Raw genomic sequence first — 115343 nt, 5'->3', positions numbered from 1 at the left:
GACGTGATGCGCACCGGCAACCTCACGCAGCGCCTGAACCTCGGCCGCAGCGACGAGTTCGGCACGCTGGAGACGGGTTTCAACCGGATGGCGGACGATCTGACCGCGCTGGTCGCGCAGGCGCAGCAGTCGTCGCTGCAGGTGACGACCTCGGTGGCCGAGATCGCCGCGACCTCGCGCGAGCAGCAGGCGACCGCGAACGAGACCGCCGCGACCACCACCGAGATCGGCGCGACCTCGCGCGAGATCTTCGCGACCTCGCGCGACCTGCTGCGCACCATGAACGAAGTGTCGGGCGTCGCCGAGCAGTCCGCGACGCTCGCCGGCGTGAGCCAGACCGGCCTGACCCGGATGGGCGAGACGATGCGCAGCGTGATGGACGCGGCCGGCTCGGTCAACGCGAAGCTCGCGATCCTCAACGAGAAGGCGATCAACATCAACCAGGTGGTCGCGACCATCACCAAGGTCGCGGACCAGACCAACCTGCTCTCGCTGAACGCGGCGATCGAGGCCGAGAAGGCCGGCGAGTACGGGCGCGGCTTCGCGGTGGTGGCGACCGAGATCCGCCGGCTCGCGGACCAGACCGCCGTCGCGACCTACGACATCGAGCAGACCGTGAAGGAGATCCAGTCGGCGGTGTCGGCGGGCGTGATGGGGATGGACAAATTCTCCGAGGAAGTGCGCCGCGGCATGCGCGACGTGCAGCAGGTCGGCGGCCAGCTGTCGCAGATCATCGCCGAGGTGCAGACGCTCGCGCCGCGCTTCCAGATGGTCAACGAAGGGATGCAGACCCAGGCAAGCGGCGCGGAGCAGATCACGCAGGCGCTGTCGCAGTTGTCCGAGGCCGCGCAGCAGACGGCCGAATCGCTGCGGCAGTCGTCGCAGGCGATCGACGACCTCACGCTGGTCGCGAACCAGCTGCGCACGAGCGTGTCGCGCTTCAAGGTCGAGGCATGAGGACGGCGTAAGCGCCGCGAAACCGCCATGCTTTTCTTGTTGTTCGAACTCAACGGCGACCGCTACGCGCTCGATGCGGGCGAGATCGCCGAGGTGCTGCCGCTCGCGGCCACCAAGGCCATCCCGGGCGCGCCCGACTGGGTGTCCGGCATCCTCATGCATCGCGGCGTGCCGGTGCCCGTGATCGACGTGGCGCGGCTCGCGCTCGGCCGTCCGGCGCAGGCGCTGCGCTCGACGCGGCTGGTGCTGGTGCGCCATCGCGGGTCCGGCGAGCCGGGCGACGCGCGTCTGCTCGGGTTGATCGTCGAGCGCGCGACCCAGACCGCCCGGATCGAGCGCGACGCGTTCCACGACCCGGGCATCGCGACGCCGCACGCGCGCTGGCTTGGGCCGGTCGCGAGCGACGCCGACGGCGTGGTCCAGTGGGTCGCCGTGCGGCATCTGCTCGACGGCCCGGCGCGCGCGCTGCTGTTCGACGAGCCCGCCGCGCCGGAGGGGGGCCGATGAACGTCTTCGACCCGCGCTTCCAGAGCTGGCTGTCGCGCGAGACGGGCATCGATCCGGCCTCGCTCGGCAACGACTACGTGGCCCGCGCGCTGCTCGAACGGATCGGCGCGACCCAGTACGACGGCGCGCGCGCGGTGCCGGCCGCGATCCGCGCGCAGCAGGTGTCCGACGAGATCGTCGACGCGTACTGGCGGCTCCTGAGCAGCTCGCCCGACGAGCGGCGCGCGCTGATCGAGCTGTTCGTGGTGCCCGAAACCTGGTTCTTCCGCGAGCGCGAGGCTTTCGTCGCGCTGGCCCGGCTCGCGTGCGAGCGCCTGTTCGCGCACCCGGAGCGGGTGCTGCGGGTGCTGAGCGCGCCGTGCTCGACCGGCGAGGAGCCGTATTCGGCGGCGATGGCGCTGCTCGACGCCGGCCTCGATCCGGCGCGCTTCGAGATCGATGCGATCGACATCAGCGGGCGCGCGATCGCCCACGCGATGCGCGGCCGCTATGGCCGGAACTCGTTTCGCGGCCACGCGCTCGAGTTCCGCGACCGCTATTTCACGGCGGCGGACGACGGCTGGCTGCTCGACGAGCGGGTGCTCCGCTGCGTGCGGTTTCGTCAGGTGAATCTGCTGGAAATGCTCGCGAGCGACCAGACGCAGTACGATTTCATTTTTTGTCGCAATGTGCTCATCTATTTCGATCAGGATGCGCAGGATCGGGCCATGCGCGGCATCGACGCGCGGCTCGCGCCGGACGGGCGCGTGTTCGTCGGGCCGGCCGAGACGGGGGTGGTGATGCGGCACGGGATGATGTCCGCGAAGATTCCGCTCGCGTTCGCCTTCCGGCGCGCGACCGCCGCCGACGCGCCGCCCGTGTGGGCGGTCCGCCCCGAGGGCGGGGGCGGGGCCGACGCGTGGCCGCCGCCGCTGTTCGTGCCGCCCGTCGATGTGCTGTCGACGATGGTGGCGCCGCCGAGCGTACCCGCGCACGAATGGTTCTCCGACGCCGCCTGGCCGGCGCCGAGCACGCCCAGGCCGGCCGCGCCGGCCCGGCCGGTCGCGCCGGCATGGCCGGAATGGCCGGGGCACGGGCTGAAGCCGGTGGCGTCGCTCGACGCGGCGCACGATCTGGCCGACGCCGGCGCGTTCGACGCGGCGCAGCAGGCGGTCGAGGTGTTCATCGAGTCGGCGGGGCCGAGCGCCGACGCCTACTACCTGCTCGGCCTGATCGCCGACGCGCAGGGCCGGACCGCGGATGCCGGGGATTTCTACCGCAAAGCGTTGTATCTTGAACCGAATCATCACGAGGCGCTGACGCATCTGGCCACGCTGCTCGACATCGCGGGCGACCACACGGGCGCGGAGTGGCTGATGCAGCGGGCGCGTCGCGCGGTGCAGCAGAACGTGCCGCCGGACGCCGGCACACCAAGAGGAAACCATGGACCGCGACGCCGTTGAGCCCGCCGCGACCTTAGTCGACATCGACGATTGCTGGAACCGCATCGGCACGCGCGGCGGCGATCACTCGTGCCCGCGGCTCGCGGCGTACTCGCGCTGCCTGAACTGCCCGGTGTTCGCGAAGCACGCGGCGCTGCTGCTCGACCGGCCGCTGACGGACGACGACCTGAGCGCTGCCGCGCGCGGCGCGGCGGGCGCGAAGCCGATTGCCGCGCCGGGCGCGGGCCTGCGCGGCGATGCGGCCGAGCTGGCGCATTCGGTGCTCGCGTTCCGCGTCGCGGACGAGTGGCTCGCGCTGCCGACCGGCGTGCTGCGCGAGATCACCGAGTCGCGCGCGATCCATTCGCTGCCGCACCGCCGCCATCGCGCGGTGCTCGGCATCGTCAACGTGCGCGGCACGCTGCGCATCGCCGTGTCGCTGGCCGAGCTGCTGCATCTCGATGCGAGCGCCGGCCGCCAGGACACGCGCGGCGGCTTTACGCGGATGCTGGTGGTCGCCTACCAGGGCGACCCGGTGGTATTCCCGGTCGACGAGGTCGAGGGCGTGCTGCGCTTCACCGCGTCCGAATGGGTGTCGGTGCCCGCCACCGTGTCGCGGGCGGGCGTCGCCCACGCGCGCGGCGTGTTCGTCTGGCGCGGCAAGGCGATCGGCCTGCTCGACGAAGACCGTCTGTTCGATTCGCTGATCCGGAGCTTGCGATGAGCCAGGATGACGACCTGAGCCGGCTGTCGCTGCTCGAACTGTATCGCGAGGAAACGCGGACCCAGACCCAGGCGCTGTCCGAGCAGCTGCTCGCGCTCGAACACGGCGCGCAGGACGCGGCCGCGTTCGAGGCCTGCATGCGGGCCGCCCATTCCCTGAAGGGGGCGGCGCGCATCGTCGGCGTGCCGCTCGGCGTCGACATCGCGGGCCGCATGGAAGACTGCTTCGTGGCCGCGCAGCATGGCGAACGGGTGCTCGGCGCCGCGCATATCGACGCATTGCTGGCGGGCGTCGACCTGCTGGTGCGGGTCGGCGATCCGCACGACGCGATCGCCGTGAGCCGGGGCGAGATCGAGCGCTTCGCGGCCGCGCTGGATGCGGCGGGGCAGGAGGCCGCCGCGCCGCCCGGGGCGGCCGCCGCGGCGTTGCCCGAGCCCGTGTCCGAGCCCGTGTCCGAGCCCGTGTCCGAGCCCGTGTCCGAGCCCGTGTCCGAGCCCGTGTCCGAGCCCGCGTCCGAGCCCGTGTCCGAGCCCGCGCCCGCGCCCGCGCCCGCGCCGGCCGGCGCGCCCGGCTCCGCGGCGTTCGACGCCGAGCCGCCCGGCGCGTCGCCCGTCGACCCGGGGCGCGAGGCCGAGCGCGCGGGCAAGATGCGGCGGGTGCGCGCGGACAGCCTGAACCGGCTGCTGAGCCTGTCCGGCGAGGCGCTGGTCGAATCGCGCTGGCTCAAGCCGTTCGCGGAATCGATGCTGCGCCTGAAGCGCGCGCAGCGCGACGCGGCGCGCGCGCTCGACACCATCCACGAGGCGCTGCCCGAGGAACTCGATCCGCGCGTGCACGGCGCGCTCAACGACGTGCGGCAGATGTTCACCGACCTGCAGCGCGCATTCGGCGCGCGGCTCGACGAGCTCGACCGCTTCGAGCGGCGCGGCACGCACATCGCGGAGCAGATGTACGACGAGGCGCTGCAATGCCGGATGCGCCCGTTCGGCGACGCGACGCGCGCCTATCCGCGCATCGTCCGCGACCTCGCGCGTTCGCTCGGCAAGCGGGTGCGCTTCTCGGTCGTCGGCGAGGCGACCCAGGTCGATCGCGACATCCTCGACATGCTCGACGCGCCGCTGGGCCACCTGCTGCGCAACGCGGTCGATCACGGCGTGGAGTCGCCCGAGGCGCGGCTCGCGCGCGGCAAGCCGGCCGAGGCGAGCATCACGCTCGAGGCGCGCCACAGCGCGGGATCGCTGCTCGTCAGCGTGTTCGACGACGGCCCCGGCGCCGACCTCGCCGCGGTGCGCGCGGCGGTCGTGCGCCACAACCTGACCGACGAGGACACCGCCGCGCGGCTGTCCGACCAGGAACTGCTCGAATTCCTGCTGCTGCCGGGCTTCTCGATGCGCGAGCGGGTGACGGACGTGTCCGGGCGCGGCGTCGGGCTCGACGCGGTGCAGGAACTGGTGCGCTCGGTGCGCGGCGCGGTGCGGATCTTCAACGAGCCGGGGCAGGGGATGCGCTTCGTGCTGCAGCTGCCGCTCACGCTGTCGGTGATCCGCAGCCTGCTGGTCGAGGTGGGCGGCGAGCCCTACGCGTTCCCGCTCGTGCAGGTGCGCCGCACGCTGGATCTCGATCGCGCGGACATCGACGTGCTGGAGGGCCAGCAGCATTTCCCGCTCGACGACCGGCGGGTGGGCCTCGTCACCGCGCACCAGCTGCTGGAGGCGGGCGAGCTGGACGCGAGCCGGCCCAGCACCGCCGTGGTGGTGGTGGGCGGCGAGCCCGAGACCTACGGGGTCGCGGTCGACCGGTTCCTGGGCGAGCGCATGCTGGTGGTGCAGCCGCTCGACGGCCGTCTTCACAAAATTCAAAACATCGCAGCGGGCGCCTTGCTGGAAAATGGCGATCCGGTGCTGATCGTCGACGTAGAGGACCTGATCCGCTCGATCGACAAGCTGATCCGCGGCGGCCAGCTGACCAAGGTGCGGCGCGGCGAGCAGCACGCGCTCGCGCCGCGCGCGAAGCGCGTGCTGGTGGTCGACGATTCGCTGACGGTGCGCGAGCTGGAGCGCAAGCTGCTCGAAAAGCGCGGCTACGGCGTGACGATCGCGGTCGACGGGATGGACGGCTGGAATGCGATTCGCAGCGATGCGTTCGATCTGGTCGTCACCGACATCGACATGCCGCGGATGGACGGCATCGAACTCGTCACGCTGATCAAGCGCGATCCGCTGCTGAAGGCGGTGCCCGTGATGATCGTGTCCTACAAGGACCGCGACGAGGATCGGCGGCGCGGCCTCGAGGCCGGCGCAGACTATTACCTGGCGAAGGGCAGCTTCCACGACGAGGCGCTGCTCGACGCCGTCCACGACCTGATTGGAGACGCCCGGCCATGAACATCGGCATCGTCAACGACCTCCCGCTCGCGGTCGAGGCCCTGCGCCGCGCGATCGCGCAGCGGCCGGAGCACCGCGTGCTGTGGGTCGCGACCGACGGTGCGCAGGCGGTCGACTTCTGCGTCGCGAACCCGCCCGATCTGGTGCTGATGGACCTCGTGATGCCGAAGGTGAACGGGGTCGCGGCGACCCGCAGCATCATGGAGCGCGCGCCGTGCGCGATCCTGATCGTGACCGCGAGCGTCGACGCGAACACGTCGCATATCTACGAGGCGATGGGCGCGGGCGCGCTCGACGCGGTCGACACCCCGACCCTCGTGCAGGGCGTGCTGGCCGAGCCGCTGCTGGCCAAGATCGACCAGATCGGGCGCCTGCTCGCGACCCGCACCGCCGCGCCGGCGCCCCCCGCGCCCGCGGCCGTCGCGCCGGGCGCGCAGCCGCCGCTCGTGGCGATCGGCGCGTCGGCGGGCGGCCCGACCGCGCTGACGACGCTGCTCAAGCGCCTGCCGGAGGATTTCCCGGGCGCGATCGTGATCGTCCAGCATGTCGACCAGGCGTTCGCGATCGGGATGGCGCAGTGGCTCGACGGCCACACGGTGCTGCCGGTGCAGGTCGCGCGCCAGGGCAGCGTGCCGCGGCGCGGCGAGGTGCTGCTGGCCGCGACCAACGACCACCTGACGCTGACCGCGCGCGGCTCGCTCGGCTATACGCGCTATCCGGAGGAGACGCCCTACCGGCCGTCCGTCGACGTGTTCTTCAACAGCGTCGCCGAATACTGGAAGGGCGACGCGCTCGGCGTGCTGCTGACGGGCATGGGCCGGGACGGCGCGCTGGGCCTGAAGGCGATGCGCGACAAGGGCTACTACACGATCGCCCAGGACCAGGCGACGAGCGCCGTCTACGGGATGCCGAAGGCCGCCGCCGCGATCGGCGCGGCCACCGCGATCCTGCCGCTCGAGCGCATCGCCGAGCAGCTGATCTCGCTGCTGCAACGGAAGAATCGGTTCCGCTAGGCGCGCGCCGGCCGGAACCCGACACCCGCGCGCGGGTCGGAACCGTGGGGCCGCCCAGGTGGGGCCGCCCAGGTGGGGCCGCCCAGGTGGGGCCGCCCAAGTCGGGCCGGCCAGGCTACCGGTGCGGATGCACTAGCCGAACGGGTGCATCCGCGCCTGGCGCGCGGCGCGCGCGGCGGCGAGCATCGCATGATGCGCCGGCCGCGCGGGCCGTGCGCCGCAACGGAGAACCGATGACCGATCCAGCCAACGAAGTGATCAACGAGCAGGCGCTCAAGACGCATACCGACCGGCGCCAGTTGCAGCAAATCATCACGGGCCTGACCGAAGGCGTGATTCTCGTCGAGCCGGACCAGCGGATCGTGTGGGCCAACGAGGCGGCGCTGTCGATGCATGGCGTGGCCGACCTCGCGGGGCTCGGCGCGGACGTCGACGCGTACCGCGCGCGCTTCCGGCTGCGCTACCGCAACAATCATCCGGTGCAGGACGGGCACTACCCGATGGACCGGGTGATCGCCGGCGAGGCGTTCACCGACGTCACGGTCGAGGTGGCGCCAGCCGACGCCGAAGACATCGTCTGGGTGCACCGGATCCGCGGCCTGGTGTTGACCAACCACGCGGGCGAACCCGACTGCCTCGCGCTGGTGCTGCACGACGCGACCGAATGGGCGAGCGCCGAGCAGCGCTTCGAGCGCACCTTCAATGCGAATCCCGCGCCCGCCGTGATCTGCCGGCTCGGCGACTTCCGCTACATCAAGGTCAACCAGGGCTTTCTCGACATGACGGGCTACGTGCGCGACGACGTGATCGGGCGCTCCGTCTACGAGCTGGACGTGTTCGAGCACGCGGACGACCGCGAGCTGGCGATCCAGCGGCTCGCGGACGGCATGACGGTGCCGCAGATGGAGGCGCTGCTGAAGCTGCCGACGGGCGGCGCGAAGGCGGTGGTGGTCGCCGGCCAGCCGATCGATATCGGCGAGGAGGCGTGCATGCTGTTCACGTTCATGGATCTGGAGCCGCGCAAGCAGGCGGAATCGGCGCTGCGGCAGAGCGAGGAGCGCTTCGCGAAGGCGTTCCGGATGGCGCCCGTCGCGATGGCGATCATGACCGCCGCGCGCTCCGAGCTGCTCGACGTGAACGCCGCGTTCGTCGAGCTGACCGGGCACGCGCACGAGGACGCGCTGGGCCGCTCGACGGACGAACTCGGGCTGTGGGCCGACGGCGACGCGCAGCGGCAGATCGCGGCGCTGCTGGAGCGCGCGGGCGGCGGCGCGCGCAACGCGGAGGTGCGCATCGATACGCACGGCGGCGAGCGGCTCGACTGCGTGGTGTCGGCGGATCACGTCGCGATCCACGGGCAGGACTGCATCCTGATTGCGCTGCTCGACATCAGCGAGCGCAAGCGCACCGAGATGGAACTGGTGCAGGCGATCGAGACCGCGATGCAGGACGCCTCGTGGTTCAGCCGCACGCTGATCGAGAAGCTCGCGAACGTGCGCCGCGCGAACGCGCCCGATGCGGGCGCGCAGCTGTCCGACCTGACCGCGCGCGAACGCGAGGTGTTCGAGCTGCTGTGCGCGGGGCTCGCCGACAAGGAGATCGCGGCCCGCCTCGGGCTCGCGCCGAACACGGTGCGCAATCATGTCGCGACGATCTACACCAAGCTCGACGTGCACAGCCGCGGCGAGGCGATCGTATGGGCGCGCGAGCGCGGCATCGCGGGGCCGGCCGAACCGCCCGCGCGCGGCGGCGCGAAGGGGCGTCGCTGAGCGACCGGTGCGGATGCACCTGCGACGGCGGGGCATTCGCACCTGTCGCGCGCGCGCCGCGTTTGCGATGCTGTCGACAGCCGGCCGCGCGACGGCCGGCCTTCCTTGCATTTTCCGAAGGAGTCGACCATGGACAGGAATCGCATCGACGGCAAGCTCAGGCAGATCCGGGGCTCGGTCAAGGAGGCGCTCGGCAAGGTGATGGGCGATCGCCGCGCCGAGGCGGAAGGGCTCGCGGAACAGGCCGCGGGCCGCGTGCAGGAGCAGGCGGGCATCGCCGCCGACGCGGTGCGCCGCCGGCGCGACGGCCGCGCGAAGTAGCGGCTTGCCGGGCGGGCGAAGACGGCGGCGGGGGCGTGCGTCGCCGGCCCGCCCCCGCTTCACCGCTTACGCGAGCAGCTTCGGCTCGGTCTTGCCGTACTTGAGCGAGCGTTCGTCCGCCGTCATCAGGCCCGTGTACTCGTTGCGCCCCTGCAGCACCAGCCGCGCATCGGCGCGCCCGAGCTGCGCGGCGGCGCGCTGGCTGTCGAGGCCGATCTCGCCCGTCTTCATCCGGTTGACGATCACGCCGACCGCCGTGTCGTCGAAGTCGCGCAGCATCCACGCATCGCCGTCGCTGTCGCCGAACACGAGCAGCGGCCCGTAGCCCTTGGCCGACCGCAGCACGTTGCGGATCCCGACCGTCTTGCCCGGCCCGTAGTTGAAGTGCCAGTCCGGCGCATAGGCGTTGACGTAGCGGTCGTCCTGCATCACGAGCCGCATGCCGATCACGTTCGCCGCCGGCACGCCGTAGCCGAACGCGGGATGCCCCGCGAACACGCGCACCACGTCGTCGAGCGATGCCGTGCTGATGTAGACGTCGATGCCGTTCGAGCGCAGCGTGTCCATCAGCGCGCGGATCTCCTCGTGGATCCGGATGCCGTGGAAATGCGTGGCCGCGACCACGCCCGCGCGGCCCGGCTCCGCGCGCGAGCTTTCATAGGTGACCTTGCGCAGCGCGTCGCCGAGGTTGGCGGTGTTGCTCTCGTAGGCCATCGTCATCAGTTCGTCGCGGCTCAGGTTCGCGAACCAGTACATGATCCACTTGTAGCCGATCTCCACCGGATAGGTGTCGCAGATCGCGTCGTACATGAAATACAGCTTCGCGCGGAAATCCTTGAAGGCCTCGCTGCGCTGGATCTCGGCGAGCGGCAGCGTGCCGCCGAGCCCGTCGTAGTGCGCGTGCAGCCAGCGATAGTCGCGCTCGACGTCGGCGGCGATGTCGGCCATCGCGACCGGCTTGCCGTCGACCGTGCGGTAGCCGAGCGAGGCGTCGAAGGGCCCGTCCGGCACGCCCTGGCGCAGGATCGTCGCGAACTGGTCCGGCGTCAGCCGATAGCGCAGGTGGTCGATCTGATACATCATCAACGCCTCTTCACAGTCGTTCATGATGCAGGTGTTGTCCCAGTCGAACACCGCGTAGGGGCGTCGATCGGCGCGGTATGACGCGCTCTTCGCGCCGTGCGCGTCGATCACGGCGGCGAGGCGCGCGTAATTGCGCGGCGCCCAGCGCCCGGGCGTCAGCGACAGCGGCCCGGCGACGGCCGAGGCGGCGGTCGCGGTCGGCGCGGCGGCGCCGGTGTTCGTCCAGGCGCCGGCGAGCGCGGCGGCCGACGCGCCCGCGACCGAATGCACGAAGTGGCGGCGGTTCATCTTCATTGCGGGGGTCTCCTGAGCAAAGGGGAAAGCGCGCGCGGAATCGCGAAGCCAGCTTCCCCGCCCAAAAATGCGCGCGGCGTGCGAAATCGGACGCCGGTCAGCCAAATTGCGACCGGGGGCCGCGCCGGCCGAGGGCAGGAATTCGCAGACGGAACCGGTCCCCGGGTAAAATGGGCCGCGTTCGCGGGCTCGCGCGCCCGCGAACGCCTATCATGGCGGAATCGCCCGAACGCGCGGCAGGCATCAAGCGCCGCGCGGGACTCAAGGACACCTCGATGGACACCAAACGCTCCCGGCCCGGACTCGTGGCCGCGCTGCTCTGGGCGGCGCTGTATCTCGCGAGCGGTTATATCTCGCACCGGTTCAACGGCCCGATTCGCCTGACCGGCTATATCTGGCTGCCCGCCGGCGTCACGGTGGGCGCGTTCATGCTGCGCCCGATGCGCGAATGGCCCACGCTGGGCGGCGCCTTCCTGCTCGGCCAGCTCGCGCTGGTCGCGATCGAGCGCGGCAACCTGCTCAACGCGGTGCTGTTCACGGTCGACGAGGTCGGCGCGGCCGCGCTCGCGGTCTGGCTCGTGCGCCGCACGCGCTTCTCGCTCGAAGGGCTCTATTTCCTGCGCTCGGTGATCCTCGCCGCGCTCGTTGCCGGGGTGCTCGGCGCGCTCGGCGGCGCGGCCTGGTTCGCGCTCGTGAAGGGCGCATCGTTCATCGACGTCGGGCTCGTGTGGGCCGCGTCCGATTTCGTCGGCGTGCTGCTGATCACGCCCGTGCTCGCCTCGTGGTCGCGCTTTCGCGCACACCGCTCGGGCGACCACGAGCGCTTCGACGTGGTGCTCGGCATCGTGTCGTTCGTGCTGCTCGCGATCGGCGCGGTCGTGATCTTCGACGGCGACAGCGTCGACCGCTTCGGCGCCGGCGCCGGCGCGGGCTACGCGCTGACCTACATCCCGCTGTTCATGACGGTGGCCGTGACCGTGCTGCTGGGCGGGCGGGTCGGCTCGTCGTCGGTGCTGGTGCTCGCGCTGATCGTGATCCTGCAGACCGCGCAGGGCGACGGCCCGTTCGCGCTGCTCGACGAGCATCACGGCCGCTCGCTGCTCGAGGCGCAGCTGTATCTCGCGGTCGCCTCGCTGCTCGTGCTGACCGTGAGCACGCTCAAGACCACCCGCGAGCGCGTGCACGAACACGCGGCCGTCCTGCAGAACAACATGGAGCTGGCGCTCGCGAGCGCCGGCCAGATCGCCTACGTGCTCGATCCCGAGTCCGGGCGGATCGAATGGAGCGGCGAAGTGCAGCGCGTGTTCGGCGTCGGCGTGACGGCCGAGCAGATCGCGTGCCTGTCGGACGTGCTCGACCGCGTGCATCCGACCGATCGCGATGCACTGCATCGCTACTGGCGCGCCGCGATGGCGGGCGAGGAGCGCGCGCCGGTGTCGCTGCGCGTGGTGCGCCCCGACGGCGGCACCCAGGCGATCACCGACCACGGCGCGCCGCTGCTCGATTCGAACGTCGACGTGACGGTCGTGGCAGGCGTGTGGCAGCTCGAACGTCTCTATGCGGACACGGCAGAGTGAGCGACGGAGCGTGCGCCCATCATGAATGACCGCACCGGCGTCCTGCTGATCCATGGGCTCGGCGGCACCCAGTATGACCTCGGCTCTCTGCACAAGGCGATGCGGCGGGCGGGCGGCGACGCGCACATGATCACGCTGCCGGGCCACGGCACGCGCCCCGAGGATCTCGTCGGCGTGCGCGCGGAAGCGTGGCTCGACGCGGTCACCGAGCAATACCACGCGCTCGCGGCCGAATACGACACGCTGCACGTGGCGGGCATGTGCATGGGCGCGCTCGTCGCGCTGCTGCTGTGCCATCGCGTGCAGCACGCGCGCGGCCGGCTCGCGCTGCTCGCGGCGCCGGTGTTCATCGACGGCTGGTCGACGCCCTGGTATCGCGCGCTGCGCCACCTGCTGTACCACATGCCCGGCGTGCCGGCGCGGCTGCGGGTGGAGGAGGGTGATCCCTACGGCCTCAAGAACCCGCTGATCCGCGCGATCGTGAAGAAGAAATTCGAGCGCGCGGACAACTTCCATTATCCGTGGGTGCCGCTCGCGTGCATTCGCCAGGTCGACCGGATGCGCGACTGGGTGCGCGCGGCCGCGCCCGAGACGTCCTGCCCGACGCTGGTCCTGCACGCGCGCGAGGACGAACTGACGAGCCTGCGTTCGGCCGAATTCCTGCAGGCGGTGCTGCCCGATGCGCGCGGGATCGTGCTCGAGAACAGCTATCACATGATCTGCGCCGACAACGATCGCGAGGCGGTGGCGCGCGAGGTGCTCGCGTTCTTCGGCTTCGATCCCGCGCACGCGGTGAGCCCCGCGATGGCGCGCCGGCAGGGGCGCGCCGCGGCCTGAGCATGCCCGATAATCGCCGACGGTGCGGCGGGCGCCGTATCCGCCCGCGCCGCCCGCGCCGCCCGCGCCGGGCGAGCCGGCGCGTCAACGCAGACGGGGGCGTGATGGGATTCACTGAAGTGAAGGTCCTGTTGTTCGACGTGTTCGGCACGGTGGTCGACTGGCGCGCGGGCGTGATCCGCGACGCCGCGACGTTCCTGGCCCGCCACGGGCGCGCGGATGCCGATCCGGCGGCATTCGCGGACGCCTGGCGCGCGCGCTACAGCCCGTCGATGGAAGCGGTGCGCAGCGGCCGCCGGCCGTTCACGCGGCTCGACGTGCTGCACCGGGAAAATCTCGAAGCGATTCTGCCGGCGTTCGGCATCGAACGCGCGGCGGTGCCCGACGCGGCGCTCGACGCACTCAATCTCGCGTGGCACCGGCTCGATCCATGGCCGGACGCGGTGGCGGGGCTCGCGCGGCTGAAGGCGCGCTACGTGATCGCCCCGCTGTCGAACGGCAACATCGCGCTGATGCTCGACGTCGCGAAGCGCGCGGGCTTGCCGTGGGACGCGATTCTCGGCGCGGAGGTCGTGCAGGCGTACAAGCCGTCGCCCGAATCGTATCTGCGCACCGCCGACCTGCTCGCGCGGCGGCCCGAGGAGATCTGCCTCGTGGCCGCGCACAACGGAGACCTCGCGACCTCGCGGCCGCGCGGCGCTGCGGCCTGCGCACCGCATTCGTCGCGCGGCCTCGCGAGCACGGGCCCGCGCAGACCACCGACCTGCGCGCCGAATCCGACTGGGACGCGGTTGCGCCCGACTTCCTCGCGCTCGCGGACCCGCTCGGCGCGTGAGCGCGCGGCGCGCGGCGCGCGCCGTGCGACGCCGGAATCGCGTAGAATGACGCGCTTCCGGAGATGGCATGCCTCCGTATAACCGCCGGTCAGCCGGCTGATGATGCCTACGCGTTCCTGGGTGCAGGAGGTCGTAGGCCGTCTGGTGCAAGTGGCGTTCTGCCGCCCGGGTTTGATGTCCTGTCAAATCTGCTGCTCATGAAATCTCTCGTCTCGATCGAACCGGCCGCGCTGTTCGCGCATCTCGGCCGCTGGCTCGCGTTGTCGAGCGCGCTCGGCGTACTCGCCGGCAGCGCGTCGGCGTTCTTCCTGTACGCGCTCGATGTCGCCACCGACACGCGTCTCGCGCATCCGTGGCTGCTCGCGGGGCTGCCGTTCGCGGGCTTCGCGACCGGTTGGGTGTACCACCGGATCGGCCGGTCGGTCGAAGGCGGCAACAACCTGCTGATCGACGAGATCCACGATCCGCGCCGGATCGTGCCGAAGCGCATGGGGCCGCTCGTGCTGGCGGCGACCGTCGTCACCCACCTGTTCGGCGGCTCGGCGGGCCGCGAGGGCACCGCGGTGCAGATGGGCGGCGCGCTCGCCGACCGTCTGACCGTGCTCGCCGGCCTCGATCGCGATGCACGCCGGATCCTGCTGATGGCCGGGATCGCCGCCGGCTTCTCGTCGGTGTTCGGCACGCCGCTCGCGGGCGCGGTGTTCGGGCTCGAAGTGCTGGCGATCGGACGGCTGCGCTACGACGCGTTGTTCGCCTGCGTGATCGCGGCGATCGTCGCGGACGCCGTGTGTCGCCTGTGGGGGGCGCACCATACCATCTACGCGGTGCCGCTGGTGCCGCCGCTGACCCTGTCGGGGTTCGCGTCGACGCTCGTCGCGGGGGTGGCGTTCGGCCTCGTGGGCCGGCTGTTCGCGCAGGCGACGCACGCGCTCGGCGCGCGTTTCAAGCAACGCATCGCCTATCCGCCGCTGCGGCCGTTCAGCGGCGGCGCGCTGGTCGCGGCGGCCGCGACCGCGCTGCACGCGCCGCAGTATCTCGGCCTCGGCATTCCGACCATCGAGGCGGCGTTTCATGGCCCGCTGCCGGCCTACGATTTCGCGGGGAAGTTTGCCTTCACCGTCGTGACGCTCGCATCGGGTTTCAAGGGCGGCGAGGTGACGCCGCTGTTCTACATCGGCGCGACGCTCGGCAACGCGCTCGGGCAGGTGCTCGCGCTGCCGGTGCCGGTATTGGCGGCGATGGGCTTCGTCGCGGTGTTCGCGGGCGCGGCGAATACGCCGATCGCGTCGACGCTGATGGCGATCGAGCTGTTCGGCGCGCCGATCGGCGTGCATGCGCTGCTGGCCTGCGTGGTCGCCTATTTGTTCTCGGGGCACATGGGCATCTATCGCGCGCAGCGGATCGGGACGGGCAAGCATCGGCCGTTGCCCGAGGACCTGCGCGCATCGGAACTCGCGACCGGGCGGCGCGCCGACGGCGCGTGACGGGTGGGGCCGGGCTTCAGGTCGCGCGCGCGGGCCGTTGCCGCGCGGCCGCGGGCAGGCCGCGCCATGCGATCAGCGCGAGCACGGCGAGCGCGGGGAATACCAGCACGCTGGCCTCGGGACCGACCGTGCCGCCGCTCAGCCAGACCGGCCCGGTCGCCTGGCTCGTCAGCAGGTTGCCCTGTGCGACGAGCCCGCTGTCGGCCGCGCCGAACAGGAACGACTCGCTCCAGTCCCAGGTCGCGTGCAGGCCGATCGCCCACCACAGCGAGCCGGTGCGCCAGATCGCGAGGCAGGCGACGAAGCCGTAGATCATGACCGGCACCACGCCGGCGAGATTCTCGCCGCGGTTCGCCGCGTGCGACAGGCCGAATGCGAACGAGGTGAGCGCCGTCGCGATGACGGGATGCGTGCCGCGCGCGAGGCGGAAGAACACATAGCCGCGAAACGCGATCTCCTCGGCCGCCGCGACGAGCACGAACGCGATCGCCCATTGCAATCCGGAGACGAGCGCGACCGGCGCGCGCGCGCCCGAGTGGTGGGTCGTTGCGCCGCCGAGCGCGATCAGCGTGAGCATCAGCACGCTGAAGATCGCCACGCTGCACAGCGCGCCGAGCGTGAACTGCACGGCTCCGCGCGGCGCGCGCAGGCCGAAGTCGAGCCACGGCGCGCGGTCGAGGTGGGCCATCGCGCGGGTCGCGGCCAGTGCGGCGATGCACAGCGCGAGTTCGAACTGGATCTGGGTCGGCGCGTTCATCACGCCGTGAAACTCGAACGGATGGCCGAGCCGCCGGCATGCCCAAGCGAACCCCGCCATGATCGCGGCGATGAGTGCGCAATAGAGCAGCGCGGCCCAGCCGGCGCGCAAGCCGCGCGGTCCGAGCCACAGGGTTCTGAGACGAAAAGACGACGTGTTGAGCGAGCCGGTTCTCTTGACCGCTTTCATGTCTGTAATCCTTTCCATTCGTAAGCGTGTGAGCGCCTGATCTTTCGTGCGCCTTGCAGGCAGCGTGTCGCGTGTCGTGTGATGCACGGGGGCGAATGGTAACTCCGGGCGCGCGTTATGTGGCGGCGATCGTGTGCGGCGTGGTGGCGCGTGGCGGCGGGTGCGGTCGTCGCTTCGGTGGTGGTGAGGAGACGGTGGGTGGTCGTAGGCGCGATCGGGAATGGCGATCGGCCGTCGCGGCTTGATGGTGTGACGGTGTGATGGTGCGATGTCGATTGCGCGCGGATGCGGCGCGCAATCGGCGTGGTGCGAAGGCGAGCGTATCGGTGGGCGGCTTATTGCCCGAGGTCGCGCGCGGTGGCTTCGTTGTGCCCCTCGCGCCAGATCGCGGCGAAACGGCTGCCCGCGTGATAGGGGTTGGGGCGACGCGCGACGTAGTCGTCGATGCCCTGGCAGTACGCGCCGTACAACGTCAATGGCGGATTCTTCACGCCGGGCGCGCCGCGTGCGGGGGTGATGAGCCGTACGCCGTCGATGATCTCGAGCGCGTCGGCGGGCGCGGGTCCATGCGCGAATTCGACGATGTCCATGTTGGCCTCCCTGAGCCTGTTTTGTCTTGTATTCAGCAATAAGAGTGCCAAGGCGAAGCGCGGGAGAGGATCACGGTGGGATGCGGGTTCGCGCGCGTGCGCCGCGCGCGCGATGGCCGGTGTTACGGCGCGTGTAACGTGACATGGCGCGGCGCGTGCGTCGATGGACGGCGCTGAGTGGTTGGGAACGGTGTGTTCGTCGAACGTGAAGCGGCGCAAGGTTGGCGAAGAATGTCAACGCGGGGGCGGGGAGCGCAGTAGAGCGGCCCGGAGCGCGGGAGCGGTGAACGATGCGAGCGGCCGAGACGTATCGATGCGGCTCGCGCGTGAAGCTGCGAGGTGCCTCGTTGTGCGCGCAGCGTTTGAGTTCGCTGGATTGGAGATTCACGGGCTGGCGCGGATGGGCGGCGTGCGAGTGTGCGTCGATGGATGCGAGCGCGGGGTGGCGTGCGTGTCACTGAGCGAGGCGCTGGCGATTGCTGGATTGACGATTCACGGAATGGCGCGGACGAGTGGCGTGCGGTCATGCATCGAGAGGATGCGAGCGCGGGGTGGCGTGCGTGTCGCTGAGCGAGGCGCTGGCGATTGCTGGATTGACGATTCACGGAATGGCGCAGACGAGTGGCGTGCGGTCATGCACCGAGAGGATGCGAGCGCGGGGCGGCGTGCGTTTCATTGAGCGAGGCGCTGGCGGTTGCCGAGCTTGAAATGTGTGGATTGGCGCGGATGAGCGATGCGCATGCAGGTATCGATGCAGCTTGCACACGGCGACGCGTAGTTCATTGAACGCGATGCGCCGGGTTGCGAAGGATGAGAAATTCGCGGACAGGTTCAGGCGAGCGCCGGGCACGCATCGATGCGAATCGCGCGCGAGGCGACGCGTGCGTCATTGAATGCGAAGCGCCGGCTGCGCCGGATCGTAAATTCGCGGGCTCGCGTGGATGAACCGCGCACAAGCGCGCATCGATGCGGCTCGTGCGTGAGCGGCGCGCCGTTTCCACGTGCGCGGCGGACGTGCTCGTCGCACTGGATTCCGATCCGCGTGGCGCTCCGCGCCGATGCGGCGCCCACCGAGTCGTCGTGCGCCGCGCCCTGCAAGCGGATGAAACGACGCGGCCGCGGCACGCACACGGATGCATGCGCAACGGGTATGCAAACGGCGCAGGTGGTCCGCCCACGGCGCGACGCGTCTACTCGGTCGGCGACAGCGGCGGCCCGAGGCTCTCGGCCGTTGCAGCAGCGGCTCGCGCGGCGGCGGGTTGCGAGAGCCGATCCTTGATGCGCAGGAACGGTGTTTCGATGCAGGCGTGGCTGAGCGCCGCCGCCGCGAGCGCGGCCGCGACGCCGAGCGGAAACGGCAGCGTCGCGGGCCCGCCCGGATGCATGAACAACTGTTGCCACAGATAGAGGCTGAACGAAATCGTGCCGACGAAGCCGAATGCACGCGTGCGCAGCAGCCGTGAGAACCAGAAATCCGGCCGCGCGATCAGCACCGCGATCAGCAGCCCGGCGAGCCCCGCTTCGAGGGTCACGCCGTAGGTCGCATACCAGAAGCCGCCGAGCCGCGCCTCGACGATCGGCATCGCCACCAGCAATACCAGCACGATGGCCGTGGGCGCGCGCGAACGGCGCGGCCAGGCGCGGATCCACGCATCGAGCCGCTCGGCGTTGAGCGCGATCCAGCAGCCGACGAGAATCGGATCGACGCCCGTGTGGAGCATCATGCCGAGCTGCCCGCGCAGCGCGGGCGCGGCGAAGTAGGTGGCGGCGCGCCCGAGCGGCACCGCGACGATCAGCACGACGAGCACGATGAGCACGCGCTGGCCGCGCCGCCGGTACAGCCCGGCGAGCAGCAGCGGCCACAGCCAGTAGAACTGCTCCTCCAGCGCGAGCGTCCAGAAATGACCGAGATACCACGCGCCGTCCGGGTGGCGGAGATTGTCGGCCGCGAGCCCGACGAGTCCGGCATAGTTCCAAAGATGCAGCGCGGCGTACGCGAGCTGGCGCGGCGTGACGTCGAGCCAGCCGGCATACGCGAGCGCGGCGATCGCCAGCAGATAGACATAGAAGGCCGGCCAGATCCGCAGCGCACGCTTCGCATAGAAGCGGCCGAGCCGCAGCCGGTGGCTGCGCGCCAGTTCGTCGTCCAGCTGGCGGGTGATCAGGAAGCCGCTCAACACGAAGAAGATCAGCACGCCCAGGCGGCCGTCGGCGATCAGCCGCAGCGGCGCGAGCCCGTGCGTGTAGCCGCCCGCGCGCGTGTGCTCCGCATGGCCGAGCACGACGAGCGTCACCGCGACGGCGCGCAATCCCGTCAGCGCCTGTACCCGATTGTTCATGGTCGATGCCCGTTCCGTCCCGCTCGATTCGGCTGCCGGCTGCACGGCGTCGCGGGATGCGACGCCCCGGTGCGTCGCCACGATTCCACGAAAAATCTCGAAATAAAATCGCCAAAAATGCGCGCTGGGCGCGCAGCGCCCGGATGCTCTGCTAATATACGATCCGTATATGAAACGTATAAGGATGAATGTGATGGGCATCGTCAAGATCTCCGAGCAGATGCATGAATCGCTGCGCCGTGCGAGCGGCGCGCTGAGCCGCTCGATCAATGCGCAGGCGGAGCATTGGCTGCGCGTGGGCATGGTGGCCGAACTGAATCCCACCCTCAGCTACGGCGAGATCTGCCGGGTGCTGCTCGACGCCGAGACGGGCGGCGCGGCGCTCGCGCGCGACGATTTCGCGAAGGTCGCGTGATGGCGGGGCGTCGCAAGGTGGCGATCCGCAATCAGGCGGAGATCGCGCAGGCCCGGCGCGCGGGCGCGCTGGCCGCCGACGTGCTGGCGATGATCGCGCCGCACGTGCAGGCGGGCGTGACGACCAACGAGCTGGATCGGCTCTGCCACAACTACATCGTCGACGTGCTCGACGCGATTCCGGCGAACGTCGGCTATCACGGGTTCCCGAAGACGATCTGCGCGTCGGTCAACCACGTGGTATGCCACGGGATTCCGTCGGATCGGCGGCTCGAAGACGGCGACATCGTCAATATCGACGTCGCGGTGATCAAGGACAGCTGGTATGGCGACACGAGCCGCATGTATTGCGTCGGCACGGCGTCCCCGGATGCGCAGCGGCTGATCCGCGCGACCCATGACGCGATGATGGCGGGCGTCGCGCAGGTGCGGCCGGGCGCGACGCTCGGCGATGTCGGCCACGCGATCCAGTCGGTCGCGCAGCGCGAGGGCTACAGCGTGGTGCGCGAGTACTGCGGGCACGGCATCGGCCAGATCTACCACGACGAGCCGCAGGTGCTGCATTACGGGCGCCCGGGGATCGGGCTCACGCTCGCGCCCGGGATGATCTTCACGATCGAACCGATGCTGAACGCGGGCCGTCCCGAGACCCGCGAGCTGGCCGACGGCTGGACCGTGGTGACGCGCGACCGATCGTTGTCCGCGCAATGGGAGCACATGGTCGTCGTGACCGACAGCGGCGCGGAAATCCTGACGCCGTGGCCGGACGCGGATCGCGCGGCGGCGTGAGCGCGGCGCGCTGCGGCTCGCCGAGCGCTTCGGCTATCGGCGCGACGCGGAGGCCGTCTATCGGGGGCGTCCGACCGCGGTGCTGCGTCGCGCGGCCTGAGCGGCAGCGCGCGGCGAAGGCGCGGGCCGGTGAACCACATCGCATGTGCTCGCCAACGTACTATGTCGCGCGTATCAGACATCAGTGCCTATTGCGTCGCCTGGCGAACCGAAACCAATGCGCCGCCCATCGACCTCCGCCAAAAATTCCTCTTTGAATGCCGCGAGCAAGGCATCCGAATCATCGACAAAGCCCCCCAACTGCGTTGCGGCACGCGCCTTCGCGGTGGTCGCCGGCGAAGTGCGCAGCCTCGCGCAGCGCAGCTCCACGGCGGCGAAGGAGATCAAGAACCTGATCGAGACCACGACCGGGAACATCGCATCGGGCGCGGGCGTCGCGCGCGATGCGGGCGCCTCGATGCAGGCGATGGTCGGCGAGATCGCGCGGGTGGCGGCGTTGATGCAGGCGATCTCCGCCGCGTCCGCGCATCAGGGCACGGGGATCGGCCAGGTCAGCCAGGCGGTCCGGCAGATGGATGCGGTCACGCAGCAGAACGCCGCGCTCGTCGAGCAGGCGGCCGCCGCGTCGCACAGCATGCGCGAGCAGGCCGCGCAGATGAAGGAAGGGGTGCGGGCGTTTCGCCTCGCGTGACGCGCGGCGGGCGCGCGGCTCAGTTGGCGGACGCGACGCCCGCGTCGCTGGCCGCGGGGGCCGACGCGGGGCGCTCGACCACCTTGCTGAATTCGCCGACGTGCTTCTGGATCTTCTCGGCGTAGGCGGTCGAGCCGCCGTACTTCTTCAGCGCCAGCGTCACGTCGCCGCGCGCCGATTTCAGGTAGCCGTACAGGATCGCGGAACCGGCGTCGATGTTCGCGGTGGGCTCGGTCAGATCCTTGGTGTTCTTCAGCAGGCCGCGATGCGCGGACGGCACCACCTGCATCAGGCCGGTCGCCCCGTTCGAGCCGCGCGCCTTCTCCTTGAAGCGCGATTCGATCGAGATGATCGCGAGCAGCATCGCGGGCGGCAGCGAATATTTCGAGGCCGCGACGTCGACGGCGTTGGCGATCTGCACGGCCTTGTCGCGCGCGACGCCGAACTTGTGCATCAGGTAGCCGGACAGGCGGACATTGTCGGGCGGCGGCTGCGTCGGCGGCGGCTGCTCGGCGGCCGACGCGGCCGCAACCGCGGCGGCCGTGGCCGCCGACGCCGGGTCAGCGGGCTGCGGCTGTTGCTGGGCCAGCGCGGGGTGCGCACAGCCCAGCGCAAAAACGATCGGACAAAGGAACCGCCTCATGGTCGATGGGATCGTGTGCACGGGAACAGCCGGAGTATAGCGGGTCGCGCGGCGCGGCTCCGGTGAACCTTTCATATGCATTTCAATGCCCGCTGCGCGGGTGACGCGGCGCGGCTTCGTCGATGTCGTCGTCGATGCGCGCGGGTCTCTTGGGCCCCGCGATTTGCCGGCGGGCATGAAGACGTTCCCGCCCGGGGCGCGTCCGGCACCGTGCGTTGCCCCGCGTATTCCCTCGCCAGCGTGTGTCAGCGCACAATCGCGCAGGGCGGATTCGCCTAGCATCGATGCGCGCCGGTCCAACGATGTGAACCCAAACCCCGGCCGCGATCCCAGGAGGGCAGGATGTCCATTTCGAAGAACGCCGCGCTCGCGGCTTGCATCGTTGCATTCGGCTGGTCCGCTGCGTCCCGCGCGCAGACCATCACCCCCACCAACATCGAAGTCACGGCCAGCGGCCCGCTGCTCGTCAGCGGCGGGCCGGCGGGCCGCTGCACCTATCACTTCGCCGGCGCGGCCAAGGCCGGCCGGATCACGTTCGACCACATCACGCGCGACGGCGGTCCCGGCTGCGACAACCCGAACGACATGCGCATCGGCAAGCTCACGCTGGTGCCGCAGTCGTCCGGCGTGATGATGGCGATGGTCTACCTGACCTCGCTCGATCCGCTCAACGCGCAGGCGCTCAATTTCCAGGTGGGCTGGGACAACGCAAGCTCGGCGGCGACCTTCGGCGTGCCGGTCGATCCGCATGCGCACTACTGGGTGACGGGCGGCATCGTGACCGTGCGGCCGTCGATCTACGTGCAGTGAGGGCGCCGCCGCGCGGCGGCGAGTCGATGCGTCATGCGCCGGCGAGGCGCCGCAGGGCCGGATGCGCGGCCAGTGTCGCGATCGTCGCGACGAATTCGATGGCGCGCGCGTTCTCGCGCGTGATCCGGAAGCCGAGCTTCCGGTGGAAATTCATCGACAGGCGATTGGTCTTGTAGACATGGCTGCGCAGCGTCTCGACGCCGTGCCGCGCGGCCAATGCGGCGAGTTGCGCGAACAGGTCGGCGAGGATCGGGGCGGCGCGTCGCTCGGGATGCGTGCCGAGCCCCGTCACGAACCAGCCGTGCCCGTCGTCCGCGTCGGGGCGCAGCAGCGCGTAGGCCGCGAGCCGGCCGTCGCGCCGCACCGCGCACAGCACGCCGTCGGCGAGCGAGCGGCGCAGCTTTTCGCGATGCGCGTCGGGATCGAGGTGGTCGCCCGCGCGTTCGGTGTGCGCGCGCAGCGTGAGCAGATCGAGTTCGAGGATTTCGTCCAGCGTGGCGGCGGGTGGGGTGTCGGGCGTCATGAGGCGGGGCGTGAGCTTGTCGTGCTGACGCGGTGAGCAGGCAGGGAGGGCGAGCAGCGTGCGCGTCCGTTCCGCGACAGGATGTGCCATTTTATCGTGAGACCGTAGACGCGCGGCGCGGCACGATCGGGGCTTCATTCATGCCCGGAGACTGTACGCCATGCCTGCTGCCGCATTCCTGTTCCCGTTCGTCGCGATCCTGCTGTGGGCGGGAAACGTGATGGTGTCGAAGCTGTCCGCCCATACGATCGATCCGATGGCGATCACGTTCTGGCGGCTCGTGCTGGCCGTCGCGCTGATGAGCGTGTTCGTGCTGAAGCCGGCCTGGCGCAATCGCGCGGCGATCGCGCCGCAACTGCCGAAGCTCGCCTGCCTCGGCCTGCTTGCGATGGCGCTGTTCCAGTGCCTGTCGTACGAGGCAGCGAAAACCACGAGCGCGACCAACCTCGCGATCCTGACCTCGCTCGTGCCGCTTCTGACGATGCTGCTGTCGGTGCCGCTGCTGCGCGAGCCGCCCACGCTCGGGATGCTGGGCGGCGGCATGCTGTCGTTCGCGGGGCTCGTCTACCTGATCACGGGCGGACGGCCGACCGTCCTCGCGGCGGGCGGCCCGCACGCGGGCGATCTGCTGATGCTCGGCGCGGCCTGCACGTACGCGCTGTACGGCGTGCTGCTGCGGCGCTGGCAGGTCGGCCTGCCGGCGTGGCAGTCGACCTATGTGCAGGCGCTCGCCGCGCTCGTGTTCATGCTCGCGATGATGACCCGGCTGCCGCCGGGCGCGGTGTGGCCGAATCGCGCGAGCCTGCCGTTGATCGCCTATGCGGGCAGCTTCGCGTCGGTCGTGCTGCCGTATTTGTGGATGCGGGGCGTGAAGTTGCTGGGCCCGAGCCGATGCAGCATGTTCATGAACCTGCTGCCGGTCGCGACCGCGGCGCTTGCGGTCGGCTGGTTCGGTGAAGCGTTGCACCTGTACCACCTGCTTGGCGGCGGCGCGGCGCTCGCGGGCGTGGTGGCCGCGCAGACGCTGCGCAAGCCGTTGTTTGCCGGCGCGCCCGTGGGCGCGGGCCGGCAGGCGGTGAAATCCTGACGTTTATGATGCGCGAGCGTTGACGTGCTGAAGCGCCCAAGTGCCGAAGTGCCGAAGCGCCCAAGCGCCCAAGCGCCCAAGCGCCCAAGCGCCCAAGCGCCGAAGCGCCGAAGCGCCGAAGCGCCGAAGCGCCGAAGTGCCGAAGTGCCGAAGTGCCGAAGTGCCGAAGCGCCGAAGTGCCGAAGTGCCGAAGCGCCGAAGTGCCGAAGCGCCGAAGTGCCGAAGCGCCGAAGCGCCGAAGCGCCGAAGCGCCGAAGTGCCGAAGTGCCGAAGTGCCGAAGTGCCGAAGCGCCGAAGCGCCGAAGCGCCGAAGCGCCGAAGCGCCGAAGCGCCGAAGCGCCGAAGCGCCGAAGCGCCGAAGCGCCGAAGCCCGAAGCCCCGAAGCCCCGAAGCCCCGAAGCCCCGAAGCCCGAAGCCCGGCCGCCGCACCTGGCGGGCGCGGCGGCCGGTGGTGTTACTGCGCGACCACGACGTCGAGCGCGTCGGTGCCGCCTGCGCCGCCCAGCTTGACCTCGACGCCCTTCGCGCCGGTCTGCTCCATCAGCCCCTTCGCAAGTTCGAGCGCCTGGCGCTCGAACAGGCGGCGGTACAGGCCGCCCTCGATGCGGATCAGCGCGTCGTGCGTGCCTTCCTCGATGACCGTGCCGCGTTCGAGCACGAGCAGCCGGTCGAGCGCGCGCACCGTCGACAGCCGGTGCGCGACCACCAGCGTCGTGCGGCCCACCATCAGCCGCTCCATTGCCTGCTGGATCAGCACCTCGCTTTCGCTGTCGAGGCTCGAGGTGGCTTCGTCGAGGATCAGCACGGGCGCGTCGGCGAGGAACGCGCGCGCGATCGCCACGCGCTGACGCTCGCCGCCCGACAGCTTGATCCCGCGCTCGCCGACCAGCGTGTCGTAGCCGTCCGGCAGCGCCGCGATGAAGTCGTGCGCGCTCGCGAGCCGCGCGGCCCGCTCGATTTCCTCGCGGGTCGCGTTCGGCCGTGCATAGGCGATGTTCTCCGCCAGCGAGCGGTGGAACAGCACGGGCTCCTGCTGCACGATCGCGATCTGGCTGCGCAGCGAATCCTGGCGCACCCGCGCGATGTCCTGGCCGTCGATCAGGATGCGACCCTCGTTGACGTCGTGCAGACGCTGGATCAGCTTGATGAACGAGGTCTTGCCCGAGCCGGAGTGGCCGACGAGCCCCACGCGCTCGCCCGGCGCGATCCGGATCGAGAAATCCGCATAGAGCGGTTTCACGCGGCGGCCATAGGTGAAGGTCACGTGCTCGAAGCGGATCTCGCCGCCGCCGATCTTGATGGGCGGCGCGCCGGGCAGGTCGTCGATGCCGAGCGGCTGGCGTTCGAGCGACACGAGTTCCTCCATGTCGTTGACCGAGCGCTGCAGGTTGCGGATGTGCATCCCGATGTCGCGCAGGTAGCCTTGCAGCATGAAGAACATCGTCAGCGCGAAGGCGATGTCGCCGACGCTCGCGCGATCGTTCGCCCACAGCCACAGCGCCGAGCCGAGCATGGCCGCCTGCATCGCGACCAGCATCAGCCCCTGCAGACCGCCGTTGAGCGTGCCGCGCGCCCAGGTGCGGCGGGTGCGCTTGCGCCACTTGTCGATCACGCGCTTGAGCCGCGCTTCCTCGCGCGCTTCCGCGCCGAACGCCTTGACGACGGTGTTGCAGCTCACCGCGTCGGCGAGCGCGCCGCCCATGCGGGTGTCCCACGCGTTGCCGAGCCGCGCGGCGGGCGCGACGAAGCCGAGCGAGGTCGCGCTCGTCACCGCGATGAACAGCAGCGAGCCGAGCCCGACCACGGCGCCCATCACGGGCCAGTGCAGGCCGAGCAGCACGGTCGCGCCGCTCAGCATCACGATCGACGGCAGCAGCGCGACGAGCAGCGTGTCGTTCAGCAGGTCGATCGCCCACATGCCGCGCGTGATCTTGCGCACGGTCGAGCCCGCGAAGCTGTTGGCGTGCCAGTCGGTCGAGAAGCGCTGCACGCGATGGAAGGCCTGCTCGGCGACTTCGCTCATCATGCGCAGCGTGAGCCGGATGATGTTCCAGAACACGACCTGACGCAGCAGCGTGCTGCCGAGCCCGAGCGCGATGAGGGTGATGAACGCGTGCAATGCCGCCTGCCAGCCGGCCGCGCGCGCGGTGGCGCCGAGCGACAGGGCGTCGACCAGGCGACCCGCGAACAGCGGCGTCAGGATGTCGCCGAGCGCGACCAGCAGCGCGGCTGCCGCGATGACGCAGATCCGCAGGGGCTGGTGGCCCCAATGGCGGAAGGTGAACCCGAGGACGTCCTTGAACGCCTGTCCACCGAGGTTGGCTTTTTTGCGAGTCATATGTATTGCCTGACGGCCTTGCGCGCGCCAGGACTTGCTGAGCGAGAGAAGAAACAACGACCGCCGATGCGCACGGAGGCGCAGGCTTGCTGAATCGGCGAACTCTGGAAAGATGCAGGCTTATTGGGCAGCCCGCGAAGACGGCGACGTTAAGACTCGCGCCGTGGGACTGCGAACATGGAGGTGGCGGGCGTGTACGACATCATGCTGCACCTCCGTTATGTAGAGTGATGGAAGAAGCGGGATACGAGCGTCAAGCTCGTGGAGCGATTTTAGCGATATGGCGTGCGAACTGCAACGGTCTGAGCGCGGATGTTGCCGGATCGAGACGATGCGGCGCGCTGCGATCTCAGCGTGCGCGCCGTGCTGCGCGCACGCGCCGATCCGCGCCGAGCGCGACGCAAACCGGGGCCGCGCGGCGTCACTGCGCAGGCCTGTTTTGCAATCGGTGCGCGTGCGCGCGGCGGACGCCGCGCTCGACTACACTGCGTGCGTTCGACCGTCCCGCGTGCGTTTCGGTGCGCGGTGCCGGGCGTTCGTCGCGCGCAGCTTTCGCCGATCGGCTGCGGGGCGCGTTTGCGATCGGCGCCATGTTTGATCCATCGAAGGGAGTCAGGCCATGAGCAAGCAACCCGCGATTGTGCTGGTCCACGGTTTTTGGGGCGGGGCCGCGCACTGGAGCAAGGTGATCGTCGAACTGGCGCGGCGCGGGCATCGCAACCTGCACGCCGTGGAAATACCGCTCACGGCGCTCGCGGACGATGCCGAGCGCACCCGCAAGATGATCGCGCAGCGCGGCGGCCCGGTGCTGCTGGTCGGTCACTCGTATGGCGGCGCGGTGATCACCGAGGCGGGCACGCATCCGGACGTGGTCGGGCTCGTCTACATCGCGGCGTTCGCGCCGGACGCCGGGGAAAGCCCCGGCGGCATCACGCAGGCGCATCCGCCTGCGGCCGTCGCGAACATCGCGCCCGACAGCGATGGTTATCTGTGGGTTCGGCCCGATGCGTTCCATGACAGCTTCTGTCAGGACCTCGGCGCGGACGAGGCGCTCGTGATGGCGGTCACGCAAAAGGCGCCGCTCGCGCGCACCTTCGGCGACGCGATCAGCACGCCGGCGTGGCGCACGAAGCCGTCGTGGTACCAGGTGTCGAGCGAGGATCGGATGATCGCGCCCGACAACGAAGCGCGGATGGCCGCGCGGCTCGACGCGCGCAAGGTCGTCACGTTGCCGGCGAGCCATGCGTCGCTGGCGTCGCGGCCGGTCGAGGTGGCCGCGCTGATCGACGAGGCCGCCGCCGCGCTCGCTTGAGTGCCCGCGCCCGGTCCGCCCGCGCGCGGCGGCCCGGGCGCTTGTGGGACAATCGACGGTTTCAACGCAGTTTGGGGCAATGATGAGCGACTTTCAGCAAGGCATCCTGACGCCGATCTCGTCGGCGGGCCGCTACCTTTCCTTCACCCTGTCCGACGTGGATGCCGCGCCGCGCGTGCTGGCCGCGCTGCGCGATGCGGTGGACGGCCGCGGCACGGTGGTGGGCGTCGGGCCGTCGCTGGTGCAGGCGCTGGGCAAGCTGATCGATGGCTTGAAGGAATTTCCCGATCTGTCGGTGCCGGGCGCGCCGGTGCCGTCGACGCCCGCCGCGCTGTGGGTCTGGTTGCGCGGCGAGGATCACGGCGACGTGGTGCTGCGCTCGCGCGCGCTGGAGCGCCTGGTGGCGCCGGCCTTCGCGCTCGGCAGCGCGGCCAACGCGTTCCGCTACGCCGACGACCGCGACCTGTCCGGCTACGAGGACGGCACCGAGAACCCCGAAGGCGACGAGGCGCTCGAAGCGGCGTTCGTCGCGGGCAAGGGCGCGGGGCTCGACGGTTCGAGCTTCGTCGCGGTGCAGCAGTGGGTGCACGACTTCGACAGGATGGCGGCGATCCCGGGTTCGGAGATGGACAACATCATCGGCCGCCGCCAGGACGACAACGAGGAACTGGAAGATGCGCCCGCCTATGCGCACGTGAAGCGCACCGAGCAGGAAAGCTTCAACCCGGAAGCGATCGTGCTGCGCCGCTCGGCGCCGTGGGCCGACGAGCGGCGCGCGGGGCTGTACTTCGTGGCGTTCGGCTTCTCGTTCCGCGCGTTCGAGGTGCAGATGCGCCGCATGGTCGGCGCGGTCGACGGGATTCACGACGGCCTGTTCCGCTTCACGCAGCCGATCACGGGCGCGTTCTTCTGGTGCCCGCCGATGAAGGACGGCAAGCTCGACTGGTCCGCGCTCGGCCTGTAAGGTCGCCGTGCGCGGCATGCCCGGCCGCCGCCCGGCGGCCGGCGGCAATCGATTCCGGAGCACGCTTCGTTCATGGCGACGCCCACTGAAGCCGCGCCGTTCACCTGCCGTCGCGCGACCGCCGCCGACGCGCTGCGCCTCGGCGCGCTCGCGATCCAGGTATTCCTCGACACCTATGCGCCCGACGGCATCCGCGACGACCTCGCGCGCGAAGCGCTGACGGTCTATGCGCCGGAGCGCTTCGCCGCCCTGTTCGACAGCCCGTCCGTCGAGCTGATCGTCGCGGAGCGCGGGCCCTGTCTGCTGGACTTCGCGCAGTTCGCGCACGGATGCGACGTGCCGGGGCAGGGCAATGCCGTCGGTACGGAGCTGGAGCGCCTGTACGTGCAGCGCCCGTTCAAGGGTGCGGGCATCGGCAGCGCGCTGCTGGCGCGCGCCGAGGCGCGTGCGGCGGACAGCGGGGCATCCCTGTGGCTGACCGCGTGGAGCGGCAATCTGCCGGCGCGGACGTTCTATGCGGCGCGCGGCTACGCCGAGATCGGCATCACGCACTACGTGTTCGGCGGCAACGCCTGCGAGAATCGCGTATTCGCCAAACCGCTCGCGGACGGCGGCCGCTGATCCGGCCGCCGTCCGCGCAGCGCTTACGCGCCCGCGCTTCCCCTCGGCACGACGTTCAAGGCCGAGCCTGCCTGGAACCAGCGGATCTGCGCCTCGCCGTAGCTGTGGCGCAGCCGGATCGTCTCCGTTTCGCCGTCCGCATGATGGATCCGGCAGGCGACCGGCTTGCCCGGCGCGAGTTGCGCGAGGCCGATCAGATCGAGCCGGTCGTCGGCGCGGATGCGTTCGTAGTCGGCCGGATCGTCGAAGCGCAGCGCGAGCAGGCCCTGCTTCTTCAGGTTCGTCTCGTGGATCCGCGCGAAGCTGCGCGCGATCACGGCCACGCCGCCCAGGAGGCGCGGCGACAAGGCCGCATGCTCGCGGCTGCTGCCCTCCCCATAGTTGAAATCCCCGACGATCACCCACGACACGCCCGCCGCGCGGTAGGCGCGCGCGGCCTCGGCGGGCGTCACGTCGATCACGCCGCCCAGCACGTCGGTGCGCCCGGCCGCGCCGGTGTACGCGTTGATCGCACCCGACAGCAGGTTGTCGCTGAAACGTTCGAGGTGGCCGCGAAAACGCAGCCACGGGCCGGCCGGCGAGATGTGGTCGGTGGTGGTCTTGCCGCGCGTCTTGATCAGCACCGGCAGCGCCTCGAAGTCGCGGCCGTGCCACGCGGGCCACGGCCGCAGCACCTGGATCCGCTCGCTGGCGGGGTCGACGGCGACCTCGATCGCGCGCCCGTCCGCCGGCGGCGCGACGTAGCGGTCGCGGCCGCGCTCGAACGCGCCGGGCGGCACTTCCGGCGCGGCGCGCGGCGGCGCGAGCCGGAACGGCTGGCCGTCCGCGCCCGTCAGGGTGTCGCGCTGCGGATCGAACGACAGGCGTCCCGCGAGCGCCCAGGCCGTGACGATCTCGGGGCTCGCGATCAGGTTGGCCGTGGTCGGCGCGCCGTCGTTGCGGCGCGGGAAATTGCGGTTGTACGAGGTGACGATCGTGTTCGGCTCGGCATTCGCGGACGCGTCGCGCCGCCACTGGCCGATGCACGGGCCGCATGCGTTGGCGAGCACGGTTGCGCCGATGCCGTCGAGCGCGTCGAGCTGGCCGTCGCGCGTGATCGTCGCGCGCACCTGTTCGGAGCCCGGCGTCACGAGGAACGGCACCGCGGCGCGCAACCCGTGCGCCGCGCCTTGCGCGGCGACGTCGGCCGCGCGGCTCATGTCCTCGTAGGATGAATTCGTGCAGCTGCCGATCAGCGCGGCCGACAGTTTCTCCGTGAGCGCCGCGGTTTCATCCGTCGGCGCCTGCTTCATCTGCGCGGCGAGCGTCGCGACCGTGCGCGCGCGGTCCGGCGAGTGCGGCCCGACGACGTGCGGCTCCAGCGTCGACAGATCGATCCGCACGACCCGTTCGTAGAATGCTTCGGGATCCTGTTCGACTTCGGGGTCGGGCGCGAGCAGCGCGGCGTGCGCCTCGACGAGCGGCACCAGATCCGCGCGTCCCGTCGCGCGCAGGTAGGCGGCCATGCGCGCGTCGGCGGGGAACAGCGAGGTGGTTGCGCCCAGCTCCGCGCCCATGTTGGTGATGGTGGCCTTGCCGGTCGCGCTGATCGTGCGCGCGCCCGGGCCGATGTATTCGATGATGGCGTGGGTGCCGCCCGCGACCGTCAATTCGCCCGCGACGCGCAGGATCACGTCCTTCGGCGCGGTCCAGCCGCTGAGCGCGCCGCTGAGATACACCGCGATGCGGCGCGGATAGAGCACCTCCCACGGCAGTCCGGCGAGGGCTTCGACCGCGTCGGCGCCGCCGACCCCGATCGCGCAGGCGCCGAGCCCGCCCGCGTTCGGCGTGTGCGAATCGGTGCCGATCAGGAGCGCGCCGGGGAACGCGTAGTGTTCGAGCACGACCTGGTGGATGATGCCCGCGCCCGGCTCCCAGAAGCCGAGCCCGTATTTCGCGGCGGCGCTGCGCAGGAAGGTGTAGACCTCGCGGTTTTCCGCGAGCGACGCGCTGAGATCCGCGCGACCCTCGACGCGGGCCTGGATCAGGTGGTCGCAGTGGATGCTCGCCGGCACCGCGACGCGGTCGCGGCCCGTCTGCATGAATTGCAGCATGCCAGTCTGGCCGAGCACGTCCTGGAACATGACGCGGTCGACCCGCAGCGCGAGCTGGCTTTCGCCGGGCACGAGCGCCTGGGTTTCCGGGTCGTCGAGGTGGCCGAGCAGGATCTTGTCGGCGAGCGTGAGCGGGCGCGCGAGGCGCCGCCGCACGGTCGCGAGGCGACGTTCCATGTCGGCGTACAGGCGCGCAAGCGCCGCGGTGGGAATGAATTCGGACATCGATCACTCCTTGCTGATATCGGTTTGTGGGGTGGATGGATGCGATCGCAGGCGGAGTGTGCGCGTGACGAGGAAACACGTAAAATGAATTTATTGCGCGAATTAATCAATTTTTCTGATGAAAATCGATATCCTCGGCGTACAGGCTTTTGTCGCGATTGCCGATCGCGGCGGCTTCCAGAACGCGGCCGATGCGCTGTCGGTCACGCAGACGGCCATCACCCAGCGCTTGCGCAAGCTCGAGGACTATCTCGGCGTCGCGCTGTTCGAACGCACCACGCGCTCGGTCGCGCTGACCCACATCGGGCGCGCGTTCCTGCCGCAGGCGCGCCGCTTGCTCGGCGAGCTGTCCGATGCGCTGACGGAAATTCGCGAAAGCGGACAGGCCGCGCGCGGCGACGTGTCGATCGCGTGCGTGCCGACGGTCGGCGTGCAATTCCTGCCGAGCATCCTGCAGGCGTATTCGGCGCGTTATCCGGACAATCGCGTGAAGGTGCTCGACCATGCGTCGTCGGCGGTGACCGACGCGGTGCTGCATCGCGAAGCGGAATTCGGCATCCAGATCGCGAGCGCGCGGCATCCCGAGCTGGTCGGCGAGCCGCTCGTCGAGGATCAGTTCGTGCTGATCTGCCACGACAGCCATCCGCTCGGCGCGCGCCGGAAGGTGCCGTGGCGCGCGCTCGTGCCGTATCCGCTGATCGTCGCGGGCGAGGTGAGCGCGAACCGCGCGCTGCTCGACGCGGCGCTCGGCGATCTCGCGCCGCGCGCGCATTACGAGGTGCAGCGCAACTCGACGGCGCTCGGGCTCGTCGCGGAGGGCGTCGCGGCCGCGGTGGTGCCGCGGCTCGCGGTGCAGAAGGGCGCGTATCCGCGCATCCGCATGATCGAGCTGGTCGAGCCGGTGATCTCGCGCGCGCTGGTGCTCGTGACCCGACGCAGCGCGCAGCTCTCGCCGGCCGCGCAGGCGCTGTACGACCTGATCGCCGAGCGGGCCCGCGCGCCGAGGCGGCGGAACTGAGCGGGCGGTGCGTCGGCGCGGCGTCGTGTCGATCCGCGTGCCGCGCTTGATGAACAGCATCACGGGCGTCTTCTCGCTGATGGCCGCGAGCCGCCCGCGTTGCGCATCGTCGATGCTGATCGTGAGCCGCACGTATTGCACGCCGTCGCGATCCGCGTGCAGCGCCGCGCGCACGCTCAGGTGAGCGTCGGGTCAGCCCTTGCGTCGCATGGACATGCGCAGCGTCGCGGCCGCGCATTGCGCGAGGCCGGACAGGACGAATTCAGACGGCGCGGGGCCGCGATTCGCGCCGCCTTCGCGCGGATTCTCGTCGCCGTGCAGGCGATACATACCGGCTTCGACGGCGACGCGATAGTCGGGGGCGTCGACGGGCAGGTCGTCGGCGGCGTGGATCAGGGACATGAGGATTCCCGGCGGGTTCGTCCGCAACGGACGCAAGGCGCACGGGCCCGGCCGTTTCCGGCGGGCGGCGCGCGTATGACGGGGAGCGGGCGGTGTCGATCGGCGATGGGCCGCGATGACGAGCAGGTTCGGGGCCGAGAGCATGACGTCGGGCGAATGGTCGTGCGGGAACACGGCGTCGATCGGCTTGCATGACGCGCGCGTGTTTCGGCCGCATCGACGCGCTGTCCCGCGGGCGCGCCCGGTGCGTGGGCGATGGCGCCTCGTGAGGCGTCGCACAGTACTGTATCTTGCGTCTGCGGCGGGCCGTCGTCAGGCGGACGCCGTGCCCCATGCCGACGGCCGGCGGCCGTCCGCGAGGGCCCGACCTCGGGCGCGGCGAACGATCGCCGCGCGTATCGACTTCTCAATCCGGGAGCGTTCATGACTCGAACTATCGCGCCTCGCCTCGCGGGCAAGTGCGCATTCATCACCGGCGCGGCGGGCGGCATCGGCCGCGCGATCGCGACGCGCATGGCCGAACACGGCGCGAAGGTGTTCCTGACCGACGTGGCGGACGCCGACGTGCTCGCCGCGCTGGTCGCCGAACTCAACGCGGCCGCCGGCGCGACCGTCGCGTTCGGCGCGCGCCAGGACGTGTGCGACGGGGCCGCCTGGCAGGCCGTGCTGGCCGAGGCGCGCGATGCGATGGGCGGCCTGTCGGTGCTGGTCAACAACGCGGGCGTCGGCTCGATGGGCACGGTCGAGCAGGTCGCGCTCGACGAATGGCGGCGCGTGATGGCGGTCAACGTCGAGAGCATCGTGCTCGGCATCCGGCATGCGCTGCCGCATTTGCGCGAGAGCCAGCCTGCCTCGATCCTCAACATCTCGTCGGTGGCCGCGTTCAAGCAGGACCCGGACTACCTCGCGTACAACGCCTCGAAGGCGGCCGTCGCGTCGCTGACCAAGTCGGTCGCGATCGATTGCGCGCGCCAGCGCATCGACGTCCGCTGCAATTCGCTGCATCCGTCCTTCATTCGCACCGGCATCGTCGAACCGTTGTTCGCGCAACTGGGCGAGCGCGACGCGAAACGCAGGCTGCTGCGCGGCGTGCCGATGAACCGGCTCGGCGAACCCGACGATGTCGCGCTCGCGGCGATCTACTTCGCCTCCGACGAGAGCCGCTACGTGACGGGCGCGGAACTCGTGATCGACGGCGGCATGTGCGCGGTCTGACGCGCGTTGCCGCGCGCTTCGCCGTCGACGGAATCCGGCGGGCGCGCCCGGATCGCCCGGCGCGTTCGCGTGTGACGCGGTAGCCGCCGTCGGCGGAATGCAAAGCACGGGGAGGGAACGCGTCAGCCACGTGTCGGCGCTTTGCGGTCTTTCGTGGAGGCGAGCGCGCATGGCGAGGCGCTTCATCGATCGAGGCGCGCGATCGTTTCCGCGCATTGCACTGTAAGCGGTGTAATTCAATGTAAACCGTGCGAATGCGTGCTTGGGCCGCGTGCTATTACTCGTCGACGCGCGGCGATGTGTCGAGGCCGCGTCATTCCCCGCCTGCACGCAAACAGGAGCCGTGATGTCGACGAATACGCCGCCCCCGACCCCGCACGACGGTCTATCTTTCCTGCCCGCGCTTGCGCGCCGCACCGCGTGCGTCGCGGCGCTCGCTTGGCTCGGCGCGTGCGCGGGCCCGGCGTCCCGGCCGCCCGTCGCGGGTGCGCCCGTCGGCCATGCGCAGGTGGCCGCGATCACCTTCATGTGGCCGGCGAACGGGACGGTGTTGAAACCTGCCGGCGCGGCGAGACATCCCGGCATCGATATCGGGGGGCGCGCCGGCCAGCCAGTCGTCGCGGCCGCCGGCGGGCGCGTTGTTTACGCGGGCAACGGCCTGCGCGGCTACGGCAACTTCGTGATCATCAAGCACGACGAAATCTATTTGAGCGCCTACGGGCACAACCGCGCGCTGATGGTCAAGGAAGGCGACGTGGTAAGGCAGGGCCAGCAGATCGCCGAAATGGGCGACAGCGATGCGCAGCGCGTGATGCTGCATTTCGAGATCCGCCGCAAGGGCGCGTCCGTCGATCCGCTCGTCTATCTTCCGCCGCGTTGATGTCGCTGCCGTTCACAGTGTGACGGCGAGCTGACGCGCAGCCGGAAAACAAAAACGCGCCACGGCAGAAGCCGTGGCGCGGCAATTAATCCAGTCAGGAGGGGGGGAACGAATGACTGGAGGGTCTGGTCGCTTCAAAACCACCGCAGCTGGGACCGCGAAACGATGGGCTCGAAGCAGGGTCCATTGTTGGTGGGCCGCCACGCCAAGTCAATTTCGGCAAATTAAGCTTCTTTACCGCGTATTGCAGATGTATCGGCGCGCGGTGTGTCGGCATGCGAAGCATGGGCACAGAAGGTCGCTTGGCGACACGGTTTACACGCCGGACGCGACGCGGAGCGCGTGCGTTGAATTATTACGAGGCGCGCATTATCGCGTTCGATCATTCCGCCGACGAATCGCTGCGCGAGCCACAACCGAGGACGCTCTGCATTCCGGAGCGATGACGCGGCAGCGCCTGTCGCCTACCGGGGACCGTTCTCGGCCAACGCGCCGCGCGTCGCATCCGGTGCGCTCCGCCGCCGCGCGGCGATGCCGGCGAGAATCACGAGCGCGCTCGCGAGCGTGAAGCCAGTGCACATCCAGGCGAGCGGTTTCATGCCGAGCGCGAGAAACGGCGCGACCGCCTGGGTCGCGAGCGCCGCGCCGCCGAGCCCGAAGAACATCAGGAGGCCCGCCGCGCGTCCGGCCGAAGCCGGGTCGGCGGCGAGCGCGCGCGCCATCGAGCCCGGCCCGCGCAGGCCGAGCGAACCGCAGAACAGCATCCACGCGCCGATCACCTGCGCGGTGGAGCGCCAGTCTGCGTAGGCGAGGACCATGAACCACGCGGCCGCGACGACCTGCAGCGCCGCGCCGAGCGCGATCACGCGGTCGAGCCCGTGGCGATCCGACCAGCGGCCGCTGCGCGACGACGTCACGATGAAGGCGCCGACGCCGCACGCTTGCAGCAGCGCGAAGGTCGAGGGTCCTTCATGCAGCCACAGCTCGACCAGTTGCGGCGCGCTCGCGACGAATGCGAGCAGGGCGGCGAAACACAGCGCATGACCGAGCGCATAGCCGAGGTAGGTCGGCGAGCGCAGCAGGCGGCCATAGCCGCCTCGCGGCGCATCGTGCGCGCGGGCGGGCGGATCGGCAGGCAGCACGCGCAGCGCGACCGGCATCACGAGCACGGAGAGCGCGACGATGACCCAGAACGTCGCGCGCCAGTCGGCGACCAGCAGCAGCGCGGCGCCGAGTACCGGCGCGAGCCCCGGCACGACGCTCTCGATGATGCCGAGCCACGCGAGCGCACGTACCGCGCGGTGGTCGGCGAAGCGCTGCCGGATCAGCGTCGGCACGACCACCATGGCCGCCCCGACGCCGAAGCCCTGCGCGACGCGCGCGGCGATCAGCGTCGTCATCGACGGCGCCGATGCGCACACGACCCCCGCCGCGATCTGCAGCAGCACGGCGAACACGAGCGTGCGGCGGCTGCCGAAGTGATCGGCGGCGGGGCCCCAGACGAGTTGCGACAGGGCGAGCGCGGCGGAGAACACCGCGAGCGTCGCCTGCGCGCCCGCGATCGATCCGCCCAGCTGGTCGGGCAGCGACGGCACGGCGGGCAGGTACAGGTCGGTGGCGAGCAGGCCGATGGCGGTCAACAGGGCCAGCGGCAGGATGGTCCAGAGGGATTTCATGCGTGAATCGGTCAGGCGGACGTCGGATTTCGAGGGCCAGACAGTATCACGCTCCCCGCCGCGCGCCGGCCGTCTTTGACAGGCGGCTCACAGCACGAGGATCGAACACGCACGTTCCGTAAGGGATTGGTGATGGATTTGAAATGATATAACATATCCAGGCCAAGACTCGCGCGCCGACGGATCGCTTTCAGCGGCCGGCCGGCGCGCGCATGAGGCAGGCAACAGGGCTCGATATGATACGTTATATCGTTTCGGTGTCGAGAATGACACCGGGATATGTCGCGTCGGTCCTGTCCGATCCATTCATCCACAGCGACCACCGCGATGCGCGACCACCCTCGTCCCGACCTTGCTTCGTTACGCAAACTCCCTCCGTTTTCACTGCTGCTGATCGCGAGTTTCGCGCACGCTCAGCAGACCGCTGCGGCCGAGGCGGCAGCGTTGCCGCGCGCGACGCTCGCGCCGGTGTTCGTGACCGCGAACCCGCTCGGCGACGCCGACCTGATCGCGCCCACCGCATCCGTGTCCGGCGATGCGCTCACGCTGCGTCGGGGCGACTCGCTCGGCGAGACGCTGAACGGCTTGCCGGGCGTCTCGACGACCACCTACGGCCCGCTGGTCGGCCGCCCGATCATCCGCGGCATGGACGGCGACCGGATCCGGCTGCTGCAGAACGGCGTGGCCGCCTACGATGCATCGTCGCTGTCGTACGACCACGCGGTGCCGCAGGATCCGCTGAGCATCGAGAAGGTCGAGATCGTGCGCGGGCCGGCCGCGCTGCTGTATGGCGGCAATGCGGTCGGCGGCGTCGTGAACACGATCGACAACCGGATTCCGCGCGAGGCGCTGCAAGGCGTGAGCGGCGCGCTCGACGCGAGCTACGGCGGCGCGAACAACGCGCGCGCGGGCGCGGCGATGGTCGAGGGCGGCAATGGCCGCTTCGCGTTCCACGCGGATGCGTATGACCGCGAGACCAGCAAGCTGCGGATTCCCGGCTTCGCGCACTCGGCGCGCCAGCGCGCGCTCGACGGCCCGGACGCGAACCAGCCCGAGGGCAGCATCCCGAACAGCGACGGCCGCTGGCATGGCGGTTCGGTCGGCGGCTCGTACGCCTGGGCCGACGGTTACGCGGGCTTGTCGTATAGCGGGTTCGAATCGAACTATGGCTCGGTCGCCGAGAGCGATGTCCGTTTGCGGATGCGCCAGGAGCGCGTCGCGTTCGCATCGGAGCTGCGCAACCTGAGCGGCCCGTTCTCGCGGCTGAAGTTCGATTTCGCGTACACCAACTACCAGCACAAGGAGATCGACGACGGCGTGACCGGCACGACCTTCCGCAACCACGGCTACGAGGCGCGCATCGAGGCGCGTCATCGTCCGCTCGGGCCGCTGGAAGGCGCGATCGGCGTGCAACTCTCGCAGAACACGTTTTCCGCGCTCGGCGAGGAGGCGCTCGTGCCGACCGCGCAGACCACCAACGTCGCGCTGTTCGGCCTCGAGGAGTGGCGGGCGACCGACGCGCTGAAGCTCAGCATGGGCGCGCGCCTCGAACACGTGAAGCTCGATCCGACGCCGGCCGGCAACGCGCGTTTCGCGGGGGCGCGTTCGCGCGACTTCAATGCGGGCAGCCTGTCGGCGGGGGCGCTGTACAAGCTCGCGCCGGCCTGGTCGGTGGCGGGCAATGTGTCGTACACGGAGCGCGCGCCGACGTTCTACGAGTTGTATGCGAACGGGCCGCACGGCGCGACCGGCCAGTACCTGATCGGCAACCCGGACGCGCGCAAGGAAAAGGCCGTGTCGACCGATCTGTCGCTGCGCTATGCGAGCGGTCCGAATCGCGGCAGCGTCGGGGTGTTCTACAACCGGTTCATCAACTACCTGACCGAGTACAACACCGGGCGTCTCGTCGACGACGATGGCGACGTCGTCACGCCCGGCACCGACGATGCGCTGCGCGAGGCCGTGTATCGCGGCGTGCGGGCGGAGTTCTACGGGGTGGAGCTGGACGGCAAGTGGCGGGTGTACGAGAAGGGCGCGCACCGCGTCGATGTCGGGCTCAGCGCCGACTACACGCATGCGCGCAACGCGGAAACCGGCGAGCCCCTTGCCGCGCATCGCGCCGCTGCGTGCGTCGCTGAGCGCGGATTACGGCTACGGGCCGTTCGGCGCGCGCGCGCAGCTCACGCATGCGTGGGCGCAGCACCGGGTGCCGGAGAATGATCTGCCGACCGACGGCTATACGTCGCTGGGGCTCGTGCTGACCTACAAGTTCCGGATGGGCCCGACGCAGTGGCTCGCGTATGTGCGCGGCGATAACCTGACCAATCAGGAGATTCGCTATGCGAGTTCGGTGGTGCGGGATATCGCGCCGCAGGGCGGGCGCAGCGTGATGGTGGGGATGCGGACGACGTTCTGAGCGGCGGGCGGGGCGGCTCTTTTCCGGTGGGGAGGGGCCGTTTCCGGCCCGGGGCTGCTTTTCACGTCGCCTCGAAGCGCTTGTTTGCCCGCGAAGTCGATTGCCCTGCGCCGGCATGACGGTCGGCATTACCGCTGAAGCAAGTGCGCCTCTTGGCGTTCGCAGGCCGGCATCCGGCTCGTCACGCGCTGACGCCGCCCCCTTCTGTTTCGCCCCGTTCGTTTGTAAGATAGGCGCCGCGCCGCCGCCATCCCGTGCGGCCGTCGCCGGCGCGCGCGCCGCACATATTCCTACATTCCTGTTCGAGGGGGGCGTCATGACTGTTCTTTCCTTCACCCGCGGCGTCGCGGGCGCCGCGCTGCTGGTCGGCGGTTCGTGGTGCGCGGCCGCGCCGCTGTGCCAGTCGCAGACGATCGGCGCGCATACGTCGAAAATCTGCATCGAGCAGACGCCGTTCCAGCACGACTACTACACGCTGTGGGTCGACAACGCGCCGCTGCTGATGCTGCCCGACGACTACATCGAGAAAGTGTCGCTCACGCACACGGTGCCCGAGGATGCGGGCGTCGAATTCCCGCTGTCGAAGCAGGGCACGCCCACCGTCACGATCGCGGGCGGCTGCACGCCGGTCAGCGAGACCCAGACCAAGGGCGGCGAGACGGTCAGCCTCGAAACCGGCCGGGTCTGCTCGTTCACGTGGGGCAAGGAGACGATCGTCAAGGCCCTGCGCTTCACGTTCGAATGACGCGCGCGCGGCGCCGCGATGCGCGTTCAGCGCGCCTCGTCGGCCTCGCCGCGCGCGAACAGATCCCAGCTCGCCATGAACAGCGCGGCGACGAGCGGCCCGATCACGAAGCCGTTGATGCCGAACAGCGCCATGCCGCCGAGCGTCGAGATCAGCACGACCCAGTCGGGCATCTTGGTGTCCTTGCCGACCAGGATCGGGCGCAGCAGGTTGTCGACGAGCCCGATCACGCCCACGCAGAACGCGACCAGGATCACGCACTTCCACACTTCGCCCGCCATCAGGAAGTACAGCGCGGCGGGCACCCACACGAGGCCCGCGCCGATCGCGGGCAGCAGCGACAGGAAGGCCATCAGCGAGCCCCACAGGATCACGCCCTGGATCCCGAGGATCCAGAAGATCAGCCCGCCGAGCGCGCCCTGCACGAGCGCGACCGCGATGTTGCCCTTCACGGTCGCGCGCACGACGGTCGTGAACTTGGCCAGCAGGTGCTGCTTGTGCTCTTCGTCGAGCGGCAGCGCGCGGCGCACGCGGCGGCCGATCTCGCCGCCGTCGCGCAGCAGGAAGAACACGAGGTACAGCATCACGCCGAAGCTCACGACGAACTGGAAGGTGTTCTGGCCGATGCTGAGCGCCTGCGTGGCGACGAACTGGCTGATCGCGGCCGCGCCGTCCGTCAGCTTCTTCTGGATGCTCGGGATGTCGGCCAGCCCGTAGTTGCCGAGGATGCGCTGCACCGAGTGCGGCAGCGCATGCATCGCTTCCTTGAAATATTGCGTGAGGTTCGGCTGGATGTCCTTGACCTGCTGGTACGCATAGGCGATTTCCTGCACCAGCGTGCCGACCACGAACACGAGCGGCAGGATCACGATCAGGATGATCAGCAGCAGGGTGGCCAGCGCGGCGAGATTGCGGCGCTTGCCGAAGCGCGCGGCGAGCCAGCGCTGGACCGGCTGGAACAGGATCGCCAGGATGGTGCCCCAGAAGATCGCGCCGAAGAACGGCAGCAGGATCCAGCACAGCCCGATCGTGGCGACGAACAGCAGAAGGTGAAAGAATTTTTGGTGTACGGTTCCGCTATCCATAGTGTGCTCTGCAGAAAGGGTGAGCGGCGCGGCCCCCGGCCGGGCGGGCGCCGCACAATGCCCGGAGTATGCCTGCAACGCCGCCCGCGTGATAGGGGCGGCGCCATCATGCGAAACGCCGCGGCGGGCGCCGCGGCGTTTCGGGTGGGGCGAGGGCGCGCCGCGCTTACAGCTTCAGGCGCGTGACCTTGGTGCCGTTCACGGACAGGTCGCCCATCAGGCCGGCATTGGTCAGCACGATCGCCTCGACCGGCGCGGTTGCCGTGGTGGTGTCGATCGCGCCGTTCGCGCCCATCTTCACGAGCGCCACCGAGGCGTCGCCGCCGGCCGACCAGCCTTGCGAGTTGCGGAATTTGTCGAGCGCGTCCTGCGTCATGAACAGGAAGATCACCGCCTTCGACTGCGCGCCCGCCTGCAGGCCGACCGACAGCGACGACGTGTTGTAGTAGCCGACGGTGCCGCCGCCCACGCGCAGCGCGCCGTTGCCCGATTGCGCGCCGACGATGAAGCCGGCCTGGAGCACGCTCGGGAACACCAGCACGCCGCGCGACTTGGCGACGAGTTCACGCGAACCCGGCACCGTCGAATACAGGCGCGACAGCGTCGCGTCGACGCTCGCGTTGATCGACTGGCGGGTCGAGGCATCGGCCGACGCGGTCGCGGGCTTGTCCGGCGTGGTGGTGCAGCCGGCGAGTGCGAGGCTGCCCAGTACCAGGGCCGTGGCGGCCTTCATCACAAGAGCTTGACGCATGTTTTTTCTCCTTCGTTTGTCGTGCGGGTTGGAATTCGGTAAGGCGCGCGACCGTGCGCGGCCGCGCCGCCGATCAGCGGCGCGCGAGCAGCAGGCCGGCGATGAAAGCAAGGCCGGCAACCGCGCCGGCGGTCTGCCACGGGTTCTCGCGCACCACCTGCGAGACCCGCTCGGCCGATTCGCGCAGCCGGTACGATGCGCCGTCGGCGGCGTCCTCGAGCGTGCCGCGCGCCTCGTCGAGGCGGCCCTGCAGGCGCTTGCGCAGCGCGGCGAGATCGCCGTCGTTGCCGTCCTTGAGCAGGCCGTCCAGTTCGTCGACGAGCGAGCGCATGTCGTCCTTCACGTCGGCGTGCAGGTCGCGGGCGGCGGAGCGGGTGCTGCGCGCGACCCGGCGGCCGGTGCGGCGGACCTCGGACAAGCCGCGGTCCAGCTTGTGTTCGACGCTGTCGGTAAGTGCCATGATGTTCGTGCTCCCTGGATAGTGAGTGAGATCAGGATGACTGGCGGACTCCGTACCTTGGGAGTCGCATTTCCGCGGCAAGTTTCGCAAGCGCCATGCCAAGCCTTCGCGCAATGCGCGGAAACCCTTGTACCGCAAGGCGCGCGGCCAGATGAAACAAAATGTCAGGAAATGTGGGGGGGCGTACGGGCTGGAAAATCTTGCCGGGGGCCGGGCGTTTCGTGCCGGTAACTCTGTCCGGGGGGCGGCGGCCTGGGCGGGCCGCATGGGAACGGCGCGCCGACGCGCACGCGAGCCCGGGCGGGTTCCATGCTACCTTCGGCGCACGGCGGAGAGCGGGGCTGGCATCCGTCGTGCTTCTGCCGATGTTTCCGCGCGGGCGACCGTCGCCCGCGCTCGACGAACCCGAGCCTGACTTTCACGCCCATGCCTCACGCCCTCATCATCGAAGACGATCCGAACAGCCTGCGCGCGCTCACGCGCATCGCGCAGAAAGACGGCTTCTCGACCGACGAAGCCGCCGACCTCGCCCAGGCGCGCGCATGCCTGAACAAGACCGTGCCCGACATCGTGCTGGTCGACGTGAACCTGCCCGACGGGCTGGGCCTCGACCTGTTGCCCGAATTGCCCGAGTTCGCGCCGGGGCGCAGCGTGCCGGTGGTCGTGATGACCGGCAATGCGACGCTCGAGACCGCGGTCGAGAGCCTGCGGCTCGGCGTGTGGGACTACCTCGACAAGCCGGTGGACGTCACGCGGCTGCGCAATCTGCTCGCGCGCGTACCGCGCACGGGCGACCTGCATGCCGAGGTCGAGACCCTGCGCCGCACATTGCGCGACATGGGGCGCTTCGGCGAGATGGTGGGCCGCTCGCCCGCGATGCAGAAGGTCTACGACCACCTGGGCCGGGTCGCGCCGACCGAGGCGAACGTGTTCATCTGCGGCGAGAGCGGCACTGGCAAGGAAGTGGCCGCGCGCACCGTGCATCAGCTGAGCCGCCGCGCGAAGGGGCCGTTCGTCGCGCTGAACTGCGGCGCGATCGCCGCGAACCTGATCGAGAGCGCGCTGTTCGGCCACGAGCGCGGCGCGTTCACCGGCGCGACCCACGCGCACGCCGGCCTGTTCGAGCAGGCGGCGGGCGGCACGCTGTTTCTTGATGAAATCACCGAGATGCCGGCCGACCAGCAGGTCAAGCTGCTGCGCATCCTCGAAACCCGCACGTTCCACCGGGTCGGCGGCAAGGAGACGCTGAACGCGGATTTCCGGCTGATCTCGGCGACCAACCGCGAGCCCGAGCGCGCGGTGCGCGACAACGTGCTGCGGCTCGACCTGTATCACCGCCTCAACACGTTTCCGGTGCTGCTGCCGCCGCTGCGCGCGCGTGGCGACGACCTCGCGCTGCTCGCGCAGCGTTTCCTCGACATGCTCAACGAGACCGAACGCACCACGAAGCATTTCTCGGCGACGGCGCTCGCGCGGCTCGCGACGCATGGCTGGCCCGGCAACGTGCGCGAGTTGCGCAACATCGTGCAGCGCGCGTACATCCTCGCCGACGAGGTGATCGAGGCGATCGAGTTCGATCCGACGAACCTCGCGCCCGAGACGACGGCCGCGCCGGCCGCGATGCCCGCGAACGCCGCGCTGATTCCGGCCGGCACGCCGCTCGCGGATGCCGAGCGGCAGCTGATCGAGGCGGCGATGGCGGCGTCCGACGGGGTGCGCACGCGCGCCGCGTCGATGCTCGGGATCAGCGTGAAGACCCTCTACAACAAGCTCAAGAGCTTCGACCTGGAATCACGGGAATGACCGGCAAGCCTGAATCCACCGCGTTGTGGCGCAACCCGAGCCGCTCGATCCGCGGCCGCTTCTCGGCGCTGAGCCAGGTGCTCAATGTCGGCGCGATGCTGCTCGACGAGCACGCGGAGGTCGAGTTCGCGAATCCCGCCGCGCTCGATCTGATCGGCGCGCGCGGCGAGGCGGATGCGGCCGACGCGTGGTCCGCCTGCCTGTCGGACGAGCTGCGCGGGCGGCTGGTCGCGATGGAGAGCGGCGGCGCGCCGTTGCGCGCGCAACTGGTGGGCCGGCACGACGACCAGCCGATCCCGCTGCGCGTGGAGGCCTACCGGCTCGACGAGGACGACGGCAACGGCTTCCTCGTGCTGCTGAAGGCCAAGCACGCGGGCGACATCCTCGAAGCGGACCTCGTGCAGGCGTCGCAGATGCGCAACCTGGTCAAGCGCTTCGCGTCGGCCACCCACGAGATCCGCGCGCCGCTCAATGCGCTGTCGCTGAACTGCCATCTGCTGCAGACGGCGCTTGACGAGAGCGGCGGCGACACCGGGCCGGCGCGCGAGCACGTCGACGTGATCGTCAGCGAGCTGAAGCGCCTGAACGGACTCCTGAACGAACTGATCGAGGAAACCCGGCCGCCCGTCAGCCAGCAGACCTCGTTCGATCTGGTGCTGCTGGTCGAGCAGGTGACGAAGCTGGTTCATCCGTATGCGGAGTCGCGCGGCGTGAAGCCCGTGAACCGGCTCGGCAGCGACGCGATCTGGGTCAACGGCTATCCGGACCGGCTGAAGCAGGCGGTGCTGAACATCCTCAACAACGCGATCGAGGCGATGCCGGAGGGCGGCACGCTGACCGTGACGACCGCGTCGACCGACGCCAGCGCGACGGTCGAGATCGCCGACACGGGCAAGGGCATGCCCGCCGAGATGCTCGACGACATCTTCCGCCTGCACTATTCGACCAAGAAGAGCGGCAGCGGGATCGGGCTGTATGTCGCGCGCCTCGTGGCCGAATCGCACGGCGGCGACCTGCTCGTCGAGAGTGCGGAAGACGCGGGCAGCACCTTCACGTTGATGCTGCCGCGCGCGTGACGAGCGTGACGCGCCGGGAGGGGCCGGGCGCGGACCGGTCAAGCGGGCCCCAACTAAGCGCGGCCTGATCAAGCGTGACTTGATCAAGTGTGATCCGGCCAAATGCAGCCCAATCAAACGCAGCCCGGCCGCGCGTCAGCGCCGCCGCGCGCGGCGCGCGAACACGAGCGCCGCGCCCGTGCCCGCGAGCAGCAGGAACCACGGGTCCAGCGCGCCGCCGCCCGACTCGGCCGCGCCGCCGCCCGTGCCGGCGCGCACTTCCGCGGACGGCGGATCGGCGAGCGCGAGGTCGATCAGCACGGGGTCGTGGTCGGACGAGCGATACGCATCCGCCGCGTAGTAGGTGTCGCGCTGCTCCTTGCTTTTGTAGCTGAACGTGTACTGCAGCGCGATCGGCTCGTCGGCGTTGATGTGCCATTCGTTGACCGAGGCGACGCGCGCCGCGAGCGTCGGCGAGGCGAGCGCGTGATCGATGTAGCCGGCCTCGCCGTTGTACACGTAGCTGTAGGCCGAATCGCCCACGAACCGCGCGACGAGGTTCACGTAGCCGCGCCCTTCGAGCAGGCGGACCGGGTCTTCCTTCGCATAGCTGTTGAGATCGCCGATCAGCAGCACGCCGTCGGCGGATGCGCCCGTCGGGTTGCCGGCCAGCCAGTCGGCCAGCTTGCCTGCCGCCCGCACGCGGGTGGCGTTCCAGCAGCCCTGGCCGTCGCCCTGGTCGAGATCGTCGCCGGCCGCGTCCGGGCAGTTCTTCGACTTCAGGTGATTGACCGCGATCGTCACGCCGCGCGCGCCGCCGATGCGGCGGAAGGTCTGCGCGAGCGGCTGGCGGTTCTTGTTGTCGATGTCGAGCGTCGCGGGGCGGCCGACCGGCTCGACCGCGCGGCTGTTGTAGATCAGCGCGACCGCGATCGCGTCGCCGCCGAGCTTCGGCAGCCCCGGGTCGACCACGCGCCAGCCGTCGCCCAGTCTGGCCGCGAGCTGGCGCACCGCGCCCAGTTCGCCGTAGCCGTTGTTGGCGATCTCCATGAGGCCGATCACGTCCGCGTCGAGCCCGCGCAGCGCGGCGAGAATCTTGGTTTCCTGCCGCTCGAATTCTTCCGCCGACTGCGCGCCGCGATTGTTCGGATCCTTGAAGCCGCCGCCCTTGCCGTCGCCGTTGAAGTAGTTGAGCACGTTGAACGACGCGACCCGCAGGTCGGCGTTCGGCGCGCGCGCGGGCGCCGCGGCGCGCGGGTTCGAGGCTGCGTCGAAGCTCGGCGCGGGCGCGCCGGGCACCGGCTGCAGCCGCCACGCGCTGTAGCGCATTTCGAGCACGCCCTCGACGCCGCTGACCGTGTAGCCCGCGCGCAGCGTGTTGGGCGCGCTGAAGCCCGGCGCGGGATACGGCACGGATGCAGGGTTGGACTTGTTGGAGCCGTCGTCGAGCACCAGGCGGTTGAGCGCGTTCGCGTCGGCCTGCGCCTTTGCCTGTGCGGGCGGCGCGACGTTGGTCGGGTTGCGCAGCCGGCCGTTGCTGAGCAGCACGCTGCCGTAGCGGCCGAGTTCGTAGACCTCGCTCACGGTCAGCTTCTGCGGCAGCCGCACGAGCATGCCTTCGTATGCCGCGAAGGTCGACGGATCGGCGACCGGCAGCGTGAGCGTCGCGGGCGTGACGGTCTGGCCGCTCGCGCATACCGCGATGCCGCCCGACAGCGTGAGCTGGGTCTGCCCGAATTTTTCCTCGACCTTGCCGCTCACGCGGACGAGATCGCCCGCGTTCGCGCGCAGCTTCGGCGCGTAGACGAACAAGCCTTCCGAGACGCCGGGCCGATGCTGGCGCTGGGCGTCGGCCTGCTGGACGAAGAAGCCGCCGAAGCCGTCGGCGCCGCCGTAGTCGGCGGTCACCACGGCTTCGATCGACACGGTCTGGCCGGCGAGCGGCGAGGGCCCGGCGCCGGCCTGGATGTCGGCGAGCAGCGTCGCGCCGCCGCCACAGGCGGGAAGCGGGGCGGCGCCGGCCGGGCCGGCGGCGAGCAGCGACAGCACGATCAAGAGAGAGGGCAGCGGGCGCATGGGCGGGTCCGATGAGTGGGCATTCCGAAAGACTAGGAAAGCATGATGACAGGCGTATGTAAGATTCGGACATCAACCGGTCATTCGGCCATGTTTTCCTGCGCGCACATGAATCGTTCCTTGCTCCCGCCCGTCGATGCCGACGCCGTCGCCTCGACCTGGCTTGCGCCGCGCGCGGGCTGGGGCGTCGCGGCGCTGCTGCCGATCATGCTGCAGGCGCTGCCCGCGCGGGTGCGGGATGCGCTCGCCTATGACCGCGTCGCGATCGCGACGGGCGAGGTCTGGCGGCTCGTCACCGGGCATTTCGTGCATCTGGGCTGGGCGCACTGCCTGCTCAACGTCGCTTGCGTCGCGCTGTGCGCGAGCGTGCTCGCCGCGCGCGGCCGCGCGTTCGTGACGCTCGGCGGGCTGGCCGCGGGCTGCGGGACGCTGCTATGGCTCGGCGCGCCGGAGGTGGCGCGCTATGTCGGGCTGTCGGGCGTCGTGTACGGCCTCGCGATGCTCGCGCTGTGGCCGTATGCGCGTCGTGATCCCGTGCTGTGGTTGGCGCCGCTCGCGATCGTCGCGCGGGTCGGCTGGCAGCTCGTCGCCGGCACGCCGCGCGCGGAAGCGACGTGGCTCGGCGGGCCGGTGATCGCGCAGGGGCACGTCGCGGGGCTGCTGACAGGGGCGGCCTGGGCTGCGTGGCGCGCACGCCGCTCAGGTCGCCGCGCTTGAGCCGAACCCAGGCCGAACCCAGGCCGAACCCAGGCCGAACCCAGGCCGAACCCAGGCCGAACCCAGGCCGAACCCGAGCCGAACCCGAGCCGAACCCGCGCCGAACCCAACCAACCGGGGCGCACCCGGGTGGACCCGCGCCGCGTCCCGGCTCACAATGCGAGCGCGGTTGTGCCGGGCCGCGCGCGTGCGCGGCCGTATGCCATTTCACCGGAGCGCTCCATGTCCTACCTGTTGCTGATCGTCGAACCGACGGACCAACGCGCGACGCGCACCCGCGAGGAAGGCGAGGCGTTGTACGCGCGCATGGCCCGCTTCGCCGACGCGCTGCGCGCACGCGGGGTTCTGCGCGCGGTCGAGTCGCTGGTCTCGGCCGATCAGGCGACCCGCGTGCGGGTCCGCCAGGGCGAGACGCAACTGCTCGACGGTCCGTTCGCCGAGGCGAAGGAGATGATCGGCGGCTTCTTCCTGCTCGATGTCGACACCGAGGACGAGGCGCTCGCGATCGCGAAGGCCTGTCCGGCCGCCGAGTGGTGCACGGTCGAAGTGCGCGAGGTCGGCCCGTGCTTCCTCTGAGCCGCGCTGCCCCGGTCGCATGCTAGGGGTTTTCCCCGGGTTCGACGCGCGGGATGTCGAACCCGGGTGACATCGCGCGTCGTAGGAACAAGGCGCCGGTTCGCGGCGTCCGTTCACGTTCACTTTGGCAGACAAGGAGCCAGCAATGCGATTCATGATCATGGTCCATGCGACCGCCAGCAGCGAAGCCGGCGTGATGCCGGACGAATCCCTGATTGCCGCGATGGCGTCCTATCACGAGGAACTCGCGAAGGCGGGCGTGCTGCTCGACGCCACCGGCCTGCGGCCGTCGTCCGACGGCTGGCGCATTCACTACGAGGGCGGCAAGGGCACGGTCGTCGACGGCCCGTTCGCGGAGACGAAGGAACTGATCGCGGGCTATACGCTGATCGAGGTGCGCTCGCGCGAAGAGGCGCTCGAATGGACGCGCCGCTTCCCCGCGCCGTTCGGCGAGCACGCGGCAGGCACGATCGAGGTGCGCCAGCTGTTCACGCTGGACGACTTCGAGCCCAGTCCCGCGGTCGAGCGTTTCCGCGGCATCGAGGGCGACCTCGAGGGCAATCGTTGAGGCGCGCGCGTCCTTCGCGCGGCGCGGCTTGCCGTCACGAGATCGGTCGGGAAGCCGCGTGAGCGCCACGCTGACTCATCGTGCGATCGAAGCCGTCTGGCGGATCGAGTCCGCGCGCGTCATCGCGCACGTCACGCGCTTCGTGCGCGACGTGGGGGTGGCCGAGGAACTGGCGCAGGACGCGCTGGTGGCGGCGCTCGAGCACTGGCCGCGCGAGGGCGTGCCCGAGCGTCCGGGCGCGTGGCTCATGACGACCGCGAAACGACGCGCGCTCGACTGGCTGCGCCAGGAGGCCCTGCACGCGCGCAAGCGCGATGCGCACGGGCTGGAGCTGGACGCGCTCGGAACTCACGTCGTGCCCGACTTCGTCGCCGCGCTCGACGCCGCGCGCGAGGACGATATCGGCGACGACCTGCTGCGGCTGATCTTCATCGCCTGTCATCCGGTGCTGTCGACCGAGGCGCGGGTCGCGCTCACGTTGCGGCTCCTGGGCGGCCTGACGACGGGCGAGATCGCGCGCGCGTTCCTCACGCCCGAGCCCACGATCGCGCAGCGCATCGTGCGCGCGAAGCGCACGTTGAGCGCCGCGCGCGTGCCGTTCGAGGTCCCGCCCGCCGACGAGCGCGCGGCGCGGCTCGCATCGGTGCTCGCGGTCATCTACCTGATCTTCAACGAAGGCTACGCGGCGACGGCGGGCGACGACTGGACGCGTCCCGCGCTGTGCGACGAGGCGTTGCGGCTCGTCCGCGTGCTGGTCGGGCTCGCGCCGGACGAGAGCGAGGCGCACGGGCTGGCGGCGCTGCTGGAACTCCAGGCGTCGCGCCTGCCCGCGCGCGCGGATGCGCAAGGCCGGCCGGTGCTGCTCGCGGACCAGGATCGCGGCCGCTGGGACCCGCTGCTGATCCGCCGCGGGCTGGCGTCGCTCGCCCGCGCCGAGGCGCTCGGCGGCGCGCGCGGCCCGTATGCGCTGCAGGCGGCGCTGGCCGCCTGTCATGCGCGCGCATCCAGCATGGCGGAGACCGACTGGGCGCGCATCGTCGCGCTGTACGAGACGCTCGCGCAGGTCGCGCCGTCGCCGGTGGTCGAGCTCAACCGCGCGGTCGCGATCGGGATGCTCGCCGGACCGGCGGCCGCGCTCGCGCTCGTCGACGCCCTGGCCGACGATCCGGCGCTCGCGCGCTATCCGTGGCTGCCGAGCGTGCGCGGCGACCTGCTGGCCCGGCTCGGCCGCCATGCCGAGGCGCGGCAGGCGTTTCTGCGCGCCGCCGAGCTGACCGGCAACGCCCGCGAGCGCGCGCTGCTGCTGGAGCGCGCCCAGGCCGACTGACGCCCGTCGCCGGCCGCCCGTTGGCAACTGCCCGTCGCCCCCTTTCCCTTCCCTTGCCGCGCGTCGCCGCCCGGCCCGGCATCCATTGCATCGATTTCCGAAAATCTCGCCGCTGCGCGCGCAGTTTTATCAATATCTATTATTTTTATCGATCGGAATCGGTTTGATTTTGCAAATCGTAGATCTTTGTCCTAGCCTTTTCGTCAGCTGCCTATAAACCAAAAGTTAATGCAGTCGGATTTGCTCTCATGAGGGGGTGTCCGGAATGCTTCTGTAAGGCCGTTCCCGCCGCTGTTCCATTGCGTCATCAGATTCTCCCGCCCGGCCTCATGCTGCTTTCGCCCGGCAGGGATAGTTGTTGCCCGAAACCGGAAACGTTTCATAAAAAGAATTTCGCCATCAATACGAATGGTGCTCTGCATCGAAAAAATGATTTGAATCAAAAATCCGTTGCATTGTTGACCGTTTTAAATCCATGACGAGGTGAAAAATGGGCCGTATTCGCCGTGAAAAAAATCAAGAAATTCCGAAATTCGTGCCCGCCGTGGGCGTGTTCTGCGCATTGGCGGGCGCGGGAATCGTTCCCGCGTATGCGGTGTGCAGCAGCGCGGGTCCCACGGTGAACTGCTCCGGCGTGGCGAACCCGCTGGCGCCGAGCTACTCGAACGCCGGCAGCGGTCTGAACGTCACCGTCAACAACGGCGCGAGCCTCGGCGTGCTGCTCGGCGTCGGCGGCACCGCGCTGTCGCTCCAGGGCAGCAACAACACGCTGACCAACAACGGCACTATCGATCCGTCCGCGCTCGGCACCGGGCTCGGCGTGCTGTCGAGCGGCGCCTTGATCGGCAATGCGTCGGCGGGCACGACGACCGTCACCAACAACGGCACGATGAACGGCGCGACGGGTGTCGCGCTGTCGGGCGTCACCGGGATGGCGCTCGGCGTGCAGAACGGCACGGGCGGCACCACCAACATCACCAATACCGGCGTCATCGGTTCGAACCCGCTCATCGGCGCGACCCTGGTCGGCGCGGACGCGCCTGTCGTGGCTGCGTACGGCGGCGGGCAGGTCAACATCAACAACAGCGGCACGATCACGGGGCGCGTCGGGATGCAGGCGTCCGGCACGCCGGGCACGGGCAACACCTTCACCAACTCCGGCACCATCAACGGCAGCGTGTCGATGGGGGCGAACAGCACCAACACATTTACCGCCACCACCGGGTCGTCCGTGAACACCGCCGGTGGCACCGGGGTGCAGCTGAACCTCGGGATCGGCGCGGTCACGATCGGCCTCGCGGCCACCGGCACCGTGGACGGCGGCGCGGGCGGCAACAACACGCTGGTGCTGCAGCAGAACAGCGGCGGTCCGGCGACGGGTGCGATCAACAACGGCAGCTACATCAACTTCCAGAACCTGCAGGTCGGCAGCGGCACCTGGACCTTGACCGGCGCGTCGAGCGCGACGAATGCAGCGCTGAACGGCGGCGTCGCGATCATCGACAACAACGCGGGGCTCGGCACCGGCACCATCACGGGCAACGGCGGCGCGATCCAGAGCGCGAACTCCGGCGTCAATCTCAACAACAACGTCACGCTCAACGGCGGCGGGCTGACGGTGCAGGGCGGCAACAATCTCGGGCTGTCGGGCGTGATCAGCGGCAGCGGCGGCCTCACGCAGAACGGCACGGGCACGCTCACGCTGTCGGGCCCGAACACCTATACGGGCGGCACGGCGCTGAACAGCGGCGGGATCGTGCTCGGCAACGCCAACGCGCTGGGCACCGGCGCGCTGACGGTGGGCGGGGCGGCCACGCTCGACACGACCGCCGGCATGACGGTCGCCAACAACATCGGGATCAACAACGGCGCGACGCTCACGCTCGGCGGCAGCAACAACCTCGGCTTGTCCGGCGTGGTGTCGGGGGCGGGCGGCGTCACCAAGAACGGCCCGGGCACGACCACCCTGACGGGCGCGAACACCTATACGGGCCCGACCACGATCAACAGCGGCACGCTGGCGATCGGCGGAGGCGGCAGCCTTGCGCCGGCGAGCGCGGTGAACCTGGCAGGCGCGGGCGCGACCTTCGACATCAGCGGGGCGGGCGTGAACCAGACGGTCGGCGCGCTGTCCGGGGTGGCCGGTTCGACGGTGGCGCTCGGCGGCAACGGCCTGACCTTCGGCGACGCCACGAACCAGACCTTCGGCGGCGCGATCGCGGGCTCGGGCGGGATCACGAAGCAGGGCAGCGGCACGGCAACCTTGACGGGCGCGAACACCTACACGGGCGGCACGACGGTCAACGCCGGCACGCTGGCGCTCGGCCTGGGCGGCAGCCTCGCGGCGACGGGCGCGGTGACGCTCGCGAACACGGGCGCGACGCTGGACATCAGCGGAGCGGGGGCGAACCAGACGATCGGCGCGCTGTCCGGGGTGGCCGGCTCGGCGGTGGCGCTCGGCGGCAACGGCCTGACCTTGGGCGACGCCACGAACCAGACCTTCGGCGGCGCGATCACGGGCACGGGCGGGATCACGAAGCAGGGCAGCGGCACGGAAACCTTGACGGGCGCGAACGCCTATACGGGCGGCACGACGGTCAACGCCGGCACGCTGGCGCTCGGCCTGGGCGGCAGCCTCGCGGCGACGGGCGCGGTGACGCTCGCGAACACGGGCGCGACGCTGGACATCAGCGGAGCGGGGGCGAACCAGACGATCGGCGCGCTGTCCGGGGTGGCCGGCTCGGCGGTGGCGCTCGGCGGCAACGGCCTGACCTTCGGCGACGCCACGAACCAGACCTTCGGCGGCGCGATCGCGGGCTCGGGCGGGATCACGAAGCAGGGCAGCGGCACGGCAACCTTGACGGGCGCGAACACCTACACGGGCGGCACGACGATCAACGCCGGCACGCTGGCGATCGGCGGGAGCGGCAGCCTCGCCGCGACGGGGACGGTGAATCTGAACGGCGCAGGCACGGCGCTCGATATCAGCGCAGGCGTCAACCAGGCGATCGGCACGCTGAACGGCACGTCCGGTTCGAGCGTCAACCTGGGCGGCAACACGCTGACCGCGGGCGGCAGCGCGAACGGCACGTTCGGCGGGGTGATTTCCGGCACGGGCGGCTTCACCAAGGCGGGCGCGGGCACGGAGACGCTGACGGGCGCGAACACCTATACGGGCGGCACGACGATCGCGCAGGGCACGTTGGCGCTCGGCGCGGGCGGCAGCCTCGCGACGGGCGGCACGGTAAGCCTGAGCGGCGCGGGCGCGACGCTCGACCTGAGCGGCGCGGGCGCGAACCAGACGATTGGTGCGCTGTCCGGCATAGCCAACACGACGGTGGCGCTCGGCAGCAACGGCCTGACCTTGGGCGACGCCACGAACCAGACCTTCGGCGGCGCGATCACGGGCACGGGCGGGATCACGAAGCAGGGCAGCGGCACGGAAACCTTGACGGGCGCGAACGCCTATACGGGCGGCACGACGATCAACGCCGGCACGCTGGCGATCGGCGGGGGCGGCAGCCTCGCGGCGACGGGCACGGTGAACCTCGCGAACGGGAGCGCGACGCTCGACCTGAGCGGCGCGACCGCGAGCCAGACGATCGGCACGCTGATCGGCGCGGGCGGCTCGACCGTCAACCTGGGCGGCAACGCGCTGACGATCGGCGGGGCCACGAGCGGCACGTTCAGCGGCGCGATCGTCGGCGCGGGCGGCCTCACGAAGGCCGGCCCGGGCACGGAAACCTTGACGGGCGCCAACACCTACACGGGCGGCACGACGATCGCGGCCGGCACGCTGGCGATCGGCGGGAACGGCAGCCTCGCGGCGACGGGCGCGGTGAACCTGAGCGCCCAGGGTGCGACGCTCGACCTGAGCGGCGCGAGCGGGATCCCGACGATCGGCGCGCTGTCTGGCGTGGGCGGGACGACGGTGGCGCTCGGCGCGAACGGGCTGGCGCTCGGCAACGGCGGCGGCAGTGCGACCTTCGGCGGCGCGCTGACGGGCACGGGCTCGCTGACGAAGATCGGCGCGGGCACCCAGACGCTGACGGGCACGAACACCTACACGGGCGGCACGACGATCAACGCCGGCAAGCTGGTGATCGGCGCGGGCGGCAGCCTCGCGGCGACGGGCGCGGTGAACCTGACGAGCGCCGGCGCGACGCTCGACATCGGCGCGTCGGGCGCGAACCAGACGATCGGCGCGCTGTCCGGCATCGGCGGCACCAACGTCACGCTCGGCGCCAACACGCTCACGTTCGGCGACGGCGGGATCGAGACCTTCGGCGGCGCCTTGAGCGGCACGGGCGGGATCACGAAGCAGGGCAGCGGCACGACCGTGCTCACGGGCGCGAACACCTACGGTGGCGCGACCACGATCAACGCGGGCAATCTGGTGATCGGCGCGGGCGGCAGCCTGTCGAACGCCACCACCGTCGACCTCAACGCGGCGGGCACGGGCTTCACGCTCGCGCCCGGCGCCGGCGCGCAGACCATCGGCGGGCTGTCCGGAGTCGCGGGCAGCACCGTGTCGCTCGGCGTGAACCCGCTGACGCTCGCGGGCGCGGGGAACACCGCGTTCGCCGGCTCGATCGGCGGTGGAGGCGGCCTCGTGAAGAGCGGCACGGGCACGCAGACGCTGTCGGGCAACAACACCTATGCGGGCGGCACCACGGTCACGGGCGGCGCGCTCGTGCTCGGCGGCAACGGCGCGCTCGGCACCGGCGCGCTGACGGTCAACGCGCCGAGCACGATCGACACCACGACCGCGGTGACGCTCGCGAACCCGGTGACGGTGAACGCCGGCACGACGATCGGCGGCACCGCGAACCTGACGCTGTCGGGCGTGGTGTCGGGGGTGGGCGGTCTCGTCAAGAACGGCCAGAGCACGCTGACGCTGAACAACAGCAACACGTTCCAGGGCGGCACGGTGCTCAACAGCGGTTCGCTCGTGCTCGGCAACAGCGGCGCGCTCGGCACGGGCGGGCTCACGCTGAACGGCGGCAGCATCGCGCTCGGCAGCACCCAGCTCACGCTGCCCGGGCTCAGCGGGGCGACGGGCGGCGTGCTCGACACCGGCACGGGCAGCCTCACGGTCACGGGCGGCGGCAACTATGGCGGCGCGCTGACGGGCGGCGGCACGCTGACCAAGAGCGGCGGCGACACGCTGATCCTGTCCGGCGCGAACACCTATGCGGGCGGCACGACCATCGGCGGCGGCGCGCTGCAGGTCGGCAACGGCGGCACCTCGGGCAGCCTCGCGGGCAACGTGGCGAACGCGGGCGCGCTGGTCTTCGACCGTTCGGACAGCACGTCGTTCGGCGGCGCGATCTCGGGCACGGGGTCGCTGACGCAGGCGGGCAGCGGGCAGCTGACGCTGACGGGCGCGAGCACGCTGAGCGGTCCGACCACCGTCAGCGCGGGCACGCTCGCCGTGAGCGGCTCGCTCGCCAATTCGGTCGTCAACGTGCAGCGCGGCGCGACGGTGACGGGTACCGGCACGATCGGCGGGCTCGTGGTCGCGAACGGCGCGACGGCGGCCGTCTCGCAGCCGGGCGCGGCGCTGAACGTGGCCGGCACGGTGACGTTCCAGCCGGGCTCGACGCTGCAGGTCGCGGCGACGCCGCAGCAGAGCGGCAGCCTCGCGGCGACCGGCGCGGCGACGCTGAACGGCGGCACCGTGCAGGTGATCGCGAGCCAGGCCGCCTACCAGCCGAACACGACCTACGCGATCCTGCATGCGGCGTCGGTGCAAGGGACGTTCAGCCAGGTGCTCGCGAACTATGCGTTCCTGTCGCCGACGCTGACCTACGATCCGACCCACGTGTACCTGCAACTGGAGTCGAACGGCACCACGTTCCAGGATGTCGGGGTGACGCCGAACCAGCGTGCGGTCGCGACGGCGATCAGCGGGCTGGGCGCGGGCAATCCGCTGTACAACGCGGTGCTGACCGCCGACGTGGCCACCGCGCGCAGCGCGTACGGCCTGCTCGACGGCGAACTGCAGGCGAGCCTGAAGAGCATGCTGCTGGTCGACAGCGGCTATGTGCGCGACGCCGTCACCAACCGGGTCCGCCAGGGTCTCGCGCCCGACTCGGGGACGCTCGCGGCGCTGTCGTCGGGGAGCGATGCGCTGTGCGACGACGGCGCCGGCGCGGCCGGGGCGATGCAGCCGCCGCATCTCGGTTCGCGCAACGGCTGCTACGGCGGCGCGCCGTATCAGCCGGTCGTGTGGGGGCAGGCGTTCGGCGGCCGCAGCCGGCTCGACGGCGACGGCAATGCGTCGACCGTCAACCGCAGCATGACGGGCTTCATTGCCGGCGCGGACATGGCGCTCAACGAAAAGGTGCGCGCGGGTCTCGCGGCGGGCGTCACGCTCAGCTCGCTCGACAACGGCGAAAGCTCGTCGGCGTCGGTCAACAGCTACTACCTGTCGCTGTACGGCGGTGCGCAGTTCGGGCCGATCGGCGTGCGGGGCGGCGCATCGTATACCTGGTCCCGGATCAACAGCGACCGCTACCCGGGCTTCGCGGGCTTCTCCGATCACGACTCGGCGGGCTACGACGCGAATGCCGCGCAGGTGTTCGGCGAGTTCGGCTACGCGCTGCCGCTCGGCCCGGTCGCGCTCGAACCGTTCGCGGGCCTCGCGTACGTGAGCGTGCATACCGACGGCTATACCGAAACCGGCGGCGCGGCGGCGCTGCAGACGGGCGGCGAGACCAGCCACATCGGCTTCTCGACCCTCGGCCTGCGCGCGGCCACGCAGCTCGGCGTGGTGGCGAGCAGGACGGTCACCGCGCGCGCGATGGTCGGCTGGCGGCATGCGTTCGGCAACATCCGGCCGTCGTCGACCTTCACGTTCGCGAACGGCGGAACGTCCTTCCAGGTGTCGGGCGTGCCGATCGCACGCGAGAGCGCGGTGCTCGAGGTCGGCGTCGACGCCAACCTCACCAAGCGCCTGACGCTCGGCCTCACGTACAGCGGCCAGTACGGCGGCGGCGGGCGCGACAACGCGGTGCTCGGCAACGTGTTGTGGAAGTTCTGATCCGGGGGCGCCCGGATGGGGTTTTCTGACGGCGCGATCCACGGCACATTCTCCTCGTGCCTTCGTGCCCGCCGGTTCGCGACGACGGAGTCATGGCCGTTGTCCCGAGCCGGCTTTTTTTCGCCCGATCGCGATGCCGGCGAAACGAAAGGAACCGAATTGATTCGGACGACTCACATCCTGGCGCTTCGTTGCGCACGATGGACCGGGACGGCGCCCGCGCGATCGAGGGGTCGCGCGGCGCTGATGCTCAATCAGCGGTACAGAGTCGGAAGACACACACACATGAACGAAGAACAACAGATGCACAGGGTCAACGACGGGCGGCGCGCGTTTCTCGCGCAGTCGTCGCTCGTCCCGGTAGGGATGCTGGCGCTGCCGCTCGTCGCGGCCTGCGGCAGCGACGGCGTGAAGGCGGGGCAGGACGCGAGCGGCGGCGCGGGTTATGCGATCGACACGTCGGTCCAGTCGCCGAATCAGGATTCGCGGGTGCGCACGCTGGTGCTGCACTACACCGCGCAGACGCTCGCGGATTCGCTCGCGACGCTGACCAATCCGCAGAAGCAGGTCAGCGCGCACTACCTCGTGCCGGACACGGCCGACGGCGGCGGCGGCCGCCGCTTCAAGGTGTATCAGCTGGTCGACGAAGCGCGGCGCGCGTGGCATGCGGGCGTCAGCTATTGGCAGGGCGAACGGATGCTGAACGCGAGCACCGTCGGCATCGAGACCGTGAACCTGGGCTTCCCGCCCGAGGACGAGAACGTGCCGCCGATGAACCGGCGCTGGTATCCGTATCCCGACGCCCAGGTGGCGGTGATCGGCGCGCTGGTCGCCGACGTCGTCCGCCGGCACCAGATCCCGCCGCAGAAGGTGGTGGGGCATTCGGACGTCGCGCCCGGCCGCAAGTCCGACCCGGGGCCGCTGTTTCCGTGGCGCAAGCTGTACGAGCGCTACCAGGTGGGCGCATGGCCCGAGGCGGACGCCATCGCCTACTACCAGGCCAACCGGCCGTATCGCGGCGACGTGGCGGACCTGCAGTCGAAGCTGCTCGCGTATGGCTACGATGCGCCGCAGACCGGTGTGCTCGACACCCAGACCATCGCGGTGATCTCCGCGTTCCAGATGCACTTCCGCGCGACGCGCTATGACGGCGCACCCGATGTCGAAACAGTCGCGATCCTCGATGCGCTGCTCGAAAAATACTTCAATCGCGGTCGCGCGTCGATGCAGCGTCAGGTGCTGCCCGGCGCGGGCATGCGCGACGAAGGCGAGAAGGGCGGCGACGTCTGGCCGTTGCCGTCCGCGCGCTGACGCGGCCGGCTGTCCGCCCGCGCGCGCCGCTGTCGCCCGCGCGGGCGGAGGGTTCCGGGGCCGTATCGCGGCGTCGCGAGACTATCGGCGGCATTGAAAAAGCCAATTGGGGGGCGCGCATGGCACCGCCTAGATTTAAAGGCACGATGCCGGGCGGCGCGCGCCGCGCCGCGCGCATCGTTCCCCACAAACGGTCGTCCAGCCCGGCGCGACCCGCGCCGGTATCAGACGGAGGCGTAGATGGCACAGCTCAAGGGCAGCAAAACCGAACAGAACCTGAAGGACGCATTCGCCGGTGAATCGCAGGCCAACCGGCGGTATCTGTATTTCGCGGCGAAGGCGGATGTCGAAGGGCAGAACGACGTCGCCGCGCTGTTCCGCTCCACGGCCGAAGGCGAAACCGGTCACGCGCACGGCCACCTCGAGTACCTGGAGGCCGTCGGCGATCCGGCGACCGGCCTGCCGTTCGGCACTTCGCGGCTCAATCTGCAGGCGGCGGTCGCGGGCGAGACCCACGAGTACACCGACATGTATCCGGGCATGGCGAAGGCTGCGCGCGAGGAAGGCTTCGACGAGATCGCGAACTGGTTCGAGACGCTCGCGAAGGCTGAACGCAGCCACGCGAACCGCTATACGAAGGCGCTCGACGCGCTCGTCGACTGACGCGCGCCCCGTCCTTCCGATCCGCGGAACGGGCCCCGACGTGTCGGGGCCCGTTCTCGCGCGTGCGCCGCGGCGAGGCCGCGCGCGTTACCTGAAGGAGCTGCCCCATGCCCCACAAGGAAGGCAGTCTGGAGGCCCCGATCCGGCATCCGCTCGATTGGCGCTCGGAGACGTTTTACGACCAGGACGCGATCGATGCGGAACTGACGCGCGTATTCGATATCTGCGCGGGGTGTCGACGCTGTGTGTCGCTGTGCGGCGCGTTTCCCACCCTGTTCGACCTGGTCGACGAGACCGACGGCGGGGAAGCGCACGAGGTCGCGCCGCAGGCGTTCGGCAAGGTCGTCGACCAGTGCTATCTGTGCGATCTCTGCTACATGACGAAGTGCCCGTACGTGCCGCCGCATCCGTGGAACGTCGACGTGCCGCATCTGATGCTGCGCGCGAAGGCGGCCCGCTACCGGCGCGGCGAGGTGCGGCTGCGCGATCGCCTGTTGTCGAACACCGACGCGCTCGGGCGCCTCGCCGGCATCCCGGTCGTGACGGAGACGGTCAATGCGGTCAACCGCAGCGCGCCCGCGCGCGGCGCGCTGGAGGCGACGCTCGGCGTGGACCGCGAGGCCTGGCTGCCGTCGTTCGCCCGCCATCCGTTCCGCGGCGCGGCGCGGCCGTCGCCGGTCGCGCCGCTGCGCGACGGCGAGCGCACCCCGGGGCGCGTGGCGATCTACGCAACCTGCTACGTGAACTACAACGAACCGGGCATCGGCCACGACCTGCTCGCGATCCTCGCGCACAACGACATTCCGTATGAACTGGTGCACAGCGAAGCGTGCTGCGGGATGCCGCAGCTCGAACAGGGCAACCTGGAGGGCGTCGCGCGCAAGCGGGCGCGCAACGTGCCGGTGCTCGCGCGCTATGCGCGCGAAGGCTATGCGCTGCTCGGCGCGATCCCGAGCTGCGTGCTCATGTACAAGAGCGAGCTGCCGCTGCTGTTTCCCGACGACCCGGACGTGCGCGCGGTCGCGGAGGCGTTCTGGGATCCGTTCGAGTACCTGATCGCGCGCCATCGCGACGGCCTGCTCAAGACCGACTTCCAGACGCGGCTCGGCACGGTGTCGTACCACGTGCCCTGCCATGCGCGCGTGCAGAACATCGGCCGCAAGACGGCCGACACGCTGTCGCTCGTGCCCGGCACGCGCGTGAACGTGGTCGAGCGCTGCTCCGGGCACGCGGGCACATTCGGCGTGAAGCGCGAATTCCACGCGGACGCGATGCGGATCGGCGCGCCGGTGTTCAAGGCGATGGCGTCCGACGGGCCCGATTACCTGTCGTCCGACTGCGCGCTCGCCGGCCACCATATCGCGCAGGGCATCGAGGCGGCCGACCTGCGCGACGCGCCGCTGGCCCATCCGCTCACCCTGCTGCGCAAGGCCTACGGCATCTGAGGCCGGCGCAGCCCATTTCCAGGAAATCTGCCCATGACCTTGACCCGCGACTCGCTGCTGACGCTCGAAGCCTATGCCAAGGTGCGCAAGGCCGAGCATGCGCGCCTCGTCGAATACAAGAAGCGCCGCGCGGTGACGCTGGGCGCGCATCTGCGCCTGTTGTTCGAGGACGAGACCACGATCCGCTACCAGATCCAGGAGATGCTGCACATCGAGAAGATTTTCGACGAGGCCGGCATCGCGGGCGAACTCGAGGCGTACCTGCCGCTCGTGCCGGACGGCGCCAACCTGAAGGCGACCCTGCAGATCGAATACGAGCAGGCGGAGGAGCGGCGCGCCGCGCTCGCGCGCCTGATCGGCGTCGAGGATCGGGTGTTTCTGACCGTGGATCGGGGGCCGCCCGTCTACGCGCTCGCCGACGAGGATCTGCCGCGCGAGGACGGCGAGAAGACCTCGGCCGTGCACTTCCTGCGCTTCGAACTCGACGGCGCGATGCGCGCTCGCGCCAAGGCCGGCGCGACGCTGGCCTTCGGCTGCGACCATCCGCACTACCCGGTGCCGGCGGCGCCAGTGCCCGTCGCCGTCGCGGCCGCGCTCGCCGCCGATCTTCATTAGGAATCCGTCAAAGTGTGGGATTGCGCGGCGCGGCGCGCCCGCTTTTATGCACGTATGCGCAATGATGGGATGAATGACGCCGATGCGCCGGATTCGTTATTCTTAAAATAAAACGAAACGAATTTTCCCTGAATTTACCGATTCATTGTCGTAATCGGAAAATGCTTCCGCCGTACCGGAAATGCGCACCGGAACCGGTGCGCCATTCCCATTTCGTGTGCTCGTCATGCCCGTGAATAGGGCCTCTCGGGCCGTGCTGCCACACCAACCGCACGTCATTTACTTATCTGTTGATTACAGCAGAAAACTATCTTGTTTCAGTCCGTAACATAAAGGGATTGTCATATTGAGATAAACCCTGACGGTGGTATGCTTCATGCACGGAAAATGCCAGTTACCCGGGAGACAGGGTGGGCTGCGTGATGGCCGGGAACGGCGGCACGGAGGTGCGCGCGCCGGCATGCACGGACGAACATCGACAATGTGCAACCTGGCCGCGTGCAGGGGCGGTTCGCCACCGCTGCCGCGCCGCCAATCGCAGCCCGGCCTGGCTGCGTGGAGAATGCTATGTCCTTCGATGAGCTAAGCGATGAGGAATGGGATCGCTTGTCGGCGTTGATCCCCGAGGAGCCGATCCGGCTGAACCGGCGCGGCCGACCTCGCGCCGAATGCCGGGTGGTCGCGAACGCGGTGCTGTGGATCCTGACCACGGGCGAGCCGTGGTCGAAGCTGCCGGGGCGCTATCCGTCTGGACCGACGTGCCGAAGGCGCTTCGAGGAGTGGCTTGCGAGCGGCACGCTCGGCGAGATGATTCATTGGCTATCCGAACAGAGCGGCCGCGCGTTCGCCTATGTACCGCCCCCGCCCGAGCCCGTCGCCGCCGTCGCGCACCCGATCGAACCCGCGCCCGAATGCGACCGCTTGCGCGGCGTGTTCTGGCAGAACCCCGAGTCGTGGCGGTTGCCGGCCGGGCGTGACGAGGGCTGGTATGACGGCGGTTTCGGCGCGCTGGCGTCGCGCGAGGCGCGCGTGTTCGAGGTGCCGGGCGCGCCTGTGCACGACGAGCGTGCGCGCGTGCATGCCGGCTCGGTCAGTTTCGCGACCATCGCGCCGCAGACCGAAGCCTATCGCGGCTACACGATCCACGGCATCGCGCAGCCGGTGCAGAACCTCATGTTTCGCGCGTGGGCCGAGATCATGCAGGACGAGCGGCGCGTCGAGCGCTCGGGCCTGATCGGCCCGCGTTTCACCGATGCGGAGTCGGCCGAGCAATACGCGCTCGATTGGGCGCGGCAATGGATCGAGCAGCACGGCGCGGCCGACGCGCCCGCCGTGCGGCGTCCGGCATCCGGCGCAACGGGCGGCGTGCCGACGCTCGCCGTGCTGGCGGCGGACGCGTCGGAGGGCGCGGACGCGGACGTGCCGCGCTTCGCGGCCGAACACCGCTCCGCGCGCGCGGACAGCGGTGACGGCGCGACGCCGGCCGCCGAGCACTACGCATACCGCGTCGGCTGAGTCGCGCGGAAGGACGGGGCGGCGTCAGGGTCGCCCGTAGTGATCCTCGAAGCGCACGATGTCGTCCTCGCCGAGATACGCGCCCGACTGCACCTCGATCAGTTCCAATGGCAGCTTGCCGGGATTCTCCAGCCGGTGCGTGACGCCGAGCGGAATATAGGTCGACTCGTTTTCCGACAGCAGGAAGGTATCGTCGCCGCGCGTGATGCGGGCCGTGCCGCGCACGACGATCCAGTGCTCCGCGCGGTGATGGTGCATCTGCAACGACAGCCGCGCGCCCGGCTGCACGACGATGCGCTTGACCTGGAAGCGCTCCCCCGAGTCGATCGAATCGTAGTGCCCCCACGGCCGATGCACCTTGCGATGCTCGGCCGCCGCCGGGTCGCGCGTCGCCTTGAGGCGGCCGACGATCTGTCTGACGTCCTGCACGCGCGCGCGGTCCGCGACCAGGAGCGCATCCGGTGTCTCGACGATCACGAGGTCGCGCGTGCCCACGCAGGCGATCAGTCGGCCGTCCGAATGCGCATAGGTGTCGCTCGCGCCTTCGAACAGGACGCGCCCGCGCGCGACGTTGCCCGCCTCGTCCTTGAGCGAGATCTGCCACAGCGCATCCCACGAGCCGACGTCGGACCAGCCCGCGTCGAGCGGCACCGCGACCGCCTCGCACGGCGCGGGCGGCGTCGACAGCGGTTCCATCACCGCGTAGTCGATCGAGTTGGCCGGTGTGGCCGCGAAGCTGTCGGGATCGACCCGGAAAAACGGGCCGTCGTCGCGCCCGAGCGCGAGCGCGCGGGCGCAGGCATCGTGGATCGCCGGCTGGTAATGCCGCAGAGTCTTCAGCCACACCGACGCGCGCATGATGAAAATACCGCTGTTCCACCAGTATTCGCCCGACGCGATGTACTGGCGCGCCAGCTCGATGTGCGGTTTCTCGACGAAGCGTTCGAGACGCCGCACCTCGAGGTCGGGCGCGGCGGTGGCCGCGGCGGTATCGACCGCCGCGGTATCGACCGCCTCGCCGATGCGCAGGTAGCCGTAGCCGGTTTCCGCGCGGGTCGGCACGATGCCCAACGTCGCGATGCGGCCGCGCGCCGCGTGTTCGACGCCGGCCGCGAGCGCGGCCTGGAAACGCGCCGGATCCGCGATCGCATGATCGGCGGGCATCACGGCGAGCACGGGGTCCTCGCCCGCGGCGGTCGCGCGCAGCGCAGCGAGCGTCAGCGCGGGCGCGGTGTCGCGCCCGACGGGTTCGAGCAGGATCGTCGCGCGCGCGCCGGCGACGCGCAGCTGCTCGGCGGTGGTGAAGCGATGCGCCTCGCCGCAGACGATGAGCAGTTCGTCGGCGATCGGGCACGCGGACGCGAAGCCGTCGAGGCGGCGGGTGGTCGCCTGCAGCAGCGAATCGTCGCCGAGCAGTCCGATCAGCTGCTTCGGATGATGCTCGCGCGACATCGGCCAGAGCCGCGTGCCCGCGCCCCCCGCGAGCACGACGAGCTGGAGCGTCGGCTGTTGCGCGGCGTGGGCGTCGGGTGCGGCGCTTGCGGCGATGGTCGTGGCATTCATGATCGCACTCCTCGATGACAGGGCGGTGCGCATCGTTGTAGCACGACGTTATTCGACAATTAATGCGCGCGGCTCATGCCGTTTCGCATTCGAAACAATGCAGGCCATGGTTGACGCCCGGCGCATCGGCGTCTGAATAAATAAATGAAAAATTATTCGTGCCGGAAGTCTCGTTCGCCTTGACTGGCAAGCGGCCGAGCGCACGGAATGATTGTTTCGAAATCCTATGGGATGGGCCGATGAGGAAAATCATGCCGGGCTTCGCCGACGCCGGAATGGGAAAATTTGCCGATTAATTTTAGAAATACTTGTGCGCTTGCAGCAGGAATTTTATTGCCGGTTCAATAACGTCATTCAGGAACGAGCGCGGCGCCGGTGCGTCTCGTTCACGATTCGACGAGGAAACGATCATGTTGAGCGTGCTGGCCAGGTTGATCGATATCGCGATGGCTGTGGCCGGCGCCTGGCTGGCCGTCATGCTGCGCGACGGTCGCCTGGCGTGGCTCGACGAATTGCAGCGCACCCTGGTGCTGTTCAACTGTGTGCTGATCGTGGTGCTGTTCCCCGCCTTCGGCATTTATCAGTCATGGCGCGGCAAGCCGGTGTCGGGGCTGTTGTGGCGCGTCGCGCTGGCCTGGCTGTGCGTCGAGGGCGCCGGCATCCTGATGAGCTTCGGCTTCCATCACGCGGGCGACCTCTCGCGGCTCTGGCTCGGCTGCTGGGCGATCGTGACGATCGTCCTGCTGGTCGCGTCGAAGAGCGTGGTGCACGCGGTGCTGCGCCGCCTGCGCCGTGAAGGCTTCAACCACAAGCGGGTGGCGATCGCGGGCGGCACGCCCGCGACGAAGCGCCTGATCGGCCAGATGCGCGCGCGGCCCGAAGCGGGCTTCAGCCCGGCCTGCGTGTACGACGAGCGCGGCGACGCCCCGCACGCGCGGCTCGACGGCGTGCCGGTGGAACGGAGCTTCGCGGAACTCGTGCGGCTCGTGCGCGGCCGCGAGATCCGCGAGCTGTGGCTCGCGCTGCCGATGTCCGAGGAGCCGCAGATCCACCGGATCGTCACTGAGTTCCGGCACGACTTCGTCAACATCCGCTTCATTCCGGACGTGCGCAGCCTGTCGTTCTTCAACCAGGAGGTCGTCGAGCTGCTCGGCGTGCCGGCCATCAATCTCGCCGCCTCGCCGATCACCGACGTGCGGATCCTGCCGAAGTTCGTGTTCGACCGCCTGTTCGCGCTCGCGGCGCTCGCGGCGCTCGCGCCCGCGATGCTGCTGATCGCGCTGCTCGTCAAGCTGACCTCGCCCGGCCCGGTGTTGTTCCGCCAGCGGCGCAAGGGCATCGACGGCAACGAGTTCGAGATCTACAAGTTCCGCTCGATGCGCGTGCATCGCGAGACGCCCGGGCGCGTGACCCAGGCCACGCGCCACGACGCGCGCATCACGACCTTCGGGCGCTTCCTGCGCCGCACGAGCCTCGACGAGCTGCCGCAGTTCATCAACGTGCTGAAAGGCGAGATGTCGGTGGTCGGCCCGCGTCCGCACGCGCTGGAGCACGACGACATCTACAAGGATCTCGTGAAGGGCTACATGTTCCGCTACCGGATCAAGCCCGGCATCACCGGCTGGGCGCAGATCAACGGCTTTCGCGGCGAGACCGACCGCATCGAGAAGATGATGGGGCGCGTGAAGCTCGACCTGTACTACATGCAGCACTGGTCGTTCTGGCTCGACATCAAGATCGTCGCGCTGACGCTGTGGAAAGGCTTCACCGGCAGCAACGCGTATTGAGCGCCGCGGCGCGGCATCCGTATCACCGGGCAGGAGGTCCGACACATGAACCTGACTATCATCGGCAGCGGCTACGTGGGGCTCGTCACGGGCGCATGCCTCGCGGACATCGGGCACGACGTGCTGTGCCTCGACGTCGACGACGCGAAGATCCGCGTGCTGAACGACGGCGGCGTGCCGATCCACGAGCCGGGCCTGCGCGAGGTGATCGCCCGCAATCGCGCGGCCGGGCGGCTGCGTTTCTCGACCGACGCCAAGGCGGCGGTCGCGCACGGCGAAGTGCAGTTCATCGCGGTCGGCACGCCGCCCGACGAGGACGGCTCCGCCGACCTGCGCCACGTGCTCGCGGCGGCGCGCGCGATCGGCCGGCACATGCGCGGCTTCAAGGTGATCGTCGACAAGTCGACGGTGCCGGTCGGCACCGCGCTGCGCGTGCGCGAGGCGATCGCGGACGAGATGCGCGCGCGCGGCGTCGAGACGATGTTCTCGGTCGTCTCGAATCCCGAGTTCCTGAAGGAGGGCGCGGCGATCGACGATTTCACGCGGCCCGACCGGATCGTGATCGGCTGTGACGACGACGTGCCCGGCGAACGCGCGCGCGCGCTGATGAAGACGCTGTACGCGCCGTTCAATCGCAATCACGAACGCACGCTGTACATGGACGTGCGCTCCGCCGAGTTCACCAAGTACGCGGCGAACGCGATGCTGGCGACGCGGATCTCCTTCATGAACGAACTCGCGAACTTCGCGGACCGCTGCGGCGCGGACATCGAGGCGGTGCGGCGCGGCATCGGCGCGGATCCGCGCATCGGCTACCACTTCCTGTACGCGGGCTGCGGCTACGGCGGCTCGTGCTTTCCGAAGGACGTCGACGCGCTCGCGCGCGCGGCCGCCGAGGCGGGCGAACCGCTGCGGATTCTCGAAGCGGTGGCCGGGGTCAATGTCGCGCAGAAGCAGGTGCTCGCGCGCAAGATCGTCGCGCGCTTCGGCGCGGACCTGAGCGGCCGTCGCTTCGGCGTATGGGGGCTCGCGTTCAAGCCGGAGACCGACGACATGCGCGAGGCGCCGAGCCGTGCGCTGATCGCGGCGCTGCTCGCGCGCGGGGCGCGCATCGTCGCCTACGATCCGGTCGCGCGCGCCGAGGCGGCGCGCGTGTTCGCGCGCGATCTGCGCGACCATCCGGAGCGGCTCGCGCGCCTCGCGTTCGCCGACGATGCGCTGAGCGCCGTGCGCGACGCGGATGCGCTCGTGATCGTCACCGAGTGGGCGGCGTTCAAGAGCCCGGATTTCGCCGCGCTCGACGCGCGCTGGCGGCAGCCGGTGATCTTCGACGGCCGCAACCTGTACGAGCCGCTCGCGATGCGCGAGCTGGGCATCGAGTATCACCCGATCGGCCGGCCGGGTGCGCGCGTCGCGCCGCCCGTCGCGCCGGCGGTCGCATGACGGCCGCGCCCGTGCCGATGTTCCGCAACGTGCTGATCGTCTGCCACGCGAACGTATGCCGCAGCCCGGTCGCGGAGCTGCTGTTCCGCACGTTCGCCGCGCGCGCCGGCGAGCGCGCGCGGCTGTTTCATTCCGCCGGGATCGGCGCGAACGACGGTGATGCGCTCGACCCCATGATGGCGCGCCTGCTTGCCGAGCGCGGTGTCGACGGCTCCACGCATCGCTCGCGGCGCGTGAGCCGCGCGCTCGTGCGCGACGCCGACCTGGTGCTCGCGAACGAGCGTGCGCAGTGCGCGGCGCTCGAGGCGCTCGACCCGTGCGCGCGCGGCAAGGTGCACCTGCTCGGCAAGTGGGAGCGCGCCGAGATCGCCGATCCGTACGGCGGCCCCGAGGCCGACTACCGCGCGCGCTACCTGCAGATCGAACGACTGGTTCAAGGATGGTTGCCCAGGATATGCTGATTCGTTCGTCCGTTTCCCGTCTCGCGGCGCTCGCGGCCGCGGCGCTGCTGTCCGCGTGCGCGACCGCGCCCGGCAACCATCTCGACACCTCGCGCTTGCGCGACGACGACGCGGCGCCGACCGCGCAGTATCCGGTGCATCTGATCGACGCCCGGCTGATCGTCGCGCAGGCGGATGCGCAGCGCACCGCGCGGCCCGTGCCCGCCGACCGTTTCGCGGACCCCTCGCAGTACGTGTACCGGATCGCGCCGCAGGACATCCTCGGCGTCACGGTGTGGGACCACCCGGAGCTGACCACGCCGCAGGGCCAGTCGTTCTCGAGCGGCGGCAACACCACGCAGACGGTCGCGGGCGCGCTGCAGCAGCCCTACACGAACGCGCTGCCGGGGCAGGCCGACCCCTACGGCCAGACCGTGAACGCGGACGGCACGATCTTCTTCCCGTTCGTCGGCCGGTTGCGCGCGGTGGGCAGGACGGTCGAGGAACTGCGCGACGAACTGGCGGCGAAGCTCGCGCACTATGTGAAGCAGCCGCAGATCGACGTGCGGGTGCTGTCCTACCGCAGCCAGAAGGTGCAGGTGACGGGCGAGGTGCGCACGCCGGGGCCGCTCGCGATCACGGATGTGCCGCTGAGGCTCGTCGATGCGATCACGCGCTCGGGCGGCTCGACCACCGAGGCCGACTTGCAGCGCGTGCGGCTCACGCGCGAGGGCCGCTTCTACCAGCTCGACGCGAACGGCGTGCTCGATCGCGGCGAGATCGACCAGAACGTGATGCTGCAGGCGGGCGACATCGTCAACGTGCCGGATCGCAGCGACAGCCGCGTATTCGTGATGGGCGAGGTGAAGACGCCGGCGACCGTGCCGATGCTCAGGGGGCGGCTGACGATCGCGGATGCCCTGACGGCCGGCGGCGGCCTGCTCGATACCGATGCGAATCCGCGCCAGATCTACGTGCTGCGCGACCTGCCGGCGCAGGGCGGCACGCCCGACATCTTCCGGCTCGACATGACGCAGCCCGACGCGCTGATGTTGTCGAGCCGCTTCCAGCTGCAGCCGCTCGACGTGGTGTATGTCGGCACCGCCGCATCGGTGCAGTTCAACCGGATCCTGCAGCAGGTGTTCCCGACGATCCAGTCGATCTACTACATGAAGCAGATCACGCGCTGAGCGGGCCGGGCCGGCCGGCCCGACCCGCCCCAACCGAGGCGGAATGCATGGTGAATACGCAGGCGAAACATCCGTACGCGGACCTCGCGACGACGACGGAGGAAGAGGACGTCGTGCTCGGCCGGCTGATCCAGGTGATCCTCGACGACATCTGGCTGCTGCTCGCGATCGCGGCGACCGTGATCGCGCTCGCGGCGCTGTACTGCTATATCGCGAAGCCGGTCTACTCGGCGGACGCGCACGTGCGGGTCGAGGCGGGCGACAACACCTCGCAGGCGCTCACGCAGACCCAGACCGGCGCGGTGATCAACAGCGGCCCGCCGACGCCCGCGACCGACGCGGAGATCGAGATCATCAAGAGCCGCGGCGTGGTGGGGCCGGTTGTCGAGCAGTGCAAGCTCAACTTCTCGGTGACGCCGAGAAGCATGCCGCTGCTCGGCGGCATCGCCGCGCGGCTCGCGACGCCGGGCCGCCCCGCGCGGCCCTGGCTCGGGCTCGGCGCGTACGCCTGGGGCGGCGAGCTGGCCAGCATCGACGCGATCGAGGTGACGCAGGCGCTCGAAGGCCAGCCGCTGACCCTGACGGCGGGCGCCGGGGGCGACTACGCGCTCGCCACGGCCGACGGCGCGCCGCTGCTGCGCGGGCGGGTCGGCGAGCGCGCGGAAGGTGGCGGCGTGGCGCTGACGGTCGGCCAGCTGGTCGCGCGGCCCGGCACGCAATTCATCGTGGTGCGGCAGAACGATCTCGATGCGATCACCGCGTTCCAGTCGGCGATCCAGGTGACCGAGCAGGGCAAGCAGACCGGCGTGATCCAGATCTCGCTCGAAGGGCGCGATCCGGACCAGACCGCGCAGATCGCCAACGCGCTCGCGCAGTCCTACCTGCACCAGCACGTGACGAGCAAGCAGGCCGAGGCGACCAAGATGCTCGACTTCCTCAGGAGCGAGGAGCCGCGCCTGAAGTCGGACCTGGAGCGCGCGGAGGCGGCGCTGACCGAGTACCAGCGCACCTCGGGCTCGATCAATGCGAGCGACGAAGCGAAGGTGTACCTGGAAGGCAGCGTGCAGTACGAGCAGCAGATCGCCGCGCAGCGCCTGCAGCTCGCCTCGCTCGCGCAGCGCTTCACCGAGGCGCATCCGCTCGTGCTGGCCGCGCGCGAGCAGCTCGCGCAGCTCGAGGCGGAGCAGCGCAAGTTCAGCGATCGCTTTCGCGGGCTGCCGGCGACCGAGGTGAAGGCGGTGGCGCTGCAGCGCAACGCGAAGGTCGCGGAAGACATTTACGTACTGCTGCTGAACCGCGTGCAGGAATTGTCGGTGCAGAAGGCGGGCACGGGCGGCAACATCCGGCTGGTCGACGCGGCGCTGCGGCCCGGCGCGCCGGTGAAGCCGAAGAAGGTGCTGATCCTGTCGGCGGCGGTGCTGCTCGGGTTGATTCTCGGCACCGGCGTGGTGTTCCTGCGCCGCAACCTGTTTCATGGCATCGAGGATCCGGAGCGCGTCGAGCGCGCGTTCAATCTGCCCTTGTACGGGCTCGTGCCGCTCAGCGCCGAGCAGGCGCGGCTCGATGCGGGGGCGGACAAGAGCGGCGCGCGCATCCGGCCGATCCTCGCGTGCATGCGGCCGAAGGACCTGAGCGTCGAGAGCCTGCGCAGCTTGCGCACCGCGCTGCAATTCGCGCTGATGGACGCGAAGAATCGCGTGATGGTGTTGACCGGGCCGACGCCGGGCATCGGCAAGAGCTTTCTCGCGGTGAATCTCGCCGCGCTGCTCGCGCACTCGGGCAAGCGGGTGCTGCTGATCGATGCCGACATGCGGCGCGGCTCGCTCGAATGCTACTTCGAGACGCGCGGCGGCGTGGGGCTCTCCGAACTGCTGAGCGACCAGGCGCCGCTCGAGGACGCGATCCGCGACACGCCGGTGCAGGGGTTGTCCTTCATCGCGGCGGGCGCCCGGCCGCCGAATCCGTCGGAGCTGCTGATGTCGCCGCGCGTCGTGCAATACCTGGACGGCCTCAGCAATCGCTACGACATGGTGATCGTCGATTCGCCGCCGATCCTCGCGGTGACCGACGCGACGCTGCTCGGCGAACTGGCCGGCTCGACCTTCCTGGTGTTGCGCTCGGGCATGCACACCGAGGGCGAGATCGGCGATGCGATCAAGCGTCTGCGGACGGCGGGCGTGCAACTGCAAGGCGGAATCTTCAACGGCGTGCCGCCGCGCGCGCGCGGCTACGGGCGCGGTTATGCATCCGTCCACGAATACCTGAATGCGTGACGCGCGCGCGTCCGCGACCGACGAGAGACCCTGCGATGAACATCTCCGTGCTCGTGCCGACCTACCGGCGTCCCGACGACCTCGCGCGCTGCCTCGCCGCGCTTGCGCGGCAGCGGCGCGCGCCCGACGAAGTGATCGTCGTCGCGCGCCGCGACGATGCGGCGACCCACGCGCGGCTCGCCGATCCGGCGGTGCGCGGCGGGTTGACGCTGCGGGTCGCCGCGGTCGATGCGCCGGGGCAGGTCGCGGCGCTCAATCGCGGACTGGAGGCCGCGCGGGGTGATGTGATCGCGATCACCGACGACGACGCCGCGCCGCGCGCGGACTGGCTCGCGCGCATCGCGGCGGCGTTCGGCGCGGACCCCGCGCTCGGCGCGCTCGGCGGGCGCGACTGGGTGCACGAGAAGGGCCGCCTGCTGGATGCGGCGCGGCCGCTGGTCGGCCGCCTGCGGGCGAGCGGCAGGATCGTCGGCAACCATCACCTCGGCGTGGGCGGCGCGCGCGAGGTCGACCTGCTCAAGGGCGCGAACATGAGCTACCGGCGCGCGGCGATCGCGGGCCTGCGCTTCGATACGCGGCTGCGCGGCGCGGGCGCGCAGCCGCACAACGATCTCGCGTTCAGCCTCGGCGTGAAGCGCGCGGGCTGGAAGCTCGTCTACGACCCGGCCGTCGCGGTCGACCACTATCCGGCCGAACGCTTCGACGACGACGGCCGCGACGCGGCCTCGCTCGATGCCGTCAGCAACGCCGCATACAACCTGCACCTGGTCCTGCGCGAACATCTGCCGCCGCTGCGGCGCGAGGCGGCGTGGTGGTGGTACGCGCTCGTCGGCACGCGCGTCTATCCGGGGGTGGCCCACCTGATGCTGGGCGCGCTGTCGGCGCGGCGCGCGCGCCGGCATGCGCACTGGCGCGCGGTGCGCGCGGGGGCGCGGGCCGCGCGCGCGGCGGCGGCTTGAGGAGGCGGCGCGATGCGCGCGCGTCGGCAATGCGTTGCAACCGGAACCGGAGGAGGCGCATGAACGCGACCAAGGTCCATGTTCACTTGTTTCATGGCGCGGATCCGCGCACCTATCGCCGGGGCGACGGCATCGGCTGCCTGTACGGCTATCACCACGCGGAGTCGGCCGAGTTCGCGCTCAGCTACTCGCGCGACGCGCGCGAAGGCCGGCTCGTGGGCCTCGCGCGGCGCGCGGCGAAGGCGCTGCTCGGCTTCGACCTGCTGCATGCGTGGCGCAATCGCGCGGCGCTGCTCGCGAGCGACGTGATCTGGACGCACACCGAGCACGAGCATCTCGCGGCCGCGCTGGTGTTGCGGCTCGCGGGCGCGCGCGGCCGCCGGCCGCTGCTGCTCGCGCAGAGCGTGTGGCTGTTCGATCGCTGGCGCGACTACGGCCTCGCGCGGCGCGCCCTGTATCGCTGGCTGCTCGCGCGCGCGGATGTGCTGACGACGCTCGCGCGCGACAATGCCGCGCTGTGCCGCCGCTATCTGGGGCGCGAGGCCGAGCACGTGTACTACGGGCTGAACACGCAGGACTTCCCGATCCGGCCGCCCCAGGCATGGACGCCGCATCGGCCGCTGCGCATCGCGGCGATCGGCAACGACCGCGATCGCGATTGGCGAACCTTCGTGACGGCGTTCGGCCACGACGCGCGCTACGACGTGCGGCTCGCGACCCGGCGGCGCGTGCCGCGCGCGCTGCGCGCGCCGAACATCGCGATCGGGCCGGCGGCGGGCATCGCGCAACAGCGCGCGCTGTACGAGTGGGCCGATCTGATCGTGGTGCCGCTGCGCCCGAACCACCACGCATCGGGCATCACCGTGATGCTGGAGGCGGCGGCGCTCGGCAAGCCGATGATCGTCACGCAGGTCGGCGGATTGCGCGACTATTTTCCGCGCGGCACGGCAACCTATGTGCCGCCGTTCCATCCGCGCGCGCTGCGGCGCGCGGCCGATGCGCTCGCGGCACAGCCGGCCCGCGCGCTGGCGCGTGCGCAGGCTGCTGCCGCGCGGCTCGAACGCGCCGCGCTGACGACCCGGCAGTTCGCCGAACAGCATGCGCGCCTGACGCGCGCGCTGCTGGCCCGCCGCGCCGGCGCGACCGCGCCTGCCGCCGCGCCGGGCGGAGCGGGCCGATGACGGCGCACGCCCCGCGTCTCGCGTCCGCGCGCCGCGCCGGCCTCGGCCGGTTCGCGGGCGATCCGGTCCACTGGGCCGCGCAGGCGGCGCTGTGGGGCCTCACCGCCGTGCTGATCGCCGCGCACCAGGGCACGGTGCTGACCTACGCGTTTCCGTGCCTGTCGGTCGCGGCGGGCCTGTGGCTGTACGTGCGCAGCCCGGCGCGCTACGTGGGCTTCATGTGGTGGCTGTGGTTCCTCGCGCCCGAGGTGCGGCGGCTCGCCGACTGGACGCGCGGCGCGTACACGCCGACCAGTCTGATCCAGATCGCGCCGCTCGCGGTCACGATGATCGCGGCGCTCGGGCTCGTGCGCCACTACCGCGTGCTGGCCGAGCGGCGCGGCCTGCCGGTGCTGCTGATCCTGCTCGGGCTCGGCTACGCGTACCTGGTGGGCGTCGTGTCGAGCGGGCCGCTCGCCGCGACCTACGATCTCGCGAACTGGATGTATCCGGTGCTGATCGGCTTCCACATCATCGTGCACGCGCGCGACTACCCGGCCTATCGCGAGACGATCCTGGCCGCGTTCGTCGAGGGCATGCTGGTGATGGGCGTCTACGGCATCGTGCAGTTCTTCGTGATGCCGCAATGGGACGTGCTGTGGATGCTCGGTTCGCAGATGAACTCGCAGGGCGATCCGGTGCCGTACGGCGTGCGCGTGTTCAGCACGATGAACTCATCGGGCCCGTTCGCATTCGCGATGATGGGCGCGCTCGTGTTCGTGCTCGCGGCCGACGGCCGGCTGCGCTGGCTCGCGGGCGCGGCGGGCTTCGTCGCGTTCAGCCTGTGTCTCGTGCGCTCGACTTGGGGCGGCTGGGTGATCGCGCTCGCGATCCAGCTCGCGAAATCGACCAACCGGGTGCGCCTGCGGCTGTTCGCGAGCGCGCTGGTGCTGGCCGGGCTGTGCGTGCCGCTGCTGACGGTGGGGCCGGTCGCCGACCGCCTGGGCCAGCGCCTGCAGTCGATCTCGAACCTCAAGGACGATCGCAGCTACGACGATCGCAGCAAGTTCTACGCGAGCTTCGCGCAGACCGCGTTCACCGACGTCGCGGGCGAAGGACTCGGCGCGACCGGCACCTCGACGCGCCTGTCGAGCGACGGCGGAGAGCTGGGCAAGTACGGCAGCTTCGACAGCGGCGTGATGAACGTGCCGTTCGTGCTCGGCTGGCCGGGCACGCTGCTGTATCTCGCCGGCACCCTGTGGCTGCTCGGCCGCGCGGTGCGCGCGTCGTTCGCGCTGCGCCGCGACCGCTTCGTTTCCGCCTGCCTGAGCCTGAGCCTGTCGGTGTTCGCGATGCTGGTGTTCACCAATTCGCTGATCGGCACGGGCGGCCTGCTGCTGTTCATGAGCATCAGCGCGATCTTGTCCGCGGCGCACTGGCGCAAGCTGCAGCGCCGGCACGTCGCGCTTTCGTCGGGAGTCGACCAGTGAGAATCGCCATCGTCACGCATGTCGTGCGTCACAACGACGGACAGGGCCGGGTGAACTACGAGATCGCCCGCGCGGCACTCGCCGAGCGCTGCGAGGTGACGCTCGTCGCGTCGCACGTCGCGCCCGAGCTGCTCGACGATCCGCGGGTGCGCTGGATCCCGGTGCGGGTGGGGCGCGGCTGGCCCTCGAACCTGGTGCGGCAGCAGGTGTTCGCGCTCAAGAGCGCGTGGTGGCTGCGCCGGCATCGCGCCGACTACGACCTGCTGCACGTCAACGGCTTCATCTCGTGGGTGCGCGCCGACGTCAACACCGCGCACTTCGTGCACGGCGGCTGGCTCGCGAGCCCCAGCTATCCGTACCGGCTGACGCGCGGGCCGTGGTCGGCGTATCAGTTCCTCTATACCTGGCTGAACGCGCGCTTCGAGCGCTGGGCCTACCGGCGCGCGCGCGCGATCACGGCGGTGTCGGCCAAGGTGGCGGGCGAGATCCGGGACGCGGGGATCGACGCCGCGCGCATCGGCGTGATCCACAACGGCGTCGATCTCGATGCGTTCGCGCGCGCGCGGCCGGACCGGCGCGCGTTCGGGCTGCCCGAGGATGCGTTCCTGCTGCTGTTTGTCGGCGACCTGCGCACGCCGCGCAAGAACCTCGGCACCGTGCTGCGCGCGCTCGCGCAACTGCCGCCGCACGTGCATCTCGCGGTGGCGGGCTATCTGCCGGGCAGCCCGTATCCGGCCGAGGCGCGCGCGCTCGGGCTCGATGCGCGCGTGCATTTCCTCGGGCTGGTGGGCGCGATGCCCGTGCTGATGGCGTCGGCCGATGCCTACGTGTTTCCGTCGCGCTACGAGGCGATGAGCCTGTCGCTGCTCGAGGCGATGGCGGCGGGGCTGCCGGTGGTGACCGCGCGCAGCGCGGGCGGCGCGGAAATCATCACGCCCGCGTGCGGGATCGTGCTCGACGATCCCGACGACACGGCCGCGCTCGCGCGCGCGCTGGCCCGCCTCGCGAACGCGCGCGACGCCTGCCGCGAGATGGGCCGCGCGGCGCGCGCGCGGGTCGCCGATTTCAGCTGGGCGCGCATGGGCGCGCAGTACCTCGCGCTGTACCGGCGGCTGGCGCGCGGCGCGCGGCCGACGCCGGCCACGAAACCTCAGGTGACGCAGGAGCACGCGCGATGACGGATCCCTCCCCGACGATCAAATCCTTGCAGATCGGCATGCATTGGTTTCCCGAACGGGCAGGCGGGCTCGACCGGATGTACCACGCGCTTGTCGGCGCGCTGCCGGGGGCGGGGGTCGCGGTGCGCGGCGTGGTGGCCGGCTCCGCGCAGGTCGCGACCGACACGGGCGGCGCGATCCACGGCTTCGGGCCGGCGGGCGGCTCGCTGCCGCGCCGCATGCTGGCCGCGCGGCAGGCGCTGCGCGAGGTGGTGCGGGTGGAGCGGCCGGACGTGGTGTCGTCGCATTTCGCGCTCTACACGTTCCCGGGCCTCGACGTCACGCGCGGCATCCCGCAGGTCTCGCATTTCCAGGGGCCGTGGGCGGACGAAAGCCAGGTCGAGGGAGCGGCCGTGCTCGGCCGCCGCGCGAAGTACTACGTCGAGCAGACCGTGTACGCGCGCTCGACGCGGCTGATCGTGCTGTCGCGCGCGTTCGGGGAGATCCTCACGTCGCGCTACGGGATCGATCCGGCGCGGGTGCGGGTGGTGCCGGGCTGCGTCGACACCGCGCAGTTCGATGTGCCGATCACCACGGCGGACGCGCGCCGCCGGCTGCAATTGCCGCCCGATCGGCCGATCGTGCTGGCGGTGCGACGCCTCGTGCGGCGGATGGGGCTGGAGGATCTGATCGACGCGATCGACATCGTGCGCCGGCGGTGTCCGGACGTGCTGCTGTTGATCGCGGGCAAGGGGCCGCTCACGGCCGAACTGAAGGCGCGCATCGACGCGGCGGGGCTCGACGGCCACGTGACGCTGCTCGGCTTCGTGCCGGACGCGCATCTGGCGACGCTGTACCGCGCGGCGACGCTGAGCGTCGTGCCGACCGTCGCGCTGGAAGGCTTCGGGCTGATCACGGTGGAATCGCTGGCGACGGGCACGCCGGTGCTGGTCACGCCGGTCGGCGGGCTGCCGGAGGCGGTGGCGGGGCTGTCCGACGCGCTCGTGCTGCCGGGCGGCGGGGCGGGCGCGATCGCGGAGGGCGTGCGCGATGCGTTGTCGGGCGCGCTTGCGTTGCCCGATGCGCGCGCGTGCCGCCGTTACGCGCGCGAGCATTTCGACAATGCGGTCATCGCGCGGCGCGTGGCGGGGTGTACGAGGAGGCGATCCGGGCGGCGGGTAGGCGGGGCGGCTTGGTAGGGGCGATCGAGGGAGGCGCGGCGGGTCGTGGCGGCCGGACGGAGTGATGTTTCGGTGAGTGAGCCGATGCGCGCCCGCCGCGATCCGGCCTGGGGCATGGGCACGTTCGGCACGCCGCTTGCCGGACACGATGCCGAATAGAGCCGCTTCTCGGCGCGGACGCCGAGCGATTCCGCGGGACGGGATCAGGACGCATTTGAGCGCCGGCTTGAGGCGATGGAAGGCGAGGAGCGCAGGGTGGCGTGGCCGGGCCGCCGGCCCAGAGAGGCGTGCGCGGGGATTGGACACGTCGATTGCGCGGGGCTGGAAGCGAACTTCCTTGTGTTCATTGCCCTGGATTATTACGAATCACAGTGGAATGACGCTTTCATGGCGCTGAACATTGCTCGCGGGATATTTTTCTGTCAGTTTCTACAGCTTGCCAAAAGCATATAGTTGTAGTTAATATTACCGATTATTACGATCTGATTGGATCTTGGCTGCAGTGTGCCATTGAAATTGATGTGCACATCACGAATTAACTTTCAATCGCCTTTCAATTGCGGCATATAACTACAAGGCGTGTTGATTCGCGAGCGGGCGCAATGCGTGCCGCTGGTTGCCAAAAAGATCTTGTTTGCCACCTTCCGCGTTGCGGAAGGAATCCGAGGGCCATTTCAAGATGTTGTTGATTGCAGCGGCGGGCAGCGTAGCTGTCCGCCGCTTCTTCTTTTGCGCGTTCGCCACGGGGGTGGGCGGCGCGAATCCCTTCGATCGAGGTTCGGCATCGTGCCGTGCGCAGCGCATGGCGGACGGGCCGCGCGTGCGGCTATGGCAGGTCGGCGGGCGATCTACCGGGGTGGGCATTCCGAGGGCGGGGAATGGGCATCGCTGGTTCAGGTGCGGCGACGCGTGAATGTCCGTGCGCGGTTCGTTCAGCTTATCGCTTCGGGTCACTGCCAATTCCATCATCGATTCATGATTTTCATTTCAACCATCGCGCGCGCGTTCTCGCGCGCCTTTGTCGCGTGGGCCGCGCTCGGCGCGGCGAGCGTGGGGCTGTCGGGTTGTCAGTTGCTGGCGGCTCCGGTTGCCGGCGCGATGACGCTTGCCAACGTCATGGATCAACGTTCGCAGAACCGGCATGCGAAGCGGATCTGGGATGACGAGCGGGCTTATGTGAAGACGCTTCAGGCGAACGGCGATCCGCTGGGGGATTACCTGTATGCGATCGGGAATGCGCAAGGGTGGATCAAGGACACCCGCGATCCGGTGGAGATCGTCGGTTGGCTCCAGAAAGCCGCGGATAGGGGTTCCAGCGATGCAATGATCATGTTGGGGTTCTACTACTTCGATGCGGTCATCCCGTTAGACGGAAATTTCAAGCGTTTGTCGGCAGACAAGGTTGACCGGGTACTCGGAGAAAAGCTCGTGCGCGAGGGGGTTGCACGTCGCTGTACGTATGCCGTGCCGAGCCCCTCCGGGGAATGGGTTCGCCTTGAATACACGTCGGCTGCGCGGTGGATGGCGATGGTTTATCGGAACGGGATGGACGAAAAGGTCGGACCTCACGAATACCGGATAGTCATTCCAAAAAATCCGGCTCTCGAGCAGGAATGGCTCGACATCGACGTACGTTGCCGCGCAACGGCGTTTATTGGTTAAACATGGATCAAAGCAAAGCATGCGTAAGGATTCCAGACGAATGTGCGGAACAGGGCGCAATGTGATGAGGCACGCGTTGTCGGCTATCGCTACGCCCGTCATGTTGGCCATGACAGTAGCGCTATCCGGCTGCCAACTGGCAGCCGCGCCGGTTGCCGGCGTGATGACGCTCGCCAATGCGGCGGACCAGCGGTCGCAGAACCGGCACGCGAAGCAGCTGTGGGATGACGAGCGCGCGCGCGTGAAGGCGCTGCAGGCGAGCGGGGACCCGATGGGGGACTACCTGTATGCGATCGGCAATGCGCAAGGCTGGATCCAGGATACGAACGATCCGGTAAAAATCGTTGAACTGCTGCGGAAAGCTGCCGACAAGGGTTCGAGCGACGCGATGATCATGCTTGGCTTCTATTACTTCGACGACACGATTCCGCTGGATGTGGGGGTTGCTCGCGTGCCCGGCAGCATGGTGGATCGAGCGCTTGGGGAGAGCCTGATCCGAGCCGGCATCAAGGTGCGCTGCACCTATGCTAGACCGGTCGCGCGACGGGACGGCGTGTATCTGAAATATGCGTCTGCCGCGGCGATCATGAAATACGCCTACCGTGACGGCGTCTATAAAACGGACGCATCGAGCCGGAATAGCGTGGTCCTGGTGCCTAGGAATCCTCACCTGGAGAGAGTGTGGAGCGAGTTGGACGACCAGTGTCGTGCCACTGCATTCATTGGGTAAATATCTAAACAATAACTTGTATGAACAACAAAACAATACCGGATCAAGCCGTGGGAATGAAGATTGCGGCGTGGGCATATCCGAGGGCCAAGAATGCATCGCCGGACGAACATACGATGGATGGGGACTGGGTTGATATCCGCGAAATCGGGGATATGGAGCAGTATCTGAAAGAAGGATATGGAGATCAGTTCAACAGTGGCGGTACGCTCGAAAATCGTTTTGCGGTTGCACTGAATCGGGAGACGAAACAGATCGTCATCGCCTTCAAGGGTTCAGACGCATTGTCGAACTGGGTTTCCGATCTGACCAACGGCGGCGCGAGCGAATACCGGAAGATCGTCGATCAGGCGCAGTCGGTGTACGACAGCGTGAAGGGTCTCGACATCTTCAAGGGCTACACCTTCTCCACCACCGGCCACAGCCTCGGCGGCAGCATGGCGCAGATGTTCGCGCTGAAGAACGGCCTCGACACGCAGGTCTACAACAGCCTGCCGCTCGCGAAGTCGCTGATCGACGCCGGCTATTTCGGCAATCGCAACATCGGCGAAGTCATCGCCGCGTATCAGTCCGCCGGCCACGTCGCGTCGGATGTGCGCATGCCCAACGACATCGCGACCTTCTTCTATCAGGCGCCCGTGTGGGGCCCCTACCTGTCGCAATCGATGTCGCAGCCCGTCACCTACCTGCCGGGTGCGTACTTGCCCGTGGCGGCCAAGACGATCGCGATCACCGGCCTGCTGCCGTTCGCGCTGCCCGCCTTCGGGATCGACCACACGATGGGCGCGATGTTCGACGCCGCGGCCGGGCTGAGCATCGGCGCGGACGGCCGCTTCGCGCTGCCCGCGGGCGACACCAACGGTTTCGTGGCGGTGCCGGCGTCGGCGCGCGAATACCTGTCGAATCTGAGCACGAGCCCCATCGCGAACGTGCAGTCGGGCCTCGACAACAGCTTCACGGTTACGCGCCAGGACGGCTCGCAGCAATGGCTGAAGGTCGACGCCGCAACGGGTGACACGCTGCTCCAGCAGGCGACCCCGCTCGGCGTGAGCGAACTGACGATCCACCGCAACGGCGCATACACCGAAGTCACGCGTCGCCAGGACGGCGCGTTCGGCGAACACACGGTCAGCGCGCTCGGCGACATCGTCGGCTATCGCCCGCTGCTGCCGAAGGGCATCGCGCTGGCCCCGGACCAGTTCTACGTCGACGCGTCGACCAACAACCTCGACACCGTCTCCGCGCTGACGGGCATCTCGGTATCCACGCTGATGGGCGTGAACGGCGGGCTCGGGCTGTCGTCCGGCGCGCAGGCGATCGGCGTCGGCAAGATCATCCAGCTGTCCGCGCCGACCAACCTGATCAACATCGACATCAACACGAATCCGCAGCCGCAATCCGGTTCGCTCGGCGAGGGCAAGGCCGCGCAGGACGTGCGCAACGGCTTCGTGCAGAACAGCGCGACCAGCAAGATCTCGTTCTCCGACAACACGCTGAACCGCACCGACTTCGCCTCCGCGCAGATGGGCAGCCTCGCGTCGGGCGGCATCCGGCCGGGTGAGTTCCAGCTCGATCCGAACGCGAAGCCGGGCGCGTATCTCGGGCAGTTCTACACCGATCCGGGCGCGACCGGCCGGCCCAACGCGAGCGGCCTGAACGCAGCGGTGCTGAACGGCCTGTCGGCGATGACCACCTTCAACACCTACATCGATCCGATCCTGCTCGACCTGACCGGCAACGGCGCGAAGACGACCGGCATCGAGGACGGCGTGCTGTTCGACGTCGATCACAGCGGCACGCTCAAGCGTACCGGCTGGGCCGACGCCGGCACCGGGATGCTGGTGGTCGACGCGGGCGGCGGACAGATCACGAATGCGAGCCAGATGCTGTCCGAGTACTTCGGCGGCGCGGCGGGCGCGAACGGCGCGGCGGGCCAGGCGCGCTTCAAGGACGGCTTCGGCGCGCTCGACAGCGTCGATGCGAATCACGACGGCGTGCTCGATCGCAACGATCCGAGCTGGTCGACGCTGCGCGTGTGGGTCGACGCGAATCATGACGGCAAGTCCGCGCCGGGCGAACTGAAGACGCTCGACGCACTCGGCATCACGCAGATCCAGGTGAAGCCGGTCTCGCGCAGCGCGGGCGAGACGCAGAACGGCAACGAGGTGCTCGGGCGCGGCACCTTCACGATGAACGGCGCGACGCGTCAGATGATGGCCGTGAACTTCCTCGCCGATCCGGTGGGCAACACCTTCACGGCGGTCGACGGCGGCGCGAAGGTCACGTCGACGACGGGCGGCGCGACCCGCACCGCGTTCACCAGCGCGGCGACCGCGAGCGAGACGCTCGACGCGGCGAAGCTCGGCGTCGACAACGTCTACGCCGGCAGCGGCGACACGACGCTGATCGCGGCGCCCACGGGCAGCTGGCTGGTCGGCGGCGGCGGCCACAACACCTATGAAGGCGGCGCGGGCGACGATGTGTTCGTGATCAGCGCGCGCGACAATCCCGACCGGATCCACGGCAACGGCGGACGCGACACCGCGATCGTGGTCGGCGACCAGGGCGTGACGCTGAATCTCGCGCACGCGGGCCTGACGATCGCCGAAGGCGGGCGCGGCGACGACGTGCTGGTGAGCGGCGGCAACCGCAGCGTGTTCCTCAAGGGCGGACAGGGCAACGCGACGCTGATCGGCGGCGGCGGCAACGACGTGCTGGTCGGCGGCTCGGGCCACAACACGATCGTCGGCGGCAGCGGCAAGGCGGTGATCTACGCCGGGCCGGCGGGCGACACGATCTATGCGTCCGCCACGGGCAGCGTGATCCACGCGGGCGGCGGCGCGGACCGCATCTTCGGCGGCGCGGGCGACGACGTGATCGAGGCGGGCCACGGCAACGCGTCGATCGACGGCGGCGGCGGCACCAACGTCGTGACGCTGCACGGCAGCCACGGCGACTACACGATCACGCGCACCGACGGCGGCTACACCGTCGCCGACCATCAGGCCGGCCGCGACGGCACGCTGACGCTGAAGAACGTGCAGAAGCTCAACTTCTCGGACATCTCGGCCGTCGATCTGACGCTGCCGAACCCGATGCCGGTCAACGATGCGCTGCGCGTCGACCAGGCGGGGCAGGCGTTCGACCACACCCGTGTGCACCTGATCGCGGCCGCGCAACTGCTCGCGAACGACCAGCGGCTGAACAGCCAGGGCGCGCTGAAGCTCGTCTCGGTCGGCGACGCGGTGGGCGGCACGGTCGCGCTGACGCCGGCGGGCGACGTGCTGTTCACGCCCGATGCCACGTACGCAGGGGTGATGAGCTTCAAATACGGCGTGACCGATGCGGCGGGCAACCCGGCCGCGACCGTGGTCGACCTGAACAGCGGCAAGACCGCGCCGATGCGCGCGACCGTCACGCTGTCGACGCCGGACATGCCGGCCGATCCGCTCGCGGCGCAGGAGTGGTATCTGAGCGACGCGAACGTGATTCCGGTGTGGCGCGACTACACCGGCAAGGGCGTGCGCATCGGCCAGTTCGAGCCGGGCGGCGAATTCTCGACGGGGCCCGAGATCCTCGACCTGCATCATCCGGATCTCGCGCCGAACATCGATCCGGCCTGGCTCGCGACCCAGCAGGGCAATGGCACGCTGCCGCAGGCGGTGTCGAACCACGCGACGATGGTCGCGGGCGTGATGGTCGCGGCGAACAACGGCCAGGGCGGCGTCGGCGTCGCCTATGACGCGACGATCGGCGGCCACTATCTCGCCAACAACGGCGCGGACCTGAGCGGGCTCGGCCACATGGTCAGCTACGACATCGCGAACAACAGCTGGGGCTTCACCAACGATTTCGCGCTGAGCAACTTGCAGAAGGGCAGCATCAACACCGAGAGCGCGCTGCTCGCGAATGCGCAGTACGCGGCGGACGCGGGCCGGGGCGGCCTCGGCACGGTGATCGTCGCGGCGGGCGGCAACGCGCGCGAGAAGGGCGGCAGCGCGCAAGGCTCGCTGACCGGCAACAACCGCTTCACGATCGAGGTCGGCGCGATCAACGCGCAGAGCGACCTGTCGACGCTGCAGCTCGGCTCCGCGCCGTTCTCGAATCCGGGCGCGAGCCTGCTCGTGTCCGCGCCCGGCAGCAATGTCGTGTCGACGAGTCACATCCTGGAGACCGATCGCGGCTCGACCTTCGGCAGCCAGTACAGCGACATGCAGGGCACGAGCTTCGCGACGCCGATCGTGTCGGGGGTCGTCGCGCTGATGTTGCAGGCGAATCCGAATCTCGGCTATCGCGACGTGCAGGAAATTCTCGCGTTGTCCGCGAAGGGCGTGCGCGACGGCGCGACGCAGTGGCGCGACAACGGCGCGCGCAACTGGAACGGCGGCGGCATGCATGCGAGCCACGACTACGGCTTCGGCGAGGTCGACGCGCGCGCGGCCGTGCGGCTCGCCGAATCGTGGGCGAAGCAGGGCACGGGCGCGAACGAACGCGTCTATGCCGGCACGAGCGGGCCGCTCGGCGCGACGGTTGCGTCGGGCGCGACCGCGCGCGCGACGCTCGCGATGCAGGCGGGCCTGTCGGTCCAGCACGCGGAGATCGATTTCGACGCGGAGGTCGGCCGGCTCGGCGACCTGACCGTGAAGCTGATCTCGCCGGACGGCACCGAGAGCATCCTGCTCGACCGCGCGGGCAAGGCGCCGGCGGGCGCGCCGGGCGCGAGCGCGGCCGATGCCGGCAGCACCCGCTCGGGAAGCTTCCGCTATACCTTCATGTCGACGCACGACTGGGGCGAGCGCTCGGCCGGCAACTGGACGCTCGAGGTGACCGACGCGGCGAACGGCCTGCCGGTCAAGCTCAATCAGTGGTCGCTGCGGCTCTACGGCGACCGCGCGAGCGCCGACGATACGTACTACTACACCGACGAGTATCGCGCGCAGGCGGCCGCGAATCCGGCGCGCGCGATCCTCGACGACGCGGCGAACGGCACGCGCGGCGGGCGCAATACGCTGAACGCGGCGGCGGTGTCGGGCGACACAACGGTCGATCTGACGACGGGCGTCGCGAGCATCGGCGGCGCGGCGCTGACGATCCGCGACCCCGGCGCGATCCAGAACATCGTGACGGGCGACGGCAACGACCGGCTCGTGGCGGGCGCGGCGGACGCGCTGCTCGACGGCGGGCGCGGCGCGAATACGCTGGTGGGCGGCGCGGGCCGCGATTTCTTCGTCGTGCACCGGCGCGCGGGCGGCCTCGATACGATCGAGAACTTCGACGCCGCGCGCGGCGAGACCATCGACCTGGTCGGTTTCGCGGGCCGGAAATTCGGCGATCTCGCGCTGACCCAGCAGGGCGCGGACGTGCAGATCGCGCTGGGCGACGGGCAGCGCATCATCGTCAAGGGGCAGCAGGCCGCGGCGCTCGATGCCGGGCGCTTCCTGTTCCAGGACAGCTTCATCGCGCCCGCGCACTACGTCGACAGCGCGGCGGGCGATGCGGCGCTGCCCGTTGCGGGCGGCACGGTGGTGCTGAACGGCGGCGCGCGCGGCGTGAGCTATTCGAGCGATGCGAACGGCCGGCTGGTCGCGTCGCTCGCGGGCACGGTCTACAGCCACGATGCGGCGAGTTCGGATACTTTCGTGATCGCGCGTCAGGACGGCGTGTCGAGTTATCACAACGCGCTGCGCGGCTTCCGCCACGGGATCGACAAGCTCGACCTGAGCGGGACCGGCGTGACGCGCTTCGACGATCTCGTGATCGCGCAGCAGAACCGCGCGACGATCAACGGGCTGTCGCAGATCCACGGCGTGAGCCTCGGCAGCAAGTCGCTCGGCACGGCGGCCGCGCCGCTCGAACTCGTGTATCTCGATGCGCTCGATCCGGCGCAACTGGGCGAGGGCGACTTCATCTTCGCGACGCCGACGCCGGATCACGCGGGCGTCGTGACGAAGCCGCCGGTCGCGGTCGATCCGTCGGGCGGCGATCCGTTGGGCGGCAATCCGGTCACGCCGGTCACGCCGGGCACGGGTAACCCGGTGCCGCCGATCGAGTGGCCGCCGGTGAAGATCCCGACGATTCCGACCACCCCCCCGGTCAAGGTCGATCCGATCGGACTGCCGCCGGTGACGATGCCGACCGGGCCGACGATCCCGCCGGTGAAGCTCGATCCGATCGATGTGACGCCGGTGAAGATTCCGCCGGTGAAGCTCGATCCGATCGATGTGACGCCGGTGAAGATCCCGCCGGTGAAGCTCGACCCGATCGATGTGACGCCGATCAAGATCCCGACGGTGCCGCCGATGCAGCCGCTCCCGCCGGTGAAGCTCGTGCCGGTCGATCTGACACCGGTGAAAATCCCGCCGGTCAAGGTCGACCCGATCACGCCGACCTTCCCCGCAGCGCCGACGCTGTCCGGCCGCGCGCCGACCGCGTGGATGGCCGATTCGGCCCAGCCCTGGACCAGCAATCCGTTGGCGTCGCTGTTCGCCGTGCCGCGCGACGAAGCCGTCAGCTACACGGTCAGTCTCGCGGACGGCGCACCGCTGCCGGCCTGGCTCGGCTATGACGCGGCGCAAGGCCGCCTGACGCTGTCGCCGGGCGCGGCCATGACCGGCCCGCTCGCGGTGAAGGTCAGGGCGACCACCGCATCGGGCCAGTCGGCGGAGTCGGCGCTCGAACTGCTGGTGCAGCCCGGCGTGCAGAAGGTCGGCGTGATGGCCAGGGTCGACGTCGCGGACAGTCAGGTCGCGATCGACCAGGGCGAGGCGATGTCGACCGTCACCGCGACGGGCGGCCGCCATGTGCTGCTGCAAGGCGGCACGTTCGGCTCGGCGACGCTGGGCGGATCGGGCGCGCACGCGGTCACGGCGACGGGCAGCGGCACGAAGCTGACCACGGGCGACGGCGACAGCACGATCGAGTTGCTCGGCTCCGGCGCGACGGTGACGGCAGGCGGCGGCAACAACCACGTGACGGGCAGCGACAGCAACGCGGCCATCACGCTCGGCAACGGCGACAACCATGTGACGGGCGCGTTCCGGCAACTGACGGTGGGCGCGGGCCGCAACGTGATCGACAGCACGGGGTCGCTCGCGACGCTGCGCCTCGGCGACGGTCACGACGTGGCGACCCTCAAGGGCGCGCTCGCGACGGTGCAGGTCGGCCACGGCACCTACGAGCTCGATTACGCGGGGAGCCTCGGCAAGCTCGCGTTCGGCGCGGAGGTCGGCGCGGAGCGTCTGTGGTTCCAGCATGCCGGCGACGATCTGCGCATTTCGGTGACGGGCAGCGCCGAGACCGTGACGCTGAAGAACTGGTATGCGTCGCAGCCGGATCGCCCGGGTTCGATCGTCGCGGGCGACGGCAAGACGCTGTCGGGGCTGAGCGTCGAGAGCCTGGTTCAGGCGATGGCGAGCTTCGCGCCGCCCGTTGCGGGCGCAACCGCCATCACGCCGGAGCAGCAGAAATCGCTGCAGCCGGTGCTGGCGGCCAACTGGCACTGACCGCGTCCGCCGCCGCCCCCGCCGGGGGCGGCGGCGTTTCGGCCTTTCTGTCTGATCGACGATGAACGACTTTCAATCGACTCCCTCCATGCCGGATGCCGGCCTCGCGGCGCTCGTGCTGATCGCGCAGTTCCACGGCCTCGCGACCGACGCCGACCAGCTGCGCCACGCGAGCGGGCTGCCGGACGGCGCGCTCGGCGCGGCCGACCTCGAACTGGCCGCGCGTTCGCTCGGCCTCAAGACCCGCCGCGTGCGGGCGAGCGTCGAGCGGCTCGCGGCGCTGCCGAAGCCCGCGCTGATGCTCGCCGGGGACGGCGCGCATTTCGTGCTGGCCGCGTGCGATGCCGGGAAAGCACTGATCGCGGAGGCGCACGCGCCGTCGCCGACGGTGTCCACGCCGGCCGACGTGATCGCGCGCACGGGCGGGCAGGTGCTGCTGGTCGCGTCGCGCGCGACGCTGGCCGGCGAATTCGCGCGCTTCGACTTCTCGTGGTTCATCCCGGCGGTGGTCAAGTACCGCCGCCTGCTGCTCGAAGTGCTGCTGGTGTCGGCGGTGCTGCAGGTGTTCGGGCTCGTGTCGCCGCTGATGTTCCAGGTGGTGATGGACAAGGTGCTGGTCAATCGCGCGTTCAACACGCTGAACGTGGTGTGCGTCGCGCTGCTCGTCAGCGCGGTGTTCGAAGTGGTGCTGAGCGGCGTGCGCAACTACGTGTTCGCGCATACCGCGAGCCGCATCGACGTCGAACTGGGCGCGCGGCTGTTCCGCCACCTGCTCGCGCTGCCGCTCGCCTACTTCGGCGCGCGGCGCGTCGGCGACACGGTCGCGCGCGTGCGCGAGCTGGAGAACATCCGCAGCTTCCTGACCGGGCAGGCGGTGACGGCGGTGATCGATCTGTTCTTCTCGATCATCTTCCTCGCCGTGATGTGCATGTACAGCGTGTGGCTCACGCTCGTCGTGGTGATCTCGCTGCCGGTGTACGCGGCGATCTCGATGGGCATCACGCCGGTGCTGCGCCGGCGCCTCGACGAGAAATTCGCGCGCACGGCCGACAACCAGTCGTTTCTCGTCGAGACCATCTCGGGCGTCGAGACCGTCAAGTCGATGGCGGTCGAGCCGCAGTTCACGCGGCGCTGGGACAACCAGCTGGCCGGTTACGTGTCGGCCGGTTTTCGCGTGACCTCGCTCGGCAATGTCGGGCAGCAGCTGATCCAGCTGGTCGGCAAGCTCGTGTCGCTCGTCACGCTCTATCTCGGCGCGCGCTTCGTGATCGAGGGCAAGCTGTCGGTGGGGCAGCTGGTCGCGTTCAACATGATGTCGCAGCACGTCGCCGCGCCGGTGCTGCGGCTCGCGCAGCTGTGGCAGGACTTCCAGCAGGTCGGGATCTCGATGAACCGGCTCGGCGACATCCTGAACACCCGCACCGAACTGTCGCAGAGCCGCCAGACGCTGCCCGCGGTGCGCGGCAACGTCAGCTTCCAGGACATCCGCTTCCGCTACCGGCCCGACGGCCCGACGATCCTCGACGGCGTGTCGCTCGACATCGCTGCGGGGCAGGTGATCGGCATCGTCGGCCGCTCGGGGTCGGGAAAGAGCACGCTGACCAAGCTGTTGCAGCGGCTCTACGTGCCCGAGCACGGGCGGGTGAGGATCGACGGCATCGATCTCGCGCTCGCCGATCCCGCATGGCTGCGCCGGCAGATCGGCGTGGTGCTGCAGGAGAACCTGCTGTTCAACCGCTCGATCCGCGAGAACATCGCGGTCACCGATCCCGGCGCGTCGCTCGACGTGGTGATCCGCGCGGCGCAGCTGGCCGGCGCGCACGAGTTCATCTCCGAGCTGCCGGAAGGCTATGACACGATGGTCGGCGAGCACGGCTCGAACCTGTCGGGCGGCCAGCGCCAGCGGATCGCGATCGCGCGCGCGCTGGTCACCAATCCGCGCATCCTGATCTTCGACGAGGCCACCAGCGCGCTCGACTTCGAGACCGAACGGATCATCCAGCACAACATGCAGGCGATGTGCGCGGGCCGCACCGTGATCATCATCGCGCACCGGCTCACCTCGGTGCGCCATGCGCACCACATCGTCGCGATGGACCGGGGCCGCATCGTCGAGAGCGGCACGCACGACACGCTGCTCGGCCTGCAGGGTTACTACGCTCACCTGGTGTCGCTGCAACATGCATGACGCCGCTTTTCGCCACGACCGATGATGCTGAAACTTCACGCGCTCGGCGCGCTGCTCGCGCGCTATGCCGCGGTATTCCGCGAAGCCTGGCGGATCCGCCGCGCACTCGACGGCGCGCCGCGCCTGCCGCATGAGCGGGCGTTCCTGCCCGCGCACCTCGAACTCGTCGAGACGCCCGTGCATCCGCTGCCGATGTGGACGATGCGGGTCATCGTCGCGCTCGGCGCGCTGATTGTCGCGATCGCGCTGATCGGCCAGCTCGACATCGTCGCGGCCGCGCCCGGCAAGCTGATCCCGAAACAGCAGGTGAAGACGATCCAGCCCGCGCTGACGGGCGTCGTGCGCAGCATCCTGGTGCGCGACGGACAGCGTGTGCACGCGGGGCAGCTGCTGATGGAACTCGACACCACGCAGGCGGCGGCCGATGCGGACAAGGCGCGCCTGAGCCGCGTCGACGCGGCGCTGACCGCCGAGCGTTCGCGCGCGCTGCTGGCCGCGCAGACGCAGGGCAAGATGCCCGCGCTCGGCCCGGTCGACGGCGCGAGCGAGCAGCAGGCGCTGGAGGCGCAGCGCTTCGCGGAGAGCTTCTACAGCGAGTATCGCGACCGCTTCGGCAGCGCGCAGGCGGAGCTGCTCAAGCGCGAGGCGGAACTCGCGACCACCGCGCAGCAGATCGCCAAGCTCGCCGCGACCGCGCCGCTCGCGCGCCAGCAGGCCAACGACTACCGCGCGCTCGCCGCCGACAAGTACGTGGCGAAGACCGAATACCTCGACAAGGAGCAGAGCGCGCTGGGCCAGGAGCACGAACTGGCGGCGCAGCGCAGCCATGCGCGCGAGCTGACGGCGGCGATCGCGCAGCAGCGCGCGGAACTCGCCTCGACCACGTCGCAGTTCCGCCGTCAGCAGATGGACCTGCTCGACAAGGCGACCCAGCAGCTGGCGCAGAGCCGCAACGACGAGACCAAGGCCGACACGCGGCAGAAGCTGCTGAGCCTGACCGCGCCCGTCGACGGCACGATCCAGCAGTTGCGGATCCACACGCTGGGCGGCGTGGCGACCGCCGCCTCGCCGCTGATGGAGGTGGTGCCGGACGATACGCTCGAGGTCGACGCGAGCATCGAGAACAAGGACATCGGCTTCGTCAAGGTCGGGCAGCCGGCGATCGTCAAGGTCGAGGCGTTTCCGTATACGCGCTACGGCTACCTGAAGGGAACCGTCGCGACCGTGTCGAACGACGCGGTGCAGGACCGTCGGCGCGGGCTGACTTTCCCGGTGCGGGTGCGGCTCGCGACCAACCGGATCCGCGCCAACGGCACCTGGATCAACCTCACGCCGGGGATGGCGGTGACGGCCGAGATCCGCACGGGCAAGCGCAGCGTCGCGCACTACTTCCTCGATCCGGTGATCCAGACGGGGCAGGAGAGCTTGCGTGAGCGTTGATCTTCATCGCGGCGCGCGCCTTGCCGCCCGCGCGCTCGGACTGGCCGCGCTCCTGGCGTGCGCGCGGCCCGCGTGCGCGTTCGATCCGTTCCTGACCGGGCGCGCGGTGTCGGCGACGCCCGCGCGCGACCTGCTCGGCGACGGCGCGCGGGCCTGCGCGTTCGGCGAGCTGCCGTCGCCGCTGCGTCTGCAGGACGCGGTGGAGCGCGCGCTGTGCGGACATCCGAAGACCCGCCAGGCGTGGGCCAACGTGCAGATCCAGGCGGCCGCGGTGGGGGTGGGGCGCGCGGCGTTCCTGCCGACCGTGACCGGCAACTGGCAGGGCACGCGCGACAACGCGAGCAACCACGTGACCGGCTATCCGCAATTCGATTCGAACTACCGGACGAACCTGCAGAACGCGGGCGTGTCGCTGAGCTGGGTGCTGTACGACTTCGGCGGCCGCTCGGCGGCGCTGCGCAACGCAACGTCGCTGCTCGCGGCGGCGCAGGCGAACCAGCAGGCGACGCTGCAGACGGTGTTCGCGACGGTGGCGAAGGATTTCTACGCGGCGCAGGCCGCGCAGAGCACCTACACGGCGGCGCGCGAGATCGAGCGCGCCGCGCGGGACAGCGCGGACGCCGCGAGCGCGCGCGTCGAACGCGGCGCGGCGGCGATCACCGACCAGTTGCAGGCGCAGACCGCCTACGCGGACGCGGTCGTCAACCGGACCAAGGCCGAGAGCGACTGGCGCGGCGCGGTGGGCGCGCTCGCCTCGGACATGGATCTCGCGCCGACCACGGAGATCGCGCTGCCGGACGTTGGCGACGGCGTGACGGCGAACCGCGAGTTCGGCGATTCGGTCGAGGCGCTGATCAAGGAGGCGCAGCGCAGTTATCCGGGGGTGCTGGCAGCCGAGGCGCAGGTCGACGCCGCCCGCGCGAAGGCCGCGCAGACGCGCGCGGAAGGCCTGCCGCGCCTGAACCTGGTCGGGCAGTACAACTACAACAACCAGCCGACCAGTTTGCAGCTCGGCTTCCCGGTGTTTCCGGCCTCGCATCGCGAGTGGTATCTCGGGCTGCAGGTGACGATTCCGCTGTTCGAGGGCTTCGCGCGCACCTACCAGGTCCGGCAGGCGGACGCGCAGACCACGCTGCAACGCGACCTGCTCGACGAAGCGCGCCAGCAGGTCGGGCTCGATGTGTGGAATGCCTACCAGACGCTGCAAGGCGCGACGCGCAATCTCGACAACAGCGCGACGCTGCTGGCGCTCGCGCAGCGTTCCTACGACGCGTCCGGGCATCGCTATCAGGTGGGGGTCGGCAACATCCTGGAGCTGCTCAACGCGCAGTCCGCGCTGGCGGGGGCGAAGCGGCAGCGGATCCAGGCGCTCACCGACTGGCGTTCGGCGCGGCTGCAACTGGCCGCGAAGCTCGGCAAGCTCGGCATGTGGAGCCTCGACGCGCCGGAGGCGACGCCGCATTGACGGGCGCGTGGGGCAGGCGTGGCGGGAACCGGGAAGCGGAAGTGAAAAGCGGCGTGATCAGTGACGCAGGTTGCGCCACTGGCCGGGCGCGAGGCCGAAGCGGCCGGTGAACGCATGCGTGAGCGCGCTCTGATCCGCGAAGCCGACCGCGATCGCGATGTCGGCGAGCGGGCGGCCCGGATCGTCGAGCAGCAGCAGCGCGGTGTCGAGCCGCAGCCGTCGCAGGTATTGATGGGGCGTTTCGCCGAAGGCGTCGCAGAACAGCGCATGAAAGCGCCGCAGGCCGAAGCCGCAGTGCGCGGCCAGATCGGCGACCCGCAGCGGTTCGGCGAGGTGCGCGCGCAGCCAGCGATCGATGCGCGCGACGGCGAGCCCGCCCGCGCGCGCCGTGGGTGCGGTTTCGCCGAGCGTCGCGACCAGCGCGTCGCACAGCCGCGCGGCGGCCTGCCAGTGAAAGCGCCGGCCGCCTGCTTCCGCATGGCCGGCCAGTTCGGCCGCGAGCACGCCGAGGGCCGGTTCGAGGCGCAGCGTGCGGGCGCGTTCGAACAGCCGCGCGGGCACCGCGAGCGACGCGGCGGGCAGGTCGAGCACGAGCTGGCGGTTCGCGCCGAGCCCGGCATAGGCGTGGCGCGCGCCGGCCGGGACCAGCCAGGCCGAATGCCGGTCGATGCGCGCGTCGACGCCGTCGACCGACATCACCATCGCGCCATCGACGCCCAGCACGATCTGGTGGAAGTCGTGCACGTCGGACGCCTCGGACTGGCCGTAGCGGCGCAGCGAGACGGTGGGCGACGCGAGGGCGGCTTCCATGATCGGGCGCGGGGCGTGGCTCAGATGTCGAGCAGTTCGACTTCGAACACGAGCGTCGCGTTCGGCGGAATCACGCCGCCCGCGCCGCGCACGCCGTAGCCGAGTTGCGGCGGAATCGTCAGGCGCCGCACGCCGCCGACCTTCATCCCCTGCACGCCTTCGTCCCAGCCCTTGATGACCATGCCGCCGCCCAGCACGAACGCGAACGGATCGTTGCGGTCCTTGCTGGAATCGAACTTCTGGCCGTCGGTGAGCCAGCCGGTGTAATGGACGCTGACCGTCTGGCCCGCGCGCGCTTCCTCGCCGCTGCCTTCGGTCAAATCTTCGTACTTGAGACCCGATTCGGTGGTCACGACTTCCATGAACGACTCCTGAAAAAACGAACGAAACCGCTATTGTAGGGGAGCGCACGCTCCGCGTGCGCGGCGCGCGGTCCGTTGCACGGATCGGAGCGGCCGAGGCGACCCCGCCGAGGGTGACCCCGCCAAAGGTGACCCCGCCAAAGGTGGCCCCGCCAAGGGTGGCCCCGCCAAGGGTGGCCCCGCCAAGGGTGGCCCCGCCAAGGGTGACCCCGCCAAGGGTGACCCCGCCAAGGGTGACCCCGCCAAGGGTGACCCCGCCAAGGATGACCCCGCCAAGGGTGACCCCGCCAAGGGTGACCCCGCCAAGGATGACCCCGCCAAGGATGACCCCGCCAAGGGTGGCCCCGCCAAGGGTGACCCCGCCAAGGGTGGCCCCGCCAAGGGTGACCTCGCCAAGGGTGACCTCGCCAAAGGTGGCCCCGCCGGTTTGAAACACGCGGGCGTCATCCGCCCGCGCGTTTGGAAGCGAACCACTAGCGCCCGCCTTGCCTTCCGGCTTGCGCACGCCATATTGTTACAGTTAGTGATGTAACGATCGGCGGGGATCGGCCGCCGACGCACAGACCGCGGCGCGCGGGGTCCGGCGCGCCCGGCGTCCATTCAGGAGACGTCGATGACTGAGGCTGTCCGTTCGCGCGATCCGGTGCTGGTGATGCCGGTCCGCCGCGATCTTCATTTTTCCCTGCCGGTCGAGCGCGCGAAGGACTGGCACGGCCAGGGATCGCAGGTATCGCACTTCTTCAACGCGCTGTCGCTGCTGTTTCCGGCGGGCGAGCGTTTCTTCATGGATTCGGTGCGCAACTACCGCGACCGGATCCAGGACCCGGTGCTCAAGAAGCAGGTGCTCGCGTTCATCGGGCAGGAGGCGATGCATACCCGCGAGCACATCGAGTACAACGAACTGCTGCAGGCGAACCGCCTGCCCGCGCGCAAGCTCGACCAGCGCATCTGGAAGGTGCTCGGCTGGATGAAGCGGGTGCTGCCGCATTGGGTGCAGCTCGCGCACACCGTGGCGGCCGAGCATTACACGGCGATGCTGGCCGGCCTGCTGCTCGACGACGCGACGCGCCTCGACGGCTCGGAGGAAGGCTATCGGCAGATGTGGCTGTGGCACGCGCTCGAGGAAACCGAGCACAAGGCGGTGTCGTTCGACGTCTGGAACACCGTGATGAAGCCCGGGCCGGCGCGCTACCTGGGGCGCATCGGCGTGTATCTGGTGACCACGCTGACGTTCTGGCCCACCGTGTTCCTGCTCCACACGCGCCTGATCCGTTCGGACCGGCAGGCCGGCCACCGCGTGCGCGGCATGTGGCGCGTGGTCGCGTTTCTGTACGGGCCGCGCCACGGCCTGTTCCCGCGCATCGCGCGCGAGTGGCTGAGCTTTTTCCGGCCGGGCTTTCATCCGTGGGATCACGACAACCGGCATCACCTCGCGCGCGTCGACGGGATCGCCGCCGCCCACGGTCCGCGCGACGCGCGGCCGCTGCCCGCGATCGGACGTTTCGACGCCGCCTGAGCGTGTTGCCCGGCCGGCATGCGCGCGCGGCGTCGCCGCGCTCGGCCGGGCCGCATGACGCGACCGCCTGCCGGGCGGGGCGGGCGCCAAGGCCGGCGGCTCGGCATGCCGCCGTGGCCGTCGCCGCGACATCCGCCTGCCGCGGGGCGCGCGCGACCAGACACCCTCCGCAAGCTTTTCCGCACGCCCTCGTCGCGCGGCCCCTGTTTCCCATGCCTGCCGTTCACCCCGCTGCCCGGCCGCGACGGGAACGCATCATTCGCCGCGCGAATCCGTCCGCGACGCCGCACGCGGCCGGGCGATCCCGCGCCGCGCGGATGGCATCCACCCCCTGTCCCTTGAAATCATCTAGAATTGGACTAATCTTGTTAGTGAATTCATATTGAGACTAACGGTGATGTCCTATCCTGCCTTGAAGCCCCACCCGAATCCGCCGGACGCGTCGGTCACCGAGATGTCGGCGGCCGGGCTGCGGGCGTTCTTCAACATCGCGCGCGACTGGGAGCTGTCGGTCGACGAGCAGCTGGTGCTGCTGGGCTCGCCGGGGCGCTCGACCTTCTTCAAGTGGAAGGCGTCGCCGCAGACGGCGCGCCTGACGCGCGACACGCTCGAACGCCTGTCGCTGATGCTCGGCATCTACAAGGCGCTGCAGATCCTGCTGCCGCAGGCGGCGGCCGCGGATGCGTGGGTCAAGCGTCCGAACGACGCCGCGCCGTTCAACGGCAGGCGCGCGCTCGACCGGATGCTGGCGGGCAACGTCAGCGACCTCGTGGCCGTGCGCCAGTATCTCGATGCGATGCGGGGCGGATGGGCGTGACCTCGATCGCACGGCGTGCCGACTGGCCGCTTGCCGCGCTCGACTGGGCGCCGGCCTACCGGGTCATCCCGACGCGTTTTCCCGCGATCAACCTGTTCGACCGCGTCGCGTCGGCCGACGATTTCGAAGCGCTCTACGCGCTCGAGGCGCTGACCAACGACCGGGTGCGCAGCGAGGTCGGCCAGCTCGATCTCGTGCCGCCCGGCGAGCGCCGCTTCGGGGCCGGCTACGGGCCGATCATGGCGGCCTTCACCCACCTGAACCCGAACGGCAGCCGTTTCTCCGACGGCCGCTACGGCGTGTTCTACTGCGCCCGCGCGCGCGACACCGCGATCGCGGAAACGCGCTACCACGCCGCGCTGTTCCTGGCGGCCACCCGCGAGCCGTCGATGCGCCAGCAGATGCGGCTCTACACGGTGGTGGCGCAGGGCGAGGTGGCCGACGTGCGCGGCTGGTCCGCGCGCGATCCGGCGCTGCTCGATGCGAACGACTATCGCGCGGGGCAGGCGCTGGGGCAGGCGGTGCGCGCGGCGGGCGTGGCGGGGATCGCATATCCGTCGGTGCGCGATCCGGCGGGCGAGTGCCTCGCGGCGTTCCGCACGACGCTGCTGCGCGACTGCCACCACGCGGCCTATCTGGAATACAACTGGAACGGCGCGGCGATCGACGCCGTCTACGAGCTGAACCAGGTCGGCTGAGCGGCTCAGGGCAGCGGCAGGTCGGCCGCGCCGCGAAAGCGCGCGGCGGCCACCGAGATCGCCCAGCATCGGCCGCTTTCCACCTCGAGCAGCGTGAGCTTGCCGGAGCGGTCGAACGCGCCGGTGTCGACGAAGGTCTGCGCGCCGATGCGCATCACTTCGTGCACCGGCGTGTGGCCGCAATAGGTCGGCGAGAGGCCGGCCTGCCGGGCCGGATCGGCGCGGCCGTACACCAGTTCGCGGCCCCACAGCAGGCGCTGGCGCGTCGCGTCGTCGTAGTCGCCGCGCGCGAGTGCGGCGTCGTCGCCGAAGAATTCCGCATGGAGGATGTGAAAGCGCGCCGCGCCGTCGCCGATGCTGCGCACGAGCGGCAGCATGCGCAGCCGCCGCGCGTGGCGGGCCAGCGCCTCCGCCGGCAGGTGCGCGGCCCACGCGCCGCCGATCCGTTCCCACACGCTCATCGCGAGCGCGCCTTCCGCGACCGCGCACAGCACGTCCTCGTGGTTGCCGAGCACCGGGAAGAACCACGGGCGGTCGAGCAGCGCGAGCGCGGCTTCCGGCTGTTCGCCCCGGTCGACCAGATCGCCGACCGAGAACAGCCGGTCGCGCGCGGCGTCGAAGCGCGCGTCGTGCAGCAGCACGCGCAGCGGATCGACGCAGCCGTGCAGGTCGCCGACCACGAAGTCGCGGCCGGCATGATTGGCGGCGTGACGGCACAGGAGAGGGGCGGGGCGCATTCCCCCATCTTAGGATGCGCATGCGCTTGGCGCAGGCGAACAAGCTGACGATAATGGCGGTTCATCGTGCTGCATCGCGGCGCGCCTTTCACGATCATTTCAGTGACGCGATGACGCTCTATCCCCAAGTGTTGCGCAACCGGCCGCGCATGATGGCGGCGCTCGCCGCCGGCGTGTTGTTCGGCCTGTTGTTTCCCCAGCCGCTGCGCCCCGTCGTGCGCGTGCTGATCGGCTGGGACGTCGCGATCTGGCTGTATCTCGCGCTGATGTGGACGCGCATGATGCGCGCGCATCATCGCAAGGTGGCGGACATCGCGATGCTCGACGATGAAAAGGCCACCACCGTGCTGACCGTGATCTGCCTCGCGACGGTCGCGAGCATCGCGGCGATCGCGATCGAACTCGCGAGCGCGAAGGGCGCGGGCATCGGTCACTACGTGGTGACGGGCGCGACGATGTTCGGCGCGTGGTTCCTGATCCCGACCATCTTCACGCTGCACTATGCGCGGCTCTACTACCTGTCGCCGCGCGACGCCCGCGCGCTGCAATTCCCGGACCGCGACCTCGATCCCGACTACTGGGACTTCCTGTATTTCTCGTTCACGATCGCGGTGGCGTCGCAGACCGCCGACGTGTCGCTGGGCAATCGCTCGATCCGCCGCGCCGCGCTCGCGCAGTCGATCCTGTCGTTCTACTTCAACATCGCGGTGCTCGGCCTGTCGATCAACGTCGCGGCGGGGCTGCTGAGCTGAGCTCAGCTGAGGCGCGCATCCGCGGCCGCGCGTCAGGGGCCGCCGTCAGTTCGCGAACGCATACGGGCCGCCGCGTTCGAGCGCGCGCCGATAGGCAGGGCGCGCGTGAATGCGCGCGAGGAAGGCCGTGATCGACGGCAGCGCCGCGACCGCGCCGTCGCGCGAGGCCGCCGCTTCGAGCGGGAAGCTCATCTGGATGTCGGCCGCGCTGAACGCGTCGCCGACGAACCAGCCGGTCGGGCGCAGCGCGTCGTCCAGATAGCCGAGATGCAGCTTCAGCTGCGGATCGATGAAGCTCGACTGCAGCGTCGCGGCGATGCGCCGCGCGATCGGCTTCGCGAAGAACGGCATCGGCGCGCTCGCGATGCGCAGCGCAACCAGCTTGAGCAGCAGCGGCGGCATCGCCGAGCCTTCCGCGTAATGCAGCCAGTAGGTCAGCCGCGCGCGCTCCGGCGTGCCGCGCGGCGGCGCGAGGCGACCTTCGCCGTAGCGGTCGAGCAGGTATTCGACGATCGCGCCGGATTCCGCGAGCGTCAGCCCGTCGTCGGTGATCACCGGCGACTTGCCGAGCGGATGCACGGCGCGCAGCTCGGGCGGCGCGAGCATCGTGGCCGGATCGCGCGCATAGCGCTGGATCTCGTAGGGCACGCCCAGTTCTTCGAGCAGCCACAGCACGCGCTGCGAGCGGGAGTTGTTCAGGTGATGGACGGTCAGCATGGGCGCGCACTCGATCGGAGGGTGACGGGGCGCGGGCCTCGGACCGGCCGCCCGCGTGGACGGATGATAACGCCGCCGCGCGGCGGCCGCGCGACCCCTGCGCTATAGTCGCGGATGCCTGCCGCTCCGGCAGCGCGGCCGGGGCCTCGCGCCTTCGGCCATTCACGCGCGCAGAGGTGTCGCCATGACGTATCCGTTGACCCGCTTGATCCTGTATGTGCACGACGTGTCGCGCCTGAAGGCGTTCTATGAACGGCATTTCGGCTTCGTCGCGAGCGAGGAGATCGACAACGAATGGGTCGTGCTGCGCGCCGGCGCGATCGAGCTGGCGCTGCATCGCGCCGGTCCGGCGTTTCGCGACGCGACGCGGCCCGGCGACGGTTCGAACGTGAAGCTCGTGTTCGCCGTGCAGGCCGGCCTCGACGCGTTGCGCGAGGCGCTCGCGGCCGAGGGCGTGCCGATGCGCGAACCGAAGCGCTTCGCGGGATTTCCGTATCTGCTGTGCGACGGCGAGGATCCGGAGGGCAACGTGTTCCAGCTGATGCTGCTCGATTGAGTCGCCGTCTTCCGAATTGGGCGGGTTGCGGCGAGCGTCCCGAAGGGGATGGGTTCCGACCAGGGCGGTGAGCATGAGCGGGCGCTTGCGCATGCAAGCCGACCATGCGCCGCCGGCCGCGGGTTCGCTGACCGTCAGACCGCCAGACCGCCAGACCGTCAGACCGCCAGACCGCCAGACCGCCAGACCGCCAGACCGCCAGACCGCCAGACCGCCAGACCGCCAGACCGTCAGACCGTCAGACCGTCAGACCGCGATCGCTAGACCGAGCCGAAGCGGCGGCGTGCGCCCGTCTCGCGGACGGCGTCGGCCAGTTCCTGCGCGATGCGCGATGCGTGGCGCGCGAACACGTGGAAGCGCACCTCGGGCAGCGGCGGCAGGCCGTCGGCCGCGCCCAGCGCGCGCAGGCCCTCGCGCAGCTGGCTGGCGGCGACGGGCGCGACGGCGAAGCCCGCCTGCGCGGCCGCGAGGCAACCCGCCATGCTGCCGCTCTCGAACGCGAGCCGCCAGCGCTTGCCGGCGCGGGTCAGCGCGTCGATCGCCGCCTCGCGGTACACGCACGGTTCGGCGAAGGCCGCGAGCGGCAGTTCCGCTTCGGGGTCGAACGCGCAGGCGGCGCCGAAGGTCCAGACGAGCGGTTCCTCCCACAGCAGCGCGCCGCCGTCGGGCGCGCGCGCGCAATGCTTGCCGAACACCAGGTCGAGCTGATCGTGTTCGAGCGCGCGCAGCAGGTCGGGCGTGATGCCGACCTGCAACGTGATCGCGACGCCCGGATAGCGATGCTGGAAGGTTGTCAGCACCTGCGGCAGCCACGCGCCGGTGAAATCCTCGGATGCGCCGATGCGGATCCGTTCGTGCGTCGCCGCGTTGCGCAGGCGGATGCGCGCTTCCTGTTCGAGATTGACGATATTGCGCGCATACGCGTAAAGCATTTCGCCCGGGCCGGTCAGCTGGACGCTGCGCGTCGTGCGCGCGAGCAGCCGCGCGCCTGCCACGTCCTCGAGCCGCCGGATGTGACCGCTGACGGCGGACGGGGTCAGCGCGAGCCGGTCGGCCGCGAGCGCGAAACCGCCCAGTTCGACGACTTCGATGAAGGTGCGCAACAGGACCAGATCGAGCGACGCCGATCCGCCCGGGGCGGGAGTCGATGCTTGCACGGAGAGCCTCGCAACGGGAAGCGGCGTCGGGACGCCGGGATCCGGGCATTGTGACAGAGGCGCCCCGCGCACGCCCGATGGCGGGCGCGCCGACGCTCGGGTATGCTCGGCGACGGACCACCGGCCAAGGGCGCTGCCCACTCCGTTCCCGATGAATCGAAACGATACGATCATTCTCGCCGCCGATCTTGCCGGCACCGCGGTGTTCGCGCTCGAAGGGGCGGTCGCGGCGATGCGGGGCGGCCTCGACCTGCTGGGCGTGATGGTGCTGGCCTTCGTGGTCGCGCTGGGCGGCGGGGTGATCCGCGACCTGCTGATCGGCGCGACGCCGCCGAATGCGATCCGCGACTGGCGTTATCCGGCGCTGGCGTTCGCGACCGGCCTGCTGACCTTCGCCATGCATGCTCAGGTGCTGCGCGTGCCCGCATCGCTGCTGGTCGCGCTCGATGCGGCGGGGCTCGCGCTGTTCGCGGTGGCGGGCGCGCAGAAGGCGCTCGGCTACGGCATCGGGCCGTTCATCGCCGCGCTGATGGGCACCGTGACGGGCGTCGGTGGCGGCGTGCTGCGCGATCTGCTGCTCGCGCGGATTCCCGGCGTGCTCGTGACGGACATCTATGCGAGCGCGGCGTTCGTGGGCGGGACGGTGGTGGTGGTCTGCCGCCGCCTGCGCGTGCCGCCCATCGTCGCGGCCTGGTCGGGCGGCGGCGCGTGCTTCGCGGTGCGGATGGCGGCGGTGCGCTACGGCTGGCATTTGCCGCATGCGCTGCCGTGAGCGGACGCGCGGACGCGCGACCGGATTCGTCGGCGCCAGAATGATCAGGCATCCTGTTCGAATGACCCGACCCGACCCGACCCGACCTGACCCGACCCGACCCGGCCCGGCCCGTTGCGATGCGCGCCACGCGCCGACGCAATCGGGCGAATCGACCGCGCACGGATTGATCGCGAAATGTCATCAATCGGGCCGCGATCGTGACGAATCGGCGCGGCCGCGCGAATTAAGCTGACGGCTTCATCCAGGAATCCCGGAGTCGCGATGTCTGAGTATGTCTTTGTCGATACCCGCCGGTTGCGGATCGGCTATCTCGAATGGAATCCGCGGGCCGCGCGCTGCGCCGTGCTCGTGCACGGCTGGCCGGACAGCCCCGAAACCTGGGCCGACGTCGCGCGGCGGCTGGCCGATGCGGGCTATCGGGTGCTGTGTCCCGCGCTGCGCGGCTTCGGCCCGACCCGCTTCCGCGATCCGGGCACGCCGCGCAGCGGACAACTGAGCGCGTTGGGTCGCGATCTGCTCGATTTCATCGAGGCGCTCGCCCTGCGCGCGCCGCTGCTCGTCGGCCATGACTGGGGCGCGCGCGCGGTGGCCAATGCCTGCGGCTTGCGCGACGGCGTTGCGTCGGGCCTGGTGATGCTGTCGGTCGGCTACGGCACCAACGATCCGCATCAGGCGCTCGGCTACGCGCAAGCGCGCAACTACTGGTATCACTGGTTCATGGCGACGCCGCGCGGGGCCGCGGCGGTGGAACAGGATCGCCGCGCGTTCACGCGCGGGATGTGGGACACCTGGTCGCCCGCGGGCTGGTATGCGCCGCCGGACTTCGAGGCGGCCGCCGCCGCGTTCGACAATCCGGATTGGGCGGCGGTGGTGCTGCATTCGTACCGGCATCGCTGGGGCTTCGTCGCGGGCGATCCCGCCTACGCGGACGACGACGCCAGCCTCGACCCGCCGCCCCGGCTCGCGGTGCCGACGCTCGTGCTGCATGGCGGCGCCGATGCGTGCAATCACCCGGACAGTTCGGACGGCAAGGCGCACTGGTTCAGCGGACCCTACCGGCGCGCCGTGCTCGATGGAATCGGCCATTTTCCGCAACGCGAAGCGCCTCGGGCCGTTGCGGACGAGATCCTCGCCTTCGCCGGGGCGCGCTGAGGCGTGCCGCCCAGGCGTGCGATGCGCGCGGCGTTGCCGTGCGGTGCGCCGGGTCTTCCCGCATCGCCGGATGATCGCAGGCGGGCGGCGCGAGCGCGCCGCTTGCTTGCGCGCGCATCCATTCAGGCATGTGCTGGCCGACGGCAGCGGAACGCCTGCGCCGCGTGCGTCGTACGCGATGCGCCAACCGCAAGCCTCACGCGCGCCCGCGCACGGCGTCGGTTGGATCGCGCCGCGCGCTCAAACCTTGATGCGCGACGCAAGCTGCGCGAGCAGGCGCGCGACCTCGTCCGATTTCGGGAAATCGGCGGTGCGCAGCACTAGCCGCGCCTGCTCGTCGAAGAAAAACACCTGCCCCGTGTGCCGATCGGACCCGACTGCGCGTCCGTTCAGGAAGTCGAGCCATGCATCCACGCGCCCGGCCTCGGGAATCATGCCCGTCCAGGCGGACTCCGCGCCGAATTTCGCGAGCCAGCCCTGCATTGCCCGAGGCGTGTCGCCGAACGGGTCGATGCTCGCGGATACCAGTTGCAGCGGCAGCCGCCCGGCGCGGGGAAGCGCGGCCTGCACCTGCGCGAAAAGCGCGCCCTGAATCGGACAGGTCGCGCTGCAGCCGGTGAACATCAGCTGCAACGCCGTCGCCTTTCCGGTCAACAATGCGCGCAGCGTCGTCTGGCGTGCGGTGTGCGTGACCAGTTTCATCTCGGGCGCGCCGCGCGGCGGGCTCACCGTTCCGGCCTGATTGTGCGCGGCCGCCAGCCTGCCGACGCCCGCCAGCGCGATCCAGCAGGCCGTGCGCAGCGCCGCCCTGCGTGTCGGGGAGTGTTGTGTCATGCGATCACTCGGGGAAAGACGGCGTGCGTCGGCCGGGCGGCGCACGCCGCGGTGGCCGCCGGCCGATCCCGGAAGAAACGCGGGCCGTCAGGTTGCCTGTGTCAGATAGCGCCACAGGGTCGCGCATTGATCCCGCGTCAACGTATAACGCGGCATCGTCTCGTTGATCATCACGTCGTCGGGGCCGATGCCGTCGCGCAGCACGCGGCAAAACGACGTCTCGTCGTACGCGCTTGCCGGACCGCCGCGCCGCACGCGACTGTCGAGCAGGCGCGATGCCGTCAACGCCGGGGCGAAGCTCGCCTGTCCGGCGCGATCGACGTCGGCATGACAGTTCGCGCAGCGCGTCGCCACCGGCGGCAAGGCGTCGTCGTGGCCCGCGAGCCTCGCCGCCGCCGGCAGCGATCCGTCGAACAGACGCCGTCCGTCCTCGAATGGCCTCGTCCGCGGCGGGCCGCCGGTCGGCCCGCCGCGCCATGCGTGCCCGATCGCCCCGACGCCGGCCGCCAGCGCGATCGCGAACACGAGGCGGCGCATGCGCATCGGGACGCGCCTATTCATCGGCCTCATTCGCGTCACGGACCATAGATCACGCCGATCGCATTCAAATACGTATCGCTCGCGCCGGCGAATCCATAGATCTTCCTGCCCGCCGGCACCGTGTAGTCGAACGGGACGCTTGTCCCCGGTCCCAGGTTGCTGCCGTACGGACCATAGGTCTGGCCCGTGTTCGACACGAACGTGATCTGCCCGATGGTCTTGCCCGGGGTCGCCCGGCCGTATATCCGGACCAGGTATTGCCCGGCCGGCAGCCTGAAGCTGGCGGCGTTGCCGCCGTTTCCGCCGTGCGCCGGCAACGCGCCCGAACTGGTCACACCCTGGATGCTGTCCAGCCAATAACCGCCGCGGAGATTGACGCCGACGAGCGGATTGACCGGCTGCACCGTGTCCGAGAACGCGGCGCCGAGCGTCGGGGTGCCGAAGGCCGGGCCGGTCGAGAACGTACCCGGCGCATAGGCTTCGTCGCCGCCGATCTGCAACACGTACGCGCTGACGGACGCCAGATCCGCGGGACTCAGGCTCACATTCGCATGGGCGGCGATCGCGGCGTCGACCGTCGGCGCGGAGCCGTCGTGCAGGTACGGCGCGGTGGCCCAGACATCGCGCAGGGTCGGCGTGTCGAAGCCCGGCAGTGCGCCGCCCAGGCGTTTCCCGCTGCCGGGGTAGAGCGTGCCGACGTCGCGCAGGTCGGTGGTCGACGTGCCGGCGAACGTAAAGCTGTCGGTGAAGTTGACGCCGCCGTGGCAACTGGCGCAGTGGGTCGCGAAGATCGTCTTGCCCGCAAGCGCGGCGCCTGTGAGCGTGCCGTCCTGATTCCGGAACGGACTCGGGCTGAACACGTTGAGCGACGACACGTACGCGGCGAGCGCGTCGAGATCCGCGCTCACGCCGGCCTTCGGATCGCCGAGCGGCTGGCTGCGCGTGCCGGTGTTGAACTGCGCATTGGTCATCAGCCCGGTGCCCTGCTCGAACACCCGGATCTGCCCTTCGAAGTCCTGGATCTCATCGAAATTCGCGCTCCAGTGCTTGTTGCCGTGGCCGCCCGCGCGGCCGAGCAGGCTGATCGTATTGCGCAGCCCCTCGCCGAGGCTCGTGAAGTCCCAGACCCGGCCGTCCTCGCCGCCCTCGTTGTGGCAGCTTGCGCAACTCATCCAGCTGTCGCGCGCGAGGCGAGGGTCCTGCGCGTCGTAGAACAGCTGCTTGCCGAGCAGCACGTTGGCCGGCAGCTTTTCGACGCCGATCGTGGCGACCGTCGCGAGCTTCGGCAGGCGCAGGTTGCCGAGCTGCAGCAGCGGGTTCAGGTCGTAGACCGACACGGTGCGATCCATGAAGTTGTTCACGTACAGCTTCGTGCCGTCCGACGACAGGCTCAGCCCGTTCGGCGCGCGCCCCGCCGCCACGCGCAGCAGTTCGCGTCGCCCCGCCGCATCGAGCACGGCGATTTCGCGCGAGGTTTCGAGCGCGACGAACAGATACGCGCCGTTCGGATGATAGACGGCGGCGGTGGTGAAGCCGCTGTTCAGATGGAAGACCCGACCGGCCAAGTCCTCGGTGTTCGCGGTCAGGTCCAGATGCGACGTGATCGCGCGCACCGTCGTTTCGAAGTCGAGGGGCTTGCCGTCGCGGTAAGCGCCGCGCTGGATGTTGTCCTGCTTCGACGGCACCCAGGCATGCGCGCCGTCCGGCGAAATCGCCGGCGCACCCAGGTAGTTCGGCACGCCGCGCCCCGACACGAGGGTGTCGGGCAGCCCGCTGAACTGCAGCACGAACTGGCGCACCTTCGCGAGCGACGCGGGATCGAGTTCCGTCACGGCCCCGCCGGTCGGCTGGCCGTTGACGCTCGTCATGACCGTCTTCGTGCTTTCGCCGGGCTGCGGCGCGGTGATGAAGCGGCTCGCGAACAGACGCGCGCCGTCCGCGCTCATCGCGAGATCGCGCACGCCGGGCACGGCGGCGCTCGCGCTCTGCACGAGGCCGCCGTCGAACTTGAGCACCTGGCCCAGGGCTTCCAGGCCGACATAGGTGCTGCCGTCCGGCCCGACGATCACGCCGTAGGGTTGCGATCCGCGCGGCAGCGCGACGGTGTTCAGGACTGCGAGCGTATCGGTGCTGACGACGCTCAGGCTCGCGCCGCCCTTGTTCGTCACGATCGCGGTCGCGCCGCGGATCGCGACCGTGTGCGCGGCTGCAGTCCGACCGGAATTTCGCGGACCAGCGTGTTGCCGGCCGTATCGATCACGGACACGCTGCCGTTGTCGGGATTGACGACCCAGAGGCGATCGCTCGCGCCCTTGCGCTTTTCCACCGCGATGTCGGACGAGCGCGCCGCGCTCGCGCCGGTGTTGCGGCCGCTCGTCACGGCCTGCACGAAATTGCGCGTCACGACCGTTCCGCTGGCATTGGTCGCGCTCACCGTCACGGTGTAGACGCCCGGCGCCGTATACGTATAGCTCGCGGCGTTGGCGGTCGTCGGCTGCGTCGTCGAGCTGCCGTCGCCGAAATTCCACGTATAGCTGAAGCTGCCTGCGCCGGCATCGACCGTATAGTTCGCCGTGCTGCCGCTGATGACCGACGGGGCGCTCACCGGCTGGATCACCGGGATCGGCGGCTGGATGACCCAGTTGAAGCTGGTGCTGGCCTTGCCGCCGTTGCCGTCGCTGACGGTCGCGTTCACGACGTACGTGCCGGCCGTCGTGGGGAAGCCGGCGATCACGCCGGTCGAGGCATTGATGAGCAGGCCGGGCGGCAACCCCCGTCGCGGCGTAGGTCAGCGGGCTGTTGCCCGGTTCGCTCGCCGCCAGCGTGATCGAGGTCTCGACGCCTGCGTAGGAAGTCGGCGGAATCGGCGTCGCGATGACCGGCGCCGTGGGCGCGGACGCCACGGGCGCATACAGGGCGCCGAGCGCGTTGAGATACTGGCCGGCGCTGCCGGTGAAGCCGACGATCTGCATGCCGGTCGGCACCGTGTAGTTGAACGGCGTGGTGCGTGTCTGTCCCAGGTTCTGCCCGTATGGGCCGAAGGTTTGCCCGGTGTTGGTGACGAAGCTGATCTGGGTGATCGTCGAATCGCCGGCCAGGCCGAACATGCGGACCAGATATTGCCCGGCCGGCACCGTGAAGCCGTTGGCGTTGCCGCCCGCGCCGCCGTGCAGCGCGAGCGCGCCGGACGCGCGGACACCCTGGATGCTGTCGAGCCACCAGGCCGAGCGCACGTTGACGCCCGTCAGCGCGCCGCCGCCGGCGTCGGTGAACGATGCGCTTGCGCCCGGCGTTCCGTAGACCGGGCCCACGGCCGGCGCGGTGGCCGCGGCATTGACGTCCCATTGCAGGATCGAACTGACCCGGCTCGTTCCGTTCGAGGCGACGATCGTCGGATAGTAGGTGCCTTGCGTCGTCGGTGTGCCCGAGACGACGCCTGTCGCCGCGTTGACGGCGAGCCCCGGCGGCAGGCCGGTCGCGGAGTAGGAGACGGTCGCGCCGCCGTTCGCGCCGGCCTGCACGCCGAACGAAACGGGATAGCCGACAAAGCTCGCCTGCGAGTCGGGCGCGACGAGCGTCGGCGCGCCGTTGCCGCCGATCGTGATCATCTTCGCGACCGACGGCGTGCCGTTCGCGTTCATCGCGAACAGCATGTACATGCCTGGCACCGCCCAGCCGGGATTGCTCGGCGCGTCGATCTGATAGCTGTTTGCGCCGTTGCTGCTGAACGTCAGCGAGAGGCGGCGCTGATCGTTGTTCACCGTGTGCGTGGTCGACGAGAGGCGGACCAGCGAAAAGCCGGTGACGGCCGAATCCGTCGACACGGTGATCGTGCTGCCGTAGCCGGCATAGCCCGGCGCGCTCGTGATCGCGGGGCGCGGTGCGGGCGTGCCGTCCGGGTTGAGCAGGTAGTTCGGCGTGAGGATCTGCAGGTCCGGATGGTTGGCCGCGCACCCGGCGCCGCACAGCCCGCCGCCGGCGACGAGCACGCGCCCATCCGCCAGCAGGACGGCCACGCTGTGATAGTTGCGGGGAATCGCCATCGGCGGCAATGCCGCAAACGTCTCGGTGACGGGATCGAAGACCTCCGGCCGCATGACCGAGTTGTTGTCGGTGAACTGGCCGCCGACGGTCATCCCGCCGAGGATCATCACCTGGCCGTTCGGCAGCACGACCGAGTTCTGGTACGACCGCGCGTAGTTCATCGGGTTGATCTTGCGCACGTTGACGCCGGCGTTCAGGTTGATCACGTAAGCCGACGCGCTCGACGGCGCATTCATGTTCTGCGGCGAACCGCCGACTTTCAACACCTTCCCGGTGTCGTACATCACGGCGTTGCCGTGAAACGCGAACGCGTCGTCGCCGCGCGTGCCCGCGTTCGTGACGCTGCCGTTGCCGCGCGTGTCGATCCAGTGCATCGCCTCGCCCGGACCGGCATGGAAGGTCTTTCCGTTGCCGGCCGGAATCAGCCACAGGTGGCTGTCGGCCACGTACGGCTCGGGGGAACTCTGGCCGGGCTCCAGAAACGGCTGGATCGGCACGCCGGTCAACTGCCGCCAGGTTCCGGACGACGGCGACCACAGTTCGGCATTCTTGGGGCTCGCGCCGCTAAGCCACGAGCCGCCCAGCGTGAGCACCGTGCCATCGGCCAGGACCGTGTTCGCGTTGTAGGCGCGCGGAATGGTCAATCGCCCCGATGCGGACCAGGTGTTGAGTGCGGGGTCGTAGATGCTCGTCTTCGCGTCGTCGCCGCCGCCCGCGATCAGCAGCCGTCCGTCCGCCAGGTTGCTCGTGCCGGAGCAGAACATCTCGTGGCCGGTGTTGCTGACGAGCGTATCCGATGAGGTGTTGGTGGCCGGATCGTAGATCGTCGAATAGGTCATGCCGCCGGGGCCGACCGTGAAGCCGAACTTCGCATCGGCGGAGAACAGCAGGACCTTGCCGCTCGGCAGCGTGGCGGCGAACGACGGCACCAGCGACAGCGTCGTCACGCCGGACCATTGCGACTGCGACGGTGCCGCCATCGCCATGAGCCGGCTGCGCTGGTTGGCGAGCGAGGCCGCGAAATCCTCGCCCTCGGCGGCGTTCTTCGATCCGTCACCGCATGCCTGGAGCGCGGCCGCGACGGCCAGAATCAATCCAAGAGGAAAACGACGCGCGGCAATTTTCATGGAAGGCTCTTATCGGAGGGGCGGGCAGCATCGAGCGACGCGTCGTCGGCACGGCGGGCCTGGTTTGCGAACATCGTGTCTTGCATTGAAGAAAGTTCTGAATCGGATGATTCGTTATTTGTTTTTGAATCTTGAATAATTATTCATGGAGGGCGATGCGGATGAGGTATTCCGATCGTCCGTCCTGGACGGCGCATGTGGCACACCGTGTTCTTGCCGGCTCGAATGACCTGGTCGGTATTCGGCTATCTGTTGCTGGAAGCAGTGCTAATCATTTATTAAGCGAGAACTTACGTGAATTGTTGCTGTCGCCTCGCCGGGCGACGGCGTAGGGTAATGGAGCCCCGTCGCTTCGTTCAGCGGGCCAGATTACACAACGCGACGATAAGCGACGGCATGGGCCGTCCGGGCTATCCGGGCCGGCTCGCAAGGGAGGCGCACGGCAGCGGCGACCCGACGTCGGCCATCGCATCGGCATCGGGTTTCACGCGGATGATCTCCGCGTCCGTGGCGTTTGCTGCCGTCGAGGGGGCGGTCGGTGGTCACGCGCCGAATCTCAAGTGCGTCGGGAACCGGAAATCGCGGCGGTGTGGTGGCACGGACGACGATGAGAGCAACGGCAGGCGTCGCCTCGGCGGCAAGAGGTGGTTGCGACGCCCGCGCCACGCTTGCGGGTCTCCCGGCTGAGCCGATGGTCGCCGGCGGCATCTGAACGGCACGATTCGGTCGGCGTCGGGTTCGTTCCATTGATGGCGGATATCGACGCCGCTTCACCGGAGCGCCACGGTACGAGCCATAAGCCGCATCGGCGGGCTTGGGGGATCCGGCAGCAGGTTTGGCGGATCTCGGCGATAGCCGGGCAGATCGGGCGCGGCGACGGTTGCGGGCTGTCGCGCGGGATCTTCGGATGTTCTGATCGGCATGAACCCATACGGCGGCGTGGAATGAGGCGTCGGTTGGCTTCAGGGAACGCCGGCATGTCGACGGGCGAGCCGCGTGCGTGTTTTCGATGAGGAAACCGGTTCTTGCGATGACGGCGTGCGTGGTCTCGCCGGAGTTGAGAAACAGCAGCTTCTCAATTTATGTGGAGTACAGAGCAAAAACGATGCTGAGGAAATTCCCGGTGATTTTCGGTTTGCTGGAGAGCGGTGGGGAAATATGGGAATTTTATCGATTAATTGTTTATTGAATTTTATGGTGATTTTAGTGGGCTATTTTGGTTGTTTTTGTTTTTTGAAACAATCGCTTGATTGGTTCGATTTGAGGTGAAAATTTGCAGTCTAACGTCCCAAGATGGGGTCAATACGTTTGCTGATGAATTGAAAATTAAATTATTAAGGGAGGTATCATTTCGTGGAAATTTCTTGATACTCTGCACCTCCATGAATAGATTGCTGACGGTTTTGCAATGGATGGTTGCCTTGAAAATCGGCTGAATTGATAAAGATTAAACATTGAGTTTCATTGGCTCGTCGTATCGAATGGCGGCGATCGACGGGCGATGAATGGCGCAGAGGGGCGCTTGCCGTTCGGCATTGAAGTCATTCCGAAAGAGATAAGCTCATGACGGAACCAATGCATATTCGATGGGTAATTGAATTATTCGACTCGTCGAATATTCCGGATCAGGGTTACGTATTTTTCAGTTGTCGAAAAAGTTACCTGTGCTATCCGGGCGAAACGGTTGAATTTTTTTCCGATTGTCTCGCGACGGCCACGGCCGCGCTGCGCCGCTACCTGAAGCAGGAACCGCCCGAAGATCTGTACGTGCCTTACAGCAAAACCGCCCGCGCACGGCCGGGCAATGCGTCGCGCCAGCTGGAATCGGCGTGACGGTTCGCAGCCCGGCCGGGTTGCCGCCGGGAGGCGGCGCGGGCCTTCAATCATCGATCAGGAGAGAGCACGCATGAGCAACGCGAGTGTCGTAGCGAAGGTCAAGGAAGCGCAGGCGGTACAGGACGCGCCGGCGGCGGCGCGGTTCGAGACGCCGGAGACGGTGGCGAAGCGGACCTCGGTGAAGCTGACCAACGTGGGCGGCGGCGGCGAGTCCAAACGCTCGGGGCTGGACGGGCAGCTGGTGTGGTACGACACGGTGCAACTGGCGAAGCCGCAGCCGGACGACAGCGTGTTCGTGCGGGTGATCAATTCGCTGTACAGCGGGGTGGTGGTGTACCTGGAGAACGCGGCGAACCTGCTGCCGGCGATCCCGGAGCGGATGCAGGTGGTGCTGAAGCTGCGCGACGCGGCGGAACTCAAGGCGTTCCGAGACAGCCCGCAGCACGCGGCGTTCAAGCCGGACGGCAAGCGCCGGCGCAGCGTGGCGTACCACGACGCGGCGGCGCTGCGCGCGCTCGGCGCGGAAGGTTTCACGACCTGCTACACGAGCTACGTGGACGACCGCGAGAGCCTGCTGGGCTCGATCAACGATGGGCTGGGCTTCAACTATCTGTGGATCCTGTTCCGCGACCCGACCAACATTCCGCTCGAACTGGTGATCGCCTCGCTGCAGTCGACGGGGACGATCCTGATGAAGGAGATCAAGGATCCGGCCAACGTGGACGACGCGATCGTGTCGTACGGGGTGATGGAGTACGGGGCGGAAGGGGTGATTTTCTCGCCGCGCGACCACCAGGTGATGACGACGTTCCTGGACCAGATGTCGGAGGCGGAGCACGCGAACCTGTCGATCCAGGTGGGGACGGTGGTGGAGAGCCGGCCGGTGGGGATGGGCTACCGGGCGTGCATCGACACGTCGACGCTGTTCGATCCGGATGAAGGGATGCTGGTGGGGAGCACGTCGCAGGGTGGGCTGCTGTGCTGCCCGGAGGTGTTCTTCCTGCCGTACATGGAGCTGCGGCCGTTCCGGGTGAACGCGGGGGCGGTGCACTCGTATGTGTTCAACACGGGCAACCGGACCGACTACATGAGCGAGCTGAAGGCGGGGTCGCCCGTGATGCTGGTGAATTCGAAGGGGCGTGTGCGGCGCGCATCGGTGGGGCGGATGAAGATCGAGCAGCGTCCGCTGCGGCTGATCGAGGTGGAGTTCGCGGGCAAGGAGCGGGTGAACATCCTGATGCAGGACGACTGGCACGTGCGGGTGTTCTCGGATGGGGCGAAGCCGCTGAACATCTCGGAACTGAAGCCGGGAGACAAGGTACTGGGCTACGTGACGGAGCCGGGTCGTCACGTGGGGATCAAGATCAACGAGACGATCATCGAGAAGTAGGAGGGGACATGGGCTACGTCGGCAGGAAACTGAGAGAGCGTCGGATTCTGTTCCCGGAGTCGCAGCGAGGGCTGATCGTGCCGGTGGATCATGGACTGACCTTGGGGCCGATCGCGGGGATGGAGGCGACGGACGCGTTCGACGGATGGATCGGCAGCCCGCACCTGAGCGCGGTGCTGGGGCACAAGGGCTTGATCGAGCGCCTGATCGTGCGGGAGCGGCTGCACCCGTCGACGGGGGTGATCGTGCACCTGAACGGGATGGCGAGCCTGTCGCCGGACGCGGACACGAAGGTGATGGTGTCGGACATCGAGACGGCGCTGAAGCTGGGAGCGGATGCGGTGTCGATGCAGGTGAACTTCACGGAGGAGAACTTCGCGCACAACTTCGCGATGCTGGGGGCGGTGACGGACGCGGCGCACGCGGTGGGCCTGCCGCTGCTGACGATGCTGTACGACAAGGTGAAGGCGCCGACGCAGGCGGAACGTTCGGGCCGGCTGAATCACCTGGTGCGGGTGGTGGCGGAGCTGGGTTCGGATGCGGTGAAGCTCGCGTATCCGGAATCGCTGCAGGAGATCGGAGGGCTGGTGCGTCGTCACGGCGGGGACATCCGGATTTTCTTCGCGGGCGGGGAGAAGGCGGGCGAGGAGGGGCTGGTGGCGATGACGCGCACGGTGGTGGAGCAAGGCGCGAGCGGGCTGTGCATCGGTCGCAACGTGTTCCAGCATGCGCGGCCGCTGAGCCTGCTGAAGCGGCTCGCGGATTGCGTGAAGGGCGAGGCCGAGCGCGTGGCGGAGCTTGAGGTGGTGTGAATCCGGGCGCGTGACGGAGCCGCGTCCGGGTTCGGGCGCGGCTCCGGCCGGCGAGCCGGGCGCCGCCGGCGCATTTTTCCGCCGCCGGCGCGGCCCGGACGGGTACGGCGTGTCGCCGGAACGGCCATTCGTCTGTCGTGACGAATCAGCGGCGGAAGCGGGCCTGCTTCCGCCCGGAGCCCGGCGCGGCGGCACGACGCGCGCCTCGGCCGACGACGCGCACCGATGGTCAATCTCTGAATGGAGCAGGCACGACCGATGAGCAATCAGGACTACGAATCCGGCGCGATCACGTCGGTGCGACAGCGGCTGGCCGTCGCGGAAGCGGAGCGGGTGACGCGGTACGTGTGCGACGGGCGCAGCTTCGAGGTGCATGAGGACGTGTTTCCGCCGACGCACTTCCAATCGACGGGGATCTTCACGCGTTACCTGCCGTATCCGTCCGGCGGCGCGTTCCTGGAGATCGGCTGCGGCGCGGGCGTGACCGCGGTGACGGCGGCCTTGTCGGGGTGTACGCGCGTGGTGGCGTCGGACATCAGCGAGGCCGCGGTGGAGAATGCGCGCGCGAATGCGCTGCGTCACGGCGTGGCGGGACGGGTGTCGACGCGTCATGGAGATCTGTTCGACGTACTGGAGGCGGGTGAAAGGTTCGACGTGATCTTCTGGAATTCGAACTTCGTGTTCGTGCCGGACGACTACGCGTTCGAGCAGCCGATCCTGCGTGCGTTCTGCGACGCCGGGTACGCGGCGCATCGCCGCTTCCTGCGGGAGGCGCCGTCCTACCTGAGCCCGGGTGGCCAGCTGCTGATCGGCTTCAGCAGCCAGGGCGACGAAGCCGCGCTGAAGACCTTGCTCGGCGAACACGGCTATGCCTCGACGGTGGTGGCGTCGGCGTATGGCGAGGGAGAGGGCGCGCATCGTTACGACATCCTGCGGCTGTGTCCGGCCGCGCGCGAAACGGGAGGGCCCGGCGCGTGAGCACGGCAACCGTGGACACCCTGGAAGGCGCGTCGCCGGAGGCGCTCGACGGTATGCCGCAGCGCCCGGTCGCGATCGTGGGCGGCGGGCCGGTGGGCCTGATGCTGGCGCTGTTCCTCGATCGTCACGGCGTGGCGACCGTGGTCTTCAACCTGGAGAGGGACAGCCGCTGGCATCCGAAGGGCAGTACGCACAACGCGCGGACGATGGAGCACTACCGACGGTTGGGCATCGCGGACGCGGTGCGCGGGCTGGGCCTGCCGGTGGATCACCCGCGCGACATCGCCTATTTCACGCGGCTCGCGGGCTGGGAGCTGACGCGGCTGGCGATGGGCACGGAGCGCGAGCGCGCGCGCGTCGCGCAGGAAGCGGGAGAGCGCGATCAGGAGCCCGAACCGCTGCTGCGCGCGAACCAGATGTACGTGGAGCGCTTCCTGCTCGCGCATGCGGGCACGCGCGCGAACATCACGCTGCGCTATGGCTGGCGCGTGACGGGATTCGAACAGGACGCGGCGGGTGTGACGCTGGCCGCCGAGCCGGCCGACGGCGGCGCGCCGGGCGAGCGTTGGCGCGCCTCCTATCTGGTGGGTTGCGACGGCGGCCAGAGCTTCGTGCGCCGCACGCTGGGCATCGCCTATGAAGGGCCGGGGGGCGCGCACGACGGCTTCCTGGGCGGACGGATGTTTTCGAGCTACGTGCGGATCCCGGCGCTGGACGGCGAGCTGCTGCGCGGTCGCAAGGCGTGGATGTACAACGTGATGGCGCCGGGCGCGCGGATGCTGCTCGTGAGCCTGAACGGCGGCGATGAATTCCTGCTGATGTCGAAGCCGGATGCGCAGGAACGGGAGCCGGACGACGCGACGGTGATCCGGCGGATCCAGAACGGCGTGGGCCGGAAAGTGGATGTGGAGGTGATCGCGCACGTGCCGTGGCAGGGCGGGGTGGCGCTGGTGGCGCAGCGCTTCTCGTCGGGGCGCGCGTTCCTCGCGGGCGATGCGACCCATCTGTTCTCGCCGACGGGCGGCTTCGGCATGAACACGGGCATCGACGGCGCGGCGAACCTCGCGTGGAAACTCGCGGCGGCGCTGGAGGGCTGGGCGGGTGAGGGCCTGCTCGCGTCGTATGAAGCGGAGCGCCGGCCGATCGC

At 69.8% G+C, this 115343-nt stretch carries 89 protein-coding genes, 7 pseudogenes and 1 riboswitch (2 of these 97 running past the window's edge); of the genes and pseudogenes, 67 read left to right on the top strand and 29 right to left on the bottom strand.

The features are described 5' to 3' along the window. The 8 genes from Bsp3421_RS14985 to Bsp3421_RS14950 form a co-directional block, all read left to right on the top strand. Window positions 1-957 carry the 3' portion of a methyl-accepting chemotaxis protein gene (locus Bsp3421_RS14985; protein WP_273996719.1) on the top strand. The gene continues 720 nt to the left of window position 1, outside the view, so only the last 957 of its 1677 coding nucleotides appear in the window; its start codon lies beyond the left edge, outside the window; it ends in the stop codon at window positions 955-957. A 27-nt stretch (window positions 958-984) separates the two neighbouring features. Then, window positions 985-1464, top strand: a complete 480-nt coding sequence (locus Bsp3421_RS14980) for a chemotaxis protein CheW (RefSeq protein WP_273996718.1) — start codon at window positions 985-987, stop codon at window positions 1462-1464. Beyond that, window positions 1461-2906, top strand: a complete 1446-nt coding sequence (locus tag Bsp3421_RS14975; RefSeq protein WP_273996717.1) for a CheR family methyltransferase — start codon at window positions 1461-1463, stop codon at window positions 2904-2906. Before Bsp3421_RS14980 ends, Bsp3421_RS14975 begins: the two co-directional genes overlap by 4 nt. Further along, window positions 2887-3609, top strand: coding sequence for a chemotaxis protein CheW (locus tag Bsp3421_RS14970; RefSeq protein ID WP_273996716.1), 723 nt, complete (start codon window positions 2887-2889; stop codon window positions 3607-3609). Before Bsp3421_RS14975 ends, Bsp3421_RS14970 begins: the two co-directional genes overlap by 20 nt. Beyond that, a complete protein-coding gene (locus Bsp3421_RS14965; protein WP_273996715.1) occupies window positions 3606-5993 on the top strand; it encodes a hybrid sensor histidine kinase/response regulator in 2388 nt (795 codons plus the stop codon). The genes Bsp3421_RS14970 and Bsp3421_RS14965 overlap by 4 nt, the downstream gene beginning before the upstream one ends. After that, window positions 5990-7006 carry a chemotaxis response regulator protein-glutamate methylesterase gene (locus Bsp3421_RS14960; protein ID WP_273996714.1) on the top strand — a complete coding sequence of 339 codons (1017 nt, stop codon included), beginning with the start codon at window positions 5990-5992 and terminating at the stop codon, window positions 7004-7006. Before Bsp3421_RS14965 ends, Bsp3421_RS14960 begins: the two co-directional genes overlap by 4 nt. 233 nt (window positions 7007-7239) lie before the next feature. After that, window positions 7240-8775: a helix-turn-helix transcriptional regulator gene (locus Bsp3421_RS14955; protein WP_273996713.1), complete on the top strand. Its 1536-nt coding sequence runs from the start codon at window positions 7240-7242 to the stop codon at window positions 8773-8775. Between the two features lie 129 nt (window positions 8776-8904). After that, complete coding sequence (locus Bsp3421_RS14950) at window positions 8905-9096, top strand: CsbD family protein (protein ID WP_273996712.1); 192 nt, start codon at window positions 8905-8907, stop codon at window positions 9094-9096. A 66-nt stretch (window positions 9097-9162) separates the two neighbouring features. Here Bsp3421_RS14950 and Bsp3421_RS14945 read toward each other — a convergent pair whose 3' ends face one another. Further along, entirely contained in the window at window positions 9163-10473 is a 1311-nt protein-coding gene (locus Bsp3421_RS14945) for a haloacid dehalogenase-like hydrolase (RefSeq protein WP_273996711.1), read from the bottom strand. Between the two features lie 275 nt (window positions 10474-10748). On the opposite strand from Bsp3421_RS14945, the gene Bsp3421_RS14940 reads away from it, so the two are divergent. The 4 genes and pseudogenes from Bsp3421_RS14940 to Bsp3421_RS14925 all read left to right on the top strand — a co-directional run bounded on the left by Bsp3421_RS14940 (window position 10749) and on the right by Bsp3421_RS14925 (window position 15207). Next, window positions 10749-12050 (top strand): MASE1 domain-containing protein, encoded by a 1302-nt coding sequence (locus Bsp3421_RS14940; RefSeq protein ID WP_273998408.1) that lies wholly within the window; start codon window positions 10749-10751, stop codon window positions 12048-12050. A gap of 21 nt (window positions 12051-12071) precedes the next feature. Next, window positions 12072-12887, top strand: coding sequence for an alpha/beta hydrolase (locus Bsp3421_RS14935; protein ID WP_273996710.1), 816 nt, complete (start codon window positions 12072-12074; stop codon window positions 12885-12887). Between the two features lie 104 nt (window positions 12888-12991). Beyond that, window positions 12992-13722, top strand: a pseudogene (locus tag Bsp3421_RS14930) (haloacid dehalogenase type II). 50 nt (window positions 13723-13772) lie between these two features. After that, window positions 13773-13839, top strand: a riboswitch (Fluoride riboswitch). A gap of 81 nt (window positions 13840-13920) precedes the next feature. Then, a complete protein-coding gene (locus Bsp3421_RS14925; protein WP_273996709.1) occupies window positions 13921-15207 on the top strand; it encodes a voltage-gated chloride channel family protein in 1287 nt (428 codons plus the stop codon). Between the two features lie 16 nt (window positions 15208-15223). Here the strand turns inward: Bsp3421_RS14925 and Bsp3421_RS14920 are convergent, their stop codons facing one another. The 3 genes from Bsp3421_RS14920 to Bsp3421_RS14910 form a co-directional block, all read right to left on the bottom strand. Then, on the bottom strand, window positions 15224-16153 hold the full coding sequence (locus Bsp3421_RS14920) for a CPBP family intramembrane glutamic endopeptidase (RefSeq protein WP_273996708.1): 930 nt from the start codon (window positions 16151-16153) through the stop codon (window positions 15224-15226). Window positions 16154-16488: 335 nt separating this feature from the next. Then, on the bottom strand, window positions 16489-16743 hold the full coding sequence (locus tag Bsp3421_RS14915; RefSeq protein ID WP_273996707.1) for a hypothetical protein: 255 nt from the start codon (window positions 16741-16743) through the stop codon (window positions 16489-16491). Between the two features lie 1190 nt (window positions 16744-17933). After that, window positions 17934-19082 carry an acyltransferase family protein gene (locus Bsp3421_RS14910; RefSeq protein ID WP_273996706.1) on the bottom strand — a complete coding sequence of 383 codons (1149 nt, stop codon included), beginning with the start codon at window positions 19080-19082 and terminating at the stop codon, window positions 17934-17936. A gap of 193 nt (window positions 19083-19275) precedes the next feature. Here Bsp3421_RS14910 and Bsp3421_RS14905 point away from each other — a divergent pair, with 193 nt between their 5' ends. Together Bsp3421_RS14905 and map are read left to right on the top strand one after the other, a co-directional pair. Then, window positions 19276-19497: a ParD-like family protein gene (locus Bsp3421_RS14905; protein WP_273996705.1), complete on the top strand. Its 222-nt coding sequence runs from the start codon at window positions 19276-19278 to the stop codon at window positions 19495-19497. Next, window positions 19497-20285: a type I methionyl aminopeptidase gene (map, locus tag Bsp3421_RS14900; RefSeq protein WP_273996704.1), complete on the top strand. Its 789-nt coding sequence runs from the start codon at window positions 19497-19499 to the stop codon at window positions 20283-20285. Before Bsp3421_RS14905 ends, map begins: the two co-directional genes overlap by 1 nt. A gap of 174 nt (window positions 20286-20459) precedes the next feature. On the opposite strand, the pseudogene Bsp3421_RS34420 reads toward map, so the two are convergent. Then, window positions 20460-20606, bottom strand: a pseudogene (locus Bsp3421_RS34420) (nucleotidyl transferase AbiEii/AbiGii toxin family protein); the annotation flags it as partial. Window positions 20607-20610: 4 nt separating this feature from the next. Here Bsp3421_RS34420 and Bsp3421_RS14895 point away from each other — a divergent pair. Continuing rightward, window positions 20611-20976, top strand: a complete 366-nt coding sequence (locus tag Bsp3421_RS14895; protein WP_443111454.1) for a methyl-accepting chemotaxis protein — start codon at window positions 20611-20613, stop codon at window positions 20974-20976. A 19-nt stretch (window positions 20977-20995) separates the two neighbouring features. Here Bsp3421_RS14895 and Bsp3421_RS14890 read toward each other — a convergent pair whose 3' ends face one another. Continuing rightward, complete coding sequence (locus tag Bsp3421_RS14890) at window positions 20996-21619, bottom strand: lytic transglycosylase domain-containing protein (RefSeq protein WP_273996703.1); 624 nt, start codon at window positions 21617-21619, stop codon at window positions 20996-20998. A gap of 342 nt (window positions 21620-21961) precedes the next feature. On the opposite strand from Bsp3421_RS14890, the gene Bsp3421_RS14885 reads away from it, so the two are divergent. Then, window positions 21962-22429 carry a hypothetical protein gene (locus tag Bsp3421_RS14885; protein WP_273996702.1) on the top strand — a complete coding sequence of 156 codons (468 nt, stop codon included), beginning with the start codon at window positions 21962-21964 and terminating at the stop codon, window positions 22427-22429. A 31-nt stretch (window positions 22430-22460) separates the two neighbouring features. Here the strand turns inward: Bsp3421_RS14885 and Bsp3421_RS14880 are convergent, their stop codons facing one another. Further along, on the bottom strand, window positions 22461-23042 hold the full coding sequence (locus Bsp3421_RS14880; RefSeq protein WP_273996701.1) for a GNAT family N-acetyltransferase: 582 nt from the start codon (window positions 23040-23042) through the stop codon (window positions 22461-22463). A gap of 70 nt (window positions 23043-23112) precedes the next feature. Between Bsp3421_RS14880 and Bsp3421_RS14875 the strand changes: the two genes are divergently transcribed. Together Bsp3421_RS14875 and Bsp3421_RS34015 are read left to right on the top strand one after the other, a co-directional pair. Continuing rightward, window positions 23113-24039: a DMT family transporter gene (locus Bsp3421_RS14875; protein WP_273996700.1), complete on the top strand. Its 927-nt coding sequence runs from the start codon at window positions 23113-23115 to the stop codon at window positions 24037-24039. Between the two features lie 24 nt (window positions 24040-24063). Beyond that, the gene (locus Bsp3421_RS34015) at window positions 24064-24549 is read left to right on the top strand and encodes an acetate permease (RefSeq protein ID WP_337995263.1); all 486 of its coding nucleotides are present in this window, start codon (window positions 24064-24066) and stop codon (window positions 24547-24549) included. On the opposite strand, the gene Bsp3421_RS14865 is transcribed toward Bsp3421_RS34015, so the two are convergent. Then, on the bottom strand, window positions 24494-26377 hold the full coding sequence (locus Bsp3421_RS14865; RefSeq protein ID WP_273996699.1) for an ABC transporter ATP-binding protein: 1884 nt from the start codon (window positions 26375-26377) through the stop codon (window positions 24494-24496). The genes Bsp3421_RS34015 and Bsp3421_RS14865 overlap by 56 nt on opposite strands. A 619-nt stretch (window positions 26378-26996) precedes the next feature. Between Bsp3421_RS14865 and Bsp3421_RS14860 the strand changes: the two genes are divergently transcribed. The 3 genes from Bsp3421_RS14860 to Bsp3421_RS14850 all read left to right on the top strand — a co-directional run bounded on the left by Bsp3421_RS14860 (window position 26997) and on the right by Bsp3421_RS14850 (window position 29274). Next, entirely contained in the window at window positions 26997-27689 is a 693-nt protein-coding gene (locus tag Bsp3421_RS14860) for an alpha/beta hydrolase (RefSeq protein ID WP_273996698.1), read from the top strand. Window positions 27690-27771: 82 nt separating this feature from the next. Then, a complete protein-coding gene (locus Bsp3421_RS14855) occupies window positions 27772-28653 on the top strand; it encodes a Dyp-type peroxidase (protein WP_273998405.1) in 882 nt (293 codons plus the stop codon). A 72-nt stretch (window positions 28654-28725) separates the two neighbouring features. Then, window positions 28726-29274 carry a GNAT family N-acetyltransferase gene (locus Bsp3421_RS14850; RefSeq protein WP_273996697.1) on the top strand — a complete coding sequence of 183 codons (549 nt, stop codon included), beginning with the start codon at window positions 28726-28728 and terminating at the stop codon, window positions 29272-29274. Between the two features lie 23 nt (window positions 29275-29297). On the opposite strand, the gene Bsp3421_RS14845 is transcribed toward Bsp3421_RS14850, so the two are convergent. After that, window positions 29298-31592, bottom strand: coding sequence for an aconitate hydratase (locus Bsp3421_RS14845; protein WP_273996696.1), 2295 nt, complete (start codon window positions 31590-31592; stop codon window positions 29298-29300). 118 nt (window positions 31593-31710) lie between these two features. On the opposite strand from Bsp3421_RS14845, the gene Bsp3421_RS14840 reads away from it, so the two are divergent. Continuing rightward, window positions 31711-32610 (top strand): LysR family transcriptional regulator, encoded by a 900-nt coding sequence (locus Bsp3421_RS14840; RefSeq protein ID WP_273996695.1) that lies wholly within the window; start codon window positions 31711-31713, stop codon window positions 32608-32610. 21 nt (window positions 32611-32631) lie between these two features. On the opposite strand, the pseudogene Bsp3421_RS14835 reads toward Bsp3421_RS14840, so the two are convergent. Beyond that, window positions 32632-33012, bottom strand: a pseudogene (locus Bsp3421_RS14835) (OsmC family protein); the annotation flags it as partial. 423 nt (window positions 33013-33435) lie between these two features. On the opposite strand from Bsp3421_RS14835, the gene Bsp3421_RS14830 reads away from it, so the two are divergent. Both Bsp3421_RS14830 and Bsp3421_RS14825 read left to right on the top strand, forming a co-directional pair. Further along, window positions 33436-34227, top strand: a complete 792-nt coding sequence (locus tag Bsp3421_RS14830) for an SDR family oxidoreductase (protein ID WP_273996694.1) — start codon at window positions 33436-33438, stop codon at window positions 34225-34227. 508 nt (window positions 34228-34735) lie between these two features. Next, a complete protein-coding gene (locus Bsp3421_RS14825) occupies window positions 34736-35107 on the top strand; it encodes a murein hydrolase activator EnvC family protein (protein ID WP_443111453.1) in 372 nt (123 codons plus the stop codon). Between the two features lie 464 nt (window positions 35108-35571). Here Bsp3421_RS14825 and Bsp3421_RS14820 read toward each other — a convergent pair whose 3' ends face one another. Further along, window positions 35572-36783: an MFS transporter gene (locus Bsp3421_RS14820; RefSeq protein WP_273996693.1), complete on the bottom strand. Its 1212-nt coding sequence runs from the start codon at window positions 36781-36783 to the stop codon at window positions 35572-35574. Window positions 36784-37110: 327 nt separating this feature from the next. Here Bsp3421_RS14820 and Bsp3421_RS14815 point away from each other — a divergent pair. Both Bsp3421_RS14815 and Bsp3421_RS14805 read left to right on the top strand, forming a co-directional pair. After that, window positions 37111-39199, top strand: a pseudogene (locus Bsp3421_RS14815) (TonB-dependent receptor). A gap of 316 nt (window positions 39200-39515) precedes the next feature. Further along, the gene (locus Bsp3421_RS14805) at window positions 39516-39944 is read left to right on the top strand and encodes a hypothetical protein (protein ID WP_273996691.1); all 429 of its coding nucleotides are present in this window, start codon (window positions 39516-39518) and stop codon (window positions 39942-39944) included. A gap of 26 nt (window positions 39945-39970) precedes the next feature. Here Bsp3421_RS14805 and Bsp3421_RS14800 read toward each other — a convergent pair whose 3' ends face one another. The 3 genes from Bsp3421_RS14800 to Bsp3421_RS14790 all read right to left on the bottom strand — a co-directional run bounded on the left by Bsp3421_RS14800 (window position 39971) and on the right by Bsp3421_RS14790 (window position 42240). Further along, entirely contained in the window at window positions 39971-41029 is a 1059-nt protein-coding gene (locus tag Bsp3421_RS14800; RefSeq protein WP_273996690.1) for an AI-2E family transporter, read from the bottom strand. Between the two features lie 166 nt (window positions 41030-41195). Continuing rightward, window positions 41196-41780: a BPSL1445 family SYLF domain-containing lipoprotein gene (locus tag Bsp3421_RS14795; protein ID WP_273996689.1), complete on the bottom strand. Its 585-nt coding sequence runs from the start codon at window positions 41778-41780 to the stop codon at window positions 41196-41198. Between the two features lie 73 nt (window positions 41781-41853). Further along, the gene (locus Bsp3421_RS14790; protein WP_273996688.1) at window positions 41854-42240 is read right to left on the bottom strand and encodes a DUF883 family protein; all 387 of its coding nucleotides are present in this window, start codon (window positions 42238-42240) and stop codon (window positions 41854-41856) included. Between the two features lie 426 nt (window positions 42241-42666). Here Bsp3421_RS14790 and Bsp3421_RS14785 point away from each other — a divergent pair, with 426 nt between their 5' ends. Next, on the top strand, window positions 42667-44043 hold the full coding sequence (locus Bsp3421_RS14785) for a sigma-54-dependent transcriptional regulator (protein ID WP_273996687.1): 1377 nt from the start codon (window positions 42667-42669) through the stop codon (window positions 44041-44043). Beyond that, the gene (locus tag Bsp3421_RS14780; protein ID WP_273996686.1) at window positions 44040-45119 is read left to right on the top strand and encodes a two-component system sensor histidine kinase NtrB; all 1080 of its coding nucleotides are present in this window, start codon (window positions 44040-44042) and stop codon (window positions 45117-45119) included. Before Bsp3421_RS14785 ends, Bsp3421_RS14780 begins: the two co-directional genes overlap by 4 nt. Window positions 45120-45254: 135 nt before the next feature. Here Bsp3421_RS14780 and Bsp3421_RS14775 read toward each other — a convergent pair whose 3' ends face one another. Further along, the gene (locus Bsp3421_RS14775; RefSeq protein ID WP_273996685.1) at window positions 45255-47174 is read right to left on the bottom strand and encodes an ExeM/NucH family extracellular endonuclease; all 1920 of its coding nucleotides are present in this window, start codon (window positions 47172-47174) and stop codon (window positions 45255-45257) included. A 108-nt stretch (window positions 47175-47282) separates the two neighbouring features. Between Bsp3421_RS14775 and rrtA the strand changes: the two genes are divergently transcribed. The 4 genes from rrtA (at window position 47283) to Bsp3421_RS14755 (ending at window position 50362) form a co-directional block, all read left to right on the top strand. Continuing rightward, a complete protein-coding gene (rrtA, locus tag Bsp3421_RS14770) occupies window positions 47283-47891 on the top strand; it encodes a rhombosortase (RefSeq protein WP_273996684.1) in 609 nt (202 codons plus the stop codon). Window positions 47892-48113: 222 nt separating this feature from the next. Continuing rightward, window positions 48114-48467, top strand: coding sequence for a YciI family protein (locus Bsp3421_RS14765; protein WP_273996683.1), 354 nt, complete (start codon window positions 48114-48116; stop codon window positions 48465-48467). A 145-nt stretch (window positions 48468-48612) separates the two neighbouring features. Further along, window positions 48613-49035, top strand: coding sequence for a YciI family protein (locus tag Bsp3421_RS14760; protein WP_273996682.1), 423 nt, complete (start codon window positions 48613-48615; stop codon window positions 49033-49035). Between the two features lie 58 nt (window positions 49036-49093). Beyond that, window positions 49094-50362, top strand: coding sequence for an RNA polymerase sigma factor (locus Bsp3421_RS14755; RefSeq protein WP_273996681.1), 1269 nt, complete (start codon window positions 49094-49096; stop codon window positions 50360-50362). A 203-nt stretch (window positions 50363-50565) separates the two neighbouring features. Here the strand turns inward: Bsp3421_RS14755 and Bsp3421_RS14750 are convergent, their stop codons facing one another. After that, window positions 50566-50784 (bottom strand): hypothetical protein, encoded by a 219-nt coding sequence (locus Bsp3421_RS14750; RefSeq protein ID WP_273996680.1) that lies wholly within the window; start codon window positions 50782-50784, stop codon window positions 50566-50568. Window positions 50785-50852: 68 nt separating this feature from the next. Here Bsp3421_RS14750 and Bsp3421_RS14745 point away from each other — a divergent pair, with 68 nt between their 5' ends. The 6 genes from Bsp3421_RS14745 to Bsp3421_RS14720 all read left to right on the top strand — a co-directional run bounded on the left by Bsp3421_RS14745 (window position 50853) and on the right by Bsp3421_RS14720 (window position 62956). Then, window positions 50853-57407, top strand: coding sequence for an autotransporter-associated beta strand repeat-containing protein (locus tag Bsp3421_RS14745; protein WP_273996679.1), 6555 nt, complete (start codon window positions 50853-50855; stop codon window positions 57405-57407). Window positions 57408-57692: 285 nt separating this feature from the next. Then, the gene (locus Bsp3421_RS14740; RefSeq protein ID WP_273996678.1) at window positions 57693-58718 is read left to right on the top strand and encodes an N-acetylmuramoyl-L-alanine amidase; all 1026 of its coding nucleotides are present in this window, start codon (window positions 57693-57695) and stop codon (window positions 58716-58718) included. A gap of 240 nt (window positions 58719-58958) precedes the next feature. After that, complete coding sequence (locus Bsp3421_RS14735; protein ID WP_252986839.1) at window positions 58959-59381, top strand: rubrerythrin family protein; 423 nt, start codon at window positions 58959-58961, stop codon at window positions 59379-59381. A gap of 107 nt (window positions 59382-59488) precedes the next feature. After that, the gene (locus Bsp3421_RS14730) at window positions 59489-60826 is read left to right on the top strand and encodes a heterodisulfide reductase-related iron-sulfur binding cluster (RefSeq protein WP_273996677.1); all 1338 of its coding nucleotides are present in this window, start codon (window positions 59489-59491) and stop codon (window positions 60824-60826) included. Window positions 60827-60859: 33 nt separating this feature from the next. Then, window positions 60860-61441, top strand: coding sequence for a DUF3501 family protein (locus Bsp3421_RS14725; RefSeq protein WP_273996676.1), 582 nt, complete (start codon window positions 60860-60862; stop codon window positions 61439-61441). 567 nt (window positions 61442-62008) lie between these two features. Further along, window positions 62009-62956: a transposase gene (locus Bsp3421_RS14720; protein ID WP_273996675.1), complete on the top strand. Its 948-nt coding sequence runs from the start codon at window positions 62009-62011 to the stop codon at window positions 62954-62956. A gap of 24 nt (window positions 62957-62980) precedes the next feature. On the opposite strand, the gene Bsp3421_RS14715 is transcribed toward Bsp3421_RS14720, so the two are convergent. Next, entirely contained in the window at window positions 62981-64519 is a 1539-nt protein-coding gene (locus Bsp3421_RS14715; protein WP_273996674.1) for a mannose-1-phosphate guanylyltransferase/mannose-6-phosphate isomerase, read from the bottom strand. Window positions 64520-64592: 73 nt separating this feature from the next. Beyond that, the gene (locus Bsp3421_RS14710; RefSeq protein ID WP_273996673.1) at window positions 64593-64772 is read right to left on the bottom strand and encodes a hypothetical protein; all 180 of its coding nucleotides are present in this window, start codon (window positions 64770-64772) and stop codon (window positions 64593-64595) included. A 157-nt stretch (window positions 64773-64929) separates the two neighbouring features. On the opposite strand from Bsp3421_RS14710, the gene Bsp3421_RS14705 reads away from it, so the two are divergent. The 10 genes and pseudogenes from Bsp3421_RS14705 to Bsp3421_RS14660 all read left to right on the top strand — a co-directional run. Beyond that, entirely contained in the window at window positions 64930-66306 is a 1377-nt protein-coding gene (locus Bsp3421_RS14705) for an undecaprenyl-phosphate glucose phosphotransferase (protein WP_273996672.1), read from the top strand. A gap of 45 nt (window positions 66307-66351) precedes the next feature. Then, window positions 66352-67749: a UDP-glucose dehydrogenase family protein gene (locus Bsp3421_RS14700; RefSeq protein ID WP_273996671.1), complete on the top strand. Its 1398-nt coding sequence runs from the start codon at window positions 66352-66354 to the stop codon at window positions 67747-67749. Between the two features lie 17 nt (window positions 67750-67766). Next, window positions 67767-68210: a low molecular weight protein-tyrosine-phosphatase gene (locus Bsp3421_RS14695; RefSeq protein WP_273998404.1), complete on the top strand. Its 444-nt coding sequence runs from the start codon at window positions 67767-67769 to the stop codon at window positions 68208-68210. Next, complete coding sequence (locus Bsp3421_RS14690) at window positions 68189-69379, top strand: polysaccharide biosynthesis/export family protein (RefSeq protein ID WP_273996670.1); 1191 nt, start codon at window positions 68189-68191, stop codon at window positions 69377-69379. Before Bsp3421_RS14695 ends, Bsp3421_RS14690 begins: the two co-directional genes overlap by 22 nt. A 47-nt stretch (window positions 69380-69426) precedes the next feature. After that, a complete protein-coding gene (locus Bsp3421_RS14685) occupies window positions 69427-71652 on the top strand; it encodes a polysaccharide biosynthesis tyrosine autokinase (protein ID WP_273996669.1) in 2226 nt (741 codons plus the stop codon). Between the two features lie 35 nt (window positions 71653-71687). Continuing rightward, on the top strand, window positions 71688-72611 hold the full coding sequence (locus Bsp3421_RS14680; RefSeq protein WP_273996668.1) for a glycosyltransferase family 2 protein: 924 nt from the start codon (window positions 71688-71690) through the stop codon (window positions 72609-72611). A 59-nt stretch (window positions 72612-72670) separates the two neighbouring features. Next, window positions 72671-73792 (top strand): glycosyltransferase, encoded by a 1122-nt coding sequence (locus Bsp3421_RS14675; protein ID WP_273996667.1) that lies wholly within the window; start codon window positions 72671-72673, stop codon window positions 73790-73792. Beyond that, entirely contained in the window at window positions 73789-75261 is a 1473-nt protein-coding gene (locus Bsp3421_RS14670) for a glucose-6-phosphate isomerase (protein WP_273996666.1), read from the top strand. The genes Bsp3421_RS14675 and Bsp3421_RS14670 overlap by 4 nt, the downstream gene beginning before the upstream one ends. Continuing rightward, the gene (locus tag Bsp3421_RS14665) at window positions 75258-76439 is read left to right on the top strand and encodes a glycosyltransferase family 4 protein (protein ID WP_273996665.1); all 1182 of its coding nucleotides are present in this window, start codon (window positions 75258-75260) and stop codon (window positions 76437-76439) included. The genes Bsp3421_RS14670 and Bsp3421_RS14665 overlap by 4 nt, the downstream gene beginning before the upstream one ends. Then, window positions 76436-77598: pseudogene (locus Bsp3421_RS14660) on the top strand (glycosyltransferase family 4 protein); the annotation flags it as partial. The gene Bsp3421_RS14665 and the pseudogene Bsp3421_RS14660, both read left to right, overlap by 4 nt. Window positions 77599-78169: 571 nt before the next feature. On the opposite strand, the gene Bsp3421_RS14655 reads toward Bsp3421_RS14660, so the two are convergent. After that, on the bottom strand, window positions 78170-78565 hold the full coding sequence (locus tag Bsp3421_RS14655; protein ID WP_273996664.1) for a hypothetical protein: 396 nt from the start codon (window positions 78563-78565) through the stop codon (window positions 78170-78172). 9 nt (window positions 78566-78574) lie between these two features. Between Bsp3421_RS14655 and Bsp3421_RS14650 the strand changes: the two genes are divergently transcribed. The 6 genes from Bsp3421_RS14650 (at window position 78575) to Bsp3421_RS14625 (ending at window position 92586) form a co-directional block, all read left to right on the top strand. After that, window positions 78575-79261: a hypothetical protein gene (locus Bsp3421_RS14650; RefSeq protein ID WP_273996663.1), complete on the top strand. Its 687-nt coding sequence runs from the start codon at window positions 78575-78577 to the stop codon at window positions 79259-79261. A gap of 100 nt (window positions 79262-79361) precedes the next feature. After that, window positions 79362-79991, top strand: coding sequence for a hypothetical protein (locus Bsp3421_RS14645; protein WP_273996662.1), 630 nt, complete (start codon window positions 79362-79364; stop codon window positions 79989-79991). Window positions 79992-80275: 284 nt separating this feature from the next. Continuing rightward, a complete protein-coding gene (locus Bsp3421_RS14640) occupies window positions 80276-87493 on the top strand; it encodes a S8 family serine peptidase (RefSeq protein WP_273996661.1) in 7218 nt (2405 codons plus the stop codon). A gap of 61 nt (window positions 87494-87554) precedes the next feature. Then, window positions 87555-89681: a type I secretion system permease/ATPase gene (locus tag Bsp3421_RS14635; RefSeq protein ID WP_273996660.1), complete on the top strand. Its 2127-nt coding sequence runs from the start codon at window positions 87555-87557 to the stop codon at window positions 89679-89681. Window positions 89682-89702: 21 nt separating this feature from the next. Continuing rightward, window positions 89703-91121, top strand: coding sequence for an HlyD family type I secretion periplasmic adaptor subunit (locus tag Bsp3421_RS14630; RefSeq protein ID WP_273996659.1), 1419 nt, complete (start codon window positions 89703-89705; stop codon window positions 91119-91121). Then, on the top strand, window positions 91111-92586 hold the full coding sequence (locus tag Bsp3421_RS14625) for a TolC family protein (protein ID WP_273996658.1): 1476 nt from the start codon (window positions 91111-91113) through the stop codon (window positions 92584-92586). The genes Bsp3421_RS14630 and Bsp3421_RS14625 overlap by 11 nt, the downstream gene beginning before the upstream one ends. 57 nt (window positions 92587-92643) lie before the next feature. Here Bsp3421_RS14625 and Bsp3421_RS14620 read toward each other — a convergent pair whose 3' ends face one another. Together Bsp3421_RS14620 and Bsp3421_RS14615 are read right to left on the bottom strand one after the other, a co-directional pair. After that, on the bottom strand, window positions 92644-93396 hold the full coding sequence (locus Bsp3421_RS14620; protein ID WP_273996657.1) for a helix-turn-helix domain-containing protein: 753 nt from the start codon (window positions 93394-93396) through the stop codon (window positions 92644-92646). A gap of 20 nt (window positions 93397-93416) precedes the next feature. After that, window positions 93417-93758, bottom strand: coding sequence for an FKBP-type peptidyl-prolyl cis-trans isomerase (locus Bsp3421_RS14615; protein WP_273996656.1), 342 nt, complete (start codon window positions 93756-93758; stop codon window positions 93417-93419). A gap of 613 nt (window positions 93759-94371) precedes the next feature. On the opposite strand from Bsp3421_RS14615, the gene Bsp3421_RS14610 reads away from it, so the two are divergent. The 3 genes from Bsp3421_RS14610 (at window position 94372) to Bsp3421_RS14600 (ending at window position 96789) form a co-directional block, all read left to right on the top strand. Further along, window positions 94372-95274 (top strand): metal-dependent hydrolase, encoded by a 903-nt coding sequence (locus Bsp3421_RS14610; RefSeq protein WP_273996655.1) that lies wholly within the window; start codon window positions 94372-94374, stop codon window positions 95272-95274. 397 nt (window positions 95275-95671) lie between these two features. Next, window positions 95672-96091, top strand: a complete 420-nt coding sequence (locus Bsp3421_RS14605) for an MbcA/ParS/Xre antitoxin family protein (RefSeq protein ID WP_252983861.1) — start codon at window positions 95672-95674, stop codon at window positions 96089-96091. Beyond that, on the top strand, window positions 96088-96789 hold the full coding sequence (locus tag Bsp3421_RS14600; RefSeq protein ID WP_443111452.1) for an RES family NAD+ phosphorylase: 702 nt from the start codon (window positions 96088-96090) through the stop codon (window positions 96787-96789). The genes Bsp3421_RS14605 and Bsp3421_RS14600 overlap by 4 nt, the downstream gene beginning before the upstream one ends. Window positions 96790-96794: 5 nt before the next feature. Here Bsp3421_RS14600 and Bsp3421_RS14595 read toward each other — a convergent pair whose 3' ends face one another. After that, entirely contained in the window at window positions 96795-97526 is a 732-nt protein-coding gene (locus Bsp3421_RS14595) for a metallophosphoesterase (RefSeq protein WP_273996653.1), read from the bottom strand. 110 nt (window positions 97527-97636) lie between these two features. On the opposite strand from Bsp3421_RS14595, the gene Bsp3421_RS14590 reads away from it, so the two are divergent. Then, window positions 97637-98278, top strand: coding sequence for a DUF1345 domain-containing protein (locus Bsp3421_RS14590; RefSeq protein WP_273996652.1), 642 nt, complete (start codon window positions 97637-97639; stop codon window positions 98276-98278). 45 nt (window positions 98279-98323) lie between these two features. Here the strand turns inward: Bsp3421_RS14590 and Bsp3421_RS14585 are convergent, their stop codons facing one another. After that, window positions 98324-98995 carry a glutathione S-transferase family protein gene (locus Bsp3421_RS14585; protein WP_273996651.1) on the bottom strand — a complete coding sequence of 224 codons (672 nt, stop codon included), beginning with the start codon at window positions 98993-98995 and terminating at the stop codon, window positions 98324-98326. A 184-nt stretch (window positions 98996-99179) separates the two neighbouring features. On the opposite strand from Bsp3421_RS14585, the gene Bsp3421_RS14580 reads away from it, so the two are divergent. Then, window positions 99180-99551, top strand: a complete 372-nt coding sequence (locus Bsp3421_RS14580) for a VOC family protein (protein WP_273996650.1) — start codon at window positions 99180-99182, stop codon at window positions 99549-99551. A gap of 260 nt (window positions 99552-99811) precedes the next feature. Here the strand turns inward: Bsp3421_RS14580 and Bsp3421_RS14575 are convergent, their stop codons facing one another. Further along, a complete protein-coding gene (locus Bsp3421_RS14575) occupies window positions 99812-100708 on the bottom strand; it encodes a LysR substrate-binding domain-containing protein (RefSeq protein WP_273996649.1) in 897 nt (298 codons plus the stop codon). 151 nt (window positions 100709-100859) lie between these two features. On the opposite strand from Bsp3421_RS14575, the gene Bsp3421_RS14570 reads away from it, so the two are divergent. Further along, window positions 100860-101480, top strand: a complete 621-nt coding sequence (locus Bsp3421_RS14570; protein ID WP_273996648.1) for a trimeric intracellular cation channel family protein — start codon at window positions 100860-100862, stop codon at window positions 101478-101480. Window positions 101481-101744: 264 nt separating this feature from the next. Continuing rightward, window positions 101745-102635: an alpha/beta fold hydrolase gene (locus Bsp3421_RS14565; protein WP_273996647.1), complete on the top strand. Its 891-nt coding sequence runs from the start codon at window positions 101745-101747 to the stop codon at window positions 102633-102635. A gap of 240 nt (window positions 102636-102875) precedes the next feature. Here Bsp3421_RS14565 and Bsp3421_RS14560 read toward each other — a convergent pair whose 3' ends face one another. The 5 genes and pseudogenes from Bsp3421_RS14560 to Bsp3421_RS34405 form a co-directional block, all read right to left on the bottom strand. Further along, the gene (locus tag Bsp3421_RS14560) at window positions 102876-103469 is read right to left on the bottom strand and encodes an SCO family protein (protein WP_273996646.1); all 594 of its coding nucleotides are present in this window, start codon (window positions 103467-103469) and stop codon (window positions 102876-102878) included. Between the two features lie 87 nt (window positions 103470-103556). Continuing rightward, window positions 103557-104012 carry a hypothetical protein gene (locus tag Bsp3421_RS14555; protein ID WP_273996645.1) on the bottom strand — a complete coding sequence of 152 codons (456 nt, stop codon included), beginning with the start codon at window positions 104010-104012 and terminating at the stop codon, window positions 103557-103559. A gap of 32 nt (window positions 104013-104044) precedes the next feature. Next, window positions 104045-105190: pseudogene (locus Bsp3421_RS34415) on the bottom strand (jacalin-like lectin); the annotation flags it as partial. A gap of 983 nt (window positions 105191-106173) precedes the next feature. Further along, on the bottom strand, window positions 106174-106743 hold the full coding sequence (locus tag Bsp3421_RS34410; protein WP_443111518.1) for a PKD domain-containing protein: 570 nt from the start codon (window positions 106741-106743) through the stop codon (window positions 106174-106176). Window positions 106744-106984: 241 nt separating this feature from the next. Beyond that, a pseudogene (locus tag Bsp3421_RS34405) lies at window positions 106985-108145 on the bottom strand (galactose oxidase-like domain-containing protein); the annotation flags it as partial. Window positions 108146-110176: 2031 nt separating this feature from the next. Between Bsp3421_RS34405 and Bsp3421_RS14545 the strand changes: the two are divergent. The 6 genes from Bsp3421_RS14545 to Bsp3421_RS14520 form a co-directional block, all read left to right on the top strand. Next, complete coding sequence (locus tag Bsp3421_RS14545; RefSeq protein WP_273996643.1) at window positions 110177-110449, top strand: hypothetical protein; 273 nt, start codon at window positions 110177-110179, stop codon at window positions 110447-110449. Between the two features lie 294 nt (window positions 110450-110743). Beyond that, window positions 110744-111013, top strand: coding sequence for a hypothetical protein (locus Bsp3421_RS14540; RefSeq protein WP_273996642.1), 270 nt, complete (start codon window positions 110744-110746; stop codon window positions 111011-111013). 73 nt (window positions 111014-111086) lie between these two features. Continuing rightward, a complete protein-coding gene (locus Bsp3421_RS14535; RefSeq protein WP_273996641.1) occupies window positions 111087-112406 on the top strand; it encodes a 3-dehydroquinate synthase II in 1320 nt (439 codons plus the stop codon). Between the two features lie 8 nt (window positions 112407-112414). Next, complete coding sequence (locus Bsp3421_RS14530) at window positions 112415-113218, top strand: class I fructose-bisphosphate aldolase (RefSeq protein ID WP_273996640.1); 804 nt, start codon at window positions 112415-112417, stop codon at window positions 113216-113218. Window positions 113219-113476: 258 nt separating this feature from the next. After that, the gene (locus Bsp3421_RS14525; protein ID WP_273996639.1) at window positions 113477-114196 is read left to right on the top strand and encodes a class I SAM-dependent methyltransferase; all 720 of its coding nucleotides are present in this window, start codon (window positions 113477-113479) and stop codon (window positions 114194-114196) included. Beyond that, on the top strand, window positions 114193-115343 hold the 5' portion of the coding sequence (locus Bsp3421_RS14520; protein WP_273996638.1) for an FAD-dependent monooxygenase. The gene runs 673 nt beyond the window's last position; only the first 1151 of its 1824 coding nucleotides appear in the window; it begins with the start codon at window positions 114193-114195; its stop codon lies off the right edge, out of view. The genes Bsp3421_RS14525 and Bsp3421_RS14520 overlap by 4 nt, the downstream gene beginning before the upstream one ends.

Source organism: Burkholderia sp. FERM BP-3421 (assembly GCF_028657905.1).
GTDB lineage: Bacteria > Pseudomonadota > Gammaproteobacteria > Burkholderiales > Burkholderiaceae > Burkholderia.
Note: the sequence above shows the minus strand (reverse complement) of the source record. Positions and strands in the feature narration are given on the sequence as shown.

Excerpts from the sequence above, each read along its gene's own strand:
- Bsp3421_RS14555 (WP_273996645.1), bottom strand. The coding sequence starts at position 104,012 with ATGCGCATGCGCCGCCTCGTGTTCGCGATCGCGCTGGCGGCCGGCGTC.
- Bsp3421_RS14670 (WP_273996666.1), top strand. The coding sequence starts at position 73,789 with ATGACGGCGCACGCCCCGCGTCTCGCGTCCGCGCGCCGCGCCGGCCTC.
- rrtA (WP_273996684.1), top strand. The coding sequence starts at position 47,283 with ATGAATCGTTCCTTGCTCCCGCCCGTCGATGCCGACGCCGTCGCCTCG.
- Bsp3421_RS14960 (WP_273996714.1), top strand. The coding sequence starts at position 5,990 with ATGAACATCGGCATCGTCAACGACCTCCCGCTCGCGGTCGAGGCCCTG.
- Bsp3421_RS14885 (WP_273996702.1), top strand. The coding sequence starts at position 21,962 with ATGTCCATTTCGAAGAACGCCGCGCTCGCGGCTTGCATCGTTGCATTC.
- Bsp3421_RS14925 (WP_273996709.1), top strand. The coding sequence starts at position 13,921 with ATGAAATCTCTCGTCTCGATCGAACCGGCCGCGCTGTTCGCGCATCTC.
- Bsp3421_RS14830 (WP_273996694.1), top strand. The coding sequence starts at position 33,436 with ATGACTCGAACTATCGCGCCTCGCCTCGCGGGCAAGTGCGCATTCATC.
- Bsp3421_RS14745 (WP_273996679.1), top strand. The coding sequence starts at position 50,853 with ATGGGCCGTATTCGCCGTGAAAAAAATCAAGAAATTCCGAAATTCGTG.
- Bsp3421_RS14765 (WP_273996683.1), top strand. The coding sequence starts at position 48,114 with ATGTCCTACCTGTTGCTGATCGTCGAACCGACGGACCAACGCGCGACG.
- Bsp3421_RS14690 (WP_273996670.1), top strand. The coding sequence starts at position 68,189 with ATGGTTGCCCAGGATATGCTGATTCGTTCGTCCGTTTCCCGTCTCGCG.
- Bsp3421_RS14910 (WP_273996706.1), bottom strand. The coding sequence starts at position 19,082 with ATGAACAATCGGGTACAGGCGCTGACGGGATTGCGCGCCGTCGCGGTG.
- Bsp3421_RS14655 (WP_273996664.1), bottom strand. The coding sequence starts at position 78,565 with ATGGAATTGGCAGTGACCCGAAGCGATAAGCTGAACGAACCGCGCACG.
- Bsp3421_RS14585 (WP_273996651.1), bottom strand. The coding sequence starts at position 98,995 with ATGCTGACCGTCCATCACCTGAACAACTCCCGCTCGCAGCGCGTGCTG.
- Bsp3421_RS14790 (WP_273996688.1), bottom strand. The coding sequence starts at position 42,240 with ATGGCACTTACCGACAGCGTCGAACACAAGCTGGACCGCGGCTTGTCC.
- Bsp3421_RS14970 (WP_273996716.1), top strand. The coding sequence starts at position 2,887 with ATGGACCGCGACGCCGTTGAGCCCGCCGCGACCTTAGTCGACATCGAC.
- Bsp3421_RS14725 (WP_273996676.1), top strand. The coding sequence starts at position 60,860 with ATGACCTTGACCCGCGACTCGCTGCTGACGCTCGAAGCCTATGCCAAG.
- Bsp3421_RS14540 (WP_273996642.1), top strand. The coding sequence starts at position 110,744 with ATGACGGAACCAATGCATATTCGATGGGTAATTGAATTATTCGACTCG.
- Bsp3421_RS14805 (WP_273996691.1), top strand. The coding sequence starts at position 39,516 with ATGACTGTTCTTTCCTTCACCCGCGGCGTCGCGGGCGCCGCGCTGCTG.
- Bsp3421_RS14525 (WP_273996639.1), top strand. The coding sequence starts at position 113,477 with ATGAGCAATCAGGACTACGAATCCGGCGCGATCACGTCGGTGCGACAG.
- Bsp3421_RS14955 (WP_273996713.1), top strand. The coding sequence starts at position 7,240 with ATGACCGATCCAGCCAACGAAGTGATCAACGAGCAGGCGCTCAAGACG.
- Bsp3421_RS14905 (WP_273996705.1), top strand. The coding sequence starts at position 19,276 with ATGGGCATCGTCAAGATCTCCGAGCAGATGCATGAATCGCTGCGCCGT.
- Bsp3421_RS14685 (WP_273996669.1), top strand. The coding sequence starts at position 69,427 with ATGGTGAATACGCAGGCGAAACATCCGTACGCGGACCTCGCGACGACG.
- Bsp3421_RS14735 (WP_252986839.1), top strand. The coding sequence starts at position 58,959 with ATGGCACAGCTCAAGGGCAGCAAAACCGAACAGAACCTGAAGGACGCA.
- Bsp3421_RS14615 (WP_273996656.1), bottom strand. The coding sequence starts at position 93,758 with ATGGAAGTCGTGACCACCGAATCGGGTCTCAAGTACGAAGATTTGACC.
- Bsp3421_RS14705 (WP_273996672.1), top strand. The coding sequence starts at position 64,930 with ATGTTGAGCGTGCTGGCCAGGTTGATCGATATCGCGATGGCTGTGGCC.
- Bsp3421_RS14595 (WP_273996653.1), bottom strand. The coding sequence starts at position 97,526 with ATGCGCCCCGCCCCTCTCCTGTGCCGTCACGCCGCCAATCATGCCGGC.
- Bsp3421_RS14610 (WP_273996655.1), top strand. The coding sequence starts at position 94,372 with ATGACTGAGGCTGTCCGTTCGCGCGATCCGGTGCTGGTGATGCCGGTC.
- Bsp3421_RS14630 (WP_273996659.1), top strand. The coding sequence starts at position 89,703 with ATGATGCTGAAACTTCACGCGCTCGGCGCGCTGCTCGCGCGCTATGCC.
- Bsp3421_RS14800 (WP_273996690.1), bottom strand. The coding sequence starts at position 41,029 with ATGGATAGCGGAACCGTACACCAAAAATTCTTTCACCTTCTGCTGTTC.
- Bsp3421_RS14945 (WP_273996711.1), bottom strand. The coding sequence starts at position 10,473 with ATGAAGATGAACCGCCGCCACTTCGTGCATTCGGTCGCGGGCGCGTCG.
- Bsp3421_RS14590 (WP_273996652.1), top strand. The coding sequence starts at position 97,637 with ATGACGCTCTATCCCCAAGTGTTGCGCAACCGGCCGCGCATGATGGCG.
- Bsp3421_RS14880 (WP_273996701.1), bottom strand. The coding sequence starts at position 23,042 with ATGGCACATCCTGTCGCGGAACGGACGCGCACGCTGCTCGCCCTCCCT.
- Bsp3421_RS14720 (WP_273996675.1), top strand. The coding sequence starts at position 62,009 with ATGTCCTTCGATGAGCTAAGCGATGAGGAATGGGATCGCTTGTCGGCG.
- Bsp3421_RS14675 (WP_273996667.1), top strand. The coding sequence starts at position 72,671 with ATGAACGCGACCAAGGTCCATGTTCACTTGTTTCATGGCGCGGATCCG.
- Bsp3421_RS14620 (WP_273996657.1), bottom strand. The coding sequence starts at position 93,396 with ATGGAAGCCGCCCTCGCGTCGCCCACCGTCTCGCTGCGCCGCTACGGC.
- Bsp3421_RS14875 (WP_273996700.1), top strand. The coding sequence starts at position 23,113 with ATGCCTGCTGCCGCATTCCTGTTCCCGTTCGTCGCGATCCTGCTGTGG.
- Bsp3421_RS14680 (WP_273996668.1), top strand. The coding sequence starts at position 71,688 with ATGAACATCTCCGTGCTCGTGCCGACCTACCGGCGTCCCGACGACCTC.
- Bsp3421_RS14750 (WP_273996680.1), bottom strand. The coding sequence starts at position 50,784 with ATGCAGAGCACCATTCGTATTGATGGCGAAATTCTTTTTATGAAACGT.
- Bsp3421_RS14845 (WP_273996696.1), bottom strand. The coding sequence starts at position 31,592 with ATGTCCGAATTCATTCCCACCGCGGCGCTTGCGCGCCTGTACGCCGAC.
- Bsp3421_RS14715 (WP_273996674.1), bottom strand. The coding sequence starts at position 64,519 with ATGAATGCCACGACCATCGCCGCAAGCGCCGCACCCGACGCCCACGCC.
- Bsp3421_RS14795 (WP_273996689.1), bottom strand. The coding sequence starts at position 41,780 with ATGCGTCAAGCTCTTGTGATGAAGGCCGCCACGGCCCTGGTACTGGGC.
- Bsp3421_RS14890 (WP_273996703.1), bottom strand. The coding sequence starts at position 21,619 with ATGAGGCGGTTCCTTTGTCCGATCGTTTTTGCGCTGGGCTGTGCGCAC.
- Bsp3421_RS14915 (WP_273996707.1), bottom strand. The coding sequence starts at position 16,743 with ATGGACATCGTCGAATTCGCGCATGGACCCGCGCCCGCCGACGCGCTC.
- Bsp3421_RS14980 (WP_273996718.1), top strand. The coding sequence starts at position 985 with ATGCTTTTCTTGTTGTTCGAACTCAACGGCGACCGCTACGCGCTCGAT.
- Bsp3421_RS14785 (WP_273996687.1), top strand. The coding sequence starts at position 42,667 with ATGCCTCACGCCCTCATCATCGAAGACGATCCGAACAGCCTGCGCGCG.
- Bsp3421_RS14840 (WP_273996695.1), top strand. The coding sequence starts at position 31,711 with ATGAAAATCGATATCCTCGGCGTACAGGCTTTTGTCGCGATTGCCGAT.
- Bsp3421_RS14950 (WP_273996712.1), top strand. The coding sequence starts at position 8,905 with ATGGACAGGAATCGCATCGACGGCAAGCTCAGGCAGATCCGGGGCTCG.
- Bsp3421_RS14820 (WP_273996693.1), bottom strand. The coding sequence starts at position 36,783 with ATGAAATCCCTCTGGACCATCCTGCCGCTGGCCCTGTTGACCGCCATC.
- Bsp3421_RS14695 (WP_273998404.1), top strand. The coding sequence starts at position 67,767 with ATGTTCCGCAACGTGCTGATCGTCTGCCACGCGAACGTATGCCGCAGC.
- Bsp3421_RS14920 (WP_273996708.1), bottom strand. The coding sequence starts at position 16,153 with ATGAAAGCGGTCAAGAGAACCGGCTCGCTCAACACGTCGTCTTTTCGT.
- Bsp3421_RS14580 (WP_273996650.1), top strand. The coding sequence starts at position 99,180 with ATGACGTATCCGTTGACCCGCTTGATCCTGTATGTGCACGACGTGTCG.
- Bsp3421_RS14865 (WP_273996699.1), bottom strand. The coding sequence starts at position 26,377 with ATGACTCGCAAAAAAGCCAACCTCGGTGGACAGGCGTTCAAGGACGTC.
- Bsp3421_RS14965 (WP_273996715.1), top strand. The coding sequence starts at position 3,606 with ATGAGCCAGGATGACGACCTGAGCCGGCTGTCGCTGCTCGAACTGTAT.
- Bsp3421_RS14650 (WP_273996663.1), top strand. The coding sequence starts at position 78,575 with ATGATTTTCATTTCAACCATCGCGCGCGCGTTCTCGCGCGCCTTTGTC.
- Bsp3421_RS14935 (WP_273996710.1), top strand. The coding sequence starts at position 12,072 with ATGAATGACCGCACCGGCGTCCTGCTGATCCATGGGCTCGGCGGCACC.
- Bsp3421_RS14780 (WP_273996686.1), top strand. The coding sequence starts at position 44,040 with ATGACCGGCAAGCCTGAATCCACCGCGTTGTGGCGCAACCCGAGCCGC.
- Bsp3421_RS14940 (WP_273998408.1), top strand. The coding sequence starts at position 10,749 with ATGGACACCAAACGCTCCCGGCCCGGACTCGTGGCCGCGCTGCTCTGG.
- Bsp3421_RS14740 (WP_273996678.1), top strand. The coding sequence starts at position 57,693 with ATGAACGAAGAACAACAGATGCACAGGGTCAACGACGGGCGGCGCGCG.
- Bsp3421_RS14760 (WP_273996682.1), top strand. The coding sequence starts at position 48,613 with ATGCGATTCATGATCATGGTCCATGCGACCGCCAGCAGCGAAGCCGGC.
- Bsp3421_RS14860 (WP_273996698.1), top strand. The coding sequence starts at position 26,997 with ATGAGCAAGCAACCCGCGATTGTGCTGGTCCACGGTTTTTGGGGCGGG.
- Bsp3421_RS14700 (WP_273996671.1), top strand. The coding sequence starts at position 66,352 with ATGAACCTGACTATCATCGGCAGCGGCTACGTGGGGCTCGTCACGGGC.
- Bsp3421_RS14570 (WP_273996648.1), top strand. The coding sequence starts at position 100,860 with ATGAATCGAAACGATACGATCATTCTCGCCGCCGATCTTGCCGGCACC.
- Bsp3421_RS14535 (WP_273996641.1), top strand. The coding sequence starts at position 111,087 with ATGAGCAACGCGAGTGTCGTAGCGAAGGTCAAGGAAGCGCAGGCGGTA.
- Bsp3421_RS14850 (WP_273996697.1), top strand. The coding sequence starts at position 28,726 with ATGGCGACGCCCACTGAAGCCGCGCCGTTCACCTGCCGTCGCGCGACC.
- Bsp3421_RS14605 (WP_252983861.1), top strand. The coding sequence starts at position 95,672 with ATGTCCTATCCTGCCTTGAAGCCCCACCCGAATCCGCCGGACGCGTCG.
- Bsp3421_RS14530 (WP_273996640.1), top strand. The coding sequence starts at position 112,415 with ATGGGCTACGTCGGCAGGAAACTGAGAGAGCGTCGGATTCTGTTCCCG.
- Bsp3421_RS14730 (WP_273996677.1), top strand. The coding sequence starts at position 59,489 with ATGCCCCACAAGGAAGGCAGTCTGGAGGCCCCGATCCGGCATCCGCTC.
- Bsp3421_RS14855 (WP_273998405.1), top strand. The coding sequence starts at position 27,772 with ATGAGCGACTTTCAGCAAGGCATCCTGACGCCGATCTCGTCGGCGGGC.
- Bsp3421_RS14565 (WP_273996647.1), top strand. The coding sequence starts at position 101,745 with ATGTCTGAGTATGTCTTTGTCGATACCCGCCGGTTGCGGATCGGCTAT.
- Bsp3421_RS14560 (WP_273996646.1), bottom strand. The coding sequence starts at position 103,469 with ATGACACAACACTCCCCGACACGCAGGGCGGCGCTGCGCACGGCCTGC.
- Bsp3421_RS14775 (WP_273996685.1), bottom strand. The coding sequence starts at position 47,174 with ATGCGCCCGCTGCCCTCTCTCTTGATCGTGCTGTCGCTGCTCGCCGCC.
- map (WP_273996704.1), top strand. The coding sequence starts at position 19,497 with ATGGCGGGGCGTCGCAAGGTGGCGATCCGCAATCAGGCGGAGATCGCG.
- Bsp3421_RS14975 (WP_273996717.1), top strand. The coding sequence starts at position 1,461 with ATGAACGTCTTCGACCCGCGCTTCCAGAGCTGGCTGTCGCGCGAGACG.
- Bsp3421_RS14710 (WP_273996673.1), bottom strand. The coding sequence starts at position 64,772 with ATGATTTTCCTCATCGGCCCATCCCATAGGATTTCGAAACAATCATTC.
- Bsp3421_RS14635 (WP_273996660.1), top strand. The coding sequence starts at position 87,555 with ATGAACGACTTTCAATCGACTCCCTCCATGCCGGATGCCGGCCTCGCG.
- Bsp3421_RS14645 (WP_273996662.1), top strand. The coding sequence starts at position 79,362 with ATGTTGGCCATGACAGTAGCGCTATCCGGCTGCCAACTGGCAGCCGCG.